Annotated in this window: 84 protein-coding genes, 5 tRNA genes and 1 other RNA gene (1 of these 90 running past the window's edge); 21 read left to right on the plus strand and 69 right to left on the minus strand. The window is 38.1% G+C overall.

Features of this window, described 5'->3' with window-relative positions:
- Window positions 1–2,174: choice-of-anchor L domain-containing protein (locus QPK98_RS00005; protein ID WP_310990938.1), on the minus strand; the 2,174-nt coding region annotated here is incomplete at its 3' end.
- A 589-nt stretch (window positions 2,175–2,763) separates the two neighbouring features.
- Between QPK98_RS00005 and QPK98_RS00010 the strand changes: the two genes are divergently transcribed.
- Entirely contained in the window at window positions 2,764–4,362 is a 1,599-nt protein-coding gene (locus QPK98_RS00010; protein WP_310990939.1) for a peptide chain release factor 3, read from the plus strand.
- A gap of 91 nt (window positions 4,363–4,453) precedes the next feature.
- Here the strand turns inward: QPK98_RS00010 and QPK98_RS00015 are convergent, their stop codons facing one another.
- The 32 genes from QPK98_RS00015 to QPK98_RS00170 form a co-directional block, all read right to left on the minus strand.
- Window positions 4,454–4,777, minus strand: a complete 324-nt coding sequence (locus QPK98_RS00015; protein ID WP_310990940.1) for a DUF3467 domain-containing protein — start codon at window positions 4,775–4,777, stop codon at window positions 4,454–4,456.
- 64 nt (window positions 4,778–4,841) lie between these two features.
- Window positions 4,842–9,140, minus strand: coding sequence for a DNA-directed RNA polymerase subunit beta' (gene rpoC / locus QPK98_RS00020; protein WP_310991720.1), 4,299 nt, complete (start codon window positions 9,138–9,140; stop codon window positions 4,842–4,844).
- 86 nt (window positions 9,141–9,226) lie between these two features.
- A complete protein-coding gene (gene rpoB, locus QPK98_RS00025; RefSeq protein WP_310990941.1) occupies window positions 9,227–13,039 on the minus strand; it encodes a DNA-directed RNA polymerase subunit beta in 3,813 nt (1,270 codons plus the stop codon).
- Between the two features lie 148 nt (window positions 13,040–13,187).
- Window positions 13,188–13,562, minus strand: a complete 375-nt coding sequence (gene rplL / locus QPK98_RS00030; RefSeq protein WP_310990942.1) for a 50S ribosomal protein L7/L12 — start codon at window positions 13,560–13,562, stop codon at window positions 13,188–13,190.
- Between the two features lie 95 nt (window positions 13,563–13,657).
- Window positions 13,658–14,179 (minus strand): 50S ribosomal protein L10, encoded by a 522-nt coding sequence (rplJ, locus tag QPK98_RS00035; protein WP_310990943.1) that lies wholly within the window; start codon window positions 14,177–14,179, stop codon window positions 13,658–13,660.
- A gap of 12 nt (window positions 14,180–14,191) precedes the next feature.
- Window positions 14,192–14,887, minus strand: coding sequence for a 50S ribosomal protein L1 (gene rplA, locus QPK98_RS00040; RefSeq protein WP_310990944.1), 696 nt, complete (start codon window positions 14,885–14,887; stop codon window positions 14,192–14,194).
- 21 nt (window positions 14,888–14,908) lie between these two features.
- A complete protein-coding gene (gene rplK / locus QPK98_RS00045; RefSeq protein ID WP_310990945.1) occupies window positions 14,909–15,346 on the minus strand; it encodes a 50S ribosomal protein L11 in 438 nt (145 codons plus the stop codon).
- Window positions 15,347–15,411: 65 nt separating this feature from the next.
- A complete protein-coding gene (nusG, locus tag QPK98_RS00050; protein ID WP_310990946.1) occupies window positions 15,412–15,966 on the minus strand; it encodes a transcription termination/antitermination protein NusG in 555 nt (184 codons plus the stop codon).
- Between the two features lie 3 nt (window positions 15,967–15,969).
- Window positions 15,970–16,158, minus strand: a complete 189-nt coding sequence (secE, locus tag QPK98_RS00055) for a preprotein translocase subunit SecE (protein ID WP_310990948.1) — start codon at window positions 16,156–16,158, stop codon at window positions 15,970–15,972.
- 61 nt (window positions 16,159–16,219) lie between these two features.
- Window positions 16,220–16,292 (minus strand) — tRNA-Trp (locus QPK98_RS00060).
- A gap of 285 nt (window positions 16,293–16,577) precedes the next feature.
- Entirely contained in the window at window positions 16,578–17,765 is a 1,188-nt protein-coding gene (gene tuf, locus QPK98_RS00065) for an elongation factor Tu (protein ID WP_310990949.1), read from the minus strand.
- 106 nt (window positions 17,766–17,871) lie between these two features.
- Window positions 17,872–17,943 (minus strand) — tRNA-Thr (locus QPK98_RS00070).
- A gap of 101 nt (window positions 17,944–18,044) precedes the next feature.
- Window positions 18,045–18,117 (minus strand) — tRNA-Gly (locus QPK98_RS00075).
- A gap of 323 nt (window positions 18,118–18,440) precedes the next feature.
- A tRNA-Tyr gene (locus QPK98_RS00080) sits at window positions 18,441–18,522 on the minus strand.
- A gap of 115 nt (window positions 18,523–18,637) precedes the next feature.
- A tRNA-Thr gene (locus QPK98_RS00085) sits at window positions 18,638–18,711 on the minus strand.
- A gap of 111 nt (window positions 18,712–18,822) precedes the next feature.
- The gene (hpf, locus tag QPK98_RS00090; protein WP_310990950.1) at window positions 18,823–19,125 is read right to left on the minus strand and encodes a ribosome hibernation-promoting factor, HPF/YfiA family; all 303 of its coding nucleotides are present in this window, start codon (window positions 19,123–19,125) and stop codon (window positions 18,823–18,825) included.
- A 60-nt stretch (window positions 19,126–19,185) separates the two neighbouring features.
- Entirely contained in the window at window positions 19,186–20,073 is an 888-nt protein-coding gene (locus tag QPK98_RS00095; RefSeq protein ID WP_310990951.1) for a tyrosine-type recombinase/integrase, read from the minus strand.
- Between the two features lie 137 nt (window positions 20,074–20,210).
- Window positions 20,211–20,405, minus strand: coding sequence for a 30S ribosomal protein S21 (rpsU, locus tag QPK98_RS00100; RefSeq protein WP_310990952.1), 195 nt, complete (start codon window positions 20,403–20,405; stop codon window positions 20,211–20,213).
- Window positions 20,406–20,724: 319 nt separating this feature from the next.
- Window positions 20,725–22,143 (minus strand): carboxypeptidase-like regulatory domain-containing protein, encoded by a 1,419-nt coding sequence (locus tag QPK98_RS00105; protein WP_310990953.1) that lies wholly within the window; start codon window positions 22,141–22,143, stop codon window positions 20,725–20,727.
- Window positions 22,144–22,742: 599 nt separating this feature from the next.
- Window positions 22,743–25,379: a TonB-dependent receptor gene (locus tag QPK98_RS00110; RefSeq protein WP_310990954.1), complete on the minus strand. Its 2,637-nt coding sequence runs from the start codon at window positions 25,377–25,379 to the stop codon at window positions 22,743–22,745.
- 48 nt (window positions 25,380–25,427) lie between these two features.
- Complete coding sequence (locus tag QPK98_RS00115) at window positions 25,428–26,237, minus strand: GLPGLI family protein (RefSeq protein ID WP_310990955.1); 810 nt, start codon at window positions 26,235–26,237, stop codon at window positions 25,428–25,430.
- 855 nt (window positions 26,238–27,092) lie between these two features.
- Entirely contained in the window at window positions 27,093–29,738 is a 2,646-nt protein-coding gene (locus QPK98_RS00120; RefSeq protein WP_310990956.1) for a GEVED domain-containing protein, read from the minus strand.
- Between the two features lie 708 nt (window positions 29,739–30,446).
- The gene (locus QPK98_RS00125) at window positions 30,447–34,466 is read right to left on the minus strand and encodes a GEVED domain-containing protein (protein ID WP_310990957.1); all 4,020 of its coding nucleotides are present in this window, start codon (window positions 34,464–34,466) and stop codon (window positions 30,447–30,449) included.
- Window positions 34,467–35,140: 674 nt separating this feature from the next.
- Window positions 35,141–36,307 carry an acyl-CoA dehydrogenase family protein gene (locus QPK98_RS00130; protein WP_310990958.1) on the minus strand — a complete coding sequence of 389 codons (1,167 nt, stop codon included), beginning with the start codon at window positions 36,305–36,307 and terminating at the stop codon, window positions 35,141–35,143.
- A gap of 51 nt (window positions 36,308–36,358) precedes the next feature.
- Entirely contained in the window at window positions 36,359–37,261 is a 903-nt protein-coding gene (locus QPK98_RS00135) for a ComEA family DNA-binding protein (protein WP_310990959.1), read from the minus strand.
- A gap of 12 nt (window positions 37,262–37,273) precedes the next feature.
- Window positions 37,274–38,899 carry an alanine/glycine:cation symporter family protein gene (locus tag QPK98_RS00140; RefSeq protein WP_310990960.1) on the minus strand — a complete coding sequence of 542 codons (1,626 nt, stop codon included), beginning with the start codon at window positions 38,897–38,899 and terminating at the stop codon, window positions 37,274–37,276.
- Between the two features lie 194 nt (window positions 38,900–39,093).
- Window positions 39,094–39,324, minus strand: a complete 231-nt coding sequence (locus tag QPK98_RS00145) for a PspC domain-containing protein (RefSeq protein ID WP_310990961.1) — start codon at window positions 39,322–39,324, stop codon at window positions 39,094–39,096.
- Window positions 39,325–39,393: 69 nt separating this feature from the next.
- The gene (locus QPK98_RS00150) at window positions 39,394–40,680 is read right to left on the minus strand and encodes a DUF2851 family protein (protein WP_310990962.1); all 1,287 of its coding nucleotides are present in this window, start codon (window positions 40,678–40,680) and stop codon (window positions 39,394–39,396) included.
- Between the two features lie 42 nt (window positions 40,681–40,722).
- Window positions 40,723–41,106 (minus strand): DUF202 domain-containing protein, encoded by a 384-nt coding sequence (locus tag QPK98_RS00155; RefSeq protein ID WP_310990963.1) that lies wholly within the window; start codon window positions 41,104–41,106, stop codon window positions 40,723–40,725.
- A 483-nt stretch (window positions 41,107–41,589) separates the two neighbouring features.
- On the minus strand, window positions 41,590–42,579 hold the full coding sequence (locus QPK98_RS00160; RefSeq protein ID WP_310990964.1) for a PLP-dependent cysteine synthase family protein: 990 nt from the start codon (window positions 42,577–42,579) through the stop codon (window positions 41,590–41,592).
- A 148-nt stretch (window positions 42,580–42,727) separates the two neighbouring features.
- The gene (locus QPK98_RS00165; protein WP_310990965.1) at window positions 42,728–43,186 is read right to left on the minus strand and encodes a hypothetical protein; all 459 of its coding nucleotides are present in this window, start codon (window positions 43,184–43,186) and stop codon (window positions 42,728–42,730) included.
- Window positions 43,187–43,333: 147 nt separating this feature from the next.
- Entirely contained in the window at window positions 43,334–44,569 is a 1,236-nt protein-coding gene (locus tag QPK98_RS00170) for an ABC transporter permease (RefSeq protein WP_310990966.1), read from the minus strand.
- A gap of 9 nt (window positions 44,570–44,578) precedes the next feature.
- Here QPK98_RS00170 and QPK98_RS00175 point away from each other — a divergent pair, with 9 nt between their 5' ends.
- Window positions 44,579–45,877, plus strand: a complete 1,299-nt coding sequence (locus tag QPK98_RS00175) for an exo-beta-N-acetylmuramidase NamZ family protein (protein WP_310990967.1) — start codon at window positions 44,579–44,581, stop codon at window positions 45,875–45,877.
- A gap of 197 nt (window positions 45,878–46,074) precedes the next feature.
- Here the strand turns inward: QPK98_RS00175 and QPK98_RS00180 are convergent, their stop codons facing one another.
- A complete protein-coding gene (locus QPK98_RS00180) occupies window positions 46,075–46,569 on the minus strand; it encodes a YkgJ family cysteine cluster protein (RefSeq protein WP_310990968.1) in 495 nt (164 codons plus the stop codon).
- Window positions 46,570–47,049: 480 nt separating this feature from the next.
- On the opposite strand from QPK98_RS00180, the gene QPK98_RS00185 reads away from it, so the two are divergent.
- Complete coding sequence (locus tag QPK98_RS00185) at window positions 47,050–47,757, plus strand: class I SAM-dependent methyltransferase (protein ID WP_310990969.1); 708 nt, start codon at window positions 47,050–47,052, stop codon at window positions 47,755–47,757.
- A gap of 89 nt (window positions 47,758–47,846) precedes the next feature.
- Here QPK98_RS00185 and QPK98_RS00190 read toward each other — a convergent pair whose 3' ends face one another.
- The 5 genes from QPK98_RS00190 to QPK98_RS00210 all read right to left on the minus strand — a co-directional run bounded on the left by QPK98_RS00190 (window position 47,847) and on the right by QPK98_RS00210 (window position 55,048).
- A complete protein-coding gene (locus tag QPK98_RS00190; RefSeq protein ID WP_310991721.1) occupies window positions 47,847–49,484 on the minus strand; it encodes an amidohydrolase in 1,638 nt (545 codons plus the stop codon).
- A gap of 30 nt (window positions 49,485–49,514) precedes the next feature.
- Window positions 49,515–49,952 (minus strand): putative toxin-antitoxin system toxin component, PIN family, encoded by a 438-nt coding sequence (locus QPK98_RS00195; RefSeq protein ID WP_310990971.1) that lies wholly within the window; start codon window positions 49,950–49,952, stop codon window positions 49,515–49,517.
- Window positions 49,933–50,163: a type II toxin-antitoxin system VapB15 family antitoxin gene (gene vap15, locus QPK98_RS00200; protein WP_310990972.1), complete on the minus strand. Its 231-nt coding sequence runs from the start codon at window positions 50,161–50,163 to the stop codon at window positions 49,933–49,935. The genes QPK98_RS00195 and vap15 overlap by 20 nt, the downstream gene beginning before the upstream one ends.
- A 40-nt stretch (window positions 50,164–50,203) precedes the next feature.
- Window positions 50,204–51,943 (minus strand): TonB-dependent receptor, encoded by a 1,740-nt coding sequence (locus QPK98_RS00205; RefSeq protein WP_310990973.1) that lies wholly within the window; start codon window positions 51,941–51,943, stop codon window positions 50,204–50,206.
- A 93-nt stretch (window positions 51,944–52,036) separates the two neighbouring features.
- A complete protein-coding gene (locus tag QPK98_RS00210; protein ID WP_310990974.1) occupies window positions 52,037–55,048 on the minus strand; it encodes a tetratricopeptide repeat protein in 3,012 nt (1,003 codons plus the stop codon).
- A 377-nt stretch (window positions 55,049–55,425) separates the two neighbouring features.
- Here QPK98_RS00210 and QPK98_RS00215 point away from each other — a divergent pair, with 377 nt between their 5' ends.
- Both QPK98_RS00215 and QPK98_RS00220 read left to right on the plus strand, forming a co-directional pair.
- Window positions 55,426–55,884, plus strand: a complete 459-nt coding sequence (locus tag QPK98_RS00215) for a tail fiber protein (RefSeq protein ID WP_310990975.1) — start codon at window positions 55,426–55,428, stop codon at window positions 55,882–55,884.
- Between the two features lie 127 nt (window positions 55,885–56,011).
- Window positions 56,012–56,695: a cell division ATP-binding protein FtsE gene (locus QPK98_RS00220; protein ID WP_310990976.1), complete on the plus strand. Its 684-nt coding sequence runs from the start codon at window positions 56,012–56,014 to the stop codon at window positions 56,693–56,695.
- A 1,201-nt stretch (window positions 56,696–57,896) separates the two neighbouring features.
- Here QPK98_RS00220 and QPK98_RS00225 read toward each other — a convergent pair.
- Entirely contained in the window at window positions 57,897–59,531 is a 1,635-nt protein-coding gene (locus QPK98_RS00225; RefSeq protein ID WP_310990977.1) for a S8 family peptidase, read from the minus strand.
- 52 nt (window positions 59,532–59,583) lie between these two features.
- Window positions 59,584–60,678, minus strand: a complete 1,095-nt coding sequence (locus tag QPK98_RS00230) for a hypothetical protein (protein WP_310990978.1) — start codon at window positions 60,676–60,678, stop codon at window positions 59,584–59,586.
- Between the two features lie 184 nt (window positions 60,679–60,862).
- On the opposite strand from QPK98_RS00230, the gene QPK98_RS00235 reads away from it, so the two are divergent.
- A complete protein-coding gene (locus QPK98_RS00235; RefSeq protein ID WP_310990979.1) occupies window positions 60,863–61,795 on the plus strand; it encodes a glycosyltransferase family 2 protein in 933 nt (310 codons plus the stop codon).
- Here the strand turns inward: QPK98_RS00235 and QPK98_RS00240 are convergent.
- Together QPK98_RS00240 and QPK98_RS00245 are read right to left on the minus strand one after the other, a co-directional pair.
- Complete coding sequence (locus QPK98_RS00240; RefSeq protein ID WP_310990980.1) at window positions 61,778–62,197, minus strand: sugar 3,4-ketoisomerase; 420 nt, start codon at window positions 62,195–62,197, stop codon at window positions 61,778–61,780. The genes QPK98_RS00235 and QPK98_RS00240 overlap by 18 nt on opposite strands.
- Complete coding sequence (locus QPK98_RS00245) at window positions 62,184–63,293, minus strand: glycosyltransferase (protein ID WP_310990981.1); 1,110 nt, start codon at window positions 63,291–63,293, stop codon at window positions 62,184–62,186. Before QPK98_RS00245 ends, QPK98_RS00240 begins: the two co-directional genes overlap by 14 nt.
- A gap of 154 nt (window positions 63,294–63,447) precedes the next feature.
- Between QPK98_RS00245 and QPK98_RS00250 the strand changes: the two genes are divergently transcribed.
- A complete protein-coding gene (locus tag QPK98_RS00250; protein WP_310990983.1) occupies window positions 63,448–64,608 on the plus strand; it encodes a glycosyltransferase family protein in 1,161 nt (386 codons plus the stop codon).
- Here QPK98_RS00250 and QPK98_RS00255 read toward each other — a convergent pair whose 3' ends face one another.
- The 8 genes from QPK98_RS00255 to typA all read right to left on the minus strand — a co-directional run bounded on the left by QPK98_RS00255 (window position 64,609) and on the right by typA (window position 74,448).
- Window positions 64,609–65,592, minus strand: a complete 984-nt coding sequence (locus QPK98_RS00255; protein ID WP_310990984.1) for a hypothetical protein — start codon at window positions 65,590–65,592, stop codon at window positions 64,609–64,611.
- Between the two features lie 140 nt (window positions 65,593–65,732).
- Window positions 65,733–67,022, minus strand: coding sequence for an O-antigen translocase (locus QPK98_RS00260; RefSeq protein WP_310990985.1), 1,290 nt, complete (start codon window positions 67,020–67,022; stop codon window positions 65,733–65,735).
- Between the two features lie 64 nt (window positions 67,023–67,086).
- The gene (locus tag QPK98_RS00265; protein WP_310990986.1) at window positions 67,087–68,208 is read right to left on the minus strand and encodes a DegT/DnrJ/EryC1/StrS family aminotransferase; all 1,122 of its coding nucleotides are present in this window, start codon (window positions 68,206–68,208) and stop codon (window positions 67,087–67,089) included.
- Complete coding sequence (locus QPK98_RS00270) at window positions 68,205–69,182, minus strand: GNAT family N-acetyltransferase (protein ID WP_310990987.1); 978 nt, start codon at window positions 69,180–69,182, stop codon at window positions 68,205–68,207. Before QPK98_RS00270 ends, QPK98_RS00265 begins: the two co-directional genes overlap by 4 nt.
- 5 nt (window positions 69,183–69,187) lie before the next feature.
- Complete coding sequence (locus QPK98_RS00275; RefSeq protein ID WP_310990988.1) at window positions 69,188–70,651, minus strand: alkaline phosphatase family protein; 1,464 nt, start codon at window positions 70,649–70,651, stop codon at window positions 69,188–69,190.
- A 237-nt stretch (window positions 70,652–70,888) separates the two neighbouring features.
- The gene (locus tag QPK98_RS00280) at window positions 70,889–72,277 is read right to left on the minus strand and encodes a class I SAM-dependent methyltransferase (RefSeq protein WP_310990989.1); all 1,389 of its coding nucleotides are present in this window, start codon (window positions 72,275–72,277) and stop codon (window positions 70,889–70,891) included.
- Window positions 72,261–72,464, minus strand: a complete 204-nt coding sequence (locus QPK98_RS00285) for a hypothetical protein (protein WP_310990990.1) — start codon at window positions 72,462–72,464, stop codon at window positions 72,261–72,263. Before QPK98_RS00285 ends, QPK98_RS00280 begins: the two co-directional genes overlap by 17 nt.
- Window positions 72,465–72,654: 190 nt before the next feature.
- Window positions 72,655–74,448 (minus strand): translational GTPase TypA, encoded by a 1,794-nt coding sequence (gene typA, locus QPK98_RS00290; protein ID WP_310990991.1) that lies wholly within the window; start codon window positions 74,446–74,448, stop codon window positions 72,655–72,657.
- A gap of 164 nt (window positions 74,449–74,612) precedes the next feature.
- On the opposite strand from typA, the gene kdsA reads away from it, so the two are divergent.
- The 3 genes from kdsA (at window position 74,613) to QPK98_RS00305 (ending at window position 80,266) form a co-directional block, all read left to right on the plus strand.
- The gene (kdsA, locus tag QPK98_RS00295; RefSeq protein WP_310990993.1) at window positions 74,613–75,431 is read left to right on the plus strand and encodes a 3-deoxy-8-phosphooctulonate synthase; all 819 of its coding nucleotides are present in this window, start codon (window positions 74,613–74,615) and stop codon (window positions 75,429–75,431) included.
- Between the two features lie 898 nt (window positions 75,432–76,329).
- Window positions 76,330–78,300: a DUF3858 domain-containing protein gene (locus QPK98_RS00300; RefSeq protein WP_310990994.1), complete on the plus strand. Its 1,971-nt coding sequence runs from the start codon at window positions 76,330–76,332 to the stop codon at window positions 78,298–78,300.
- Between the two features lies 1 nt (window position 78,301).
- The gene (locus QPK98_RS00305; protein ID WP_310990995.1) at window positions 78,302–80,266 is read left to right on the plus strand and encodes a DUF3858 domain-containing protein; all 1,965 of its coding nucleotides are present in this window, start codon (window positions 78,302–78,304) and stop codon (window positions 80,264–80,266) included.
- 9 nt (window positions 80,267–80,275) lie between these two features.
- On the opposite strand, the gene QPK98_RS00310 is transcribed toward QPK98_RS00305, so the two are convergent.
- The gene (locus tag QPK98_RS00310) at window positions 80,276–81,049 is read right to left on the minus strand and encodes an SDR family NAD(P)-dependent oxidoreductase (protein ID WP_310990996.1); all 774 of its coding nucleotides are present in this window, start codon (window positions 81,047–81,049) and stop codon (window positions 80,276–80,278) included.
- A 42-nt stretch (window positions 81,050–81,091) separates the two neighbouring features.
- Entirely contained in the window at window positions 81,092–82,303 is a 1,212-nt protein-coding gene (locus QPK98_RS00315) for an NAD(P)-dependent oxidoreductase (RefSeq protein WP_310991722.1), read from the minus strand.
- 178 nt (window positions 82,304–82,481) lie between these two features.
- On the opposite strand from QPK98_RS00315, the gene ssrA reads away from it, so the two are divergent.
- Window positions 82,482–82,895: a transfer-messenger RNA gene (ssrA, locus tag QPK98_RS00320) on the plus strand.
- A 753-nt stretch (window positions 82,896–83,648) separates the two neighbouring features.
- Window positions 83,649–84,011 (plus strand): 3D domain-containing protein, encoded by a 363-nt coding sequence (locus QPK98_RS00325; RefSeq protein ID WP_310990997.1) that lies wholly within the window; start codon window positions 83,649–83,651, stop codon window positions 84,009–84,011.
- 544 nt (window positions 84,012–84,555) lie between these two features.
- Here QPK98_RS00325 and QPK98_RS00330 read toward each other — a convergent pair.
- The 3 genes from QPK98_RS00330 to QPK98_RS00340 all read right to left on the minus strand — a co-directional run bounded on the left by QPK98_RS00330 (window position 84,556) and on the right by QPK98_RS00340 (window position 88,871).
- Entirely contained in the window at window positions 84,556–85,020 is a 465-nt protein-coding gene (locus QPK98_RS00330) for a hypothetical protein (protein WP_310990998.1), read from the minus strand.
- Between the two features lie 410 nt (window positions 85,021–85,430).
- The gene (locus tag QPK98_RS00335; RefSeq protein WP_310991000.1) at window positions 85,431–87,740 is read right to left on the minus strand and encodes a TonB-dependent receptor family protein; all 2,310 of its coding nucleotides are present in this window, start codon (window positions 87,738–87,740) and stop codon (window positions 85,431–85,433) included.
- A gap of 225 nt (window positions 87,741–87,965) precedes the next feature.
- Window positions 87,966–88,871, minus strand: a complete 906-nt coding sequence (locus QPK98_RS00340) for a hypothetical protein (RefSeq protein ID WP_310991002.1) — start codon at window positions 88,869–88,871, stop codon at window positions 87,966–87,968.
- Window positions 88,872–89,948: 1,077 nt separating this feature from the next.
- Between QPK98_RS00340 and QPK98_RS00345 the strand changes: the two genes are divergently transcribed.
- Entirely contained in the window at window positions 89,949–90,908 is a 960-nt protein-coding gene (locus QPK98_RS00345; RefSeq protein WP_310991004.1) for a c-type cytochrome, read from the plus strand.
- Window positions 90,909–90,920: 12 nt separating this feature from the next.
- Window positions 90,921–92,840 carry a cbb3-type cytochrome c oxidase subunit I gene (locus QPK98_RS00350; RefSeq protein WP_310991006.1) on the plus strand — a complete coding sequence of 640 codons (1,920 nt, stop codon included), beginning with the start codon at window positions 90,921–90,923 and terminating at the stop codon, window positions 92,838–92,840.
- Between the two features lie 124 nt (window positions 92,841–92,964).
- Here QPK98_RS00350 and QPK98_RS00355 read toward each other — a convergent pair whose 3' ends face one another.
- Window positions 92,965–93,420, minus strand: coding sequence for a flavodoxin (locus QPK98_RS00355; protein ID WP_310991008.1), 456 nt, complete (start codon window positions 93,418–93,420; stop codon window positions 92,965–92,967).
- Window positions 93,421–93,731: 311 nt separating this feature from the next.
- On the opposite strand from QPK98_RS00355, the gene QPK98_RS00360 reads away from it, so the two are divergent.
- Window positions 93,732–95,444 carry a tetratricopeptide repeat protein gene (locus QPK98_RS00360; protein WP_310991009.1) on the plus strand — a complete coding sequence of 571 codons (1,713 nt, stop codon included), beginning with the start codon at window positions 93,732–93,734 and terminating at the stop codon, window positions 95,442–95,444.
- A 230-nt stretch (window positions 95,445–95,674) separates the two neighbouring features.
- Here the strand turns inward: QPK98_RS00360 and QPK98_RS00365 are convergent, their stop codons facing one another.
- From QPK98_RS00365 to QPK98_RS00390, 6 genes are all read right to left on the minus strand, one after another.
- On the minus strand, window positions 95,675–98,164 hold the full coding sequence (locus QPK98_RS00365; RefSeq protein WP_310991011.1) for a DUF7948 domain-containing protein: 2,490 nt from the start codon (window positions 98,162–98,164) through the stop codon (window positions 95,675–95,677).
- Window positions 98,165–98,439: 275 nt separating this feature from the next.
- Window positions 98,440–99,036 (minus strand): CHAP domain-containing protein, encoded by a 597-nt coding sequence (locus QPK98_RS00370; protein WP_310991013.1) that lies wholly within the window; start codon window positions 99,034–99,036, stop codon window positions 98,440–98,442.
- A 54-nt stretch (window positions 99,037–99,090) separates the two neighbouring features.
- Complete coding sequence (locus tag QPK98_RS00375) at window positions 99,091–99,318, minus strand: hypothetical protein (RefSeq protein ID WP_310991014.1); 228 nt, start codon at window positions 99,316–99,318, stop codon at window positions 99,091–99,093.
- Window positions 99,305–99,712, minus strand: a complete 408-nt coding sequence (locus QPK98_RS00380; protein WP_310991016.1) for a hypothetical protein — start codon at window positions 99,710–99,712, stop codon at window positions 99,305–99,307. The genes QPK98_RS00375 and QPK98_RS00380 overlap by 14 nt, the downstream gene beginning before the upstream one ends.
- A 78-nt stretch (window positions 99,713–99,790) precedes the next feature.
- The gene (locus QPK98_RS00385) at window positions 99,791–100,327 is read right to left on the minus strand and encodes an XAC2610-related protein (RefSeq protein ID WP_310991017.1); all 537 of its coding nucleotides are present in this window, start codon (window positions 100,325–100,327) and stop codon (window positions 99,791–99,793) included.
- Window positions 100,317–101,273, minus strand: coding sequence for an endonuclease/exonuclease/phosphatase family protein (locus QPK98_RS00390; protein WP_310991018.1), 957 nt, complete (start codon window positions 101,271–101,273; stop codon window positions 100,317–100,319). Before QPK98_RS00390 ends, QPK98_RS00385 begins: the two co-directional genes overlap by 11 nt.
- Window positions 101,274–101,721: 448 nt before the next feature.
- Here QPK98_RS00390 and QPK98_RS00395 point away from each other — a divergent pair, with 448 nt between their 5' ends.
- From QPK98_RS00395 to QPK98_RS00420, 6 genes are all read left to right on the plus strand, one after another.
- Window positions 101,722–102,630, plus strand: coding sequence for a DUF6607 family protein (locus tag QPK98_RS00395; protein WP_310991020.1), 909 nt, complete (start codon window positions 101,722–101,724; stop codon window positions 102,628–102,630).
- Between the two features lie 77 nt (window positions 102,631–102,707).
- Window positions 102,708–104,204 carry an ankyrin repeat domain-containing protein gene (locus QPK98_RS00400; RefSeq protein ID WP_310991022.1) on the plus strand — a complete coding sequence of 499 codons (1,497 nt, stop codon included), beginning with the start codon at window positions 102,708–102,710 and terminating at the stop codon, window positions 104,202–104,204.
- Between the two features lies 1 nt (window position 104,205).
- A complete protein-coding gene (locus tag QPK98_RS00405; RefSeq protein WP_310991024.1) occupies window positions 104,206–104,691 on the plus strand; it encodes a DUF2271 domain-containing protein in 486 nt (161 codons plus the stop codon).
- A 110-nt stretch (window positions 104,692–104,801) separates the two neighbouring features.
- On the plus strand, window positions 104,802–107,018 hold the full coding sequence (locus QPK98_RS00410) for a PepSY domain-containing protein (RefSeq protein WP_310991025.1): 2,217 nt from the start codon (window positions 104,802–104,804) through the stop codon (window positions 107,016–107,018).
- A gap of 211 nt (window positions 107,019–107,229) precedes the next feature.
- Entirely contained in the window at window positions 107,230–107,733 is a 504-nt protein-coding gene (locus tag QPK98_RS00415) for a GreA/GreB family elongation factor (RefSeq protein ID WP_310991027.1), read from the plus strand.
- A gap of 181 nt (window positions 107,734–107,914) precedes the next feature.
- On the plus strand, window positions 107,915–110,065 hold the full coding sequence (locus QPK98_RS00420; RefSeq protein WP_310991028.1) for a S46 family peptidase: 2,151 nt from the start codon (window positions 107,915–107,917) through the stop codon (window positions 110,063–110,065).
- Window positions 110,066–110,269: 204 nt separating this feature from the next.
- On the opposite strand, the gene QPK98_RS00425 is transcribed toward QPK98_RS00420, so the two are convergent.
- The 6 genes from QPK98_RS00425 to QPK98_RS00450 all read right to left on the minus strand — a co-directional run.
- Entirely contained in the window at window positions 110,270–112,393 is a 2,124-nt protein-coding gene (locus QPK98_RS00425) for a M3 family metallopeptidase (protein WP_310991029.1), read from the minus strand.
- A gap of 255 nt (window positions 112,394–112,648) precedes the next feature.
- Window positions 112,649–113,077, minus strand: coding sequence for a DUF1801 domain-containing protein (locus QPK98_RS00430; protein ID WP_310991031.1), 429 nt, complete (start codon window positions 113,075–113,077; stop codon window positions 112,649–112,651).
- A gap of 254 nt (window positions 113,078–113,331) precedes the next feature.
- The gene (locus QPK98_RS00435) at window positions 113,332–113,799 is read right to left on the minus strand and encodes a hypothetical protein (protein ID WP_310991034.1); all 468 of its coding nucleotides are present in this window, start codon (window positions 113,797–113,799) and stop codon (window positions 113,332–113,334) included.
- Between the two features lie 160 nt (window positions 113,800–113,959).
- Window positions 113,960–114,295: a helix-turn-helix domain-containing protein gene (locus QPK98_RS00440; protein WP_310991035.1), complete on the minus strand. Its 336-nt coding sequence runs from the start codon at window positions 114,293–114,295 to the stop codon at window positions 113,960–113,962.
- Between the two features lies 1 nt (window position 114,296).
- Window positions 114,297–114,638: a type II toxin-antitoxin system RelE/ParE family toxin gene (locus QPK98_RS00445; RefSeq protein WP_310991038.1), complete on the minus strand. Its 342-nt coding sequence runs from the start codon at window positions 114,636–114,638 to the stop codon at window positions 114,297–114,299.
- A gap of 573 nt (window positions 114,639–115,211) precedes the next feature.
- Window positions 115,212–115,343, minus strand: partial view of a type II toxin-antitoxin system RelE/ParE family toxin gene (locus QPK98_RS00450; RefSeq protein WP_310991039.1) — the 3' end only. Its footprint extends 186 nt past the window's final position; 132 of the gene's 318 nt are visible here — the last part of the coding sequence; its start codon lies beyond the right edge, outside the window; it ends in the stop codon at window positions 115,212–115,214.

Consider the following 115,343-nt stretch of genomic DNA (forward strand, 5'->3'; position numbering starts at 1 on the left):
TAGGTTGTGCTGCCTACGCTATTAAGGGTTGGGCTGCTTACGGTGTTTCCGCCAGTTAATGCATCGTACCATACAACAGGATCTGTTGAGGTAATCGCTGCATTGGCATCCAACGTTTGCAATGGATCTTCTTGACATTCTGTGATATCTCCGCCACTAATAGGGGCATCGGGTGCATCCGTAATCGTTAGCGTTACCGCTGTTCTTGTTAAACTGTTACAGCCACCACTGATTGCAGTTTCGGCATAATAGGTTGTGCTGCCTACGCTATTAAGGGTTGGGCTGCTTACGGTGTTTCCGCCAGTTAATGCATCGTACCATACAACAGGATCTGTTGAGGTAATCGCTGCATTGGCATCCAACGTTTGCAATGGGTCTTCTTGACATTCTGTGATATCCCCACCACTTATAGGTGCTTCGGGTGCATCCGTAATCGTTAGCGTGACTGGGGTTCTTGTTAAACTAATACAACCATTACCATTTACGGAAGTCTCCGCATAGTATGTTACACTACCAACACTGTCCAAGGTAGGGTTTGACACAACTGTACCTCCTGTAGCTAAATTGTACCAAACAACTGTTTGACCTGAAGCTACCGTTGCGTTGGCAGTCAATGTTTGAATAGGACTCGCTTCACACTCAGTCTGATCGCCTCCGCTTACTGGTGGGTCTACAGCTACAGCTTGTGTTATAACAACTGTTTCCGAAGTAGTACAAACACCATCATCTACAGTAACTTCATAAGTACCGGCCGTAAGCCCAGATTGATCTTGAACTCCTTGCGTTAAACCACTTCCATCACTCGTTGTCCAATTATATGTATAGGAACCTGTTCCACCAGTGACAGATAAGTCTATAGAACCATTCGAATCTCCAAAACAAGTAACATCTTGTTTTGTAAAATTAGAATCTAAATCAGAATCGGTTACTGTTACCGGTTTAATAATTTCACAACCACTATCATTATCAATTGCTTTAATATAATAGGTTCCAGCCGTTGCAGCAGTTGGAGTCGTAAAAGGTATTGAGGCAGCCGCATCTTCCCAGTATGTATACGGTCCTGGCAGCGTACTTCCTGCTGTTACTGCAGGAGCAGTAATATCCGCAGTTTCCCCTAAACAAAGAGGAGCAGGATCTGTAATAGACAAGGCATTTGAGGTAAAACTTCTCGCTTTTAAAAAAACCCCCGCATCATAATTTTGATCAGAAGCATCAGCAATGGCCATTTTCATTTTGTATGTTGAGCCAGAGGTAAGACCAGTATACTCAGCTGTCAATATTACGGTTGCACCATCAAATTCAGTTGAAACATTTATGTTATTATTAGCATAATAAGCTGGATTGCTCGCTGGTACTGAGTTTCCACTAATATTTGAAGCAACGTATGGATGTATTGTATTGATAGTAATAGGATCACCATTAGGTAATTCTGCTAAATTAATCGCATTATTTTGATATCCTTGCCCACCAGCAATACCTGGACCACTTAAAAAGAAACCAAAAGCATCCTCATATTGCGTTCCACAATATTCTAAATATTCATCTGAGGCAAAAACAAATTGAAACTCAATTTTTGTTCCTATAGGTGTAAAATCAATTTCAAGCACTGCTGCATCCATCATAGTTCGCCCTGTAATAAGAGCTAAATCAGGATCACCCGCTGAGCCAAACATTTCATCGGAAATACCGTCCGAAATACTTGGCCCCCTAGCATTTCCAATTTTCCCGGTAGAAAGCAACAAGCCTTCTTCCATTGCAAAATTTTGAGCATTTCCTTCATTAAAGTAGCCTAATTGTCGTAATAAGGTTGTGCTACCAAAGTTATTTTGCCAACTCCCGCTACCATTATTATCATAATATCCAAATCTAACATTATCTATTGTAAGGCAAGTAGAGGCTAAAATATTTTCAACCAATTCTTTTGGTGTAGCCCCATATGTTGCATCATCATCTGGCACTAAAATACTATTACCGGTTCCTGGGCCTTCTGGATTATCTAAGCCCTTTACTTGATCTTTACCAAGAGTATAGCCAACCCTTTCCTTATGAATATCTTGCCCATAAGCAGAAATAGCAAGCAGCGTCATTAAAAAACAGATGAAAAACAGACGCCCTTGTTTAGCGTGAAACGTACGATTGTGCGAATTAGAAATCCGTAAAGTATTTACTTTCATATCTATAGGTATATAAAAATTTGCTTGGCCTTTTCGGGGAGAAAAGAACTAGACCAAGAGTTCAAAAAAAAATATAAATCAATTCAATACTAAAGACCTTCGGGGAGATAAGCCTTATAAAAAAATTCGTGTAGGTTAAATAAAAGTATAGACCTGGGGAGGGAGCGGTCAAAAACCGTTAGTTATTGTTATGATTAACGAATAACCAACTCGTTATTAATTGCTGTCAAAATTAACATTATTTTTTATAAATCATATACGTGTTTACACGTATATTTTAACACCTTAGTAAGGTGTTGATTTTTGTTTTAAGCGTAACAGTTAAAAATTTAGCAATAGCTGTAACATCAGCTAATATAAGGCTTTTTGGAGGATTACACCTCATATCTCATTAAATATAAACAAAAAACAGCAGGCCATACCCCACACAAATACAAGCTATTTCTCTTCAAGCAATCAATAAATAGTCTTAATTTTTTAACAAAAATAATTAGAAATAAATATCCAATTTTTAACTATTTACCAGCCCTGTAGTTTATTACTCCAATAACAAACTTTATCTTTGCAGACCTTATATAACAAAAAGTCTATGTCCTTACAAAAAGAAATAAACCGAAGAAGAACTTTCGGAATTATTGCCCACCCAGATGCCGGAAAAACAACCCTGACCGAAAAACTACTGCTTTTTGGGGGCGCGATTAATGAAGCTGGCGCCGTTAAAAACAATAAGGTAAAAAAAGGAGCTACCAGCGACTTTATGGAAATAGAGCGTCAGCGTGGTATCTCGGTTGCTACATCGGTTTTGGCTTTTGAATATGAAGGGGTGAAAATAAACATATTAGATACCCCAGGACACAAGGATTTTGCAGAAGACACCTTCCGTACCCTAACTGCTGTTGACAGTGTTATTGTAGTAATTGATGTTGCAAAAGGTGTTGAGGAACAGACCGTAAAACTAGTTGAAGTTTGTAGAATGCGAAACATCCCCATGATTGTTTTTATCAATAAACTAGACCGTGAAGGACGAGATGCATTTGAACTACTCGACGAAATTGAACAAAAATTACATTTAAGGGTTACGCCTTTAAGTTTCCCCATAGGAATGGGCTACGACTTCAAAGGAATTTACAACGTTTGGGAAAAAAATGTGAATCTTTTTAGTGGCGATAGCAGAAAGAACATAGAAGAGACCATAGAGATTGAAGATTTAAGCAACCCTGAACTTGACGACTTAATTGGCGAAAAAGCGGCCGATACGCTTAGAGAAGAATTGGAGCTTGTACTTGAGGTATACCCCGATTTTGACGGGAAAGAATATTTAGATGGTAAGCTACAGCCGGTATTTTTTGGCTCTGCCTTAAATAATTTTGGGGTTCGCGAGCTGTTGGATTGTTTTGTTGAAATAGCCCCTACGCCACGCCCTAAAGAAAGCAGTACGCGTTTGGTGAAACCAGATGAAAAGGATTTTACAGGTTTTGTTTTTAAAATTCACGCCAACATGGACCCCAAGCATCGCGACCGATTGGCTTTTGTAAAGATTGTTTCGGGCACTTTTGAACGAAACTCCCCATACCTTCACGTTCGCAATGGCAAGAAGATGAAGTTTAGCAGCCCCAATGCTTTCTTTGCTGAAAAGAAACAAATAGTAGATACCTCCTACCCTGGTGATATCGTTGGTTTACACGATACCGGAAACTTCAAAATTGGTGATACCCTTACCGAAGGGGAACAAATGCAATACCGAGGAATTCCGAGTTTCTCACCAGAACACTTTAAGTTTATTAACAATGCAGACCCAATGAAGAGCAAGCAGCTTGAAAAGGGAATTGACCAGTTAATGGATGAAGGGGTAGCACAGCTTTTTACCTTAGAACTAAACGGCCGGAAAGTAATTGGAACCGTTGGTGCGTTACAATTTGAAGTTATTCAATACCGCCTAGAACATGAGTATGGCGCTAGTTGTTCATACGAAAACTTAAATGTACACAAAGCTTGTTGGGTAGAAGCAAAAGACCCGAAAAGTGAAGAGTTTGCCGAATTCAAAAGAGTTAAGGCGAAGTTTCTAGCTAAGGACAAACGCGGTCAATTGGTATTCTTTGCCGATTCATCGTTTACCCTCCAAATGACACAGTCTAAATACCCAAATGTGAAATTGCACTTTGTAAGTGAATTTGAAAAAGCAAAGTAAGGATAACTGATGACAGTTAAAAAAACAATCTTTTTACTGTCAAGCTATAACCATAAACAAAAAAATCCAGCTTTATCAGCTGGATTTTTTTCTATGCTTCACCCGTAGGGCCAAAGTTTAAAGGAAGTGGCGGTTGCTCATAATCCTTTATTTCGCCATGGGCCTTTTCAAATCGTTTTACATTGTCATTCAATGCCTTCAGAAAACGCTTTGCGTGCTGTGGCGTCAAGATAATTCTAGACTTCACTTTACTTTTGGGAATTCCGGGCATAATAGTTACAAAATCCACTACAAATTCAGAAACAGAATGGTTGATAATAGCCAGGTTACTGTACGTGCCCTGCCCTACGCTCTCATCCAATTCAATGTTAATCTGTCCTTTTTTATTGGGGTCTTGTTTTTTTTGATCTGACATGTTTAAAAGATATGGTTGTGCTGATAGAGACGCACCGAAGCACGTCGCTACCACCACAATAAAATTAATTATAATTTACTTCTTGCTTTACGCGATTCATTTCCTCAAGCTCCTGTTTAGATCCCACAATTATAGAGTCATATACACGCATACCGGTTCCGGCAGGTATTTTATGGCCTACAATTACGTTTTCTTTCAAGCCTTCTAAGGTATCAACTTTACCGGCAACTGCCGCTTCGTTCAATACTTTGGTAGTTTCCTGGAAGGAAGCTGCCGAGATAAACGATTTAGTCTGTAACGAGGCTCTCGTAATACCCTGAAGTACCGGAGTTGCCGTTGCAGGAACCGCATCGCGCGCTTCTACAAGATCTTTATCACTTCTTCTCAATAGTGAGTTTTCGTCGCGAAGTTCGCGTGAAGAAAGAATTTGTCCTTCTTTCAGGTTTTCAGACTCTCCAGCGTTAGTGATAACTTTCATTCCGAAAATCTTATCGTTTTCTTCAATGAAGTCATCCTTATGTCCTAACTGATTTTCAAGGAAAGTAGTATCTCCTGGGTCTTGGATTCTAACTTTACGCATCATTTGGCGAACAACCACCTCAAAGTGCTTATCGTTAATCTTAACCCCTTGCAGACGGTAAACCTCTTGAACTTCATTTACAAGATATTGCTGTACTGCAGATGGGCCTTTAATACGAAGGATATCCTCCGGCGTAATGGAACCATCTGACAATGGCATACCTGCACGTACATAATCGTTTTCTTGAACTAAAATCTGACTTGATAATTTAACCAAATATTTTTTCAGTTCGCCCAATTTGGACTCTACGATAATCTCGCGGTTACCACGCTTAATTTTCCCGAAAGAAACCACACCATCAATCTCACTAACAACAGCAGGGTTTGATGGATTACGCGCTTCAAATAGCTCGGTAACACGTGGAAGACCTCCAGTAATATCACCTGCTTTTGCAGATTTACGAGGAATTTTCACAAGTACCTTTCCTATTTTAACCTTCTCCTTATCGTCCACCATAATGTGGGCCCCAACTGGTAAGTTGTAAGAACGTATTACTTCGTCTTTCTTACCTAGAATAAGCAAAGTAGGAATTCGTTTTTTATCTCTAGATTCAGAAATAACCTTTTCTTGGAAACCTGTTTGTTCATCAATTTCCACTTGGTAAGTCACCCCTTTAACGATGTTTTCGTATTTAATTTTTCCGGCAAATTCCGAAATAATAACCCCGTTATATGGATCCCAAGTACAGGCAACATCACCAGCTTTTAGAGTATCGCCATCATTTATATATAATGACGATCCATAAGGAATGTTGTTCGTGCTTAAGGTAATACCTGTTTTCTTGTCAACCAGTTTCAACTCAGAAGTACGAGAAATAACGATATCAACAGGTTTTCCTTCGTTGTCTTCTCCCTTAACGGTTTTAAGGTCTTCAATTTCTGCCTTACCATCAAATTTAACAACCAGTTTATTATCTTCAGAAATGTTTCCTGCAATACCACCCACGTGGAAGGTACGCAATGTAAGCTGTGTACCAGGCTCTCCAATAGATTGTGCTGCTACAACACCAACAGCTTCTCCACGCTGAACCATTTTATTGGTTGCAAGGTTTCTTCCGTAACACTGTGAACAGATTCCTTTTTTCGCTTCGCAAGTAAGTGCAGAACGAACTTCAATAGTATCTAACGGAGATTCCTCTATAGCGTCGGCAATTTCTTCTGAAATGTGAGCTCCAGCTTCTACTAATACCTCCTTGGTAAGCGGATCTACAACATCATTTAGTGCTATACGTCCAACAATTCTAGCTCCGAGTGTTTCAACAACCTCTTCGTTTTTCTTTAATGATGAAACCTCAATACCACGCAAGGTACCACAGTCAACTTCGTTGATAATAACATCTTGCGAAACATCAACCAATCTACGTGTTAGGTAACCCGCATCAGCCGTTTTAAGTGCCGTATCTGCAAGTCCTTTACGCGCACCGTGGGTAGAGATAAAGTATTCAAGAATTGAAAGCCCTTCCTTAAAGTTAGATAGAATTGGGTTTTCAATAATTTCGCCACCTCCAGTATTCGATTTTTTCGGTTTTGCCATCAATCCACGCATACCAGTAAGCTGGCGAATTTGTTCCTTAGAACCCCTCGCACCAGAATCAAGCATCATATACACTGAGTTAAACCCTTGCTTATCTTCGCGAATACGCTTCATAGAAAGCTCAGTAAGCTCTGCGTTGGTTGCAGTCCAAATATCAATTACTTGGTTGTAACGTTCATTATTGGTAATAAGCCCCATGTTGTAGCTATTGATTATGCCATCAACCTGTGTATTGGCATCATCAATCATTGTTTGCTTTTCCGGTGGAATAATAATATCACCTAAGCTAAATGATAGTCCGCCTTCATATGCAAACTTATAACCAAGTGTTTTAATTTCATCAAGGAAATCTGCTGTAGTCGGTACATTGGTAACCTTAAGAATTTTACCAATAATATCACGAAGTGTCTTTTTTGTCAATACTTCGTTTACGAAACCAGCTTCTTCTGGAACTTCCTCATTAAAGATTACTCTTCCTAAGGTTGTAGTGATAATTTGCATTACCAACTCGCCGTTCTCATTAAAATCTTTCGTTCGTATTTTAATTTCGGCATTAAGATCAACTTGCCCTTCGTTGTAGGCAATAATTGCTTCTTCAGCCGAATAGAACGTTAGTCCTTCTCCTTTAACTACATCATCACCAATACTTTTTTTCAGCTTGGTCATGTAGTAAAGACCTAGAACCATATCCTGTGAAGGTACTGCAACTGGCGAACCATTGGCAGGGTTAAGAATACTATGCGAAGCCAGCATTAACAACTGGCACTCTAGAATAGCCTCAGGCCCTAATGGTAAGTGCACCGCCATTTGATCGCCATCAAAATCGGCGTTAAATGCTGTACATACTAATGGGTGCAACTGAATTGCTTTCCCTTCAATTAATTTAGGTTGAAAAGCTTGGATCCCCAGTCTGTGCAGGGTAGGAGCCCGGTTAAGCATAACTGGGTGTCCTTTCAATACGTTTTCAAGAATATCCCAAACTACGGGTTCTTTTTTATCTATAATTTTCTTGGCAGATTTTACTGTTTTTACAATTCCTCTTTCAATCAATTTACGGATTACAAAAGGTTTGTAAAGTTCGGCAGCCATATCTTTTGGAAGACCACATTCAAACAGTTTCAATTCTGGTCCAACAACAATTACCGAACGTGCCGAATAATCTACTCGTTTACCAAGCAAGTTCTGACGGAAACGACCTTGTTTTCCTTTCAATGAATCTGAAAGTGATTTCAACGGGCGGTTGCTATCAGTTTTTACTGCTGAAGATTTACGTGTGTTATCAAGTAATGAATCTACCGATTCCTGAAGCATACGTTTCTCGTTACGTAGAATAACTTCAGGTGCCTTAATCTCCATCAATCGCTTTAAACGATTGTTACGGATAATTACACGGCGGTAAAGATCGTTCAAATCTGAAGTCGCAAATCGGCCACCATCTAACGGTACCAATGGACGAAGCTCTGGTGGAATCACCGGAACTACTTTCATAATCATCCATTCCGATTTGTTTTCGCGGTTTTTATTTGCATCGCGAAGTGCTTCAACTACCTGAAGACGTTTTAGTGCCTCAGTTTTTCGTTGTTTAGATGTTTCGTTATTTGCTTTGTGGCGAAGGTCATAAGAGAGTTGATCAAGATCAATTCTTTGAAGCAGCTCAATCAAGCACTCGGCTCCCATTTTGGCAATAAACTTATTTGGATCAGTATCTTCCAAATATTGGTTTTCCTGCGGAAGTGTATCCAAAACTGCAAGATATTCTTCTTCGGTAAGGAAATCTAGTTTATTAACCGTTTCTCCACCTTCATATTTTGCAATACCTGGCTGAATTACTACATAACGTTCGTAGTAAATTATCATGTCTAATTTCTTAGACGGCAAGCCTAGAAGGTATCCAATTTTGTTGGGAAGGCTTCGGAAGTACCAAATATGTGCAACTGGCACTACCAAGTTAATATGCCCAACGCGGTCGCGACGTACTTTCTTTTCAGTCACTTCCACACCACAACGGTCACATACTATACCTTTGTAGCGAATTCTTTTATATTTACCACAGGCACACTCATAGTCTTTTACAGGACCAAATATGCGCTCACAGAAAAGTCCGTCACGCTCTGGTTTGTGCGTACGGTAGTTTATTGTTTCAGGTTTTAATACTTCTCCGCGCGATTCGGCTAAAATAGCTTCAGGAGAAGATAAACCGATAGAAATTTTATTGAATTTCTGTACTGTTTTTTCTTTATTTCTGTTCATCATGTTTTAAATAAACTTTGTTGTTAAATGAGGGCTTTAGCACCTCGGAGGAAATGTTTAAGACCCCTGCCTTCGCAGGGGTTTTATTATTCCTCTAATCTAATATCAAGACCCAATCCTTTCAATTCGTGCATAAGTACGTTGAAAGATTCTGGTAATCCTGGTTCAGGCATGGTTTCACCTTTTACGATTGCCTCGTAGGTTTTAGCCCTTCCTATAACATCATCAGATTTAACAGTCAATATTTCTCTAAGCGTGCTAGATGCACCGTAAGCTTCCAAGGCCCAAACTTCCATCTCTCCAAAACGCTGCCCACCAAATTGTGCTTTACCACCAAGCGGTTGTTGCGTAATAAGGGAGTATGGCCCAATAGAACGCGCGTGCATTTTATCATCTACCATGTGGCCCAGTTTTAGCATATAGATTATACCTACGGTTGCAGGTTGATCAAAACGCTTTCCGGTTCCTCCATCATACAAGTGCGTATGCCCGTATCTTGGAATTCCAGCTTCATCGGTATATTCATTAATCTGGTCTATTACAGCGCCATCAAAAATAGGTGTCGCAAACTTGCGGTTCAGTTTTTGTCCGGCCCATCCTAGTACAGTTTCATAAATTTGACCAATATTCATTCGCGATGGTACCCCAAGTGGGTTCAACACGATGTCTACTGGCGTTCCATCTTCTAGGAACGGCATGTCTTCCTCACGCACAATACGTGCAACAATACCTTTGTTTCCGTGACGTCCAGCCATCTTGTCCCCTACTTTTAGCTTACGCTTTTTAGCAATATAAACTTTAGCGAGTTTCAAAATTCCGGATGGAAGCTCATCTCCAACAGAGATGGTAAACTTCTCACGGCGTAAACTTCCTTGTAGATCGTTCTCCTTAATTCTATAGTTGTGCATTAAATCTGCCACCAAACTATTGATTTTATCGTCAGTAGTCCAAGTACCGCCAACCAAGTGGGTGTAATCGTCAACAGAGTTAAGCATTTTTAACGTGAACTTTTTACCTTTAGGGAAAACCACTTCACCAAGGTCATTACTAATGCCCTGCGCAGTTTTACCACCTACAATTGTAAAAAGTTTTTCAACTAGAACATCTTGAAGTGAAACAAATTTTGCTTCAAATTTTGCCTCTAGTTCTGCAATGCTCTCCTTATCTCTGGCGCGCTTGCGTTTGTCTTTAATTGCTCGTGCAAATAACTTCTTATCAATTACAACCCCATTTAAGGATGGTGAAGCTTTTAACGAAGCGTCTTTTACATCGCCCGCCTTATCACCGAAGATAGCACGAAGCAGTTTTTCTTCTGGTGTAGGGTCACTTTCTCCTTTAGGTGTAATTTTCCCGATAAGGATATCGCCTGGTTTTACTTCGGCACCAATACGAATCATTCCGAATTCATCCAGATCTTTTGTTGCTTCTTCCGATACGTTTGGAATATCGTTTGTAAGTTCTTCGTTACCTAATTTGGTATCGCGAACTTCCAATGCGTATTCATCAACGTGGATAGAAGTAAAGATATCTTCACGAACTACTTTTTCAGAAATAACGATCGCATCCTCAAAGTTATACCCTTTCCAAGGCATAAAGGCAACTTTCATGTTCCGTCCAAGTGCCAGCTCTCCTTTTTCGGTAGCGTAACCTTGACAAAGAACCTGTCCTTTTTTAACCCTATCGCCCTTGCGTACAATTGGCTTCAAGTTAATGGAAGTTCCTTGATTCGTTTTTCTGAATTTTACTAATTGATATGTTTTTGAATCGCTATCAAAGCTTACCTTACGTTCATCATCAGTACGGTCGTACTTTATAGTAACTTCGTTTGCATCTACATATTCAACCACACCATCTCCTTCGGCATTAATAAGCACACGACTATCAGAAGCAACTTGTCTTTCCAATCCGGTTCCTACAATTGGCGAATCTGCAATCAATAAAGGTACAGCCTGACGCATCATGTTTGACCCCATCAATGCACGGTTGGCATCATCATGCTCCAAGAAAGGAATCAAGGAAGCTGATATGGATGCAATTTGGTTTGGTGCAACATCAGCATAGTTTAACACGGTTGGTTCAACTAGCGGGAAGTCACCTTCCATACGTGCAATAACCTTTTCTGCATCTATAGCGCCCTCATCAGTCAACGGAATGTTGGCCTGTGCAATATGCATGTCTTCTTCCTCTTCTGCAGAAAGGTAGATCGGTTCATTTTTAAAATCGATTTTCCCTTCGGAAACATTTCGGTATGGCGTTTCAATAAACCCAAGGTTATTCACCTTTGCATAAACCGAAAGTGAAGAAATCAAACCAATGTTTGGTCCTTCTGGCGTTTCAATAGGGCATAACCTTCCGTAGTGTGTATAATGCACATCACGAACCTCAAACCCGGCTCTTTCACGCGAAAGACCTCCTGGCCCAAGTGCTGAAAGACGACGCTTATGCGTAATCTCAGCCAATGGGTTTGTTTGATCCATAAACTGCGAAAGCTGGTTGGTACCAAAAAACGAGTTGATTACGGAAGACAAGGTCTTTGCGTTAATCAAATCTATAGGTGTAAACACCTCGTTGTCACGAACGTTCATACGCTCGCGAATGGTACGCGCCATACGGGCTAGACCAACGCCAAACTGTTGTGACAATTGCTCTCCTACAGTACGTACACGACGGTTACTAAGGTGATCAATATCATCAATTTCAGCTTTAGAATTGATAAGCTCTATTAAATATTTTACAATGGTAATGATATCTTCTTTGGTAAGCACCTGCTTATCCATTTCAATTTCAAGACCAAGTTTTTTGTTCATTCTATAACGCCCTACTTCCCCAAGATTATATCTTTGGTCACTAAAGAAGAGCTTATTAATAATACCACGTGCCGTTTCCTCATCTGGCGGCTCGGCATTACGCAATTGTCTGTAAATATGCTCTACCGCTTCTTTTTCAGAGTTGGTAGGGTCTTTTTGTAATGTATTGTGAATTATAGAGTAATCTGCCGTTACGTTTTCCTCTTTGTGAAGGAGTACAGTTTTAGAGCCAGAGTCAATGATTTCGTCTATATGTTCCTTTTCAAGAACGGTATCACGGTCTAAGATAATTTCGTTTCGTTCTATTGAAACAACCTCGCCGGTGTCTTCATCCACAAAATCTTCGTGCCATGTTTTCAGTACACGAGCAGCCAATTTACGGCCTATGTGTTTTTTAAGTCCTGTTTTGGTAGCTTTAACCTCTTCGGCAAGATCAAATATCTCAAGAATATCCTTATCTCTTTCAAACCCGATAGCTCGGAAAAGTGTAGTTACAGGTAATTTTTTCTTACGGTCTATATAAGCGTACATTACGCTATTGATGTCTGTGGCAAACTCAATCCAGGAACCTTTAAAAGGTATAACACGGGCAGAGTAAAGTTTTGTTCCATTTGCGTGGAAAGACTGGCCAAAGAAAACACCAGGAGAACGGTGAAGTTGCGAAACAACAACACGTTCTGCTCCATTGATGCAGAAGGTACCACTTGGCGTCATGTAAGGTATAGTGCCTAAATACACATCTTGCACGATAGTTTCAAAATCTTCGTGCTCTGCATCTGTACAGTACAGTTTCAACCTTGCTTTTAGAGGTACGCTATAAGTTAGGCCACGCTCAATACATTCCTGAATGGAATACCTAGGCGGATCTACGAAATAGTCTAAAAACTCTAAAACAAATTGGTTGCGAGTATCGGTAATGGGAAAATTTTCTAGAAAGGTTTTGTACAACCCTTCTTGGCCTCTTTCTTCTGACTTGGTTTCCAATTGGAAAAAATCCTGGAAGGATTTAATCTGAATGTCCAAAAAGTCCGGATAATCCGGCTTATTTTTTACAGAGGAAAAATTCAATCTTTCAGTTTGCGTTGCTGACATCTATGGACGGAATTTTAATTAAAAATGAAATTGTAAATCGTATAAAAAGGTATTAACCATTATATACGCAAAATGGTTTAGGCCTTATCCGACCCCGATAGCGATCGGGACGGAAGACCTAAACCTTAGTGTTTGGAACTCTGGTATCTTACTTAAGCTCAACCTCTGCTCCCGCTTCTTCTAGTTGTGCTTTTAAAGCTTCAGCTTCATCTTTAGCAATACCTTCCTTAATTGGAGAAGGTGCGTTATCAACTAATTCTTTTGCATCTTTAAGACCAGCACCAGTTAATTCCTTAACTAGTTTTACAACTGCTAGTTTAGAAGAACCTGCGCCAGTAAGAATTACGTCGAATTCTGATTGCTCTTCGGCTTCTTCACCACCACCAGCAGCACCACCAGCAACTGCTACAGCAGCAGCAGCAGGCTCAATGCCGTACTCGTCTTTTAATATTGTAGCTAACTCATTAACTTCTTTTACAGTTAAGTTAACCAATTGTTCTGCGAAATCTTTCAAATCTGCCATTTCTATCGTTTTTAAAAATAATTGTGTTTATATATATTAATTAGTGCATTGTTTGTACCACTCTGTCCCCCGAAAGGGTTTAGGTGGCAAATATTTTATCCTTCTTTTTCGGATAAGGTTTTAACAAGACCAGCAATTGTGCTACCACCACTCTTAAGTGCAGAGATAACATTTTTAGCAGGCGATTGCAACAACCCGACAATTTCTCCAACAAGCTCGTCTTTAGATTTAAGTTCAGCCAGGCTTTCCAATTGATTATCGCCAACGTAAATTGACTCTTGGATGTAGGCTCCCTTTAATAACGGCTTATCAGATTTTTTTCTGAATTCCTTAATAACTTTGGCAGGTGCGTTACCTGTTTCAGAAAACATCAAGGAAGTATTTCCCTTAAGGATTTCAGTCAATTCACCAAAGTCTTTATCAGAACTCTCCATTGCTTTTTTAAGCAAGGTGTTCTTAACTACTGCCAACTGTACACCCGCTTTAAAGCAAGCACGGCGTAGGTTAGTAGTTTTTCCTGCGTTAAGGCCTGAAATATCTGCCAAATAAATATTGGCATTATCAGACAACTGCGCAGTCAACGTTTCAATTACTTGTGATTTCTCTTCTCTAGTCATAATTTCCAGTTTTTACTGCTCAGTAAACCTTTTGGTATCTACTTCAACACTAGGGCTCATTGTACTAGACATAAAGATACTCTTTATGTAAATACCTTTTGCAGCCTGAGGCTTAAGTTTAACGAGGGTTGTTAATAATTCTCTTGCGTTCCCAGCAATTTTTTCAGCATCAAAAGAAGCTTTTCCTATTGCTGCATGAACAATACCAGTTTTATCAACCTTAAAGTCGATTTTACCAGCTTTTACATCTGAAACTGCTTTAGCAACGTCCATTGTTACTGTGCCCGTTTTTGGGTTTGGCATAAGCCCACGAGGACCTAATATACGCCCTAAAGGACCCAATTTACCCATAACGCTTGGCATAGTTACAATTACGTCAACATCTGTCCATCCTCCCTTTATTTTATCGAGGTACTCGTCAAGACCAACATAGTCTGCTCCAGCTTCTTGTGCCTCAGCCTCCTTATCTGGAGTTACCAAAGCCAAAACTTTTACGTCTTTACCTGTTCCGTGCGGAAGGGTAACAACGCCTCTAACCATTTGGTTCGCTTTACGTGGATCCACGTTTAGGCGTACCGCAAGGTCAATAGAAGCATCAAACTTTACGTTGGTGATTTCTTTTATTAAAGCAGAAGCTTCAGCTACGGTATAGGTTTTATCCTCTACCTTAAGTTTAGCTTCCTTTTGCTTTTTAGTTAATCGTGCCATTTTCTAGATTCTTTTTTCAGATTAAAAAGGTGCAGGACCTTTTACTTTAACTCCCATAGAACGTGCAGTACCTGCTACCATTTTCATGGCAGACTCTACGGTAAATGCATTAAGATCGGGCATTTTGTCTTCCGCGATTGCTTTAACTTGATCCCATGAGATACTGGCTACTTTTTTTGCGTGTGGTTCGCCTGAGCCTTTCTTTGCTTTAGCGGCTTCAAGGATCTGAACTGCAGCTGGTGGCGTTTTAATAACAAAATCAAATGATTTGTCCTTATATACCGTAATCGCAACTGGCAATACTTTTCCTTGTTTATCTTGGGTTCTAGCATTAAACTGCTTACAGAACTCCATGATATTGACACCGGCAGCACCAAGAGCAGGTCCAACTGGCGGTGATGGGTTAGCAGCACCTCCGCGAACTTGTAACTTAACTAATTTACTGACTTCTTTTGCCATTTTTCAATTTTTAATGCGGTCTTTCGAAAGTGGAAGCCTTAGAAAAACCTATTTAGGCGTAACAATTAAACTTTTTCAACTTGCATATAACTTAATTCCAATGGTGTTTTTCTTCCGAAAATTTTCACCATAACTTCAAGCTTGCGTTTTTCTTCATTTATTTTTTCAACGGTTCCGTTAAATCCATTAAACGGACCATCAATAACTTTTATAGTTTCACCAATTACGAATGGAATGTTCACACTGTCATCTTTTACTGACAGTTCATCAACCTTACCTAACATTCGGTTTACTTCAGATTGTCTAAGCGGCACAGGATCTCCTCCTTTTACCTCTCCTAAAAAGCCGATAACTCCATTAATAGATTTAATGATGTGAGGAACTTCTCCTCCTAAATTAGCTTTAATCATGATGTAACCAGGAAAGTAAACACGTTCCTTATTAACTTTTTTTCCGTTTCGTATTTGGATTACTTTTTCGGTAGGAACCAACACCTCTTCAATATAGTCTTCAAGCTCTAATCGCTTTATATCGCTTTCAATATAAGACTTTATCTTGTTCTCCTGCCCGCTTACTGAACGGACTACATACCACTTTTTTGTTTTTGAAGTTTCGGCCATTTCTTAAGACTTAATCCAATCAAAATATAAGGCTACAACTTTACTGAAGACCGTATCAACGCCCCAAACAGTCAAAGCCAACAAAATAGAGAAAACCGCAACCACTACAGTAAGTCGCTGCGCTTCTGACCAAGTAGTCCATGTAACGTGATTCCTAAGCTCTTTATAAGATTCTGTAATATAATTTACCATTCTGCAGTAGTATTAATGTTTTTCCTTTCAAGGAAGGAGTTTCCAACTTTCAGGAACATAGCACGGGTTGAGAGACTCGAACTCACGACACCTGGTTTTGGAGACCAGTGCTCTACCAACTGAGCTAAACCCGTAAATAAATATTTTCACTTTACTCCTCGTGCTCCACCATCCCGATAACTATCGGGAGAGCTAAACCCGTAAATAAATATTTTCACTTTACTCCTCGTGCTCTACCATCCCGATAACTAAACCCGTAAATAAATATTTATTTTCGGCAACTCATTCATATTCAAAAAAATACAAACGTGTTTTGAAATAAAACCTTACAAATTTAAACCCTTAGTAGTGCAAAACATGATTAAAAAGCCAAGGTATCCACCGCAGTGGACACCTTTTGACTCTTTATTATAAGATTATTAATCTAACAATTCAGTAACTTGACCTGCACCTACGGTACGTCCACCTTCACGGATAGCGAAACGAAGACCTACATTCATTGCAATTGGTTGTAGCAATTCTACAGTAATTGTCAAGTTATCACCAGGCATTACCATTTCAACACCATCTGGAAGGTTAATTGTTCCAGTTACATCAGTAGTACGAACGTAGAACTGAGGACGGTAGTTGTTGTGGAATGGCGTGTGACGCCCACCTTCTTCTTTTTTAAGAATATAAACCTCAGCTTTAAACTTAGCGTGTGGCGTTACAGATCCAGGCTTAGTAATTACCATACCTCTAGAGATCTGTGTTTTTTCAATACCTCTCAACAAAATACCAGCGTTATCTCCAGCTTCACCTCTATCTAGGATCTGACGGAACATTTCAATACCAGTAATAGTTGAGTTTAATTTTTCAGCACCCATCCCGATAATTTCAACTGGATCTCCAGTTTTAGCAACACCGGTTTCTATACGACCCGTAGCAACAGTACCACGACCAGTAATAGAGAATACATCTTCAATAGGCATCAAGAAAGGCTTATCAGTATCACGTACTGGCTCTTCAATCCATGCATCAACCTCATCCATTAGTTTAAGTAGTGCATCAACCCACTTTTGCTCACCATTAAGTGCTCCTAAAGCAGAACCTTGAACAACAGGACCATTGTCACCATCATACTCGTAAAAGCTAAGAAGGTCACGAATTTCCATTTCAACCAACTCTAAAAGCTCCTCATCATCAACCAAGTCAACTTTGTTCATAAACACAACGATCCTAGGAATACCAACCTGGCGACCTAGCAAGATGTGCTCACGTGTTTGTGGCATAGGACCATCTGTAGCAGCAACCACAAGAATAGCACCGTCCATTTGCGCAGCACCAGTTACCATGTTCTTTACGTAATCCGCGTGACCAGGACAGTCAACGTGTGCGTAGTGACGATTAGCAGTTTGGTATTCTACGTGAGAAGAGTTAATTGTAATCCCTCTTTCTTTTTCTTCTGGCGCATTATCAATTTGATCAAATGATGTCGCGGCAGAGTGCCCTGCATCAGCCAATACTTTAGTAATAGCTGCAGTCGTGGTTGTTTTTCCGTGATCTACGTGTCCAATTGTACCAATATTCAAGTGTGGTTTTGACCGATCGAATTTTTCTTTTGCCATTTTGTATTAATTTTAATCTTAGTTATATATTAGTGATCTATTGTATTAACAACTTGAGCCAATGACGAATCCCGAAAAAATATCGGGACAAATGCACTGACTTTTGAGCCAATGATGGGAATTGAACCCATGACCTCTTCCTTACCAAGGAAACGCTCTACCCCTGAGCTACATCGGCCTATTTTAGTTAGCCCCTCGACTGCGCTCAGGGGTGACAGTTCCAGGCCTCAAGCTGCTCGTTATTCCAAAAATAACGTAACTATTGACCAATAACTTTAGAGCGGGAGACCGGGTTCGAACCGGCGACATTCAGCTTGGAAGGCTGACGCTCTACCAACTGAGCTACTCCCGCATTATACTCTTTTTATACCTATCACGACGCTCTACCATCCCGATAACTATCGGGAGAGCTACTCCCGCATTATACTCTTTTTATACCTATCGCGACGCTCTACCATCTCGATAACTATCGGGAGAGCACCCCCCGTAATTTTTCAAATAAATTCCAATCTCGATAGCTATCGAGTCAAACCCCAAACTCTAGAGAATTTAAAAGTTATTTTAGAACTTAATCAAAGTGTTTTCAATATTGTAAAGAACAGTTTTCAAATTCAGAGCCAATTCTTTAATAACTTGGTTTTCAAATTTGAGATTCTTGCTTTCGCAAAAATGTTGTGGGGAGAGCAGGATTCGAACCTGCGAAGACGTAGTCAGCAGATTTACAGTCTGCCCTCGTTGGCCGCTTGAGTATCTCCCCAAATCTTCTGAAACTTCAACTCCGAAAATCATTCGGTAGAAATTTCAAAATTCAATGTTTTTAAGAACTATCCCCAAAACCACTGCTTGGGATTCCTGCATTCGCAGAAATTAAGAGCCGATAGAGGGACTCGAACCCACGACCTGCTGATTACAAATCAGCTGCTCTAGCCAGCTGAGCTACATCGGCTTTTTTCTTTTATTAGATCATTTCCAACCCATAAAAAAAGCCCGCTATTTCTAACGGACTGCAAATGTAGAGAATTTATTTTCTCCACAAAACTTTTTTTAAAAAAAAATATCACAAATATGCTTTTTGTTTCTGTTTATGCTTTTTAAGTTGTCGTTCTAGAGTCTTTACAACTGCGTCTATCGCCTCTTCAAAAGTCTTTGCTTCTTTCTTCACCATTACCTCATCGCCAGGAATGCTAAGCAGGATTTCAACTATTTTATTTTCCTTCTCGCTCGTTTTCTGGACTTTTAAAAAAACATCTGCAAAAATTATCTTATCATAAAACTGTTCCAACTTAGACAATCTATTTTGAAGAAATTCCATCAACTCATCCTTAGCCGTAAAATTAGGAGCTTGTACATTTACTTTCATATGTATAGTTTTTAAAATTATGTAATGTGTAATACGTAATTTTACGCCATAAGCTATTCTCTATTGATTACGGGGATGTGAGCCTTTATGCACTTGCTTCAACTTAGCTATACTGTTTTGCGTATAAACCTGCGTAGAAGCAAGACTGGAATGCCCCAGAAGCTCTTTTACCGAGTTAATGTCTGCACCTTCGTTTAAAAGGTGTGTTGCAAAAGAATGCCGCAACATATGCGGGCTCTTCTTCACCTTTTCGGATGCGTTACTAAAGTAAGTATTTATAATGCGATAGACAAGATTTTCATATATTTTAACCCCTTTTGCCGTTAAAAACAAATAAGCCGCATCACTTATATGCTCCAATTGATCGCGCATAGGCATATACGCCTCAAGAGTTTCAAGCACGCTTGGCAGCAACGGAATAATACGCTCCTTCTTCCTTTTACCCAATACTTTGATTGTTTTTTGCGCAAATGAAACATCGTTTAACCGCACATTTATTAACTCTGCCCGCCTAATACCGGTAGTGTAAAACAACTCCACCATTAAAAGATTCCGCAAGCCTTCAAAACTATTTTCTGTTTCTAGAAGTTCCGTAACGCTACTAATTTCATGTTCAGAAAAAGGGACTTGAATTTTTTTAGAAGTCTTTAAGGCTTTGTGTTTCGCCAAGGGATTAACCGAAATCTGCTTTGTCTTTAAAAGAAACTTATAATAGGTGTTTAAGGAAGAAACTTTTCGGTTTACACTCCTGTTCGAAATTCCCGAATCTACCAAAGATACAATCCAACTTCTTACAATAGCATAATTGATGTTTACAATATTAGCATCCTGAAACTCATCAGCAGCAAAAGCAGCAAACACCTCCAAGTCTCTTACATACGCAGTGACCGTGTGCGGCGAGTACTTTTTTTCGAGTTGAAGATAATCTGTGAATGCTTGGAAGACCATGAGGTTCTTGTTTCTGGTTTCTAATACAAAATAACCTAATAACTCAACAACCCAATAGATTTTAACCAAAAAAAATCCGCTGGAAAAAAATTCCAACGGATTTGTATGTATAAAATTTCTGCCTAAGCAGTTATTTACTAGATATCTTCTTGATCTCTAAGATTCTGAATGTATTGCGCTTTTTGCATTTGCGCTCTTTTCTTAACAGATGGCTTCTTAAAAGCTTGTCTTGCACGCAACTGACGCATCGTTCCGGTACGATCAAATTTACGCTTAAAACGTTTTAGCGCTCTATCGATATTTTCTCCGTCTTTAACTGGTATAATTAACATAGTGTCATCACCTCCTCTCTTTAGGGCGGCAAAGATATGAAAAGTTATCAGTTATGAGTTATGAGTTATGAGTTTTTTTTAAAAATTACATCAGTGTCCGATTAAAAGAGTGAGAAAATTTGTTGAGTCACAGATAATAGGCCATTAGAATATTTTTTATTTAATGACAGCATGCTATTATACTTAGCATCAAAATTTATCAATTAAAAAGTATGTTTAATCAATTTTATCTAGTTTTCAATCTATTAAAAAGCAAGTCTTACGTCTTATGTATTTCAGCGCAGCGGTCTTATATCTTAGTCGGACACGACTAATTGAATTACTCTTTAAACAATGTAGCTCGTTTAGAAAGGTCTAGTATAAGCTTTTCCTCTTCTTTGCTCTCTAACAAAACATTATAATTTTTCCAAAAAGCCGCGTTGTAGGGCTTGCTCAAAAAGATATCTGCAGACCAATTATTGTCCTGAAGCTCTTGACTGATTTGTTCTGGATCTAGTATTAAATCATTAAAAAGAATTTCCTGAACGGTATAATAATACTGTTCTCCCTTATCAAAACCAGGCTCCGATTCAGTTTTTGTCCTATCTGAAGACCTATCGCCAATGTTTACCAGCTTAGGGGTTTCGTAATAAATATAACTAGGATACATTTTACCATCGTACTCCCTGTAGGTTAGTATTAAATTATGGAGGTTTTGGGTATCATATAGACTTTTGCTTCTTTTTTTCTGAACATCAGAACCCGCGATTAAATTGTACTCCACTTTTTTAATAGCGTAATTATCATAATAAATATAAATCCACCCTTTTGGCTCAAAGCCTTCGTTATAAATACCAGGCGTATTTAAACCTACAAAGCTATCGCCTTTTTGTATCTTGATTTTATAGAGTTTTCTTCCATTGTCAACCAAAATGGTATCTAAATGAAACTGATGTTTCTCCAAGACATTTTTTCCGAACAAGGATCCAGTACTATTACTGTTTCGCACTAGATTCAACTTACCTTGAAAAAGATTGTCCAAACCGTTCACCCTTCTGTCATTCCATTTTATAGCGTCTATCAAGGCCTCAGTTTTTACGGAATTCCTATTGCTATTTTCACTATTTAAACCTTTACTCTTTAGGTAGGCCGAATAGGTAAACAGACTGTCAATATCTCTTAAGTCATAACTTTTCCGCGTTTCATCTACATTTATTTTTAGATTATCCTTAGCACCGGCGGCATAACTGGAATCGTATAATGTAATGGCGCTTTCTACAAGCCACTTGTACTCTTTCTTATTGCGTTCTTTATGGCGTAAAAACCCTTTTTGAAGGTATGGTTCCTCGGGCAAATTACTCGGCAGTTTCTCAATAGCGCGTTGAACAATTCCATTTCCCGTTGTGGGGCGTTGATCTGCAACTATTACCACCTCATCTAAGGAAGCGATGTCTTCTTCCAAAAAAATATCAGGTCCATTTTCAAAATCAGCAATTACCACATTATAGCTTTTGTAGCCTATAGACGAAATTACCAAGGTATCGTCCAAATGTCTTTGGGGCACATTTAATACAAAATTTCCATCGGCATTACTAATGGAGCCTATGGTAGTGTTCTTAATATACACACTAGCGCTTTCAATAGGCTGGAAGGTTGCGAAGTCTGCTACCTTACCCTTTAGTTCGGTTTGGGCGATGCTCGTGCCGCCTATAAAAATAAGTATTAGTATGAAAAGATTTTTTAAGCGAAGTTGACTCATTTCCTTAATTTATTGATTTGTAAAACATATTAAGTCGGAAATACAATTTAACACGGAAACTGAATCAATAAAAAGTATATACGCCTTATTTCTTTGAGAGCTCCTCGGTTAAGACTTTTTTATAATCTATTTCTGGGTCAGTTTTAATTACCTCTCTAAGAATTTGAATTCTAAATAAAAGATGGTTTGGTCGAATTTTCTTCCTATTTCCAGTATGCAGTTTGAAGTATTTCTCTACCATTTCCGCGAGGCGCTGCCCCTATTTTCTTTAGCGTACTCCTTTGCACTTTGTATTACCCCCTTTTCAATGGTGAATGTTAGTATTGGTACTCCTCTTTTTATTTCAAAAATACGTGTTTGCTTTTATATATACAAAACGTGTAAAGCGATGACCTGAACTAAGCTAAAACTGACCGGTTACTTTAAGATCTTAAAACCAAATCCTAACTTTAGACCCAATTAAAATAGTTTTGCTGTAAATTCATGCAACGTGAATATGCAACAATTAATCTAACACCAAAGATGGTAAAATCAGATGATCGCAATGTTATTTTCAAAATCTATTATAAAGATAATTATTTGGCTATTATAGAACTAGCTTAAAGTGAAAATCGCATCTTAAACATTACTTGAGATGGACGAAGCTGATAATCGGTTTCCACGTAACTGAAAGCGTCAGCACTTACGACGCGATACTTTCTTGAGTTTAAAATATTATTCCACTGTATCTCAAAATCGATATTTTTCTGTTTCCAGATATATCGCCACACTAGATCGATAAAAACATTCTTGGTATTTTCACTAAATAATATGCTGTGCATGTATTCCGACTTTAAACTAAAATAAAGCATTTCTTTCGGATGTAAATTAATCTGAGCGGCATGGATCTGATATTGAAGGGTTCGGTTTGGATTTTCTTGAATTTTATTTTTGGAAAACAAAAAATCCACTTTATAATTAACGTTGAACCAGTTTGTGAAATTCATATCCAGCTTTCCGCCAATACCCCAATTCTGAATTTTAATATCGGTCAGCTCTGTATTGAGAATCTGTTCAAAATCTTGCGAACTATAGTTGGCGTTAAGGGTAACACTTGTTTTTATCACATTGAAATATTTACTGAAACGGCTCGAGAAATTATTGCTTATCCTCGTATTATCAAGACGAATTGCTTGAATTTCACTCGATCCACTCTCCAAAATTTTTGTATTGTAAATTAAATTATTGTCAGTAGTCGTATATGTGTAAAACAAATTCCAGAATAAAGATTCTATCGAATTTCGATAGAAAACGCCTCCAGTGAAGTCCTGATTTAAAGTTTCGGACAACGGGGCATCAACACGGATTAAACTCTTATAATCCTTTAAAATAAATCCGTAGTGCAATTGGTCGATCGTGCCAAATTTTTTTCCAGAACCAATGGATGCATTCAATTTCCAAAAGGTATTCACATCATAGATTATCGAAAACCGAGGGTCAAAGGTAAGTTTTTGTGACTTTTGTGATTTTTGCAATGATTCATCTTCAATAGTATGGGAATGTAGATTTAAGGGAGTCTCCAACCGCAAGCGCCATCTTTCTTTTTTATATTGAGTTTGCAAGTATAAGTATGTTTTGGAACGTTTCCAATACAAACTATTGGAATAATACTGATCTAAGCTTAGGTTTTCAGAAGTAGCAAGTTTGCTTTCTAAATATTGATTTTCAAACTGAAATCCAATTTTAGGCGAAAAACTGAAATCCCCCCATCCTTTAGTAAATCCGATGGAATTTTTGGTGTAAAAGCCACCCAAGTCTATTTTCTGCAAGGCTTCGTCATAGAAATTACCTTGATTCAACAAATCGTTGAATTGTCCTGGGTTTACGGTTAATGTTTGAGGCGTTTGGTCTATCTCAAAATAGGAGCTAAATTTCAACAGTTGTTTTTTCCATGGAAAAAAAGCTTTAAACCTATTGGATATTTTAAAGTACGGATTATCAAGGTTTTGGGCTATCATTTCATCATTGCGGTAGACAACTCCTGTTTGACTGTCCCAAAAGCCATGAAATTGCAAGCTATTTTTTAGGTAACCGCTTTTTGTGTTTTTTTGAAGGCTTAAATTAGCCTCCAAGGAATTGATATAAAGCTGATTGTCCTGAACCTCTAGAAGGGCAATCGTATCTGTAGGCAAAAAATGTCGTGTTTTGGAAAGTCCATTTTGTTTTTGATAATCGTTAAGATACGAAAAGTTAAAGCGTAATTCATAATCGCTTTTTAGCTTTTGTAAAAAATTTGCGGTGAACAAATGGCTGTTGTTATCCAACCATCGTTTTTTAGCAAAATTGGGAGGATTAAGTTGCTGTATGCCCAGCCAATCTTTTTTTTCTGAATTATCCTCCATTTGATCCATCAAATCTTCAACGGTCAACGTTTTTAGCTGAGTGCCAATATCGTTCCCCGTATTGTTGGTTTGATAGGAGGTGAGTACTTGTCTCTTTTTACTGAACAACATTGGACTAAGATTGACATCCCAGAGAAAAGGTGCCATACCAGATGCAACTTCGGCTTGCCCCGTAATAGTATAACTGTTCTTAAGTTTTATGTTAATCGCTGCTCTTTCGGAAAACTCCAAGCTATCCAATATTTTTATAGGCTGGTGGTTTTCCAAAATTTGGACTCGGGAAACTTCTTTTGCAGGAAGATTCTTATTGGCAAGGTTATATTTTCCTGCCAATAAGTCTAGTCCCTCAATATAATATTTATTTATAGGTTTTCCTTCATACAAAACTCTTCCATCGTTTAGGACCTCGATACCTGGCATACGTTTTAAAACATCCGAGATTGATCGGTCTTGTTCTTTAACAAAAGTATTCACTGAGTAATTTAAAGTATCTCCTTTACGAGTAATAGGATATGCCTTAAGAATAGCTTCCTTTAATTCGATTTGTGATTCTTGTAACACAAAATTCTGGAGATGGGTTTGGTTAGAAAGTATTTTGGATATCTTTTTATATCCCAAACTCTGCACGTTGATGACCAATTCTTTTTCTGTGGATGAAACGATTATTCTGTACTTTCCCTTGTCATCCGAAATATCATAAGCTATCGCTCTGTCACTACCTATTTCGAAAATAGTAATACTTGCGCCAAAAATGGGTTTTTCTTTATTACTGATTAATGCTCCACTTATCACGGTTTGTGAAAAGGAGACATTCAGAAACAAAATCGCAATTGAGAAAACTACTATTTGTTTCATTTTTCTTTATGAGTTAAAGATGATTGTGTTTTTTATGATTTATTCAACTCAATACACAATTTCCATTTCGTTGTTTCTAGTTCTCCTTACACTTTCTTTAACCTTTGTTGCATTGTCCTCATCAAATGTAAAGCCTCTTTGATCCATTTGATTTATAATATCCCTTTTAAAATTATTCAAGCCTTTGTAAAATTCTTCTTTAGTGGTTTCTGGAATATTATTTCTGTCAAAAGTAAATTTATCGTCACTCTTTTCAAGTGTTAAGAACTCAAATACATATTGCTTCCTTGAATCTTGAATTTCAAGTATCAATCCAGGAAGACCTTTAAATTTATAAGGTCCATCCGAAATTGGAACCTCACTCGTATACCACGCCGTATAATCTCTACCTCCATAGGTAGTGGTTGCCCTTTGGCATAAATAATTACCTATATGCTTGGTTTCATTAGAAAGTTTCCATTTCATCTTTTCATTATCCTCGTAGGTAAATTTATCAGTAAAGATTTTATCCAGCACAAGAGTTTCTTCTGGAGTTTTATAAATTATATAGGAAATTTTCGTTTTTTTTCTCAATGATAAGGTTAAGTTAACTGCTCTTTGCGGATCATCGTCATATTTATTTGAAACAGCTTTAACAAGTGAATCATTGTAACTCACATATTGACTTTGGAATAGCGATGAACCGTTACCAATAAACAACTCCATGGGCTCTTCTCTCAGGCTTGCAATATCTGTGGAGTCTTGCTGATATGTCAATAAGTACAATATCTTATATTTTGCATTAATGCTCTTAGCATCCTGTGCACTGATCACACCAAACGTCAAGATTGCCAAAACTATTAGTATTTTATCTCTCATTTGATACTCTATTTATAATGTAAAAGCAGAGGTTTTTAGGCTCTGCTTTTATTAACTAATTTCAGCTCTTAAATTCAGCAAAGCCAATCTTCTAAATCCATAGCCGCAAATATCAAACCTTCAGTAGTTGAAGCACAAACTGTACCGTAAATACCACAAGAAGTTTCTACAGAAATGCAAGTCCACGTTCCTAACGCAACAATCGGAGACATTGATGTAGACAATTCAACTTTCACTAAACCACTGACATCTCCATAGTTTTCAACTTTAGGATTTAATTTTTCATTTAATTCTGGTAATGAATTTGTGCTGGAAAAACCATAGGAGGTAACTAAAAAGCAAGCTAGGAAAAATAATGACTTTCTTATAATTTATTAGATTAAAGGTTAAATTTATTATTTACAACATCAAAAATACCCCCCCCCGATACATAGGAAACAAACTTATAATGTTAAAGTTTTAAATTTAATGACAAATAAATAAGCAGCTTTAAAAAAACTGGTATTTAAGGGCTAAATGGAATTAAATATGTTGCATACCAATCTTGCTAATCGCTTGTTTTTAAGGCATAGGTAAGAACACAAAAAGATGCTACAAAACAAAGGTATTACTAAATCTATGAACTAAAAACTCCTCTTTAAGATACTTGGACGGATCCCGAATTATTTATCAAAAACCTGACACCCCTAAACCTCCACAAGAGTTCAAAAAACACGTATTTCAGAATACCCGAAATAGGTTCTTTATGAAGCGACAATTCACATTTTAAAACATACCTCTAACCACAAAAAAATATCCCCATCTGCATAAAATCATACAGATGGGGATACATATTTAATTAGAGATTTTTAAAATCTAATTTTTCACCACTCTAAAGGTTTTCTGATTGCCGTCAATAGTGACTTTCATCAAATAAACTCCAGTTTGTAATTGGTCAGTAGCCAAGTTTGATTCTAGAGCATTTGGTTGCTCTTGAATAACTATTTGACCAACTAGGTTATACACTTCAACTTGTTCAATTGGTGTATTCGCCTTCAAACTCAACTGATCTTCAACTGGGTTTGGATAGAAAGTGAAACTGCTAAACACCTGAGAACCTATTCCTAAAAGTCGCTCGGCATCTGCCTCAGTAATCACATCAACAGTGAAGTCTATTGCTTCTCCATCGCCGTTACCTTCAGCTAGCGGATGATCTATCATACTGTTTCGGATTCTAGCTTGGTATGTACCAGGGGCTATACCTTCCCATGCCATTGGCACTTCTGTAACACCAGGTTCTCCGTTTGGAACTCCACCGCCCCAGATAACATCATTGCTCCAGATAATTTGTTCACCTGAATCAAAACATCCATCTTGGTTAAAGTCTATCCATACTGAATAGTAGTACTGATCGCTGTTTCCAGCAGGACCACTACTCACGGTATAAGCACCTTGTAATCCAGGATAAACAGTAACCGTAGGATTGGTAACAACCTTATATCCATCAGGTGACATGCTATTAGAGGTGTAGGTGAAATCGAAATCTGGGTTACCAGCATCAATTCCAATTCCTGCAATATCAATGTTTGAAATATAAACATCAGAATTGGCCGCATCGTCATTGAAAGGATCATCGCAAGGTAACGGCTGTTCACAAGTAACAGAAATGGTGAAGCTTCCAGCAGAAACACTCCAGTCGTATGTTCTAACTAAGATTGTTTCATCTGCAGTGGCCGTGAAAGTAATAGTTTCTTCATCTCCTGCTGAGAAACCATTATCGGCACAGTCAATTTCAACTAAGGTGGCACATTCACCACTGTAAATTGCAAGTACGGCATCATAGTCAGCACCTTGCACAGTAATGGTATATTCCGTTCCTGCTGTTACGTCAAGGCTGTAAAACACATCTTCTAGCGAACCAGTAGCACAAGTAGGACTTTCAAGACCACTCTCAGTAGCGCCAACAGTAGTTCCAGCAACTGAATCGTCGCATGAAAGTGCTATTGCACCAGAGCAGTCATCATTATCAGGTCCAGTTGGCTCACATATTTCAGGAGAATCAACGGATGCTGAAACACTACAACCATCATCTTGAACACCTACAGCAGTTAAACTAACATCAGTACCAACTGTAAATGGTCCAAGAACTTCAGAGGAATCAGCATCTACAACAACTGGATCATTATTATTTGCAGTTACGTTGTATGTGTCATTCCCAGATCCACCAGAAAGAGTTACATATACATAGTATTCGCCACCTGCTTCGATACATCCTTGAATTGGTTCACCCACATCATCTGAAGCATAAGCACTCATTTCTGGAGCAGTACATCCTGAAGCAGAAACATTCACCGTGTAGTCTTCCGCTTGTCCCCAGCTAGTACCTGTACAGGAATCAACTGGATAAGTAGAACCGAATTTTTTTACTACGCGCATTCTGGTTGGCCCTTCTAGTGCTCCGGAAGGAACCGTAATATCTGCAGTGGCTTGTTGCCCATCTGTACCAGTAGAACCTTGGATAGTACCAATGTCATAACGCTCATCCGCGCCATCTAAGCTACCGTCCTGGTTCCAATCAATAAATACGGTAAAACTATTAGTAAAACCTCCACCCGTATTACCTTCTAAGGCAACTGAATAGGTTTCCCCTGCTTCCATATTACCTACAATAGCGGTAAAATCTTCATGAGCAGGAGATCCATCTATAACCTCACTACTTCTATTATCAATATCGGCAACATTTACCAATGTAATTGGCTCTACCGTAGAAAAGTCAATAGCGCAGTATGGGTCTGGAAAGCCACCACCGCCAGCAACTTCTCCAACAACATTCATTACTAAATGCATATCGGGAAATCCTATATCTACTGCATCTGTTGGGGTAAATATATCACATTCCTCGGCTTGTATCCAAGAAACTCCCGTTTGTCCATCTGCATTAGAACCTTGAAACCATGAAACAGTAGCACCCGCATCAATCTTAAGCTCATAAATCATTATTTCCCCAGCTGGAATGGTAGCTGTAATTGGAACAGAAACAACTGTTCCCGCATCTGCAACTCCAGAAACATAAGAAGCTGTTCCTTGCAAAGTCGCACTCCCAGGATAGCCACTTGGAAACGCAGTTGAAGTAGAATAGATATTAATTGTAAGGTTTGTTGGTCCTCCACTATTCTCTACTCCAAATTCGGCGCTAGTAACATTAAATTCGTCTGTTATACCGAAATCGGCTGCCAGGTTAAAATCTCTGAAAAGGCTATTTTCCACCGGAATAGTACCCGAATTACAAGTTACAGAGTTGTTTGCGACAATGTTTTGGGTAGCACTATGAGTTATTACCACAGGTGCCAAATTATTAGTTGTTTGATCTTGATTGTTTTGATACTCTCTGGATGCTGTACCTGGTGGTGGATTCTGCACCGTAATTCCAGATTGACCAGAGGATGAAAGTGACGACTGTCCTAGAACAATGGGTATCGTCCAGAACATACTTAAAATCGATAGTAAAATAATTTTTTTCATAATAGTTATTGTTTTAATGGTTAGAAAATAATTTTCCGTCTTAACGATTCAATTTTTCATATAAACGGAACTAAATATATTCATAAAATACTGTTTTACAAAATATTAACACAAAATAATCAACCAAATAGAGTTTTTCTTACGTAAAATAAAGTGTTATGGGGTGAAAAATTAAATAATCAGCAATCTTTTAAATACGCTAATCTCTCTTTCTACAAAAGCTTTTATAATTTATGCTGAAACATTGCTATAGCCTCGGGTTTTCGCTTCTGACTGCCAGGCACATACCACGCTAAAGAACAGCATCAGTTTCGGCATAGTGCTCTTAGCCGGGAATTATCGAAAGGCTAAAAATTTAAACTTAGTTTTAGTTTTTATAAGTAAATTGATTAGTTAGTTAGGTTGAAGATTTTATTCACATCCGTACGAGAACCTCAACTTCTCCCCTTCTTTTTTTCTGAACAATTAAATCGTATTCAATCCTTTTAATGGCGTAATTGTTATAATCAATCATTAACGCCCAACAAAGACGAACGACCGTTAAATGACTTAACACCCACGATTTTATAGCGCTTTCTTCCGTTGTCAATTAAAATGGTTTGTAAATGAAGTAACAACACACGATTTACTTATATCCACAAAAAAATATCCCCATCTGCATAAAATCATGCAGATGGGGATACATATTTAATTAGAGATTTTTAAAATCTAATTTTTCACCACTCTAAAGGTTTTCTGATTGCCGTCAATAGTGACTTTCATCAAATAAACTCCAGCTTGTAATTGGTCAGTAGCCAAGTTTGTTTCTAGAGCATTTGGTTGCCCTTGAATAACTATTTGACCGATTAGGTTATACACTTCAACTTGTTCAATTGGTGTATTCGCCTTCAAACTCAACTGATCTTCAACTGGGTTTGGATAGAAAGTGAAACTGTTAAACACCTGAGAACCTATTCCTAAAAGTCGCTCGGCATCTGCCTCAGTAATCACTTCAATAGTGAAGTCTATTGCTTCTCCATCGCCGTTACCTTCAGCTAGCGGATGGTCTATCATACTGTTTCGGATTCTAGCTTGGTATGTACCAGGAGCATAAGTATCCCATGCCATTGGAACTTCTGTAACACCAGGTGCTCCATTTGGAATTCCACCGCCCCAGATAACATCATTGCTCGTGATAATTAACTCATCGTCAGCTTCCACAAAACATCCATCTTGGTTAAGGTCTACCCATACTGAATAGTAGTACTGATCGCTGTTTCCAGCAGGACCACTACTCACGGTATAAGAACCTTGTAATCCAGGATAAACAGTAACCGTAGGATCGGTAACAACCTTATATCCATCAGGTGACATACTATTAGAGGTGTAGGTAAAATCGAAATCTGGGTTACCTATATCAATTCCAATTCCTGCAATATCAATGTTTGAAATATATACGTCAGAATTGGCCGCATCGTCATTGAAAGGATCATCGCAAGGATCTGGGTCGGCTTCATCCGTAGTAAACGGAGTACCTCCAAACCAATCGCTTAAAGCATCACTAGAACAAACAGTTCGAACATACACCCAATAGTCTGTGGCTGCATCTAAACCAGTTGCGGTATAAGAAGGATCGGTAAAAACTTCGTCTATCATTCCGTCATCTGGACTTTGGCCTGCAGTAGTGATTGAAACCTCCCAATGGTCATCTGCTGCATTAGCTGGTGTCCAAGAGATATCTGCACTGTTTTCAGTAACGGCATCAATTGTTGTACTCGATGGCGCTAAACAATCTGCTTCCTCCGAAGTAAAAGATATACTTGCCCAATCACTGTTTATGTCATCGCAAATAGCTCTTACATATACATCATACTCAGTGCCAGGATCAGTACCCACACCGTATGAGGTAGAACCTCCAGTAGTAAATAGACTACCACCTGGATCACCAGGACTGTATGGAGAAACTCCCCAAGCAATCTCATAGTCAGCAGCATTTCCTGACCAAGAAACCGTAGAAAATGTAGGACTTGCCACATCAACTGCAAGGTTGGTGGGTGCGTCGCACGCGTTACAAGTTTCATTATTACTCGTCACGGACAAGTTAAACGTGCCAACACTGCCACTAAATCCATCAACTTGCACATAATAAGTTTCTCCTGGTGTATACTCACCACAAGCGAGTTCAATTTTAGAAAATAGAGATACTCCCCCATCCTCATCACAAGCTAGAACGTTGCCACCACAATCATCTAAAACCTGTATTTGCGTATCAGCGAGAGAGGACCCTGGGATTGATGATGTTTCAATCGTCAAATCACCATCGGCAGGGGCGACAAAACTAAACCATACATCGTTTTGAACTTCATCTCCTACGAATGCACAGTCCATTGCTGGCCCGTCGGGCGTAGCAGCTGTATTGTCACCCATTACGCCGTCAGTTCCTAATGGAACAGGCATAGCATTGGCACAATCGTCGTTATCTGGCGGTGTTGCCAGTGTTGTAAAGGCAACGGGGCCAGCCCAGTCACTTACGCCATCGTCTCCACCAAATGCACCACAATCCGCACGAACATACACCTCGTAAGCTGTATTTTCAGTTAGATTATCCAGAATTAGTCCAGGGAGCACTTCTGGATGCGTTGGAGTACTACTTTCATCTGGAGCAGGTTCCCCTGCTTCCACAAGATAAACATCACTTTGGTCAGCGTTGGCAGTCCAGGTAAACACTGCACTATTTTCTGTGATATCATTAACAGCTAAGTCAAATGGCTCTGGGCACGTAACAGGGTCAGCACAGTCAATATCAATGGTGATGTCACCTGTTGTAGTACTACTTGAACTCCAATGAGCCACATACACATAATACATTTCACCTTCAGTACTTGCTTCTATGGTATATGTTTCAGTACCGTTAGAAAGAGCATCGTCTATACATTCAATGTTTGTCAAGTCACCACAAGCGCCAGAGTTGATGGACATTTTGTGGTCAAAATCGGCTGATGAATTAACCGTAATATCACCTCCTGTTCCTTCAAAAGAGAACCATAAGCCTGCATCACCCATTGAACAAGTTGTTGTATTAGTGGCTGTGCTACCAATAGAAGTGTAAGTCACTGGATCTGCATTGCACTCTACAGCAATAGCATCATCACAAGAGGCGCCTGGACCGGGAACGATACAAGTTAAACTAACAGTTATGTCACCTTCATCGTCTGAAGAAAAATAAGGTCGAACCCGGTAATAATAGGTTCCTGCTTCGCTTACTTCAAAATTTTCTGGACTATCTTGACAAGCACCTACTTCTGTAAGGTTGTTGCAATCATCGGCTTCAAAAAGTTGCACGACGGCATCAAAAGACGAAGTTTCCGCAATAGTATATTGCTGTGAACCATCTGAAGTGAAAGTAAACCAGACATCTGCAGATCCACTCCCGAAGCAGTCATCACCCATAGAAGATGTTGCACCAACTAAGGATTGTGTAATCTCATCACCACAGGCTATTTCAGTGGCCGTACAGGCTTCGTCGTTGGTAGCTACAGGAACGCCTTCACACTCACAGTTTTCTGTTACTACATCGTTCACAGTATTTGGATCGCCGTCGTCACAAGGGTCACCGATGTTTAACTCAAGGTTTGGGCAGTCAAATTCTGTTGCTGTAACACTTAAAGTATAAGGGGTAGTTTGTGGTGATGCATACGTAGAAATTACGATATAATAAGTTTCATTGGCTTCAACCAGAAGTCCATCAACCTCCAAATCTAACGTGGATGATGAGTTTGTATGCCCACCAACGGTACTTTCAAAAGGACCACATCCAGTAAATACAAAAACACCGGCCCAAGAACCGTGATCTGTTACGGATATATCAACAATCCCATTAGCGGTTGGCGTATAAGAATACACCACGTCATCTCCGCCTAGATAGTTACTACTGGGATTCCCAACGGCGTCAGGAGCAAGGGGTGGCATATCAGTCGATGAATAATCATCTTCATAATTAGATGTATCGTCTGTAGTAGCATAAGGTAAAGAACCTATTTCAATAGGAGCTTCGCATACCATTCCGTCTGGAGGAATGACTCCTTCACACTCACAGTCTTGCGTTACTACATCGTTTATTGTGTTTGGATCGCCGTCATCACAAGGGTCACCGATGTTTAACTCAAGGTTTGGGCAGTCCCATGCCACGCCGCTGAGAACTTCAAATGTATAGTCCTCAAATTCACCATAGGTAAAACCTGTTTCACATGGATCTACATCACCAGATGTACTGAGCCAATGGCTAACGATTCTCATACGAGTTGATCCTTCCAGTGCAGATGCGGGCACTGAAAAAGAACCTGTTTGAGTGCTTAAGTAACCGCTCGAAGTAAATGCCACCTCGTCAGTTGTATTAAAAATTTCGTCTTGGTTCCAGTCAACCCAGATTCTGAATCCAGCAGTTCCACCTTCGATATTGGCTTCGAAATTAATCACTCCACCTGGTCCTTGTGATACAGTCATAGCAGTAAAATCACCGTAGCCACTCGGGGAGAAACCAGAGGATTCATTAGTTACATTTTGATCACCCCCTGTAGTGGTGAAGCTATTGATATATCGATCTGAGTTCGTGGCTTCTGGAGTACAATACTGCTGCGCTTCTGCCTGCCAAGCAAAAGCCACGCCAAAGAACAGCAGCAGCGTAAGCACCGTGCTCTTCGGCAGGAATTGCCGAAAGATTGAAAATTTAGTTTTAGTTTTGGTTTTCATAAAAAATGGTTATTTAGTTATGTTGAAGATTTCATCCACACAGGAACGGGAACTTCAACTTCCTCCCTTATTTAGTTTTTAAAAAATTATGTTGTAAATCACTTTCACGTACCAAGAACTCGGTAGCTGAGAAGTTAATTGGGAAACCTAAGAATATCATAAATCACCTAATAATTGGGGCAAAAGTTAAGACTTTCGTAAATATAGCATAAATATTCATAAAAATAGTATAAATTTTATGAATTACCCATAAACTCCAGAATGAAGGAAAACTGGATTAAAAATGTTTTAAGCGCGAAACCTAAAGAAGCTAGGTATGATTAGTTGGATGTGGTAGTAAGTATAAAAAATAAAAGGAACCCAAATTAATGAGTTCCTTTTTAATGTTTTACTTATGTAAGTTCCAAAGAAGGTAGAAACGCTATAAAGCCTGTTTGAAAAAATTGTTTAAAATATTTTGAATATTAAGTACTGTATAAAACACGAATTGTGGAGCAAATATTTGTTACAAGAAAGCCGCAAAATAGCGGTAAATAACCAGCTTAAAGTAAGTTCAAAGCTTGGGATAGAGAAAAAAATAAGGCAGCTACATTGTAACTGCCTTATTCTCTTTTTCTTCAATGTGCATTTGGGTGCAAATCGAAATGAATTTCTCCAAAATGCTCAAAAATTATTTAGGTCGCCGGTTTATACGAAACCCCTTCTATGACCATTTTAGAAATGATCTCTCTAAGAATCTCCGAAGTTCCGCCGCCTATTGGGCCTAATCTGCTATCACGCATTAAACGTGCTAATGGGTAATCTTCCATATAGCCATAACCGCCCAAAAACTGTAGGCATTCTGTCATGACCTCATCGGCTACCTTGGTAGATATAAGTTTGCTCATTGTGGCTTCTTTCACTACGTATTCGCCATCGTTTAATCGTTTGGCGGTAACATAATTAAAAGTTTTACTAACCTCCACCTCACTTGCTAACTGCGCTACTCGATGTCGCAACGCCTGAAATTTTGAGATACTCTTGCCAAAGGCAAAGCGATCTTTCATATACTGTATGGTATATTCTAAGGCAAACTCACTGCGGGCATGGGCATTGACGCCCATAATAAGACGCTCCAATGCAAAGTGCTGCATGATATACGGAAAGCCCTTATTCTCCTCTCCCATTAAATTAGTTACAGGAATCTCAACATTGTCAAAAGCAATTTCGCCGGTATCGCTCGCGCGCCAGCCCAATTTATCTAGTTTGGTTGCAGACACGCCTTTTGTATCTCTATCAACTACAAAAATACTGATGCCCTTATTGCCCAATTCGGGAGCTGTTTTTGCGGCAACAATTAGATAGTCGCTATACAGCCCATTTGTAATAAAGGTTTTTGATCCGTTTAAAACATAGGTATCGCCTTTTTTTACAGCAGTTGTACGCATACCAGAAACATCACTTCCGCCAAAGGGTTCGGTTATACACAAGCAACCAATCTTTTCGCCCGTGATACTCGGTGCCAAGTATTTTTCCTTTTGCTCGTGGTTTGCTTCCTTTTTAAGATGCGTCATCGCCAAATACGCGTGTGCCCACATAGCAGCTGCAAAACCACCACTGTTTATCTTTTGAAGCTCTTCCAAAAAGATTACCGTATAGAAAAGATCGAGATCCAAACCTCCATATTCTTCCGATTGATAAATTCCGAAGTACCCCATCTCACCGAATTTTTCCCAAATAAAACGTTCAATATCTCCAGTTTTTTCCCACTTTTCAATATGCGGAACTACTTCCTTTTGAAGAAAATCTTGGAAACTCTTTCTGAAAAATTCGTGTTCCTCTGTAAAATACATTTTATCCATACTTCTTATCTAATCTATTATTTTTAACTGTTTTCTCGCTATTATTTATAGCTAATCTATTCGCAAATATAGCTGAATTAGCTGTAACTTTCTTTCTGTCATTCCCTCAATTTTTTCAAGTGCTTGCAAGTCGGATATTTTTTCACGAAGAATTCGGAACTCCCAAATTTTCTTTGCCATATTAAAAGAAACCCCCGGAATTGTTGAAATATCGGAAGCTGAAGCAGTGTTTATATTCATTTTGATAATTTCTTTGGGTGTTTTAACCGTGAAGATATTTAAGGTGCGCGCCACAACTTCCGGCTTTAACCCATACACTTGATACAACTGCGTATCACTGGAAAATCCACCTAGTTTTTCACGATACGAAACAACGCGTTTACTAAGCGCTTCGCCTATACCACTTATTTGTTGTAGTTGTGCTTCGGATGCTTTATTAAGGTCTATTTTTTGGCTAAATGACTTTTCCACAAAACCTTTTTCCGTCTTGTAAGCGTTATAATCCGTTTTCGGTTTCGGATTGCTCACCCATTCGGGGAATTTAAAGTACGGACTTATTTCAGCTAATAACGAATCTGAAACCCTGGTCACTTTTTGAAAATCTGCAGCTGAATTAACCCAGTTTCCTTTCTTTCTATATTCATGCAAACGGTTAATTTCTTCATTAGTCATTCCGAGAGTATAACCTTTGTAATCTGTAATAAAATTAGGATTAAACGGGTATTTCTTGGGTTTTCTGTTTTCAACTTCCGCTAGCCGAAGAGAATCCAGTTCCTTCTGAACCGCAATAATTTCAGGAGAAGCAGCATCAAAAGTATTTTCTTTAGATCGTGCTGTCAGGGAAGAAAAATCAAAAAACCAATACACGTTAAGCAAACCAATGATGAGTAGCAACAAAAGCAAAATCCCACTTCGTTGCTGTTTGTTGAACGTGAAGTGGGATTTTAATTCCATAAGGTTTTCGCTTTATAAATGTTTAGACATATCTTCCATACCTTCATCAATGGCTTCGTGTTTTGTTTTGATAGCCTCCATATATCGTTTCAATTCTTTTCTAACCACCGGTGTTAACAGAACAACCCCGATAATATTAGGTACCACCATCGCGAAGATCATGGCATCAGAGAAGTTAATAACAGACCCGAGGCTAATTACAGATCCAATCCAGATAAAGATACAAAATAAGAGCTTATAAACCAGCTCGGTAACTTTTCCTCTTCCAAAGAGATAGACCCAACCCTGCATTCCGTAGTACGACCAAGAAATCATGGTTGAAAAAGCAAACATAATAACAGCAATAGTAAGCACTATTGAAAAGTGGGGTATCACACTGTCAAAAGCCGAAGCAGTAAGCTCCACTCCTTCCGTAACCTCTACCCCATATTGGATAATATTATTGTCAAAATTAGTAATCACAATTACCAAAGCGGTCATGGTACAGATAACTACGGTATCAATAAACGGCTCCAAAAGTGCTACAATACCTTCAGAAGCAGGATATTTTGTACGAACTGCCGAGTGGGCAATTGCAGCCGAACCAACACCAGCTTCGTTTGAGAATGCACCACGGCGAATTCCTTGAATCAGCACACCTACCAATCCTCCAGCAATACCAAGACCTGTAAAGGCACCTTCAAAAATTAAGGAGAAAGCATCGCCAATGTGATTGTAGTTGGCTATTAAAATAATAAGGGCACCTAAGACGTAGATACCCGCCATAAAGGGAACAATTTTCTCGGTAACTTTCGCAATACGCTTAATGCCGCCAATAATCACTACAGCAACAACAATGGCCATTACAATACCAAACCAAATTGCCGCACTGGTTTCTTGAAGTTCAAACAACTGGACAAACTGGGCTGCCGCTTGATTGGCTTGAAACATGTTTCCGCCACCAAAAGAGCCACCAATAACAAAAATAGCAAAAACAACGGCCAGTATTTTACCTAAACCGCCCATTCCTTTTTCGGCCAAACCTTTTTTAAGATAATACATGGGGCCGCCATAAACAGTACCGTCGGGTCCTACATCACGAAATTTTACACCCAAGGTACATTCTGCAAACTTAGAGGCCATCCCCAGTAAACCGGCCACAATCATCCAAAAAGTTGCTCCTGGCCCCCCGATGGAAAGCGCTACGGCAACACCTGCAATATTACCCAAACCAACCGTAGCAGAAAGCGCAGCGGTTAAAGCTTGAAAGTGCGAAACCTCACCATCAGCACTGTCATCGCGAATGGTTTCGGCAATATTCTCTTGTTCGTTTGGGGTTACATCTCCATAAAGTGTATCTGCTCCGTGTTTTTCAATATCCTCATATTTTCCACTAACCACTTTTAACGCAGTTACAAACCCTGTGAAGTTTATCAGCTTAAAATATATGGTGAAATAGGTTGCTCCACCAACTAAAACAATAAGCACCCAAGGAATTTGGAAGGTTTCAGAAAATGGTATTTCATAAAAAATACCATCGACAAACCAGCCGGTGTATTTTTTAAATACGGCGTCTATCTCTTGAGAGGCGGTATTTTCTTGTGCAAAAGTGAAAAAGGGAATTAAAATTGAAAGTAGCGAAGGAAGATATTTCTTCATAGTGGATTTTTAAGATGAAACTATTTTATCATATAAAACAAAGCAAGATGCTTAAAAAAAATCAAAATTTCAAAGATTTCAAAGGGAACTTGTTAACGATTCCTTAATTTTAATTCAAGTTTGTATGATTTCAAGTTTAATGAATACCCTAAAACCAACTGACTATTTCGGATAAAATTCCTTTTTTTGAACTCTTATAGGTCGAAGACGGAAGTGCGTTTGGTGTTTACCAAATCTTTTAATTTAAGGAGAAATGCCATCGTAAGATAAACGGCAAAGCCAACACCCAAGGTTGCAAAAGACACATAAATAAAGAACAAGCGAACACTTTTGGCTCGCATTCCCAATCTATCGGCTAAGCGCGAAGACACGTAAAAACCTCGTTTCTCTAGATAATAACGCAAGGAATATATGGCTTGTAACATAGCTGCAAAATACAATATTTAATACGTATTATCAAGTTTCTGAAAAACTTCAGTTCGGTGAATTTCACTTTAGTTGTTTTTCAATCCAGAACCTACAATTGCGTTCCCTATGGCACATTGCAAACATTTATTCTTATCGCAATACTCATTTTTTAATTGAAGTAGTGCTTGACTTTGGGCTGCGTTGAAAGCAACTTTTTTTAACGAGTTAAACTTTTTTACAATAGTATTTTTTTCTGAAGAAATACTGGAGGCTAGTCTTAAAATCTCTTCTGAAACATCTTTGCCTTGTTGCACCGCATGGGTGAATTTTACCGGAAGTATTGTATTGATTATAAGCAAGTCTATAAATTGTTTGGTAAGCCGTTTCTTTCGCTTCGTTGAAGAAACACCGAAGTTATAATGCGTATCCCAATATGCGCTTGCCGAAATATTAAAAATCGCATAAAAATCTTGAACGTCGTTGATAGCGATTACTCTGGAAAATAAGTTTTTTGTTTTATAATAAAGCATGGCCAATTGCGCCAAACGGATAGATGGAAAATTTGGCGGACGCAGCCTAAAAAACTTTGGAGCAATTACTCCTTCCTTGCGTAGGTTAAATTTATGCTTTAAAAACTCGTAATTTGCTTGTAACTGCTTAAAGTAAGCATCTTCTGTTTCTCCTTCTAGCAAGCCAGACTGCCCCAAAAACAAGGCTTCCAAGTCTTTTTGCCCGTGGCTGCACTTTACAACTACCGAAAAATCAACCGATTTAGCAATACTGAAAAAAGACTCGGCATTCACTTTTAATCCGAAGTTTTTACACAACATTCTAAACAGCAGGGCTTCCCAATGATTGTTTGAACTTTTTAATTCCTTTAGAAGAAAAACTTCCTTTTGTTGAAGCCGTTCAAAGTACAGTCGCTCCAACCAATTTTGAATCGTAAAGTCAGGAACAGCGGCAAAATCCCGCTCGCAGTTAATCCACTTCCTTTCTTTGGAGAATAAGTTTTGATATTGGTATAAGGTGTTTTTTGGAACATGTTTTTTTATGACAAAGGTGGGAATTACGGTTCCATCTTTTCTAAAAATCTCGGCATCGTGCTGCCAAACTACATGGAGAATTACATTATCATAGGCAGCATCTGTTTCGTGACCATGAGCATACCAATCTGAAGACTTTAAATGAATTTCAACGTTTCCGGCCCATAACTGTCCACCAACAGCAATTTGGGAATTAAAAAAATCTGGTCCCGAATTGAGGTTGTGATGCCCTGGGTTTTGAATGTGCAGACTTTCATTATTCGACGTAAAAAATTCACCCACATCAAATTTCTGAAATTTCCACACATAGTGTAGAAAATCCTCTCTCATTTGAAAAATTTTAAGGGGAGTATGCTATAAAGATACGGAAAATTACACTTCCTGCGGCTCTTTCTTTTCTCTTTTGTCTTGACTGTCAGTGCGTTTACCTTTCTCTTCCGGAATGGTATCGACAAACAAAATACGGTTCCATTTGTAAAGTCTGCGGGTAAGCAGTACATAACGGAAAATACCAACAGCCAAAAAAATAACGCAAACTACCAACGCGATATAACCAAGCCAATGAATATTATCAAAATCCTTAAGCTGCAGAATACCAATTCCGCCAATAAGCAGATAAAGTGACGATCTAATATAAGAAAGCAAGGTACGCTCATTGGCCAACTTAGTGCGTTCTAGCGCCAATATCTCGTTGGTGTTTGCCGGCACTGGCTTGGTACGTAAAAACCTAAATAACTTTTGAGCTTCGTTTTTCATAATATATGGTACACATGACCTCTCACTAGAATTAAAAACAGAACCACCTGACCAACAGTAAGTATAAGGCTTGTTTTTAAACCTCTTGATAAAAAAAGGCAGGTTCCATTGGGAACCTTAGATTGATAGGTTTAATATACAAATATAAAGTGAAAAAGCCGAACCTGAGGAATTTAGAGCTTCATTTAAAATTAGTCGTGTCCGATTAAAGTGTAAGATACTTCAGCATGCTCAGTAATCACCGCTAAAAGAAGTAAACCCCTCACTCGCTTCCTCTAGGGATTGCAAACTTTAACTAACATGAGTCAAAGTAACACCACGAATAACACTTATATACACTAATTCAATCTTTACTTGAAAATGATGATGCAAGCGGGAGGCTCTAAATTTCACGAACCTGCCTGCTGGCAGGCAGGTGGAACAGACTTCCAGCCTGTTTTGAAATCCATATAAAATCAATACAGGTTTGTTGGCCTAGACTTTTTAAACGTCGTCTTCCACAAAACCGTGTTCCTGCATCCAGTCGTCATTATACATTTTACCCACATAACGGCTACCATGATCGTGAAAAAGCACCACAACCACATCATCTTTTGTGAATTTATCTTTTAGTTGAAGTAATCCTTTTATCGCCGCGCCTGCAGAGTTCCCCAAAAAGAAACCTTCCATTTTGGCAAGTTTTTGGGTGTAGATTGCGGCATCTTTATCGGTTACTTTTGTAAACCCATCGATTACGCTGAAGTCAACATTTTTCGGAAGAATATCTTCCCCAATGCCTTCTGTGATATACGGATAGATTTCGTTTTCATCAAAAACACCGGTTTCGTGATATTTTTTAAAAACACTGCCGTAGGTATCAATTCCCCATACTTTTACGTCAGGGTTTTGTTCTTTTAAGTATTTACCAACACCACTAATGGTGCCTCCAGTACCAACGCCTACCACAAAATGGGTTACCTTTCCATCAGTCTGTTTCCAGATTTCGGGACCGGTGCTTTCGTAATGCGCTTTTGTATTGCTCGGGTTGTCGTATTGGTTTACGTACCAACTATTTGGCGTTTCTTCTGAAAGTCTTTTGGAAACGGAGTAATAACTTCGCGGGTCTTCAGGAGCTACATCTGTTGGGCAAACTACTACCTCACTTCCCACGGCTCTTAAAATATCTATTTTTTCCTTGCTCTGCTTATCGCTGATAACGCAAACCATTTTATAGCCTTTTACAATTGCGGCAAGGGCAAGACCCATTCCGGTATTTCCAGAAGTTCCTTCAATGATCGTTCCTCCGGGTTTTAGTCGGCCATCTGCTTCTGCATCCTCGATCATTGTTAAGGCCATCCGGTCTTTTACCGAGTTGCCGGGGTTAAAGGTTTCGTATTTGGCAAGTACCAAAGCGGGAATATCCCCAATTATTTTATTGATTTTTACCATAGGCGTATTGCCGATGGTTTCCAAGATATTTTCTGCGTATTCCATAGATTTTTTTAGAAAAAACTCCTGCAAATAAAGCATGGAAGTTTGATGGCAAAGGTACAATTTATTGCTGAAAAGAAAAGACCTCACAGATTTTTGAAACCTGTGAGGTCTGGTTAAGAATCAATACTTTTCAAATAAAAATGAGTATTTATTTTACAATGGTAAAATAAGGGGCGCTACCATCCGCAACATCCCACATTAATTCATCGTTGTACCAAATTTTAATGGCTCTTGTTTGGTTATCCGTTCTATAGATTTCAGATTTAATAGTGTCCCTGTCCGTTTCACTCCAATCTATATAGGTAATTGGGTATTCTGCATCGCCTTCATAATTAACAAATGTTGTATAAACATAAGTTCCATCCTCCCCCTGAAACAGAACATCATCCACACCTGAGCGTTGTTCTTCGTCATTTATTAGATGGTAAACTTTAATGGCACTTTCTTTATACGAGTTTGGATTATCGGGGTCTAGCAGATCATCACCTGCGGCATTGGTTAATGCTATATTGACATCTAAGGAAATAATGGTGCAACCACAATCATCATCTGTGCTGCAACCAACTACAGTAAGGAGCAAAATAAGTGCTGATAAGATTGGTTTCATATTTTATGGAGGTTTCAATTAAATTCTGACACAAATGAAAAAAAAAAACGATTATAAGAATATTTATCTGTTAAAGTTTTAAGATGACAGCATCTTTTTTTAGAGTTGGAACTTTACAGCGTGAAAATTGCTTCGCTCCACTCATAATTAGTCAAACCGAATGGCCTTCACGGGAGAAATTTTCGCAATTATAAAAGAAGGGATCAAAAGCATTAAAAGGCAAAGCAGAAAAGTACCTGCGTTCAAAATTAAAATATAGTCCCAATGCAAATAAACGGGTGCTTCGTTTACATAATAGGTGTCCGGATCTAACTTAAAAACCTTCCCGTATTTCTGGATCAGCATTAAACCAATCCCGATCACATTTCCCCAGAAAAGTCCCACACCAATTAAGTACATGGCGTTGTAGAGAAAGACTTTCCGAATGCTCCAATCGCTACTACCAAGGGCTTTTAATATTCCTATCATCTGTGTGCGCTCCAAGATCAAGACCAAAAGTGCGGTAATCATATTTATTCCGGCAACGAGAATCATAATACCAATAATCATCGCTACGTTGAAGTCAAAAAGGTCTATCCATTCAAAAATAGAAGCGTATTTATTGCGAATTGTTTGAGTGTCCAACGTACTTTCGGTTTCGTTGTAAACCGCATTGCCAATGGGAACAATATCGTCAAAATCATCAACAAAAACTTCAAAAGAACCTATCTGGTCATCGTCCCATTTATTTAAGCGCTGAATGTGGCGGATATCGGTAAGAATAAACTGTTCATCAAACTGCTGAAACCCGCTGTTATAAATTCCAACAATATCGAAACCACGACTACGCGGGGTTTTAGAAACTTCATCGTTCAAAAAGAAGGTAGTTACTCTATCTCCCAGCTTCAAATGAAGCCGTTTTGCCAGATATTCTGAAATTAGTATTTCGCTATTCAAGTCTTCCTTAAAATTGGGCAATTTTCCTTCCACCAGGAAATCCTGAAAATACGTCCAATCATAATCGTCACCCACGCCTTTTACGACCACGCCTTCAAAATCGGTTTCGGTACGAATAACGCCTCCTTTAGAAGCGGTAATTTGCACGTGTTTTATACCATCCACGTTTTTAAACTCCGGGTAAAAATCTTGGTTTTTTGAAATAGGGTTCTGCGAATCGTTGGAAAAATTGGTATCGAAGTTGGAAATTATAATATCGCCATTAAAGGCAGAAACTTTTTCGCGAATCTTTTTTTGAAGCCCAACGCTTGTGGCTATGGAAACTAGCATCATAATTATACCAAGTGCGATTGCAGTAATTGCAATTTTTATAATCGGTGCCGAAATACTACTTTTATAGTCCTTGGAAGCGATGATGCGCCGGGCGATGAAAAATTCGAAATTCACTGAGAATATATGGGCTTAACTTTTTTCAAAAATACATTAATCTTAACGCTTTTAGTATGTTTTTCTTGTACAAGTCAAAATAAAAAACAAGTAGAAAAGACAGGATCCGTAGAAATAAGCATGGAGAATGTAAAATATGAAAATGATAAAATTACCATTGGAGCTAACAGGTTTTCAGAATATCATAGTCTATTAAAGGGAAAACAGATCGGGATTGTTGCCAACCAGACGTCAATGGTTGCTGACATCGCTGATGAAGAATATCAAACCTCACCTCAGCACACCCTTTATATGGAATTTCACATAGTAGATCATCTTATAAAGAACGGTATTTCAGTTAAAAAAGTATTTGCACCGGAACACGGTTTTCGAGGAACCGCTGATGCAGGGGAACATGTAAAAGACGGCATTGATGCAAAAACTGGTGTTCCATTGATTTCACTTTATGGCAGCAATAAAAAACCATCCAAAGAACAATTAGAAGGAATTGACGTAATGGTTTTTGATATTCAAGATGTGGGTGCGCGTTTTTACACCTACATTTCTACCTTACATTACGTTATGGAAGCTTGTGCCGAAGCGGGAATCCCAGTAATCGTTCTGGATCGCCCAAACCCCAACGGACATTATATTGACGGCCCTATTTTGGAAAAAGAAAATCAGAGTTTTGTAGGCATGCACCCCGTTCCAATTGTACACGGAATGACGATAGGCGAATATGCCAAAATGATTAATGGCGAAGGCTGGCTAAAAAATAATATACAATGTGAATTGAAGGTGATTGAAATGCAAGACTATACCCACCAAACGCCATATTCGCTCCCCATAAAACCATCACCCAATTTACCAAACAACAAATCCATCAACCTCTACCCTAGCCTTTGCTTTTTTGAAGGTTCTTTTGTTAATGCTGGCCGCGGAACCGATATGCAGTTTCAGGTGTTTGGGGCACCGAGTCTGCCAGCTTCGGAATATACTTTTGAATATACGCCGCAATCAAACGATGGGGCAAAACACCCGAAATTCAAGAACGAACTTTGTCATGGAAAAGATCTTCGGAAGGAACCGCGTTTAAGTGAGATTAATCTGGAATGGTTAATTGATGCCTATAACGCCAACGAAAACTTGCCTGTCGGTAAGGCAGGAAAGAAGGATTTTTTCAATTCATTTTTTGTGAAACTTGCTGGAACTAAGAACTTACAACAGCAAATTGAAGACGGAATGTCTGCGGAAGAAATTCGCGATTCTTGGAAAGAGGGACTCAGGAGTTTTGAGAAGATTAGAGCGCATTACTTGCTTTATCCTTAATGAAAGTAGCAGTAGACAGACTCCTATAGATTGACAATTTCCATTTCTACACCTTAGTTTTCTAAAAAAGAATTAGAACAACTTTAGATCTCACCTATTTCTCTCTGTGGTCTCTGTGACTTTGTGGTAAAAATAACCACGGAGGCACAGAGAATACAGAGAGCTCTATCACTTCTGCCTACTGCAACTGAAAACTGCTACTTATTCAACCTTCGTTTCATCTCTTCTACAATATTGAAAGCCGCTGGACAAATAGCGACATTTTTCATCGTCAGGCTTGATATTTGCTGAAACTTTTTTCGGTCTGTATGCGGGAATTCGCTACAAGCTTTTGGACGAACATCATAAATGCTGCAATAATTATCAGCTCCCAAAAACGTACAGGGAACACTTTGCAACACATAATCATTATCTTCATCTACTCTTAAATAAGCCTCAATAAATTGTTGCGGCTTCATCCGTAAATGCTTTGAAATACGTTCAATATCTTTATTGGTAAAAAGCGGACCCGTAGTTTTACAACAATTGGCACAAGTTAAGCAGTCTGTTCTTTCAAATTCATCCTCGTGCAATTCCTGCATCAAAGTGTCTAAATGCTTTGGCGGTTTCTTCTTCAGCTTTGCGAAAAACTTTTTGTTTTCCTTTTTGGCTTCCTTTGCTTTTTGCGGGAGTTGTTTTAAGGTGTTTTCCATTTTTAGTTCTCTCTGTGCTGCCTGTGTTTTAGTGGTAAAATAAAACCACGGAGAGACAGAGGCCACAGAGGTTCTATTTTTTAGCTTTTAAAATCATTAGTGTCCGATTAAAAGAGTGAGAAAATTTGTTGAGTCAAAGATAATAGGCAATTAGAATATTTTTATTTAATGACAGCATGCTATTATACTTAGCATCAAAATTTATCAATTAAAAAGTATGTTTTTTTTAATCATAGAATACGCAGCGGTCTTATATCTTAGTCGGACACGGCTAACTTAAAATATTAATTTTCTCAAGAAGATACAAAACTACTATGATAGACGCGCTTTTACTTCTTTTCGTTGTAATAATATTCTAAAAACTTCAGTAAATAATCACAAGCGTATTAAAGTTCAGTGTTGAAAGCTACTAAAAAAAACGTCTCCGTAAAGAAGAAAACAATACTTTCGCATTGAAGTATTTTGCTTATTCACAAAACTATGACAGACATCATTGGCACCGCATTATTGGACTTTCACCAGGGGAAGTATTCCGAAGATATAATTACCGAAACCAATATTTCGGAAGAAGACGAATTATCACTACCCTATCTTTTTAGAAGCTTTAAAACAATGCCAAAAATTGAACAAACGGCATTACAAACCGCAAAAGGAAAAACCCTGGACGTAGGTTGTGGGGCTGGCAGTCATTCGCTTTATCTTCAGAAAAAAGGTCTTGAAGTAATGGCAATTGACACCTCACAAGGCGCCATAGAAGTATGTAAACTTCGCGGAGTAAAAAACGCAAAAAATATCGATTTACTTCAATTGAAAGATGAAAAATTTGATTCTATTCTGTTATTGATGAACGGAACCGGGATTTTTCAAAACCTAGAAAACACTTCAAAATACCTGAAACACTTGAAGTCTCTACTTAAGCCAAATGGTCAAATTTTAATTGATTCAAGCGATTTACAATATATGTACGACGCTACCGAAGAAGGCGGAATACTGGTTCCCGCAGATCGGTATTATGGCGAATTGGAATTTACCATGCGTTATAAAAACCTGGAAAGTGAGTCTTTTGAGTGGTTGTATCTAGATGAAAGAACTTTTGAAAATATTTGTAACCTGAACAACCTCAGTTTTGAGGTAATTTCCCGTGGTGATAACTTTGATTATTTGGCGCAGATTACGTTGATCAAATAAGAGTTTACAAATTCTTCAAAATCCCCTCTGCGATCGCTGTGCCTTCGCGGTTAAATTTCGCACTCCAAAGTCACAGAGCGCGCAACGTTTTACTCTAATTCATAAACTACCTCACCATTAACAATGGTTGCCACTACTTTTGTATTTGGTAATTCGGCCTCATCAACTTCCATAATATCTTTGTCAAGAACTGTGAAGTCAGCAAATTTCCCGACTTCAATACTTCCTTTTTCATTTTCTTCAAAATTCGAAAAAGCGGCCCAAATCGTCATTCCTCGCAAGGCTTCTTCCCGAGTAAGTGCATCTTTCATTTGAAAACCACCTTCTGGATAGTTTTTTAAATCTTTCCGCGCCACGGCAGCATAAAAAGTGTACATAGGGTTTACTTGTTCTACCGGAAAATCGGTTCCAAGCGCTACCAATCCAGACTTATCTAAGAGTCCTTTGTAGGCGTAAGCGCCCTTCATTCTTTCGGCTCCTATTCTATCTTCGGCCCAATACATATCGCTTGTAGCGTGCGTTGGCTGTACCGAAGGAAGTATGTTGTGATTATCTGAAAAATAAGCAAACCCTTCTGGTGGAATTATCTGTGCGTGCTCCACTCTCCAGCGTTGATCTGTTTTTCCTTCTAAAGCTTCGTCATAAACTCTTAAAACGGCAATATTTGCAGAGTCTCCAATTGCGTGACTGTTCATCTGAAATTCTGAAGCAGCTAACTTTTTAGCTAAAATATTCAAATCTTCTTCAGTTGTTATCATCGCCCCATAATGGTTGTGTTTATCGCTATAGGGCTTGCGCATTGCAGCACCACGCGAACCTAAAGCACCATCTGTATACACCTTAAAAGAACGCACATTCAGTCTGTCTGTTTTATAGGTGCCATTTTGCAGGTAATGATCCACATTTTCAGGGCTATTGCTAACCATGGCATACATTCTTAACTTAAACTTGTCCTGTTTTTGAAGCGTATCGATAAGTTCGATGATATTTCTATCCAGACCTGCATCATCAACCGTGGTCAACCCGTACTTAAACGCGATTTCTTGGGCGTCTAATAAAGCTTGGGTAGATACTTCGGCCGTAGTTGGCGGCAGTGTTTTGTTAACCAGTTCCATTGGGCTGTCTATCAATACTCCCGTTGGTTCGCCGTTTTCAAGAAGCACTTCGCCTCCATCCATTTTTGTATCTGCGGTAATTCCGGCTAATTCTAAAGCCTTTGAATTTACCAATAAGGCATGGCCATCAATTCTTCGCAAGGCAACCGGGGTATCTGGAAACAAGGAATCTAATCTTGATTTGGTAGGAAATTTTTTGTCGTCCCATTTATTTTGGTCCCATCCGCGCCCAACAATATAGGGCTGGTGTTTTTCTTCTTGAAAGGCCACAACTTTACCTAAAACCTCATCAAAACTAGTTGTACCTACCAGATCTACGTTTTGAAGTCCAAGCCCCAGGCCATATAAATGTGCGTGGGCATCAATTAAACCGGGAACTACCGTATTCTCTTTGGCATCATAGGTTTTCTTTATTTCATATTTGAGTTCCAGTTCTGGCTTAAGCCCAATTTCTAGAATCTTTCCATCTTTTACGATTAGTGCATTGGCAGTGCCGAAATCTTTATCGACTAAATAAATCTTAGCATTTTTAATTAATAAGTCTGCTGGGATTTTATCTGGCGCACAGGAAGCTATTGAAGCAACAAGAAGTAGCAGGAGTAGTTTTTTCATCATTGGTCAGTTAAAAGTTTTAGCTCGGGTTCAATTTTTAGAATAATCAATATTAGCGATTTCCTTTTGAAAATCCGAAGGAGTTAAAATTTTTGCAGATTTGAAAGGGTTATGAAGCAATAAATCCTTATCCCCAGTCACTAGGTAATCAGCATTAGAAAAAGCGATCAAGTCTAGTAAAAAATTATCCTTAGGATCTCGATTTATAAAGTGGATCGGTTCAATTTGAGTGTTATGACCAATGGTTTCCATAAATTCTAATAGTTCAATCACATTCTTCTCAGGAAAATATTTGCGCAAGCTAGCGCGTTGCGTTACACGTTTTATTTCAGCAAGCAATTGTTCGGTATAAATTAGCTTAATATCACCACGTGTAATTAATTTTTTTATACCTGCTAGTCGTTTCCCTATTAGAAAACTAATCCAAACATTTGTGTCAAAAATAACCTTAACGCTTTTTTTCGTCATAAATATCCTGTCTCACTTTTTCAACCTCAGCCGTTATGGTCTCCAACGGAAGTTCGTCGGTTTTAAAAACCTCAAGCAACTTTGACAATTTTGAATCAATTACTTCCTTTTCCAATTCCTTCGACAGTTTTATCATTTCCTTTTTTGGCAAACTTTTTACCAAAGTGAGAATCTGGTCGAATGTAACTTCTATTTGTAGCGCAGTTTTCATTGTGTCTATTTTTTCAAAGTTACTTAAAATTTTGACAGCATTACCAATCAAACTTATAAGTAGCCCCAGCCAAACCTTGAATTCCCTGTACGGGATAATCCATCCATTTCTGGTAATTATCGCCAAAAAGATTGCTTCCTTTTACGAAAACTGAAAGCCGATCTGTAAATCTATATCCAAAGCTTAAATTGGCATCCACATAGCCATCTAAGGTTACCGTTTGTAGGTCTGTATTACCAAACGGAAAGTCGGAGGTTAACAAGTCTTTACGTTCACCCACATAGAATATAGAAGCCCCGCCGTATAACTTTTCGGTGATGTTGAAATTTGAAAACAATGAAGCTTTTAACGCTGGAAGGTTCCAGGCTTCATCTTGAAAATCTGTACTATAATTATAGTAGTTGGCATTAATCCCTAATGTAAATATATCGGAAACTTCCACTTTCAATTCCCCAAAAAATGCCAATGTATTTACATCGTCATAAACCACATTAAAAGAGTTTCCAAAGTCGTACCCCTTAAAACTTGTATTGTATGTTTTTAGCACATTTCTCTGAAACAAGGCTTTATTTTCATCCTTTCCATAAGAAATTCGAGCATTATAAGCCACGGCATTAGAAAGCATTCCCTTAATTCCTCCGAAAGCTTCGTATAGTTTTTTTGTAGGTGAAATATTTAAGGTAGGTGAAATAAATGGGTTTTCTTCCTTAAAGTTATAAAAGCTATTCTGCTTTAGGCCACCATCTGCACCACCATAAACAATTGCACTTTCATCTAGTAAACGATACGAAACATTAAGTTTTGGATATAATGAGAAGTCAGTTTCACTGTTTTCAGCATCAACACTAACATAGCCCGAAACCCCCAAAGAAACAGTAAGATCATCATTTACAAAAGTGATAGAGGGTGACAAGCCAGCATTCAAATAACTGTATTTTATATCAGATAAATTTTGATAGTCTCTCTTAAAGCTTCCGAGTAAATAATCAATATCAGCATCTATTTTTAAGGATAGACTTTCTAATGGAAATGAAAACTCCGGTTTAAACTTTACATTAAATTCCGAAGAAGAAAATGCATCGCCCAAGTATCTAACATTAGCAGTTGCTCTGTTAAAAAATGAATCATCTAAAGCAATGCTTCCGCCAAGATACCCGCTAAAATACGTTTGTAAAGGGTCAATGTTATTAATGTCCGCTTCAGGTATAAAAAGCACGTCATCATTAGGCAACCCATACCAATTATAGGTTTGGTGTTCCACCCCAGCTTCAAAACGATAAGTTACGTCTCTTTGCCTACTGGTATAATTTGCATCAAGGCTGGTATCGTAATATTTATTGTCCAGTTTCACGTCTTTGATATCACCTTGTGAGGAGTTGTGCCTAAGAAAAAAACCAACATTATCGGTACGGCTGATTTCAAAATTGCTATACAACTCACCTAAAATCGAGGTATAATTGCCAAATCCTAAAGTAGCGTAATTATCGTAGCGTTTAATAGGCTTCGTTTTTTCAACAGTTGTAGCCTTTCCTTTGGCAGGCGTAAATGTTGACGCCACCGGAACAGAAAATATACTGTATTTCACTTCCTTTTTTGGAGTAGTGAGCGAGTCGTTTAACGTGGCCGTCTCCTTTACCTTAAAGGCATCAGAAATTGTTGGAGTATATGGTTTAACAATATTGACCACTTCAGGATCGAGTTCCTTTTCTTGTGAAAAAGCTGAAAAATGAAATAGCAACAAGGCCGGAATTGAAAATAAAACTATTTGTTTTATGGACATATTTTCAAAGTTTAATTTTAGAGTTTTTGAATTATTTCTCTGTGCCCTCCGTGTCTTTGTGGTAAAATAACACCACAGAGGGCACAGAGTTTTTTAGTTTTCGGTTTCTACAGAGGAGTTTGTTTTTGCCTCAGCATTTTTAATGATTGCCAATTCGGCTTTTGCCTCTTCTACAACTTCAGGGAAATCTGGAAAGTTTTTGGTTACACTTTCCAAAATATAGGTTGCTTGATAGGCATCGTTTAGCGCATAAAAGTTTTTTGCCATTAGCACCAAACCTTTGGCACCATATAATTTATAACCCGAATAATCTTTTGCCAATTTTTGCACAGAAACATTTGAGCCCTTATAATCCTTTTCCTTATTCTTAAAGTAAGCGTTGTAGTAAAGTGCTTCTGCCGCGAGTTCTCCGGCGGCAATTTTTTGCACTTCGGCGTATGCAGATTTTGCTTTTGACTCGTTATTAGTCTTCATTGCTGAACGCGCAATAATTATCTGTGCATCACTTTTTATTGCATTGTCAATTTTTGAATTCTGAAGTACTTTTTCGGCATAACCAACTGCTTCTCCGTATCGTTTTAACTCATAAGAAGCCTTCATGCTATTGGTCTGGGCAAAGATGATGTTTTGCGGAAAATCTGCTTCTGCTTCCAATCGCTGTAAATAGGACAGTGCGCTTTTGTACTCTTTTTTTCCAAGATACAGCTCAGATATTCGTGCTAAAGCCTGCTCGGTAAATTCGCTGCGTTCTCGATTTACAACATATTTATAATGCGGAATGGCACGTTCGTCTTTTTCATCGCCAAAATAAATCTGCCCCAAGTAAAAATGTGCCTGCATGGCGTGAAGCCCATTTGGAAATTGGTTTAAATACTCCTCAAAACGACCTTTAGCCTGAGCTTTTTTGTTTTCCAAATAAGGTTGTTCGGCCGCGAGGTATGCCGCGTCGTCAAGTTCGGTATCGCCCACTTTTACATAATCTAAAGACTGTACCCAGCGTGCATATTCATCAACATTTCCTTGGTCTATAAAAATAATTTTTGCCGACGAAACCGCTTGCAAAGCTTCCGGTGTTGACGGGAAATCTTTTGCCACCTGCTTAAAAATTGACAAAGCTTCATTGCTTTTACCCGTATTATCAAGAATCAGTGCTTTTTTTAATAAGGCTTTTGAGACAAAACTACTATTCGGTATATCCCGAATTAATTCGTTGTAAGCAGAAACGCCTTGGTCTGGTTTGCCCTGCGCCACATAGGTGTTCCCCAGTTCATACAAAGCGTCATCACGATAAGGCGATTTTGAATATTTTTTCACAAATGCTATTAACTCTTCAGTTTTCTTTTCGCTTCTGTCCACAAAACCATAGCTAATTGCCTTTTGAAACTCAGCATAATCAGTATTGCCCAAGGCAATAGCTTCGTTATAATTTTCCATGGCAGGCCAATATTGGCTGGTTACAAAATAGCTATCGCCCAAACGCAAATAAGCATCATTTTTACGGGCTTTATTTGCAGCTGCCATACCTACATAGGTTTTAAAGTTTGAAATAGCTTCGCTATAGTTTTTAAGTTTGAAATGGTTGTAACCTAAATTATAGGTCAATTTTTTGTATTCCGAAGTATTTTTTGCTTCTGGAGACTGCTGAAATTTAGAATAGCCCGCCAAGGATTTTTCGTAATTGGAAAGTTGAAAATCACTTTCGGCCTGCCAATATAAAGCACGTGCCTTTAAGTTTTCACGCTGCGGTTCTTTTAAGCTTTTACCAAAAAGTGAAATCGCTTTCTTGTAATCGCCTTCGTTATAAAGTTCGATTCCTCTGTAAAACGCAACCTTTTGATACGCCGCCTTGTCTGCAAAATTTTTGTTGTTTTCCAACAGATCCAATGCTTCCTTATAATTTTTTGAAGTGATATAACTATCAATCAACAGCTTTTTAAGGTCGTCATTACTAGAGTTATTCGGGTATTTTTCAAGAAAGGAAAGTATAACTTGTGGCGTACTTTTGTAACTGTTCCCAATTTCATAACTCAATTTGGCATAGTTAAGGTAGGCGTCTTCCTGAATTTCGGCACTAAAATCCATTTCGGAAGCATTTTTAAAAGCATTTAAAGCTTCCTGTTTTTTGTTCTGTTTTAAATAGCTTTCGGCAAGGTGGTAATACGCATTTTGGGCTACGGCATTTTTTCCGTCCACAATTTTATTAAACTCGCCAATCGCATTTTCAAAATCATTTTGTTGATAATAGGCATATCCCAACTGGTAGTAATCTGTATTGTTCCATTTACCGCGCGAACCTTTATAGTCTTTTAAATACGGTACAGCTTCGCCATATTGACCAAGGTTAAAATAGCTTTCCCCAATAATTTTTGAAAGCTGGCTTTTTTCCTGCGGGCTGGATTTAGCGAACTGCTCTCTCCCCATGTCTATGGCTTTCTGGAAATTGCCAAGCTTAAAATTCATATCTGCTTGGTAATAGCTAAGATCTTCAGAGTAGCGCTCCTCCCCCTTTACCTGTTCAAATTGCTCGTTGGCTTCATCATAATCATCCCCTTCATAGGCAATAAAACCCAAATAATATTTTGCCTGCGAGCCGTATTTCTGCGAAGTTGAAACCCTATTAAAATATTGCTTAGCCTCGTTATATCGCTTCGCCTTAAAATACACATAGCCGTTGTTAAAGTTGAACTTTTCCTGCTCGTTTCGGCTTAAACTGGACTGATCTACCTTGTCATACCAATTTTTGGAATGTGCATATTTACCATTTTCAAAATAGTAATTTGCCACATCTAGATAAGCGGAATTCCGTTTGGTGCTTGTAGGGTAATTCGTTACAAAATCTTCCATTAATTGATCGGCATTCTGCTGATTGAGTCGCACGGCAGCATTGGCGATATAATAGGCACAATCGCTTTGTACAGTTTCATCGTTGCTATTGTTTTTAACTTTATCAAAAAGACTTTGGGCAGCTAAATATTGTTGGTTATTGTAAAGCTCCAAGGCCTGATTATACTCAGCTAAAGGGTTGGTAAAAGCTGCTGTTTGTTGCGAAAACGACGAAAATGAAAGCGATGCGAAAATCGAAAAGACAAGAAAATTCTTAATCATTAGTTACAGTTTTTAAGCTGATTCAAACTATTTTTTAAACTTGGGCAAAAACTAAAAATTTTGTATTCACAGAAAGTCTCGTTCTGAAATAACCAGCACCGTTATGGGGCGGCAAAAAGACAAAAGTGGATACAATTAATAATTTTTCGGCAAATGTAAGAAGGTTAAACCAGTTCTATGCGTAGCTTTTTGCGATACTGTAATATTTAAGGTTTAATTAACGATTGCTTTCTATGGAAGAATTTCCTGTGGTTATAACGGTGAATCTTTGCATTAAGTATATAATCTATTCAGAGTATTCTACAATTTTTATTAAGCTTAAAAAAATTACTGTATTTTTATAAACTCAAAATATTTGAATCCATTAACCCATATCCATGAAGCAGTTCTTATTATTTACACTCGTACTTTTTTCAGTTTCAGCCACCGCTCAACGGAATCCGTTTAAAAATCTCACGGAAAAAAATGGCAAGATAGGGATTGGCACCTCCAACCCAGACGAATTACTTACCGTAAAAGGGAAAATACATACCCAAGAAGTATTGGTGGACCTCAATGGAGCAGTGGCCCCAGATTATGTTTTTGAAAAGCATTTTACCGGTACTTCGGAAGCAATGCCAGATTATGATTTAATTTCTTTAGAAGAATTAGAGGCTTTTTTAAAAGAAAACAATCACTTGCCTAAACTGCCCTCGGCACAACAAATGCAGGAAGAAGGTTTGTCGTTAAAACAGATGAACTTAATCTTATTGGAGAAAATCGAAGAGCTTACCCTGTACACCATCCAACAACAAAAAGAAATAGAAATACTGAAGGAAAAAATCTCCAGCAAATAAACAAGTAACAATATTCAGTTGGAGTTGGTTATATTTCACGTTATTTTTGCCCCTCGGCTCCGCTCGGGAGCTTTAAATTCATAACCCGTAACTCTGAACTCATAACTCATAACTCATAACTTAAAAAATGTCCAATCACGTATTACAATTAAAAGACGCCGCCATTTATCAAGGCGAAAATTTAATACTTTCTGATGTTTCCGTTTCTGTGGACAAAGGGGAGTTTGTGTATCTAATAGGAAAAACCGGAACAGGGAAAAGTAGCTTTATGAAAACCCTTTACGGCGATCTTCCATTACAGGAAGGCTCGGGAAACATTGTAGGTTATGATTTGGCGACCCTAAAAGAAAAAGAAATCCCTTTTTTAAGGCGAAAGCTAGGCGTTGTTTTTCAAGATTTTAAACTTTTAAACGATCGTACCGTCCATAATAATCTGCGCTTTGTACTTACGGCTACGGGCTGGAAAGACAAATCGGCCATGGAAAATAAAATAAATGAGGTGTTGGACAAAGTTGCAATGAAAACCAAGGCTTTTAAATATCCATACCAACTTTCGGGCGGAGAACAACAGCGCGTTGCTATTGCCCGGGCCCTTTTAAATGATCCGGAACTTATCCTTGCAGATGAACCCACTGGAAACTTAGACCCACAAACCAGTGTAGAAGTAATGGAAGTGCTTAGGGAAATAAACAAAAACGGAAATACAATCTTGATGGCAACTCATGATTATGCCTTATTGTTAAAATATCCTTCCAAAACCTTAAAGTGCGACGAGAACCAGATTTTTGAAGTGGTTCAGAAAACGGTTTAGTAGAATTGGGAGTGAGTAGTTTTTAGAGGATAGAAATTCAGTGTTCAGTGTTCAGTGTTCAGTGTCTAAATCTAAAAAAAACACTGATTCAAATCGGTCTAATTTCTTTGGTCATTCGAAGCCTTTGGATCTTTCGAAATATTCCAGATGAAAAATATAGAAAAGCTACACATTGCCGTTGGCTTCAACAACAATATCTAATTCCAAATATTTTAGATAAAAGTTCGAAAAACCTCCTTATTGCCGTTGGCTTCAGCCAATGGAAAATAAAGCAGCAAGAAAAAGGCTTTAGCCGCATTAAAGCAAACTGAAGAATGTGGCTAAAGCCTAAAAAGCAGCTCTATCAGAAGACCGTCAGCTGAAGCAGACGGCAATAAGCTAAAGAAGAAAGCAATAGACTGAAGCAGAACACATAAGCTATTGACTTCAGTCAACCTAAATCTAACAGTAATATCAAACTCCAATTATTTCAGATAAAAAGTTGAAAAAACTTCTTCATTGCCGTTGGCTTCAGCCAATGGAAAGTAAAGCAGCAAGAAAAAGGCTTTAGCCGCATTAAAGCAAACTGAAGAATGTGGCTAAAGCCTAAAAAGCAGCTCTATCTAAAGACCGTCAGCTAAAGCAGACGGCAATAAGCTAAAGCAGACGGCAATAGGCTGAAGCAGAACACATAGCTATTGACTTCAGTCAACCTAAATCTAACAGTAATATCAAACTCCAAATATTTTAGAAAAAAATTCGAAAAAACTTCTTCATTGCCGTTGGCTTCAGCCAATGGAAAATAAAGCAGCAAGAAAAAGGCTTTAGCCGCATTAAAGCAAACTGAAGAATGTGGCTAAAGCCTAAAAAGCAGCTCTATCTAGAGCCGTCAGCTGAAGCAGACGGCAATAGGCTGAAGCAGAAGGCAACAAGCTAAAGAAGACGGCAATAAGCTAAAGCAGACGGCAATTGGCTAAATGAAAATATAAGCTGCTTAAACAGGATGCAATTGGCTATAAGGAAAAACAGGATGTGCAAGTAAAATAGCATGTGATAAAACAGAACACATTGCGTTTGGCGATGGGGCGAGTTGGCGAAGGCAGTGGCAGTAGAAAAATAAAAAACGTAACTTGGAAAACCGGTAGTTCTGACTTTAAAAGTTCAGGGGCCTTCGATAGAAACATCTTAGATAAAGTGTCCGAACTCAAAACATCTCTTTCTTTTAATCCTTCAATATACTTGGATCGCGGAGTTGTAATTCGCATTCTTTTTTGAGGGATGGATCAATTTTTAAGTGAATTTTTCCTGTAGCATTGGGTTTTAAAACCGTATTTTCTGCAATTCTGATTTGCTTTTTTGATGTTAGCTTTAGATCAACGGCATCTGTAAACTCTTGGTTTCGCATTAAAATTTCAGAAATTGCCGTCAGCTTTAAATCCCACCGACTGAAACGCTGGTTTTCAATTTTAACTGGAGATCTTTCCGCAAACATATCAAAAACCATTTCTACAGCTCGGCCTGTGTTGAGCATTCCAGCGCCGTACATTCCCGCGTAAGGTTTATTGGGTTCTATATGATCAATGTTGGTGGAGGTAAGCTTAATAATGGTTTCTACTTCTTCCGCCGGCAAACATGGATAGAGTGAAAACATTAGGGCCACAGTACCTGAAATCAACGGAGCAACCCCAGAGGTCTGGTTGTATTTGCTAACATCTACTTTATCGTTCAGTGCTAGTTCGCCATACCTAAAAATACCGGTAGCTGGCCCCAGAATATCTATCTCTTTATTTAAATTTGAAATACTTATGGGATAGTGGCGTGTAACCTTGGTAGTATCATTATCTTTAAAACCAGCATTTATAGCCAAATAATATCGTATTTGATTGGCATAATATAACCCCTTGTCTTCTTCAATTTTAATATTCTCCCAAACGTTTTCATACCGATGTTGTACCGAGGAAACCGAAATAACCTTATCATACGAAGCAGGATAATACGGCACCTTTCCTTTTGTTTCTGAAAAAGCAGGGTTATGGCCTATCGCAACAACCACAGTGCCATTGTCCATCATTTCATAAATGGCCTGTTGCGCTGTTTCGTAATATTTTCGGGTTCCCCAACTGCAATTAATCACCTTTACACCCATTTCAGAAAGTTCAACAAGCTGTTCCAAGGTATTGAAGTGCCTATAATTGGTAGCGTAAATACTACAATCATAACATATACCGGGAATTCCATAGGCATTATCCCCCTGCCCCGCAGCCGATTCGCCTACGGAATACCCATGGCCTTTTGCTAAATGCGAGGTTTGTATAATCTTACTTTTACCTTTAAACTCAATGTCGTTTGTATCGATGGTTCCATCTGAAAGGCCAATAATAACATCGCGTGAGCCGGTGGTATAATACCAGGCTTTTGGCACGTTCATAACATCTAAATAATCTAGGTTTACTTGGGCGCCAAGGTTTTCACCAATGGTACTGGTAAGCCCATAATCATTGGGTTCAAATATCTTTTTATCTTCCTCAGCAATCAATTCGCCGAACTCAAATATATTGGAGACATTTTGTAATAAATCCGTCATTAACGCCTTCTTATCTGCGACAACAAAAAAAGTTTTTTTAAGGTTTTCCTTTCTGGCGTTTTTCCATGTTTTCTTAAAAATTTTGACCTTGTAGTTTCTTAAGGCTGCTTTCAGTCTAGCATCGTTTCCCGAATACACTAAATAATCACCATTCTTTTTAAAGGAAGGCACAAAGGCAGTATCGCGCGCTCGTAGATAAAACCAGGCTTCTTCTTGGGCCATACCCGAAAAGGAAAAAAGAAAGCAAAAACAGAGTGAGAATAAGAGTCGCATATTGATAGTTTTTATATATTCGATTTAAACCAAAAGGTTCAAAATATTCGTTTTATGGTAATGAATTCAACAATTTCTCGGCATTGGCTTTATTGTCAAACAAGGCTTTTAATTTTGGCCTCGGCTTTACATTATCCTGTTCCATACACCTATTTAAAGCCGTTACCATAGCGCTCCAATCATTAGCTACTTCAACCTCAGCTTTATAATTAGCATCAAAGAGCATCGCATCATTAAGTACAATGTGCCCAGAGGTTTGAATGGCATGAACTAATTTCAGTTTTACGCCCGTATCTTGATTGGTATAAAGTATATGGCATCGTGCACGGCAAATTAGACCTGTCATTTCTTCTTGTGAAGGATTTGGAATTAGATGCACCATCTTACTTGCGGCTACGGCATTACTAACTTTCTGGGATGGCGATCTACCCGCTACAATAACCTTATGCTTTACCCCTGGGAAAACGTTTTTAAGCAAGGCAGTTAGTGCATTACTATTTTCCGCTACCGCTAAATTTCCATGAAACAATATATAGTTTTCTTTTTCGGAAATCATCGGGTAAGCTTGATGAAAAGCAGGAACATAGGTAGTTTTTTGATACCGTTTAAAATAAGTGGAATCTTGTGTTGAAAGCGCAGCAATTATATTTGCCTTTTCTAAAATAGGCTCAAACGATTTAAGTTTTTTTGCTTCAGACCAATAATAGAATCGCTTTAGTAAGTTTGAAGTATTTTTATACAAACCTCTGTAATAATCGTGTTCCACATTATGGGTTCGCGCTATTTTAAAGTGATTTTTAAGCAATGGGTGATCTAAAAAAGCACAAGTGTGTAATCCCTCAAATAGAATTGGTGCCGGATTTTTAGCCAAGGTTTCCAGCAGAAGTTTGTTTTCCCTAGACTTTACGATAAAGGGTTTTGCTGAAAGAAAGGCCAAAAGCCCCATATTTCTCTTATACTGAAAAACTGCATTACATATTTTGGTCAGCGGTTCAATATTTTTTCGTTTACCATAGTTAAAAAAATGTAAATCGACTTTAATTCCTAGCGCGTGCAATGCTTCTATTTTGTAATAAACATCTATTGCCCCACCATAATCGGGTGGATTTGGATTATCAAACGCAACAATTTGAATGGATTTGCTCAAGATTTTTATAAAAAGAAATTATAGATTCTAAAAAAGACACTAGTAAACATCAAATATACGCATTAGCCTATTTGCATAAAATTTGTAGGCCTTCGTTTTTCGTTTGATAGTGATTAGGATTGAAAATTTAAAAAGATTTTTGCTAAATTTTCAATACCTTGCGGATTGAACCATTCAAGGCAAAATGACTTATTTTTCAGTAGTTATAGCTGTTTTCAACAAAGAAAAATACATAGCTGATACTTTAAAAAGTGTCCTGGCGCAGACTTATCAAAATTTTGAAATCGTTATTTTAAACGATGGCTCAACCGATACTAGTGAGGCCGAAATACTAAAGTTTAAAGATCCAAGAATTCGTTATTTTTCAAAGGAAAACCAAGGTGCCGGCGCAGCGCGAAATTTTGTGATAAAGCAGGCAAAACATGATTATATCGCTCTCTTGGACGCCGATGACTCCTGGTTGCCATTATACTTGGAGGAGCAGGCTAAATTAATTTCAGATTTTCCTAAAGAAAACGTATTCGCCACCGCCATAGATATTCAAAAGGGAAAAAAAATATACCCTTCAGCGTATTCCGTGCCAAACTTAAAGCCAAATGAGGCGCGAACTGTTAATTTTTACGAGGCAAGCTGCTTAAATTCCATTCTTACCAGCAGTAGTACGGTAGTGCATAAAGATGTATTTGCAAAAGTTGGGTATTACAACCCATCGATCAAAAGTGGGCAAGACACCGATTTATGGATACGCATAGGTTTGGAATACCCAGTTGTTTTTTTAAATAAAACATGCGCAATCTATAAATATGCCGTGGCTAGCCTTTCCAATTCACGGTTAAAAACTTCAGATAAAGCTTCGTATGAAAAGTATGAGGTTTACGAAAAAAACAACCTGGCGCTTAAAAAATTCTTAGATTTAAATAGGTACTCGCTGTGTATTGTAGCTAAAATGGAAGGAAACAAGGCGGTTTTTCAGCAGAACTATCAAAAAATAAATCTGGAAAATCTTACTAAAAAGCAGCAATTCTTGCTTAAGCAAAACAAAATAACTTTAAAATATCTATTAAAAACCAAGGAAGGTCTGGAGAAGGTCGGTATAAAGCTAGGCACCTTTAAATAGCTTAAAATCTTCATATTCGCGGATGTAATCGTCTTCGTTGTATTCCTCACTTACCAAAGAAAGACACACCGCGCCTGAGGAAAAACTTTCGAGTTCTCGCCATATACCATTTGGAATTAACAGACCTCGGTCTGGTCTGTTTAAGGTAATTGTTCTTCGTTTTATTCCGTTGTCCAAAACCACATCAAAGCTTCCGCTGAGGGCAATTAAAAACTGTTGTAACTCTTTATGTGCGTGGCCGCCACGTGTTGAGGAACTGGGCACATCGTATAAATAATAAACCCGTTTTATGGTAAAAGGTAAAAAATCTTTTTCCACAACAGAAAGATTTCCGCGACCATCGGGATCGCTTATTTTATGAATTTCCTTCAGTTCTATTTTATCGAGATCAACGTATTGCATCTTGTAAAGTTTGATTCCATTTTTTAGATATAGCCTGCATTGAAAACTTTTCAACGGAGGACTTTGTATGCTGCTTTAGGGTTTGATAAAGCACTTCATTAAAACATATTTCTCGCAGTGCCTTGGCAAATAAAGATAAACTTCCTTCGGCTATCAACAACCCATTTACGTTATGTTGTATAATTTCTGAAGGACCAGATATTATATCTAATGAAACAACTGGCGTTCCCAAAGATAGCGATTCAACCAAAACCATTGGAAAACCTTCGTATTTACTCGTAAGTGTAACACAATGTGCGTTTTTAATTATCTCAAAAGGACTTTTTGTAAAGGGTAAGAACAGTATGTTTCCTGAACATTCTTTAGAGGCTGCCAGAGCCTGAAGCATTTCTTTATCTTGACCAGCCCCTAATATGGCAAGGTAGATATCGTTTTTCCAAACCTTTGACTCGGAAAAAGCTTCAATTAAGAAAGACACATTTTTAACAGCATCATCTAATCTACCGTAGGAAAGAATATACTTTTTGTTTTTGAGTATTTGGGGTAGTTCTGAAGCATCTTCGCCCCATGATGGATCAAAAGCATTATGGATTGTTACCGAGTTTTCAATTCCTTCTTTTCTTAAAACCTCATCTTCAATATACTGCGAAACAGCAACATTTAGTAGGTTACGGCTACAGATTTTTGAGAAAGCCTCTGGATTTTCAGTTAGGTATCTAGATTTTTTCGAATTGTGAGCTACGTAAACTACGTTAAACCCATTATAGAGCCACTTCGCATAAAAAAGTTCTCTCTTGTAATTATTTTTAGGCCTATGATCAATAATTACATCAAAAGCTTCCGCCTTTAAATACTTCTTGAATTTTCGAAAACGAAGTAAGCGCTTTATCAAGGTATCATTTTCCGACTTGAATTTTCCCAAGTTAAACATCTTTCCGCTAAAGGGATAATCAATTTCATCATTTAAAACAACCAAATGAACTTCGTGCCCCTTCCCCTCCAACATCTGTGAAAGCATGGCACAAGAACGTTCCAAACCACCGGTGGCAAGCGAAATGGAAACCAAGCATACTTTCAATTTCTTTTCGGTTGGCATCGTTATTTATTATGTATTTTTGATTGCATAAGACAAAGATAGGTTTATAAGCAAACTTTCATTCCAAGGAGCGCGAAAATTAACCATAAAGTTACCTAGGCTAAACCGCAAAACAGGAAAAAGTATTTGTCTTCATAATAGCAAAAAACAAGTAATGAGAATACTTTTGGTGGGTGAATACAGCAGGCTGCATAATTCGTTAAAAGAAGGACTCCAGACATTGGGTCACGACGTAGTGTTGGTTTCTTCGGGTGATTCCTTTAAGGGGTTTCCATCAGATATTCTATTAAAACGCAAATATGAAACTGGAGTCGCAAAAAAAATAAAGGTTGGTATCTTCAAGGTTTTTGGGGTTGATATCACTTCGCTTTCTTTAAAAAATCAATTTTTTCAGCATAAAGATGCTTTTAAAAATATTGATGTTGTACAATTGATCAATGAAAGTCCCCTCGGAATTATACCAAAATACGAAAAAGAAATAATTTCATATTTAAAGAAGAACAACCAAAAGGTGTTTTTGCTATCCTGTGGCACAGACTACACCAGCGTCAAATACGCCATTGACAAAAAATTGCGTTACTCCATTTTCAGCCCCCTGTTTGAAAACAAAGTTTCTAAAAAAGACCTCGCGCCACCACTAAAATACCTAAAACCTGAATATAAAAACCTACACGATTTTGTATTTGAAATAATGGAAGGTGTAATCGCTTCAGATCTAGATTACGATATTCCGCTAACCGGAAACAAGAAGTATTTGGGATTAATTCCGAATCCTATAAATACGGAAAAACTGGAATTTAAATCTTTTTCTTCTAAAGGTGCTCCCGAAAAAATCATCATTTTTCACGGAATAAATAGAGCAAATTATTTTAAAAAAGGCAACGATTATTTTGAAGCTGCTCTAAAAATAATAGCGGAAAAATATGCTTCAAAAGTTGACGTAATTACCGTAGAAAACATTCCCTATTCGGAGTATATCGAAAAATATAATTCCGCACATATTCTACTAGACCAAGTGCTTTCGTACGATCAAGGCTATAACGCTTTAGAAGCTATGGCAAAAGGGAAAGTGGTTTTTACCGGTGCTGAAAAGGAATTTTTAGAACGTTATGATCTCACAGAAGACGAAGTGTGTATTAACGCCCTACCCAATGTTGATTATTTGTATAAAAAGCTGGAGCACTTAATTTTAAATCCCACAGAAATCACCACTATCTCAAAGAATGCGCGAGATTTTATTGAACGGGAACACGACTATAGAAGCGTTGCCAAAAAATACGTAACGGCTTGGGAAGCTTCTGGAAAAAAAGATTGACTAGAAAGGTAGGTCAATTAATTCTGGATCAATAAAATCTTTGGAATAGGGCGTTTCCAAATAACTGAGCGGTGGTTTCTGAAATTTCAGGATATCTTCCCGTTCAATGCCATAAACGCTCCAATAGTTTGAAAGCAGTTGCGCAAAAATATTTTCATCCCAAAATCCAAAAATAGGTTTGCCATCGATTTCTTCAATAGGTATTGCCTCAACGGTAACCCCATCGTCGTTGTTTTCTATTTTATGTTCTGCCTTGTATTGCAGTATGTAATCTGAATAGTGAAAGCGCGCATATAGCTCTTCAAACTGTACCGGATGTAGCACATGACCTTTCATTTTTTCGAGAACCTCATTTTGACTTTCACCTATTATTCCGTTATCTTGTAAACAGGCGATAAACCCAAATCCGTTAACTCCAAAAGAAAACATCAAGTTTATTGCATCATCGCGATAGCTAAAGATATCTGCTGAGTATTTTAGTGGAAATACGACAATGCTCCAAGGTTTTTTCCCAACGAAAGACACTGGTTCTACTATAGATTGTAGCATGAGGTGAAATTTACCAAAACGATTTCTAAGCGCTGGGGAAAGTGAGAACTCCTCTCCTTTTCTTAAAAGCCGGTCTCTTTCATAGCGCATTTCGTAATAAAGAAGGCCATAAACCATTCTTCCCGTCCACTGAAAAAGCAATTCTTCATCAAGGGCTGCCATCCCTTCGTATCCCTTGTTGTAAGCGGCTTGCATTTTCACATCTAGATCTTCGAAAGCTTTTTTAACTTCTGGAGAGCAAGGTAATTCAAGATCTGTATAAACGTATTTTTTGGTTTTATCCATCATTTCAATACGCTCGTCACCAAATTTAAAATGATCCATTAACCACTCTGGAAAAACGGACATCTTTTCAGTAGTCAACACACCGGTTAGAAAGCAAAAATGATCATCGAAGATTAAATCCTGGTACGGATTAAAAAGCATTTGCGCCATAACTATTTACAAATTTTAGCTCGGGATATTTTTTTGCAAATATAGCTATAAACTCTTGTTTAGCTCAATCAATCTGCACATAGATTAGGCTAGAAATAAGAGAATTAATTTTTGTTCAAAAAACTATAATTTTAGTGCAATCATTCCGTAGAAACACGTTGTTTTTTAAAGTAACGCATCACAAGAAACAGCACCACAACAAAGTAAATAATGTATCTAAAGAAGTGTGCCATTACTACGCCCTCCATTCCATAGATACCTGCTAAATAATACGAAAAAGCGTAGAAAAGACCCAACGAAAGTATTTCAGAAAATATAAAATTGCGAACCATTTTTTTAGCTAAAAATTGGTATCCCAATACAATGGCCGCCAGGCGTACAAAATCTCCCATTAGCTGCCATTTAAAAAGTGGTGCCATTGCATCAAATTCAGGATATATAATTTGGATTACATAGTCCCGTAAAAAATAAATGAGCAGCATCCCTACGCCAAACAAAGGCAACAAGGTTTTATAAATGTTTAGCAACTCCGCTTTAAAATCGGTTTTTGTGTGTATGGCGGCAAACTTTGGAAGTACGTAAAGGGTGAAAATAGCACTTGAAAAGACCATATAGTTTTTAGAAATATTGGTCATGGCTGTCCAGATTCCAGCATCTACAATATTGATTCTATTCTGGATCATTACTCGAATATCTATTTCTACATAATTCAACAAAACAGTTGAGAAGAAGGACATCAATGAAAAGGCCAATAAACTTTTAGCCATTGGCACTTTAAACCGAAGTTTTGAAAACTGAACGTACTCCCGCAATACCTTTATAAACATAAAGAGTAAAACCGCAAGTTGGATTACTGGGGTTATGGCAATGGCGATAAGGGCACCATCAATATTATTGGTAAGTAGCAGCACCACCGTTAATATTGAACTAAAAATATAACTGAATAGGTCTATTCCAGCCAGTTTTTTATAGCGTGAAAGTCCATTTATAATACCGTTAAAAACCCTTGAAATTGATATAAATGGCACTATAACGGCTAATAGTTTAATTAAATAAACATATTCCGTTGTTTCAAAAATAGTCTCGCCAAAGTAGTCTGCTCCAAAAAACAATACGGAAGAAACTAAGACAGTTCCTGAAACCGTAAAGACAAAGGCGGAGGAAAACAACTTTTGTAGCTGCTCCTCGTCTTCCTTATACTCTGCAACATACTTTACAATACCACTAAAAATACCAACCGAGGTAAATGAATTGAGCATCGCCAACAGGTTTCGCAAGGAGCCTATTTTAGCAATTCCTGCTTCCCCGACAAGCTCAGCCAACAAACGCTGGATGAAAAGTGAAATAAACAATCTAACCGCAATAACGCCAGCATTTAAAGAAGTCATCTTTAAAAGTAAATTGCCTTTTATAAACTGTGGAATTTTCAAGTTAGCAGATGGGGTTTAAATTTCAGGTATATTATAAAATTCTGATGTTTTTCCTAGGTTTTGCTCAATAGCCATTTAAAACCTCAATTACCATTTTCACATCGGCGTCGGCCATTACCGGACTCATCGGAATGCTTATAATTTCCTCGTGAATTTGTTCCGTAATTGGAAAGCTTAAATGCGAAAACTCCGAAAGTGCCTGTTGTTGGTGCGGCGGGATTGGGTAATGAATTAAATGCCCCACTCCATTTCGGTCTAGATAATCTATAAAGTCAAGCCTATTTTTCACACGAACTACAAACAAGTGGAATACATGGTTCTCGCTTCCGTCGTACTTTGGAGGCGCTATTTTTTTATTGTTAATTTTAGAAAGATACTGTTTTGCAATTGCTCTTCTACGTTCATTATCACGGTCTAGCTGTATAATTTTTATATTTAAAATCGAAGCTTGTAACTCATCGAGCCTCGAGTTGAATCCCAACACCTCATTTACATATTTTGAAGAGGTGCCGTAATTCCGAAGCTTTTTAATTACATCGGCCAGTTGATCGTCATTTGTGGTAACCGCTCCCCCATCGCCTAAAGCACCTAGGTTTTTGGTGGGATAAAAACTGAAGCCAGCAGCATCACCAAGATTACCAGCTCGCTTGCCCGCTTTGTTTTTTGCGCCGTGGGCCTGGGCAGCGTCTTCAATGATGAGTAAATTATTTTCTTTGGCAACAGCTAAAATATCTTCCATCGGCGAAAGTTCTCCATACAAATGTACCGGCATGATCGCCTTAATTTTTCCTCTCCGTTCAGTCGGCAGGTTTGAGATTAAGGTTTGAAGTGCTTTGATATCGAAATTATAGGTGTCTAAATCTGCTTCAACCAAAATTGGTTTTAAGCCTGCTTGTTTTATGGCTAAAATTGTAGCGATATAGGTATTTGAAGCTACCAAAACGGCATCACCATTTTTCAGTTTTCCCAACACTTTGTAACCTTCTAAAATGAGTCGTAACGCATCCAGACCATTTCCCACGCCAATACAATGCTTTACATCGCAAAATCGTGAAAAATTGGCTTCAAACAATTTTACTTGGTTTCCCAAAATGTAATACCCCGAGTCCAAAAACTGCTGAAATCCATTTTGAAATTCACTTTCAAAACGTTTATTGATTGCCTTTAAGTCTAAAAACGGAATCATATAAAAAGCTTGTTTAATAGGTTATGGTTTTCTGTTTTTACTTCATAAAAATCATGAACGATGCTCCTACCACCAAAGCCTTCTTTCCAATACAGAAGCCCCTTGTTTATCTTCATGCCCTGTGCCTCATTGCTAATGCCGAAATCAAAATATTTTTTATGCGTAAAAGTTTCCAACAAATGTTTAAACAGGAAGTCTAAACCGCCTGTTTTCCGCCCTTCGTCATTGGCAGAAATGTATTGTGCATGTGCTACTGTTGAAGTTTCAAAGACCGTAGCGCCAGCAACAATGGTGTCATTTTTATACACGTTGAATTGCTTAATATTATCAGGAAATCGCGATTGCAACAACCTAATTTCTTCTGAGGAATGAACAGGTTTTTCATCGTGGGTCTGTTTTAAATTTGGCACTAAAACTGCTTCCCAAAATGGCTCAAAATTGGATTCTTCACGAACCTGCAATTCATTTTTTACTCCTTTTTTTATTCCGCGCAACCTATTAGAAGAGCTTATCTTTAACGGATTTTCATTATAAACACAGCTTGTAATATCTCTTCTATAAAGATTAGCCTTTACAGTAAACAAGAGGTAATCAATTTCATCACTTGGCAATTGATTATAAATTTTAGGGAGCAGTTTCAGTTTTAAGGCTTTTACACCCTCATTTTCCAAATAGACCAACAAGCTTTTAAAAATATGGTAGGTTTCTTCAAAAGTTGTTTTTTTACCTAAAACCAACCCTCCGTAGCTTAAGCCTTGATGCGAATGCAATTCCGTTTCCAAAATATTTGCGGGAAGCACTGCAACCAATTTCGTCTTTTTATAAACAAGCAAGGAATAGTCCGTAAACCTATGGGAATGGTAGTCCATAAAATCACGTTGGAACAAAAATGTACTGTTCTTAGCTTCCTTTACAAACGTGTTCCAAGTAGTTTTTAGTGCTTTTTGATATTTTTCTACTGTGTAGTTATCCAAATTGGTCAGGTTTCTGTTTCGTTTAAATTCACTTTTCCGGAGTCGTCTATCACAGGACGAACCGATTTCCAAAATACTCCATTCTCAAGGTTATAACTGGAATCGTCTTCCAAATATTTCAAATATTCAGGGTTTTCGCTTAAAACGGAAAATAAAACACGAAAAATATTCACGTTGCTTTTTAGTTTGGCGTCCATGCCATTCTCTAGGTTTCCATTCCATTTTATAGCCGTCAAGGTAGAATATATAGAATGTATTTTATCTGGGTCTGTTGTGCCAAACATTTCGGGATAGCTACCTAGGCCAACCCAACCGCCATGATCTGCCGAAATAATAACGATTGCATCTGGATCGCGTTCAGAAATGTAATTTACCGTATTTTCTAACCATACGTTTACCCGCTTTATTTTATCAATATACGTATCTCGCTCTTCCTCTTTAGAGGCTGAAAAGTGAACGTGGTGTGGCAATAGTTTTTCAACAAAATAAAACCGCGGCCCCACGCTGTTCACGGTATCCATAGCAGCTTTTAAATCGTTAAAAACAACCTTTTTTACATTGTTATCATTACTAAAATACGGAATTTCCTGTGGACTTATATTATAGTAATCAAAGGTTTGCTCTGGACGATTTTGCTGAAAATATTCATCCTGAACGATAAAGAAGTTTTTGTACCCATTATTCCTTAAAGTCCTAATGGCGCTATTATTTCCGGCAATTATATCGCGTGCATTGGGCATATCAATAGATGGAAAAAGCACTTGGCCAAAACGGTGTTGCTTCATGGCAAACATAGAAGAATTTGACGTAAGACTCGCAGGATAATTACTTCTGAAGTTATCATAAACCTTAAACCCATTATTTTCCAACCACCCGTAAAAAGGATTATTGAAGTTATATAGATCACTAGTCATGAGTTTCTCTGCCACGTATCCATCGGGTTGGATTACATAAATATTAGGAGTTTTTTTAAATTTTGCGGTTTCTATGGCATCGGGCAATTGGGTCCATCCCATATTTTGCTCATGCTCCACTATTTTTATGATGCAGTTTAAAGTTGGAAGAATACTCATCAAAAGAATTATCACCAACAGTTTTTTAAGGTGTGCGTGTAATTTCCAAGCTGCTAAAACCGAAATAATTAGCAAGCCTAAAAGCAATTTCTTTTTAATGGTTAAATACATTGCCTGCGACATAAGCGTGGCAACTGTCATAATAATCAACACAAAAAGAATCTGCATTTTGTATTTTGACAAGGCTTCGGAATATTTTAAAACCAAAGAGGCCAGTGAAAACACGACTATTGGAATTCCTATAAAAAACAGAAAGAAAAACCCGAGATGCTCCCACGAATTGATTGCAGAAAAATTATTCGAGAAGTAAAAAACAAAGGGGTAAAAACCACATATCAGTCCAGTTATCCCCGGATTCACCGGTTGTTTAAAATATTTTTGAAAGAAGTTATCCATTCAGACCCAAGTAAAATTTTAAAGATGATTTTTCTTTAAATCGCATCAATTTTCCAAAAGTAGTATAAAAAACCTCGAGTTATGTAGTTTTTATATAAACTTGGGGCTATCTATTGTGAATGTAGAATCTTTAAAGCTTATTCCTATTTAGGGCTGGAAATAGGTGTTCTTAATTTTATTGATAAGATAAATCCAAGACTAAGATTTCAGCCTATGAAAGCGTATCTCTTTTTAATCTCAAAGAGCTTTGCGCTTTAACAAGTACAACAATCGTTTTGTTCCTTTTATAGTCTCTTTTTTCTCAATGCTGAAATATTGAAGGTAGCCCTTTTCAAACTCAGTCTCATTGTAAAAATCGAAATGCTCAATAAACTCCCGCTTGCGAACCAGTAAGGATTCTGCCCAAGAATCTTCACGTTTTGGAAATTCAATAATTAAGTTTTTGGAAAAGGCAGCAAAAAAGGAAGCTGATTTTTCAAAGGGAACATTCCCAGAAAGCGTGATATGGTGAATGAGGGCCAAAGCCATGGTAACATCTGGTGCATACCCGGTTAAACGGTCTAGCAATGAATTCCGTTCGGTATTGTTAAAACCAATGCCGGGAGCGGGCTGCAGTACATCGCACACAAAAGGCAGCATGTTGGTTTCCTTATTCTGTTGCAGTTGTTTGTAATTAAAATCTACGGCATTACTGTCAATATCGGTTACAATAACATGTGGTACACTGTCTAAAACCGTACGGGCAAATGTACCGTCGTTCCCGCCAACATCAATAAGTTTTTGAGGAGCTAATGGTTTTACCCATTGTTTTACCAGTTCTTTTTTAGCTTCAAAAGCAGCTTCGTTATAATTTGTTTTGCTGTAATAATCACCCCATTCGCTAGATTCTTTTAGCGACAAGCCCTTAATGAAACCATAAAGACTATCGAGGATGTTTTCCTGCGCTTTTCTTGAAAGATTCGCAATCTTAGCTTCGGCTTTATAGTCGTCACTGTGCTTGCGTTCCATCTTTGCCAACAAATGAATATTGGTATAGATTACCGAACTCAGTTTTGTGAGCGATGGCAATAGGGAGGAAATAAGCTTCACAGGAATCCCGTCAATATGCGTCTGCATCATTTTAAAGACTTCCGTTCCGTGGTATTTTGCAAGAACAAGAGGGCCTAAAAAATGGGTAATAAATTGTTTGTAAGCGCGCCAGGGAGTATTTTCCACATAAAAATCGAACGAAAGACTATCGATAAACACAGGTTTCCCTTTGTGAAAAGTAATATTATAAGCAGAGGCATCTTTCAGAATAAAACCTTTTGAAAGTGCGTATTTTTGAATTTTTAAGGTGTGTAATGCAGCGTGTTTATACTGCTCAAAACTCCATTCATACGGGTTTGTAATAAAAGGAATTTCTTCGGGCGTAATAGTTATCTGTTCAGCAGTGTTAGAGGTTTCCTTATGCGGAATTAGTAGCCCGTTGGCAATAAGGTTTTTGAAAAAACCACTTTCTTTTAGTCTGTTATACTGCGGAAAATAAATGGGGTTGATGGCCCTACGAAGGGTTTTACCATCATAAAACATGTAACCAGAAGGATCTCGGAAGGAGGCCTGATGTACCTCAGTTTTGTTTGTCATCTTTATCGGTGTCTTGCTCTTCAACGTCAATTGAATCGTAAGTATCTTCATTCTCTTTTACCAGTCCGAAAAAAGATTTCACCTTATACAGCACTCCTTTTGAAAACAGCAATACGGCTGCAGCACCAGCAACAACTGCTTGCACTATCATTGCTCCTATTCCTGGATCGAAATAAAGAAAATTCATACCTGTTAGTTTATTATTAAGCTTGTCAAATAGACGACCACAAATTAACTAAAAACCGCGGAGTTTATTGAGTTAAAGCCCAATTATCTTTTATTTGATAATTTAGACGTATTGACATAAGACGAAGTTTAATTTTAAAAACACTTATTTCGTGCTTAGCCTTCGTCTTATGCCTTTTGTCTAAAAAACCTTAAATCTTATTTCGTTTCCTATCGGTTTCCTTCAAATATATTTTACGAAGTCGTAAGTGCTTTGGCGTTACTTCCACGTATTCATCTTTTTGAAGATACTCCAATGATTCTTCCAATGAAAACTTAACTGCAGGAATAATTTTCGCTTTGTCATCTGCACCCGAAGAACGAACGTTAGACATCTTTTTGGTCTTGGTAATATTCACCGTCATATCATCTTGACGCGAGTTTTCACCAATTACCTGTCCTTCGTAAATATCTTCTCCCGGATCAACAAAAAACTTGCCGCGATCCTGTAGTTTATCAATGGAATATGGAATTGCAGTACCTGTTTCCATAGATACCAAACTTCCGTTTTGTCTTTCAGGAATACCTCCTTTCATGGGTTGGTATTCTAGGAAACGGTGCGTCATGATCGCCTCACCTGCTGTAGCGGTAAGCAATTGGTTTCGCAAACCGATAATTCCGCGCGATGGAATAGCAAATTTACAAACCATACGTTCGCCTTTGCCTTCCATACTCAACATTTCTCCTTTACGAATGGTCACCATATTAATTGCGGTACCACTAACGGTTTCAGGTAAATCTATGGTCATTTCTTCCACAGGCTCACACTTAACGCCATCAATCTCTTTAATGATTACTTGTGGCTGCCCAATTTGAAGTTCATAACCTTCGCGACGCATGGTTTCAATTAGAACCGAAAGGTGCAACACCCCACGGCCAAAGACCATAAATTTATCGGCACTGTCCGTTGGCTGCATGCGCAAAGCCAAGTTTTTTTCCAATTCTTTTTCCAGGCGCTCCTTAATATGACGAGAAGTAACAAACTTTCCATCTTTTCCGAAGAACGGAGAATCGTTTATGGTGAAGAGCATACTCATGGTAGGCTCATCAATAGATATTGTTTTTAAGGCTTCTGGGTTTTCAACATCGGCAACGGTATCGCCAATTTCAAAACCTTCCAGACCTACTAAGGCACATATATCGCCAGCATGAACTTCAGAAACCTTTTTACGGCCCATCCCCTCAAACGTATGTAATTCCTTAATTCTAGATTTTATAATCGCTCCGTCTCTTTTTACCAAAGCAATCTGCATTCCCTCTTTTAAAACTCCTCTTTGCAAACGGCCAATGGCGATTCTTCCTGTAAAAGATGAAAAGTCTAGAGAAGTTATAAGCATTTGAAGGCTTCCTTCCTCCACTTTAGGCGAAGGTATATGCTCAAGAACCATATCTAGCAATGGCTCAAGGCTATCTGTTGGATTTTTCCAATCGTCGCTCATCCATCCTTGTTTTGCAGAACCGTAAACAGCTGGAAAATCAAGTTGCCATTCCTCAGCACCCAATTCAAACATTAAATCAAAAACAGCCTCATGCACCTCATCTGGGGTACAGTTTTCCTTATCTACTTTATTTACAACAACACAAGGTTTTAGACCTAAATCGATTGCTTTTTGAAGTACAAATCGCGTTTGTGGCATAGGGCCTTCAAAAGCATCTACCAATAGCAAAACACCATCGGCCATATTCAATACACGTTCTACTTCGCCACCAAAATCGGCGTGACCAGGTGTATCGATAATATTTATTTTTGTGTCTTTATACATAACCGAAACGTTCTTTGAGGTAATGGTAATCCCTCTTTCACGTTCCAGATCATTGTTGTCAAGTATAAGGTCTCCAGACTGTTCGTTATCACGAAAAAGACTGCAGTGGTGCATAATTTTATCAACCAAGGTGGTTTTACCGTGGTCAACGTGGGCAATAATAGCTATGTTTTTGATATTCATAAGGAAACTCCTTTTTTTGGAGGGTGCAAAAGTAGTGTTTCTAAGTGGATTACATATTAAAGTTATCATTTTATTTTGATCTAAAAAATTGAAACTGTTCACAAAACACGAAATAGAATACTTGAACCGTAAAATAACTATCTTTACACTGCTAAAAATAAAGTATGACACTAGACCTAATCCCAAAAATCAAACACACAGACTCCAATAACTTTTTCCTTTTGGCTGGCCCTTGCGCCATTGAAAGCGAAGAAATGGCGATGCAAATTGCCGAAAAGATTGTCGAAATTACCAACAAGCTCGAAATCCCTTTCATTTTTAAAGGAAGTTTTAAAAAGGCTAACCGTAGCCGAATTGATAGTTTCACAGGGATTGGTGACGAAAAAGCTTTGAAAATCCTTCGGAAAGTTTCGGAAACCTTTGATGTTCCCACGGTAACCGATATTCACGAAGTAAGCGATGCTGCTATGGCGGCGGAATACGTGGATGTTTTACAAATTCCAGCATTCTTAGTACGGCAAACAGATTTAGTAGTTGCCGCCGCCAAAACGGGGAAAGTGGTAAACCTAAAAAAAGGTCAATTTATGAGTCCCGAAAGCATGAAACACGCCGTTACTAAGGTTACCGACTGTAACAACCAACAGGTAGTAATTACAGATAGAGGTACCATGTTTGGGTATCAAGATATGCTGGTAGATTTTAGAGGAATCCCAACCATGAGGCAGTATGCACCTGTGGTGCTGGACGTTACTCACAGCTTACAACAACCCAACCAAAGCGCTGGCGTTACGGGGGGAAGACCCGAAATGATTTCAACCATTGCTCGCGCGGGAATTGCAACGGGAGCCGACGGTATTTTTATTGAAACCCATTTTGATCCCGCCAATGCAAAGAGTGATGGCGCCAACATGCTCAACTTAAATCTACTTGAAAAATTATTAACCGATCTCGTGGCCATTCGGAAAACAATCAATGGGTTATAGGTCTTTCGGCACCGTTAAAAATTATACGCACTACAAAACCCTGTAAGATTCTATAATTAATAGAAGAAGATAGCTTGAAGTGGTTTGAGTTTTTTTATCTAATAGGTAATGAGATGATTTTATATAACATATACTCAAAGTAACCTGTAAATAAAGTGGCCTAGTATCAAAAGATGCTAGGCCACTTTGGCTAAAAACAAATTTTTATAAAAAGAAATTTTAGATAATTGGATAAAAATCACTGCTTCTATCTAAGATACAAGCATTTACTTTTTTTCAGTCATTAAATTCTCTAATAATAAGTACAGTAAATATCGAATAAAACATCAAGCAAATCAAGAGGAAAAAACCCGAATTTACCTTAGGCTTTTTCCTACTTCTTTTCCCATAAATAAGAGAAAGCCGCTCCAAACGGAACAGCTTTCATTCTTGATTGCATCATTAACTCCCCAATTAACTTGCAACTTCAAAAATGTAAAGAACCCTTAAAATAAACAAGAGGAAAAACCCTGTTTTAAAAAAGGGGTTTTTCCCCTTTTAACCGATTATCATAAAATTTAAAGTAATTGAAACCAATAAAAAAGGGCTGCCATTTTAACGACAACCCTCTTAAACAAATTACTAGTTATTAACTCCCCAATTAATTAGTAGTACAACAAAGATGACAATTATACAGAGGTCATACAAGAGGAAAAATCCGTATATTCAATGGGGATTTTACCTATTTTGGCGGTGGTTTTGCGTTATTAACTTGAATTTACGTTAAACAACGCCCTGATTCCACCTTAAACAAAGCTACAATTCATAATTTCCTTATTTATATGATACTTAATTAATTATTTTCTAATTAAAGTTATTTATTCTATTTTGCAACTAACACCCCATATCTGCCAACAATATGCCTCTTAGAAACCTTGTACTGCTTCTTTTTATTTTAGCCATTACTATATCCTATTCGCAGTCTACGCGTTTTGACACATTTGGGAAGCCTACCCAAGCCGAGTACAAACTAAATAATTACAAACCGAAACCTGATGCTGCTGGCGTAATACTTTATGAATCGGGGAATTATTACGTTGCGTCAATTGTTAAAAAAGCAACAATAAGATTAGTACGAGAAGTGCATAGAAAAATAAAAGTACTGAACGCTAAAAAATTTGATTTTGCTACCGTTGAGATTCCCTATAAAGGAGGAAGGTTTTCTCCAGAGGAAATATTAGATTATAAAGCTGTAACCCATAACGGAGCTTTACAAAATTTTGTTCCCGAAGAAGCATTCTTTGAAATAGAACAACCTGGCAACGGAAAGGCTCTAAAGTTTACTTTTCCAAATATACAAGACGGAAGTATTTTGGAGTATAGATATACCATTGTCAGTTCTTATTTCTATGATATTGAAGGATGGGAGTTTCAACATAAATTGCCAACTGTTTACAGCTTATTTCAAACCGTTTTACCTGCAAATTTTAAATACAACCACATTCTCTATGGCAATAAAAAATTAAGCATAAGAAATTCCTCCATTAAACCGAAGGCATTTGTTTTACCATCAAATACCGGTCATGTAGATTCCGAAACCAACATATTTGCAATGCAGAATATTCCCTCTTTTACTGAAGAAGAATACATGCTTTCACGCCAAAACTATATTTCGCGCATTGTTTACGAACCACTCGAAATTGAAACTTTCCATGGCTATGAACAGGTTTACACTAGAAGTTGGGACGATGTAGATGATCGTTTTAAGAACAGAAGAGATTTTGGAGAGCAGCTTAAAAAGAAAAGTTATTTTAGAAGAAAACTACCTAATTCTATCTTGGATATAGAAGATGAATTAGAACGAGCAAAGGCTGTTTATCGCTTTATTCAAAATAATTATATCTGGAATGGCAGGTACTTCAATTACGGCATTAAAGTAAAAGACGTCTTTGACGAAAAACTGGGAAGCGTAACAGCTATTAACCTTTCCTTGGTCAATGCACTCAAAGCCGCAAAACTAGATGCAAAATCGGTAATTTTATCTACCCGAAATAACGGATTACCAACCGAACATTATCCGGTACTCTCTAACTTTAATTACGTACTCGCAGTGTTGCTTATAGACAATGAGGAAATTTTACTAGATGCCACTGACAAGCAAGCGCCATTTGCAATTATTCCCTTTCGCGCCTTAAACGTCCAAGCTCGCGTATTAGATTTCAAAAAAGGCAGTTATTGGATGGATATTAAACCTTTTGAACAAAACATTCAATATATGAATGCAAAAATTGCAGCTGAAGCCCAAGGGCAATTTAGCGGAAAGGTTAACCAGATGAACTCAGGTTATATAGCACTTAATAAACGAAATATCATTGAGGAAAAAACCCTTCAACAGTATAAGAAAGCCCATGAAAAAACCAAAGCTGGTATAGAAATTAATGACTACCAACTTGAAGACCTCAACACCATAGAAAAGCCGCTCAAGGAAAGCTACAATATTACAATAACACCAGAAGTGGTAGGCGATAAAGTAATTTTATACCCCTTCTTTAATAAAACATATATTGCTGAGAATCCTTTTAAACTGAAAGAACGAAGCTATCCAATGGATTTTGGCTTTCCGTTTACAAACACCTATTTAGTTTCCATAGACCTCGGCAATGCTTATAAAGTTGAACAACTCCCTAAAAGCAGAAGTATTAAACTCCCTAATAACGACGGTGAATGTACCGTAGCATATACCGCCAAAGACAATCAAATAAACATTCGTTTTAATATGAAATTGGCTTCGTATCACTTTCAACCAGACGCTTATCAATCTTTAAAGAAATTTTTTGGCAGCATGGTAAGTATGTTGAAAGAAGAACCTATCACCCTAAAAAAACTTTAATATGCGTTTAAAAATCCTATTCTCTCTAAGCTTTTTCTTCCTTGTATTCTGTAGCCATTCACAAGTAAAACCTCATGCTTTTGGCGAACCATTTCCCGAAGAATTTGCCATGAGGCAATACGCTAAAGATTCAACGGCAACAGGCGTAATTTTATATGAAAGAGGAAATTATAGTTTTGATGCCGCCGACGGATATATTAGGCTTATTAAAGACGTACACCGCAAAATAAAAGTGTTCGATTCCAAGAATTTTGATTACGCAAGTTTTGAAATTCCGTATTATCGCGAAAAAGAAGTACAAGAAAACATAAGAAACCTTACCGCAATCACCCACAATGGCAAATCGCAGACTTATGTTGCCGATAATGCCTTTTTTGATATAAAAGAAGGTCCAAACTACTCCATTAAAAAGTTTACATTTCCCAATATACAGGATGGTAGCATTCTGGAGTACACCTACCGGCTTGAAACGCCATATTTTTTTAATTTGCGCGGATGGGCGTTTATGAACGACCTACCAACACTATACTCTGAGCTCCATACAGAAATACCCGGAAATTACACCTACAACCGAACCCTTTTTGGCGACCGGAAACTAGATATAAACGAGGCCGAAATAAAACTTTCGTGCTTCCATCTTCCAGGCTATAAAGTACCGGGAGACTGCGAATCGGCTACCTACGCAATGAAGGATGTACCAGCTTTTGAAGAAGAAAAGTATATGCTTTCCAAATACAATTATATTCCCGCTATGAAGTTTGAGATAAGAGACATCCTCAAGATAGACGAAACCAGAGAAGCCTATTCACGAACATGGAAAGACGTTGATAAAACATTTCGGTATGACAAGGACTTTGGAGGTCAACTTAAACACACAAAATTCTTTCAGCAAGAGCTTCCAACTTCAATCAGTTCCATTACAGATGATCTAGAACGAGCCAAGGCAGTTTATTATTTTATCCAAGAAAGGATGTCGTGGAATAAACAATCTAATCTTCTTAATGATAATCGTGTTAAGAGCGCTTTCGAAAATAAACGTGGAAACAGTGTTGAAATTAATCTAGGCCTGATCAACGCTTTGGAGGCTAGCGGACTTGAAGCTAAAATAATGCTCGTTGCAACTCGAGACAAAGCCATGCCAACTAAACAGTACCCAGTAAGAACAGATTTTAATTATGCCCTAGTGCGTTTAAAAGTAAACAATAAAATCTATTTATTGGATGCCACTAATAAATATACGCCTTTCGGAGTGCTTCCCTTACGCACCTTAAATAAGGAGGGACGGGTTTTGGATTTCAAAAAAGGTAGTTATTGGGAACCCATAACCCCAATTTCAAAAAACATGCATTATGTAAACATGCAACTATCTGCCAATGCTTCAGGATTATTTTCAGGGAAAGTAAACGAAGCTTCCACAGGCTACATTTCAGTAGTTCAACGGCAAATGAATAATGATTTTATAAAAGAAGAAATAATTAAAAGAAAGCAAAGCAGAAATGAGGGCTTGGAAGTTTCAAACCTCACGGTAGAAAATGAAAAAAACTTAGACAAAGCCTATAAAGAAACGTATCAGGTTTCACTTCATGAACAGCCCGTTGTGGATAAGTTATTTCTCTATCCATTTTTAATGGAAACATTTTTTTCTGAAAATCCGTTTCTTAAGAACAAAAGGCATTATCCAATAGATTTTGGGTTTCCTGTACTAAACAATTACCTAGTTTCAATAGATTTAAAAGATCAATACGTAGTTGAAGAAGTACCAAACAATAAAATCCTGAAACTTCCGGAAAATGACGGTGAGCTTTCTGTGGTCTATGATGTTTCTGGAACCAAGGTAAACATTAGATTAAGTGTAAAGCTAAACAACTACCACTTTCCGCCTGAAGCCTATAAATCATTACAAGAGTTTTTCGGTGCGTTAATAAAGATTCAGTCTGAAGAGCCTATCAGGCTAAAGAAAGTTTAACATAAAAAATCAAGTATCTCGATTTTTTTCTTGAATCCTTCTAATTATAGCGGTAGCTGTCCGCCTAGGCACAAAGCGAGGCAACTTAGAGAGAAACTTGTTGATTTTACCTGGTATGGCAACCACTTTTCCCTTTTGCATTGCTTCATATCCATATTTTGCAACTTTTTGAGGACAGGCAACATTAAAGTTAATTTTGTTATTGGAAGAAGCTGTTCCATTTGAAACTACTTCCTGAAAACACGTGTTGGTTTGCCCCGGACATAAGCAGGTAACGGTTACCCCAGAACCTTTAAGCTCGTTGGCAATGGCTTCAGAAAAAGAGAGAATATATGCTTTTGAAGCGTAGTATAATGACATCAGTGGCCCCGGTTGAAACGCCGCTAGCGACGACATATTCAATATTTTTCCGTTTCCGCGAGCAACCATTCCTTTTAAAACCAATTTGGTTAAATGGGTAGTGGTGATTACATGCAAGTTTAGCATATCCATTTCGCGTTGCCAATCGGTGTCGTTAAAGCTTCCAAAAACTCCAAACCCCGCGTTGTTTATTAGCACATCAATGGGTTTGTCTTCAATAGCCTCAAATATTTGATCGGCCACATTGCTCCTACTTAAGTCTTTAACGATTAACTGTATATTTGAATGATATTGGGCAGCAATTTCATCGCTGGCCTGCTGTAGTTTTTCGGCATCTACATCTGCTAAAATTAGGTCGTAGCCATCTTCCGCCAAAAGCTTGGTTAATTCAAGACCAAGACCTGATGCCGCTCCCGTTACCAACCCGATTTTTTGCTTAGCTTCAATAACTTTAGCTGTTTAATATTAGACTGTAATTTCTACAAAATCCTTTAAATACGCAAACCTCGGCGTTAATTTGCCTTCTGCTGTAGTAATTTGAGCACGTTTTAATACGCTGTTTTTATCGTCATTAAAAAATGCCGGAATCACGTTTTCCAGAAACATTTCGCCAAAGCCTTTACTGGCATCTTTAGGCAGTTCGCATGGCAGATTGTCCACAGCCATTACTGTTATTGCCCCTGGTGCATCAAAGTTGGTTTCCGTTTCGGTTTTTGGATCGTATCCGTAAAAAGGATCGGCAATGGTAGATGCTCGAAGTGTACTTGCCACAGGGCCATCAACATCGCAAGAGATATCTACTACCAAGTTTATTTTAAAATCTGAACTTTTTGCGTCTTCTCTGGTAAAAAGGTATGGCGCGCCATTGCCGTAAAAGTGACCTGTAAAAAAGGCGTCACTCACTTTGGCATATTTCATAAAGTCACTTTCATAGCCAGAAGGATCCTTATAAAACTCCTGCTTACTAAAAGCACGGCCATCCTTACGTTTGTTGTATTCTGAAACATCTATCAGACAATACACCGGTTCGTTAAATGATTTTTCTGAAAGATATTCTTCGTCGGTTACTTCGCGTATTTTTAAATGGTCTATTATCTCTTTTGCCCCGCGCGTAACTTTCCCGGTACCGGACAGAACTATTTTTATATTCGGAATTTCAATCTTATCCAATTCAGCTTTTACCGCTGCTAAATCGGGTAGGTTTTCAACTTTTGGCAGCTCAAACAAATTGTCGCGTAAGCCCAAGGCTCTAAAACCATTATAAGCTCCAACCAAGCCTGCATAATAACCAAAGCCAATTAAGCGCTTATTATTCCTGTTGACGATGGTTTCATGGTCAAACATTTCAATGTTTTTATCCAACATAGCCACCAACAAATTTCTATTGTAAGGCTGCTTTTTAATAGTGTGACTAAAGTAGAAATATTTTTTATTCGGAATTAGCGCGGCAATCGGCACTTCTTTCACCCCAAGCATAACATCAGCCTCAGAGACATCTTCCATCACTTCAAAACCCGCATTGCGATACGCCTCATCCGGAAATATTCGAATATCTGAAGCTTCCACGATAATTCTAGCGTCTGGAAATTTCTTTACGACTTCCTGGCATTTTTCGGGTGAAAAAACGACGCGACGATCTGGCGGAGTTTTACGTTCTTTTATGATGGCAAATGTTATAGGCATATGGTATGATTTTTGTTCCAATGTAGAATGGAATAATTAAGGAGGTCAAATATAAGGTTTTTCTTGTATCTTTGCAGTCCGAAAATTAGTTTCTGGTTGGGTTTAAGTGATTTGATTATAAAAAAAATGACGATTTACTAGCGACTACCAACTAACGACTAAAGACCATAACGGGGCCGACTGGTTTTGACAGCGGGTCTAATTGTATTGTAAGCATGCCGAGCGCTGGGATACAGCTCGTAAATATCATATTTCACACTTTTTAAACGGCGAGAATAACTACGCCCTAGCTGCATAATCTGAATCATAGTAGGATGTGCCTCGGCCCACAAGGTGGGCAAGCAGGAAGTCACTCAACGGCCTTGGTTTACGGCGGTTGACTCAGTGGCTTCGTAAAAGTAAACCTAGCAAGTGTAGGGCTTTGATGCACTTGTAAATGCCGATAGCTATCGGCACAAATGAAGATAAGGAGTGCGTTGGTAGTTTTCGACCGGCAATCTCACTAAAATCCAATTGAAAACTAAGCATGTAGAAAGCGGTATAGTTGCGCGTTTGGACGGGAGTTCGAATCTCCCCGGCTCCACTGATCACATAAAAAGCCACGCCATTAGGCGTGGTTTTGTTGTTTTATGGAATTGCTGAGCTTGCTCAAAGCAATGGAATAAAAGAATAAAACGAGGACGCAGTCCGTGGCTTTCTATTTGCAGGACTGGTGCCACTGGAGATCACATTTTCTGTAATCTCCCCGGCTCCACTGATCACTTAGAAAGCCACGCCATTAGGCGTGGTTTTGTTGTTTTATGGAATTGCTGAGCTTGCTCAAAGCAATGGAATAAAAGAATAAAACGAGGACGCAGTCCGTGGCTTTTCATTTGCAGGACTGGTGCCAATGGAGATCACATTTCTGTAATCTCCCCGGCTCCACTGATCACTTAGAAAGCCACGCCATTAGGCGTGGTTTTGTTGTTTTATGGAATTGCTGAGCTTGCTCAAAGCAATGAAATAAAAGAATAAAACGAGGACGCAGTCCGTGGCTTTTCATTTGCAGGACTGGTGCCAATGGGAACCACTTTTTCTGGCGATTACACGGCTTTATCTTAGCTCGCCACAACACTTAATCAGCTGCGATAGCGAACCTTTTCATCTACAGCTTATTTATCAATTCCAGGAAACATTAACCCAATTTCGACCCTAAACATCAGGCAGTTAATCTAATTATTTGTATTTTTTAATTATGCGACATTTAAACGTATATCTTATACAATTCACTTTTATCTCCTTACTATTCGTTTTGTTTGGCTGCTCAAACAAAAAAGAGAAGAAAAAACAGGAGTCAAAAATGACCACCATTACCGTTACGGCAACTGCCTATAATTCTGTTGAGCGCCAAACCAAAAAGGGTAATCCTTCCTTGGCGGCTTGGGGCGATATTCTGGAACCCGGCGAACGCGCCATAGCTGTTTCTCGCGACCTGATTAAGCTAGGGTTAGACCACAACGAAGAAGTTGAAATAAATAACCTACCAGGCACTTACATTGTAAAAGACAAAATGAACAAACGTTGGACGAAAAAAATAGATATTTATATGGGGCTCGATGAAGATGCCGCACGCCAATGGGGCAAACAAACTGTAGAGATTCAATTCAACAAAAAGAACCGCCCCTTCGACAAGTTTTCGAAGCAAGCCGATGAAAATAATTAACAATATAATAGCATCCAATAGATAAACACTTTCACTTAATCCCCTCTAAATTAGCTGTTCAAACGCATGCTATACTTTCGGATAGAACTTTGTAGCTGCTTCAAGTAGGCTTCAGCTACACTAAACTGAGCACACAGCTAATTTTTAAATTGAAAAACTTGAAAACCAATTACTATTTTTAGTAAATTTGCGGTATGGGAGTAGGTGCATTAGCAATTGGAACAGGTCTTTTATTCTTGGCTATTTTTATTATTTCTGAGCTTCAAGAAAGACTTTAAAATCCATTTATCATTCAATAAAAAACTTTTGGAACACTTTGTCCAACAGGTCTTTTACGTCTTATTTTTTAAGGATTCACGCTACGCAAACTACCTTTAAACTGCTTAGTGTCAACAAAACAGAGTCTGAATTCTATTCCAATCCTTTCCTAGTTTCTTACCAGATGTCGAGGTAGCTGCATTTACACAATTCACATATTGCCCACTGCTTGGACAAAAAAAGGCCCATCAAAATGATGAGCCACATTATAAAGTGTACTATCAATTTAATCAGTCATCGGATTTTCACGTGCCCATTCTCGGTAGGCTTCAAATTGCGCTTCATCTAAAATATTGCTTAAAATTCGGTCTTGATATTCCACTTTTTCAAAGTTGTTCATAGATTGGTTCCGATTGCTTCTTTTCCAAGCGCCCGTTGATCGTTTCCACTCATTTTCAAAACGTTTTATTTGAGCCTCATCCATATTCAAGGTTGAATACATTTCCTGCATTCGCGCCTTATTACGTTCCTCATTGTTTCGAACAGCTTCAGAGTCAGTTACATTGTCCGAAGAAAAATCTGGAGCATTCGTGGTTTTTGTCCTTCCTTTGGAAATACCTTGGTTAGACCTGCCTCGGTTATTTTCAACTTTAGCGGTTTTTGCGTCTGTAGAGGTTGGTTCTTTTGTAGGGCCACATGCCGTTAATACCGCCAAAAAGCTAATTACTAAAAGTGTTTGTAGGGTTTTCATAATTTATAGAATTTAGAATTGTTCCCACTAATTTACAACACTCCTCGCACCCCTTTATCCTATTTAAGAAAACATTGTAGTTCTTAAACTAATTTTGAAGCAAGTTCAAATCGTATTGCAAATCATATAAAACCACCTCAATGCGTCTGAACAAAAACTGAAATATCGTTACTTCAATTTTCACCCTTCTGTTCCGCACATATCTTTAAAAAGGCTTTTACCGAAGCTGGATTTTTATACCCTTGTTCTTCCGAGAGCGACTCAAAATTCCTTTTTTCAAATTTTCAGTGTTATCTCTTACTTTTTTGAACACCCTTTTCAGTAAACCCAACACACATAGAGGTTCTGAAGTATCCACACCTATTTAACTGGGAGTTTCTATTGATACATTCTCAAACGCCCAAAAGCCATTAAAATGTATATTTTACTTTTACTCCACCAAACCAACTTCTTGGTCTTCCGGGATAATAAAATCGAGGTTCTGCGTTCCCGAATCCAATGGCATTTATCAATACAGACGCCGCATATTTTTTGTCAGTAAGGTTATTGATTCCAGTATTTATTTCCAAAGAAAGTATTTTAAGGATTTCTGTTTTATATGAAACTTTCGCATTAAAAACCGTATATTTTTCCGAATACAGCGCATTGGCATCGTTTAGCGGAATATCACCTATATGAAGAAAATTGGCGTTCATTACAAGGTTTTTATAACCAAGATTAATTCCACCACTGGCTTTCTTATTAGGCACCCCAGTGAGCTGGTTGCCTGAATAATCCTGCTCTCCTTCCACAAAATCAATGAATTCATGATCGGTTATCTCGGTATTCAAATAGGCTCCAAAATGCAGGTGTTTATTTAACGACTGTTTAAATGAAAGCCGCATTTCCAAGCCTTTGTGTTCGGTTTTTCCAGCATTTCTACCAATGTATTGATCATCGCCCACACGTTTTGCAACTAACAAATCCGTTATGTCTAAAAGGTATGCATTCAACTGTAAATGGAGTTTTCTGTTAAATAGAAAAAGTTCACTCCCCAATTCATAATTAAACCCTTTTTCAGGACCTAACTCTGGGTTTATTACTCCTCCTGGAGTCAGTGTTTCCTCCATGGAGGGATAGTTAAAGCCGCGACTAAAATTAAAATACGCGCTAATGTTTCCTTTGAATTGGTACAGCAGATTTAGATTTGGAGCCAGAATGGGGTCAAAACTTCGCTTGGCACTCTTATCGTTTTCACCTTGATTAAACTCATCAAAAAACCGGTAATTAGTTTTATTGAAGTTTAAGCCAAACTGTCCCGTAAACTTGGAAGTGAAAGGAATTTCAATTGTGGCAAACACATTTAAATTATCTCTTCGTTCTATATTATCGCTAAGCAAACTCCCTTCTAGACTGCCATTGCTATTGTTTTCTTTATAGAGATTTTCGATAGTTTTCCAGTTGTACTTATCCTTATACACCTCTCCACCGAAGCTGAAATTGGCAGTGTTTTTCAGAAATAGAAAATCTTTAATAAAAACCGTTCGGGCGCCATACCCATTGGTGAATTCATCGAGAATATTAAACGGTCGTGGCTCGTAATGATCCAAATAGGTGTAAAAAATACTGCTCGTATTTCTAAACTTTGAGGAAAAAAGATGCGTAAAGCTTAGCCCGGTCAAAATCTGTTTATTGTTTTCAAAGCCTTGGGCTTCTCTCCAAGTAAAGGCCGCTTGGGTAGGATCTTCGTCAAAGGCTGTTTTGCTAATGGAACTGGGAATCTGAGCAAAATAATCCAGATAATTCACCAAAAGTGAGACCTCATTTTTAGAATTAAATTGATAATTAGCGGTGAGCAGTAAGGATTTTCTGTTGTATTTATTGTTCTCGCGAAAGCCGTCGGTTTTTAGGTAATCGTAGTTGAGATTAAGCGAGAATTTTTCTGTGGCAGTAGCAGTTGAAATTGAATTCTTTATCATTCCGAAGGAGCCAAGAGTTAAGTTACTTTTTAAAAAGGATTCTCCAACAACCGCCTTTTTTGAGTTTAGCAAAAGCGTGCCGCCCAAATTACTGCCATATTGCGTTGCTTTGGGACCTTTTATAACTTCAAGTGTTTCCAGATTCTCAGGGTCGAACATATCTATTTGCGTCTCGCCGATGCCGTCAGTGATAGGAATGCCGTTAAAATAAGCGCGAACCTTATTGGTACCGTAAAGCGTCCGGGAGCCAACCCCACGAATTGTAATTCTATTGGTGTTAATAGCACCATTATGAATAAAAACTCCCGGCGTTTCGTTGATTGCCGAAACGAGATCGATTGGATTAAATTCATCAAATTTCTCTGCAGTTATTTTTTCAAGAGGAATTAGAAACTCAGGAGCAGATCTAACCAGCGTATCGATTATTTTTTTTGATACGAGTTCCACTTCTTCCAGATTTTCTAGTTTTGACAAGAGCGTTAATTTAAACCTGGCATGATTCTTATCCATTTCAACGTTTTCTACATAAAATTTGGGGTGCTCCAGCCTTAAATTAATTGGAAATTCAAAAGCCGGCGGAAGTAGAAAAACCCCTTCATTATCAGTTTCAGTGATTTTTTCCGAATTGAAATAAACAGAAACCCCACTGATTGCAATGTTATCACTTCCGAAAACAAAGCCTCTAATTTTCTGAGCGCTTAAATTATTGATAAAAACGAAGAAGAGCAGTGAGAGTGTTATCTTAGGAAGTATATTCCTCATTATTTTACCTTATTTGATAGAAGAAATTTTTCTGTGTTAAACTTCCACTCGCAAATTAGCGAATGCAAAAGAAACGAATTCAGTTGGATTGTAAAACTGAAGAACCATACGCCACCCTTTCCGTCCGCTCAAAAATGATTTCGACCTTTAAAATAAAATACGTACAGCGGACACCTTCCCCTGAAATAAGGAAGGAGCACTTCCACATGTGGTAAAAATAGAAGGCTAATTCGCAATAAAATAGTTTAGAGCTTTGGGATGATGCTGATAAATAATCTCGAGCTTCGCTCGGTTATCCATCCGCACCGATTTTTGATAATCTCCGTGATCGGCTATCAACTTTTCAACGCGATAGGTAAAGGTTTCCAAAGTATTTAGAGCTCTAAATAAATAGTTAAGGCTTTCTATAGAATACACTGAAGATTCCTCATCTAACTCAACTGGATTTTTACCGTGCATCGCCATATTTCGCAAGCTATTAACCAAAGTTGATTCATAGATTTTTTTACCATTTAGCTCAATCTGTTCATATTCGAATAAATGATTCGATTGAGAGTCATTTCCAAATTCTAAAAGATCCTTTAGATCAAACATCTGAAATTCACCCAATTGGTTTAATTCATCTTTTCGTTTTTCCAATCGGTGTAGGCGACCTTCATAATATCTTCTCGAGTATTCATTTTTTCCTGCTCGGTATTTAAAGTAATCGAGCATATCCCCATTTCTAAAGTTTTTTAGGAAAAGATATTGCCGCATGTTCCTTTCAAAAGTAAGCACATCATCCTGAATAGCATGTAATACCTGTGTTTGATTATAATCTGAAAAATGAACCGTACCTGTTAAAACTTCACCCTTAAAAACAAACAAAACATTATTGGTGTCTGCATCAAATTTTTTAATTAGAGAGTCTTCAAAAATTCTATCTCCAGCTTTTAACCGATTTTCAGGCTTAATTACTTTCCTTTTAAAATGGCCGTTTTCCAGTTCATAATAATGCTCAGAATCATAATCTGGCATATTATCAAAATTCAGTGACTCGCATATATTAAGACAGGCTTTTTCAACTTCTTTATCGTAATAAAGAATACCAGGCTGCGCAATGTCTCCGAAGTTTAGCTTAAGGTGTTTCATGATTTTTTATAATTCTTAAATAGTCGTGTCCGACTAAGATATAAGACCGCTGCGCTGAAAGACATAAGACGTAAGACTTGCTTTTTAATAGATTGAAAACTAGATAAAATTGATTAAACATACTTTTTAATTGATAAATTTTGATGCTAAGTTTGATAGCATGCTGTCATTAAATAAAAAATATTCTAATTGCCTATTATCTGTGACTCAACAAATTTTCTCACTCTTTTAATCGGACACTAATGATTCATAAACTCAAAACTAGTTATTTAAATCTTGGTAGATTATTTTGAATTACTAAAAGCTTCATAAAGGTTTATAGTATTAAACTGACTTAAATCCTCAGTCGTTCGTTTTTGATAACGTAATACAAGTTCTCTACAATAAACCTTTCTTAGTATACTTCGATTAAACTCAAGCGCTTGTCGTCCGGGTTTCTTAGGTTTAAAAATCTACCAAACCTCTCCCATTTTCCCCCTAATTCCAACAATAATTCTGCTCTTTTTTTAAAAGAAGAAACGAATACGAAACAAGAAAAACTTCACCTACTAACAAATGAAACTAAAGCCTAATCCTTTCACTGTCAATTGTAATAATCTCAATATTTAATAATTACTTTCAGAAATTAATACAATACTTCTTTGTATTTTATTAAAAGATTCGTACATTTCGGTTAAAATTGTCTTAAATACAATTAATGAATAGAGGAATTATTTTATAAAACAGCTTTCCAATAGATTTATTCAGGAAAAGATTGACGCCCTAATAGTGAAAGAATAAGTGTGTAACGAAAGCAGAAAATGTTTCGAAACTTATAATTAAAACTAAATAATATGTGTGGCAATAGTATTTTAAAGAACAAAAAACAGCTCTATCTTATCAGTGTTCTGTTTACATTATTTTTTATTGGAATCTCTACGCCTTGGGACTTTGGATTCACCTTTTTTGCGGATTCCTTAGCTGCCTGGTATGTCCATTATATTCTAGGTGCTATTCTGGGGGGTTATGTAATGTGGGCATTTGTACGTGCTTTAGTCATGTTGCTCAGCCACGAGAGACATCATATAGAAGGCTGCCATGGTTGATCCAAGAGAACAAAAAGCGCGGAAGATAGCAATCTGGATTATTGGGGTGATGATCATTGTCTGGACAGTATTAGGAGTTCTCTCTTTTGTAGATTCCGAAGATCGAGTACGCCCCCAAACTACAGCAGTCACTTTTTCTGACCAAAATGCGCTACAGGGTAAGCAGGTATGGCAAACTTACAACTGTATGGACTGTCATACAATTGTTGGGAATGGCGCTTACTTCGCCCCTGATCTCACAAATATATATGACGACGCTGGCCCTGCATATCTATTGGCGTATCTCGGTTCTCCAGCCAGTTATCCCTCTGAAGGATTAGTAAACATCCAACTGCAACAACTTATTAAAAGTGGAGAAAGCGAGGTTACCGATTTGTCTGACTACTATTCAAAATATCTGAAAGCCGAAAGTAGAGTAAAAGAAAGAGGGGGAACCGATGCCTTGATGCCCAATTTACCCTTTACAAAAGATGAGATCAATGCCTTGATTGCCTTTTTTAAATATACGTCTGACCTAAACACAGCCGGTTGGCCTCCTGAAGTTAGAGCGAGAGAATCTGTAATAGAGGAGACGAAAAGGAAGTTGGAAAAAAAGAGCGGGATTATTTTAGCTGGAAACACTGAAGAGCCGACAAATTTAGAAAATGCACTTCCTGGTTCTCCAAGGGGAAATGGAATAAGAGTAGCCAAGGATATGGGATGTATAGCATGTCACTCAACAGACGGAACAGTCGTGATTGGACCGAGCTGGAAGGGGCTATATGGATCGACAGTCTTATTAGAGGAAGGTAAAAAGGCCGTCGCTGATGAAGACTACTTAAGACGTTCAATTCTACAACCCGATGAAGAGCTTGTCGATGGGTTCCAAAAAGGATTAATGCCTTCGTATGAAGGAGCTATTTCCAATGAGGATCTTTCAGATTTAATTGAATATCTAAAATCATTAAACTAAAAAGATTTTACAATGAAAATCCGTTATCAAACACAACGCTTAGCCTATCCCTTTTTTATAAGCATGATGCTATTTTTTGGGCTTCAAGTAATATTGGGTCTCTTATTGTCACTTGTACAGTTGGAGCCAACGCTACTTCAGGATATTTTAAATTTTAATATTATCCGGGCACTCCACTTAAACTTAGCCGTTGTTTGGATTGTAACAGGTTTTATTGGCACCTTACTGTTTATAGGCCCCTTATTAGGTAAAAAAGAAATAAAAGCAACTTGGCTTGTTAAATTTTTACTCATCGCCTTATGGATTATTGTTATATGGTCATGTATTACCTTACCCCTCGCACAAACCGGAACTGGGTGGTGGATTGGAAACACCCCCATGCTGCAACAAGGAAAAGAATATCTTGAAGGAGGAAGGATTACTGGCATTCTCCTGCTAGTTGGCTTCAGTATTTTCACCTATCTCACGCTCGCTGTATTTCCAAAAAAGGTAAAAACCTGGAATGAAATGCATTGGGGCCTTGCAGTAGGTGTTGTAGGCTTGTCCACCGTTTGGATATTTGCTTTAATCTCTTCAGAAAATCTTGATTTAGAAGAGTATTTCCGTTGGTATGTAGTTCACTATTGGGTGGAAGCTGTTTGGGAAATTATTCATATCACAGTCATTGGGTTTCTTCTCTATAAACTTTTTGGCGCCGACGAAGAAGAGGTTGGTTTTGCCGTTTTCTGGGGCGTGAGTTTGGTTATTCTAAGCGGACTTATAGGAAATTCGCATCACTACTTTTGGATAGGCACCCCTGCTTTCTGGCAATTCTGGGGTTCACTCTTTAGCGCCCTCGAACCTTTACCGCTTATTTTCTGTATTTGGCACGTATTCTTAGATGAAAAACATGGCGTGAAACCAATTAAGAATAAACCTGCCTTCTATTTCATCTTTGGCTCTGCTCTTTTTGAAATGGTCGGTGCTGGAATCTTAGGCTTTACAATGACCCTTGCCTACGTTAATATTTGGGAACACGGAACTTGGATTACGGGATCTCACGGGCACATGGCACTTTTTGGAGCTTTTGGATTTTTGGTTATAGGTGCAGCTTACGAGGCAGTTAGAATTATTAAAGGTATTGATCGATTTAATGAAAAGTTATCAAAATTAGGCTTTTGGCTGTTATTTCTCGGAATTCTTGGAATCGTTGCCAGCTTTGCTTTTGGAGGTACCAAGCAAATTTACATTTATAGAACTTTAGGCCTTGATTGGTGGGGACATCACATAAGACCCGCAATGGCCGAAGCTCGCGTTTTCTTGGTTCTATTTGCTTTTGTTTTCACAATTGGTACTATTCTAGTGATATACGACCTGTTCACCTTAAAACAGCGATCGATGCCCGAAAGAGAAGTGAAAGCATCAAATACAAAGTTAGTAGCTCCTAAAGAAATTAGTGGTTGGCGCAAAGCGATGACCCGATTCGAATTTTTAAAATGGCTGCTTTTAATTTGGGGAATGGGCTTTATAATTACTGGTGGGCTGTTCACTTTTGGGTTAACCACCGTGAGGTTGGGCGATCCTACAATCCCCTACATATTATCCGCAATTGGTTATTCAGGTTTACTGATATTAACGCTCATTTTTGCCGTTCGGTTTTTAAATGCTTTTGAAGAACGTCAAAAATTACTACAACTTATCAGTCAATTTCCAGAGACTAATTTGCAAATAATCGATTTAAGAGAATTAACCAAAAGTGATGATGAAATTGATAACCTGCTTATAAACACATTTAATTCCATCAACTATGGGGAAGCATTTACACTGATGTCAAAAGAGGATTTAAGTACACAACACCTCTTATTATACGATGCATTAGGCCCAGGATTTATTTGGGAAACTATAGAAGATGGCCCAGATCTTTGGAAGGCTAAGATTGGAAAAGTAAATTAATTGTTGTTTGTCTGTTATGGTCTAAACTTTACCTTATAAATGCTTACCTAAAAGGTTTGTTATATGTACAGTAACACCACTAATTCAGCCGTAGTAATCACTACTGAATACTGCTATTGAACACTTATTTCAATTTAGCCCAAGCAGCTACCAGACCCTCAGCAAATTGTCTAATACCTTCCTTATCCTTTTCGTCGGGTGTGAGATTGATTTTTAGTATCTCTGCTCCACGGATGGCACCGGTTTTTTCAAATTGTTTATCAAAATCATCAACAGCCGGGCAGAATTTTTCATAGATTAAATCTCCAGATCCCAAAACACCAAAAATTTTTTCCCTCAAGTTTACCTCTTCCAGATCATAGTAGAAATCTTCAGCTTCTTCTGGCAAAGCACCATCAGAGCCATACGTATAGGTAGCCATTACGCAGATGTCATAATTGATAAACTCTTTGGGGTACAACTCTGTACATTCTTCTACGAGTACATTCACACTAAGCGCGCGAAGATTTTCCGCTAAAAGTTCAGCTATCCCCGCGGTAGTACCCGTTAAACTCGCGTAAACAATCAATGCTGTGGCCATCTTTTTTGTTTTTGATATCTTCTAATCTTCACGGCAATAAACAAAATTAATAAAACTGAAAAGCATTCGCGAAATTATAGGTCACTAAAATACCTGAAAACCGACTCGGAGTTCCAAATACGAAACACCAAAATCCAAACAACAAATTCTAAATATAGAAAAGCCTCTATGTTCCTCTCCCTACTTCCAGGAAGAGGTACCCGAAGGATGGGGTAGGTGCTTTTTCAGGAACGGGTAGTTACCATAACAAAACATGAATTTAAAAAAATATCCTGTTGCATTGCCAGCCAATTTTTAGTTAATTTTGATGTATGAAGTGGCATCTTAAATTTAAAATTTCGCGGATGGCAGTGGGTGCTTTTGTGAGTATCCTGCTTATTGTTATCGTTTTTATATTAATACGCTTCATAGGAGCCCCCAATAAGCTTTTTACCAAAGGCAATAAAACTAACGAGACCTCGACCAAGATAGGTTTGTTGTTAGATTCTGCCCATGTTGTTTTAAACCACAACCCTACGAAAGCCAAGGAGTTGATTAAGGAAGGCAACGCATTGGTTATTAAAAATGGAGTGGACTCCCTACTGCCCAAAATCCATTATGCTCAAGGGGAGCTTGCCATTCAACAATCTAATTATCCCAAGGCCCTACAACATTTTTTGGATGCGAAAAGAACCCTTGAAGAAAATCCGTCTAAAAACGAAAACACACAAATTGCGTATGCCCAAACTTTAAATCAGCTAAGCCGGGTTTATTTTAGCTTAGAACGAACCGATAAGGCTCTAGAATATCTACAACATAGTCTATCGATATACAAATCTATGAATCGGAAAGAGGATGTGGCAAACACCCTTAGAAACATGGGTGGCATCTATTTTAAGGAGCAAAAATTTGAAAAAGCTCTGGATGCGTATGAGCGGGTATTGGAATATTATGAAAAAACAGGTAAACAGGAAGGTATCCAAGTGCTGTACTCTAATCTTGGTGCGGTAAATCTTATATTAGAAAGACCAGATAAAAGCATCGTATATCTCAATAAGGCGGAAGAGAAAATTCGCGACTCCTTTGCCATTAATACCAAAAGCCAGAAGCTTTCAAAAGAGCTTTCAAAAGTACTTTACAACAAGGCGTGCTATTTTTATGAGGTGAACGAAACCGATTTATATTCAGAATATTTAATAAAGTCCATAAAGGCATTAGACACTTTTTACGCTCCAGCTGAAGCACATGATCCGCTGTTAAATTTACATGAAGTTTATTATAAAGATGCAGCCTACGAAAAAGCTTATAAAACGCTTTTAAAGTTTCAGGAAGTACGTGACACTCTTTACAACATTGAAAGTAATAAGCAAATTGCAGAATTAGAGGTTCAACATGAACTTTTTCGTGAACAACAGGCTTATGAACGGGAAAAAAGAAAAACAGAACGTCAGTACTGGATGGCACTGGCAGGACTTATGTTGATACTATTACTTGTCTTGACATTCTTAAACCGACAAAAAGTTAAGATTATAAATGCAGAAGAAGAAAGGAAGCGATTGGCCGAAAACAAAAAACAACTAGAGTCGCACATAGACACCCAAAAGGAGGTCCTTTCGCAAAAGGAAGGGGAAGTGCGCCGTTTGGCGTCTCAAATTGTGGAAAAGAACGAAAATATTTTAAGCCTTGAAGAACAGATGGAACAAATAAATACTTCGGCCCGAAAACACCTTAACCAACAAAAAATCAACGATCTAATTAAAAACACCCGCGAAAGCCAAGATCTAGAAACCGATAGAAAACAACTTTTATTAAGCCTGGAGCAGAGTTCGGCATTAATGTTTGAAAAATTGGACAGCGATTACAAGGGGCTAACAGACCGGCAGAAGCATTTGGCGGCCTTGGTAAAGTATGGGTTTACAGCCAAGGAAATTTCGGTGCTTTTTAATATTTCACACAAATCGGTGCAGACAGCAAAGTACAGGTTAAAAAAGGTTTTAAAGCTACCGAGCAGTCAGGATCTAGAAGTTTTTTTAAAGGCCTACTAAGCCGATTCTTTATAAAACACAGCACACCTCTCTTCTATTACCGCAATAGGAAAAGCCGCTTGATACAAAGTCAAAGCGGCTTTTTGCATTAGGAAGGTTTGTAAATAGAATTGTGGATTCCTAATACTACTTTTTGAATATTTAAAAATATTAAACCAAGTTAACGATATGGCTGAATGCATTTAAATCTGCGCTTGCAAATTCAAAATTGTATCGAAGCCATGGTTCTGCTATTGGTTAATAATAATCTTTTTTACGGCCACGCCATTGGCAGTAGAAATTCGTATAATGTACAAGCCTGATTGGTATTGGCTCAAATCCAGTTCGGCATTTTGCGAGGCAACATCAAAACTTCCAAGCATTTGTCCATTTATATTGCTAAGGCTTATGTGTTCTATTGCTTCGGGAGAATTAATAAACACCTTTCCTTTTGCGGGGTTAGGATAAACGGAAATTAATGACTCCATAGCATTGGAACCGATTCCTGCGGTAAAATCGTCGGTAAGAAACTCAACGATTACAATATCATTGCTGGTAATATTTCCTTGGGTGTACGCCAACGGATCATCGGAAATTACTCCAGAAGACATCCCTTCATTTGTGCTTGCTTGGGTAAATAACATCATCCGGCTGTCTGATCTTTTTACGAAACCAGAATTCCATCCAAAGTCATCACCACCGTATAAAGTGGACCATTCCAATTCTTTTTCGGTGTTAAAAACTGCCCAAAACATCACCCGAACATCAGGAAGTGAGGTGGTCTGGTTAAAAGCACCGTCCAATACCTTAATCGGAAAATCTTGGGAAGCCGTAGCACCACCCAACCACATATTTCCTTGTTCGTCAAAATCAATAGCAGTTGCTAAATCTGCCTTTTCACCACCATAATAAGTAGCCCAATCTATGTTGCTATTAGCGTCAAACCGAACTATAAAAGCATCAGTAAGATAAAAAACTACAGGATTATTTAATTCATCTGAAAAGTAAGCACCTGGCAGTTCCGTGGTTGGCATATCTGGCGATTCAGTTTCTCCCACCACATAAAAATTGCCATCGGCATCCCATTGCATCGTTCTGGCTTGTTCATATTTAGTACCGCCAAAAAAGGTGGACCAAATCAAGGCACCAGCTTCATCAAACTCCATGATTACAGCTTGGGTTTCGTCAGCGTTATCAAAAACAGCGCTGTTATATGCACCTGCCTTTTCAACAATAGGAAAATCATGAGAATCGGTATTCCCCACAATCATCAGGTTTCCGTTTGGCGACATGTCCATTGCCGACATCTGATCGGCACCAGCACCGCCGTAATAAGTGGACCACACCAACTGATCGCTTTCATCCAACTGAAACAAAACACCTTCGTTCAAACCACCATTGTTGGTAGCTTCATTATATGCGCCACTTTTTTCCACTATTGGGAAATCTGTAGAACTAGAAAAACCCATAAAGTAAACCTGATCGTTATCGTCCATAGCAATATCACGAATATAATCAAAGCTATTCCCGCCAATAAAAGTGGACCACAACAGGGTGCCCTCGTTATCTATCTTGGAAATAAACCCGCTGTTAACACCTTCAAAAGTGGACTGGTTGAAGGCGCCGGGTTGTTCCAAAATTGGAAAGTCGGCAGAAGGTACCGCGCCCGTAAAATACACCTCATCACCCGCAGGGGTAACGGCTATTCCACCATCGGCATCGTCATTACCTGTACCGCCAAACATGGCAGACCATTGCAAAGCACCGTGGGTATCAAATTTTACAACAAAAAGATCGTACCGCCCCATATTAGTCCCCGTACCAATAATACCGGGCAGTGTCGCGGAGCGCGTTTTTCCATAAATATATAGATTGTCATCGCCATCAACAGCCATGTCGGTTGCGTAATCTGTACTTGTTCCCCCATAATTAGTTGACCAAATTATTACCGGAGGATCAATGGTAAGCTCCTTTTCAGTGTCGTAACCAGCTAGGTTAAAGCTAATTTCATTGTCGTTCAGATTATATGAAGATTCCACCACGTTGTTCTTAGCTATTTGATAAGAGAATAAACTGCCTTCTCGTATGTTGCCAAGTTCCGTAATAATATCAATTTGCGTATTGTCTGCATTTAAAGCCACATTCGCGCCTTTGTAGTTCATTTTTATAACTGCCGGGTTAGCCCCAGGTTTTAAAACGAAGTCATACTTTAAGGTATATTGCCCCGCATCGTCTGTATATAAAACCCAATCAACACCAGGATAAACCTCCTTTATGATAATTTTTCTAAAGGTTTTCACATCCTTAATTCCTTCGGGGTTTGCAGCGTTATAATACTTTCTTTTTGGTGTAATTACTTCTTCAGAAGCAACAATGTTAGTTTTGGATATTGTAGCTCCCGTAAGCAACATATCTGTCCTGTTGTAGGCGAGCCCTTCAAGATTGGAATTGGTTTTATTTGCTGTGTTTCTTTCTAATGAAGACTTTGGTCTTAAAGAATCCCAAAAAACATAGCTTATTCCCGTAGTAGTTATTAAAACATCCTTATGGGCCGTAGAAAACACATATAACACATTAGATACTTGGTTGCCATATTCATCGGTAACCTGACCCTTATTTTCGGTAAATCCCGGTTGATTTTCATTTAAATAAGATGCTGGATCTGGTTGCGGGTTTGTGGCATTTACCACACCTACAAAACATAGCAAGAAAATACTATAAAGTACGTAACGTGTTTTCATAAATTTAAAATTAAGAAGTTATAATCTGGGTACAATTTACAAATGAATTGCGGCTTTATCTGAATTTCACCTACCACTTACGTACTACACAACATCATAATTAGCTGATTATGAATAACATTACGAGTTTTTATAAAACACTTAAACATTTAGAAGCGACAGAGACCTATAACATATTGAAGTAGTTTTTTAGGAAGATTTAACTAGTAAAAACTGGCAATTAGCTTCAGTTTCACACTCTGGAAAAACAAAAACCCCCTAAAAAAGAATAGATTTTATTCCTTCCGAAGCCAACCCAAAACCTTAGCATGTTCAATTTTCCATTTGCCGTCTTTTTTAATCAAATTGTAGCGTTCACGTGACGGATCAGAAGCTCCTGGATTTTGCTGGATTATTTCAATCTGATTTGTATTGACCTTAGAGATTATGGCCACATGACCATATTTATTGAAAATTGTTTTATCATATACCAACAAATCATTCACTTTAGGTTTTAAACTACTTGGATTAGTATATTGAATAAGGTTCCGGTGTTTTACCATTTTTCCATCGGCAAGACCCTTTACAAAAAAATCTTTTGCATGGCCATAACTATCTGGCATTTTATGGTCTAAATGCTCGTAATAATAACGCTTCACAAATTCTACGCATTGGTATTTAAGTCCGAGGTTATATCCATCTGCAGTAGTATTTCTTCCTGAAACATTACCAACCGAATTATTGTAATACACATAAACTCCATTAAGGCTATCCACCTTATCTCCTACTTCCATAGATTTCATCTTCCATTTGCGAAGTATCCGATCGCAAGAAGTTAGGCTCGAGACTCCAAACAGTATAAGAAAGGAAAACAGAAGGCGTTTTTTAATCATAATAGGGCATTAAAAGTAGTGGAAAATAACCAAAAGGCGAACCGAGGTCCTAAGCTACGATAATTTTCGCTTTAACTTCCAAAGCCTATATTTCAAAACCAGCGCAATAAAGGGTAATCCAATCATCAGCATTGGGAAAAGCACGCAAAAGAAAAAGAAGTTTACTTCGTAATAAGATGTTCCAGTTAGGTTTGCCAAGTTTATAGTGAAATCAGTGCAATAGGCATAAATACTACTCCCTATATTAATGAGCAACTTCAAAAGCGAATTAAGACCTTCCATACGTCTGTTTTTTAAGGTTTCTGATTTCAATACTATAGTCAATAACCTTTACCAAGGAATACCAAATAAAAAGTGGAAAAAGGATGACTAAAAATATAATATTTGCAGCGCCGTAGTTACCCGTGACACGCAAAGCGGTAATCACTCCAAAATACATTAGGTCTGTAATAAAAAAGTAGTTTTTAAGGAACTTTACATGATGTTCTTTACAATAGCTAGTGTCGTTATGCGCTGCCCAACTACACTTATCAGGCATTCGAATATCTGAGTTTATTGCCGTGACACCGTTAGCGGAATAAGGCTTTTCTTTTATCGTGGGTCGGTATGCTTCGTTAATCACGATCATCAAGAGGTATGGGAGTAATAAAAGCAATAAGTTTCTAGAAAAACGCATAAATAAAGGGCTTGATGAAAATTCAATATGTTTTTAGAGGTTCACAAATCAAAATAAACAAAACTAGTTTTAAAATTCTTATTTTTTTATTTCAATTAGTTTCAGGCCATCAACTTGATAATTTTTTCGATTATTTTTCATACCATCAGGTTGGGATATAATCTGTTTCTTATCCTTATTCATTCTCTGGATTCGTAGGTAATCCCACTCTTTTCTATGCTCAAACTTTTTTGTTTCGGAGTTGTACAAATAATAGGAATAATTACAGGAGCGCCCGCAGTCTATTGGAACAGTAAAATCTAAATAACCATCCATATTGTAATCAAATACTTCAAAATTTATTTTTCCAAGTGCAATACCGTCCTCAATGTTTTTTATCGTTTGAAGATGTTGATTGTCTTTAAAAACCCTCATTTCGGCAATTCCTCCATAATATCCAATATTATCTGAATAGCTTAGTTTATCATCCCAAATAGCTTGAAAGGCTAAATTTTCTACCGTTAAAGTTTCAGACTTAGTAAAAGATAAGCTAGTACGAAGTTCAAAATCCTTCTGCTGGGCGTTTACCAGCGCTGTGGTGGTGAGCAATAGTAGTAAGAATATTTTAGTTTTCATTATCTCCGATTTTAAATTCAATATAAACTGGTAAGTGGTCAGAAATTTCGCGAGCACGTTTTAGATTTTTACAAGTTCTCATAAAATCTACACTTTGAGCTTGAACCATTTTTATACCAGAAGAAAAATAAACATTATCGATAGGGTGACTGAGGTATTCCCCATTTTTGCATTTTCTTTTTAAAGTGGTTCGCTGGTTTTGCAAGGCACTTTTAAAACCTCTACGATAAAAGGGTTCCCAAACAGCATGCTTTTCACTGAGGTTGAAATCGCCTGCAATCAGTATTCTATTTGACTCTAAACGTTCACGATAATTGAGAAAATGAATAATCTCCTCCTCTGGCCTATCGTTGTATTTTCGTGAGTGATAGTTTACCACATAAAACGGCTCCGACTTTCCTTTCTTCTTAAAAGCTGCAATAAAAGGTTCGCGATAGCATAATTTTTCCAAGTCCGAATCTAAATACGCCCGATTCACGATACTAACTTTAGCGGTTTTCCACAGAAATGCATAGCGCTCGCTGATATACACCGAAGGGCTTTTGGTCGGGTCGCTAATCTGGTAGTCCCATTTAAAACCCATTCTGTTCAGTTCATCGGCAATCTTGGCCACGGCCTGTGCCCCAGCTGGATCTTTAGCCACTACTTCTTGAACGGCAACAATATCAAAATGGCGAAGAGTGTTGGCGATTTCGTAAATATCTTCTGGGGTTTTGGTGCGACCTAGGTGTTGGATGTTCCAGGATGCCAGCCTTAAGGACGTGTTTTTTGAAATTTTTAAAGTGTCTGAAAAAGAAGTTCCTGAAACCTCAAATTCTGGGAATGATTTTTTCGATACTCTTTCTGAAACTTCTCCCGTTTTATCTTGCCAAAAGTTTGTGTTGCAGCTGAGAGAGTTTAATGCGAAAAGCAATGAAAAACCAATGATCTTAAAGCTATTTATCAAAAAAAGGAAGGATTTAATTCGCATTTAACTGAAAGGAATATTATGAAGCAGATAAGTTTATAGACTTCAAATATATTAAGAAACTAGAGACCTGATAACGAAATAGCTCTTTCCCATTAAATTCTCGCTAAATAAAGATTGAAGCTTGCTATTAAAACTATATCAATCTGTTTTGTGCTAGATCCAACTCGAATCACCTTCAAACTAAGGAAAGTGAATACGTTAGCTAAACACAATATTAAGATTACTCTAAATCTTATGAAATAACACCAAAAAGTCCATTATTAATTTTAAAATTAAGTCTATTTTTATTTGTTCTAAATAACAATAAGATTTAGTTTTGCATCGTTCGGGAAAACTATTCAATTGTTGCATAAACCGTATTACGCGCTACCATGGAATCATAGATTGACCGGCATTAGACATTTTTTTATAGTAAACCTACAAGATGAATAAAAACATAATAATAGTGGCCTGCCTTCTTTTTTCAGGAATGCTACTTCAGGCACAGAACAAAAAAGAACGCGATAAAAAATCAATAAAAGAAATGTGTGGTTGCTATGAGGTAAGCTTCAACTTTGCCGAAACCTTCAATTACAGTAAAGATTCATTATATAAACCTTCCCCAAAAAAAATTACAGGTGGCCTGGAATGGGCTGAATTAATTACCGATGAAGACGATAAAATCGTAATCCAGCATATACTTCAAGTTGGCGATCCGGCCGACCCCATGATTATAAAACACTGGCGCCAAGATTGGCTGTATGAAAACACAGACCTATACACGTATGACGTTGACAACACCTGGAAGTATATTCAAAAATCAGCTTCTGAGGTAAAAGGGCAATGGACCCAAAAAGTATTTCAGGTAGATGACAGTCCGCGTTATGAAGGTTCCGGCTCTTGGGTACACGTTGACGGTAAGGATTATTGGGAAAACACAACCGATGCACCTTTGCCAAGACGTGAATATACAACCCGTAGCGATTATAATGTTACCGTGCGTGGCAATAGAGTGGAGCTGACCGATTTTGGCTGGATTCACGATCAAGACAATGAGAAGGTAGTTCGTAAAGAAGGTGAGGAAGATATAATTTTGGCCAAAGAAAAAGGATATAACACCTATGTAAAAGTAGCGGATAGCCGTTGCAAAGCTGCAGCTCAGTGGTGGAAAGAACACAATAAAAAATGGGCAAAGGTTCGCACAAAATGGGACCAAATATTTGATCGGGACCAAGATCTTTCGTTAGAAGAAAAAGTAAGCAACAAGCCGCTGTACAAATTTTTGTTTGACGACGAGAACTATAGCGATAAAGCGTCTATTGACGAGGCTATCGATTCCTTTGTAAAAAAGTAAGACCTCAACACCTTCGTGTTATATAAAAAGCAAGAAGGAATATTATTAAAAAACAACATATAAATGTACCTATATCAATGAAACACATAATCAAAATTTCAGTTTTCCTTATTTGCTTCACTTCCTTAGCACAGGAAAAAAACGTATTCCACGATCGTAGTTTCTGGAACGAGAACCCGAGTTTAAATACCGTGAAGGAAAAAATCACAGAAGGCATGGATCCCGTTGCCTTTAACAACAACGGTTTTGATGCTACCACAAATGCCATTCTTGCAAAAGCCAATGCCGACGTTATAAAATATCTTCTAAGCTTAGAAGGCAATAGCGTTGATAAGCGCACCCACGATAGTCGTATTTATTTGCATTGGGCTACTTACGCAGGACATACGGAAATAATCAAAACCTTATTAAAGAAAGGATCTTCTACCACAGCGCAGGATAGTCGCGGCAATACGCCATTGACTTTTGCAGCAAACTCAGGACAGGCCGATACCGCAGTTTATGATATTTTTATCGAAAACGGTGTAAACCTCGCTTCCGAAAAAAACCAAGATGGTGCTAATGTACTTTTGCTTGTTGCTCCATTTTTGGAAAACGAAAAAGACCTCGATTACTTTATCAGTAAAGGAATAGCCCTAAATAGCACGGACAAAAACGGAAACGGTATTTTTAATTATGCCGCCCGTAAAGGCAATGTTCGCTTATTAAAGCAATTGGTCAAGAAAGGTGTCGATTACAAAAGCCTAAACAAAAATGGTGGAAACGCTTTTATGTTTGCAGCACAGGGAACCCGCGGTTTTAGCAATTCGCTTCCGGTATATGAGTATTTAAAAAACCTTGGATTGGAGCCTAATATCGTAACCAATTCCGGCAGCACGCCATTACACCGAATAGCCTATACCAATACCGACCCAGCAATTTTTACACTTTTTCTTAAGGCAGGTGTTAAGGTTGAGCAAAAAGATAGTGATGGTAATACTCCGTTTTTAAACGCTGCCTCTAAAAATGATTTGGAGATTGTAAAACTGCTTTCTAAACAGGTTAAAAATATTGATCATAAAAACAACAAGGGGCAAACTGCACTTATGCTTGCGTACGCCAACAACAGCGTTGATGTTGTAGAGCTTTTATTGCAAAAAGGTGCCGATATTTCCTTAAAAGATGCAAATGGAAACAATATGGCTTATTATTTGCTGGAATCTTTCAACACAAAAAAACCAACGGAGTTTAACACAAAACTAGAGCTTCTTCAGAAAAAAGAAGTCGCTTTAAATACAGTTCAAGGAGAAGGCAATACCCTTTATCACCTTGCAGCCAAAACCAACAACCTAAACCTTTTAAAGCAACTTGCTTCTTATAAGCTTAACATTGATGTAAATGTAGTAAACGCTGAAGGAATGACCGCCTTGCACCAAGCAGCAATGAAAGCAGAAGATGATGAAATGATGAAGTATTTAATCACTCTTGGCGCCAAGAAAGACGCAAAAACAGATTTTGAGGAAACTGCGTATGATCTGGCTAGCGAAAATGAATTGTTGCAAAAAAATAATGTAGAATTGAAATTTTTAAAATAAAATGAAACATCTATTTAAAATACTTCCAGCGCTTTTAATCACTGGGTTTTTACTTACCGGATTTACACAAACAGAAACCAAACCGGTTAAGTGCTTAATCCAGATGACCAACTATACGGGCGAAGGTGCTTATGTTATTGTTTCTTTAATGGATCCAGATGGGGAATACGAAGAAACATTATACGTACAAGGAAAAGACCCCGAATGGTATAGCGAGATTAGCGCCTGGTGGAAATTCTACGGGGTACACCGCCCAAACATCGACGCAATTTCTGGAGAAACCATCAGTGGTGGAGAGCGAACAGTTGCCGTTTTACAAGTTCCGGCCGATAAAATTGACAAAGGCTACAGCTTGCGTTTTGAAACATCGGTAGAGGACAAAGATTATTTTGAGAAAGACCTCCAATTTCCACTTACCGCCGAAAACCTTAGAAGCAAAAAAGAAGGCAAAGGCTTTATTCGGTATGTGCGTATGCTTGCGAAGTAAATAGATGGTAGTTGGTAGATGGTAGTAGAAAATCTCACCACTCACCACTCAAATCTAACATCTCATGTCTCAAATCTAATTTCTCACGTCTAATTTCTAACGTCTAAAAAATGACCATTTCCATTTGGCGGTTCAGTCATTTACTCCTGGCTGCTGTCTCTTCCCTGTTTTTGTTAATGGCCGCTGTTACGGGGGTTATTTTGGCGGTGGAACCTATCTCGCATCAAGCCAAAGGATATGCCGTTGAAGATTTAGATGAAGTTTCATTGGCAACAGCAATTCTTAGCTTAAAAGAAAGTTATGACGAAGTCTTTTCTTTGGAAGTAGAGTCTTCGGAATTTGTAAAAGCTTCAGTACTTACCGATGATTTTGAAACCTTAGATGTTTATATCAATCCCAAAACTGGGGAACAATTAGGCACGGTAGAAAAACGACCCGAGGTTTATAGTTTCGCCACAAACCTGCACCGTTCGCTCTTTCTAAAAAGTATAGGTAGGTTTTTTGTGGGCCTAGTGTCGTTCCTACTCTTATTAATTGCTGTTACCGGAATGTTTTTATTAGCCAAAAGACAAGGCGGTATAAAAAAGCTGTTTTCCAAAGTACAAAAGGAGTATTTCGAAATGCGCTACCACGTAATTTTAAGCAGGTGGTTGTTTATTCCTATTGTAATCTTATCAATTACAGGAGTGTATCTTTCTCTGGAAAAATTTGAACTACTACCTACTTCCAAAATTGAATATAGCGACAATCAGGCTTCAGAAGACACCAAAACCTATGATAGCTTTAACGAAATTCCGTTTTTCCAAGAAACGAAGCTTTCCGAAATACGAAAAGTAGATTTCCCATTTTCCAACGCTCCAGAAGAACAATTTCATATTGCCCTAACCGACAAGGAAATTAAAGTAAACCAAGTTTCAGGTCGCATAGAAAGTAGCGCCCCCTACCCTTTTGTAAAGCTCGCTTCAAACCTGAGTTTAGTTTTGCACACGGGCGAAGGCAGCGTGTTATGGTCCATTATACTATTATTTGCGAGTGCTTCCTTGATTTTCTTTATGTATTCTGGTTTTGTGATGTTTTTAAAAAGGCGGAAAAAAACTGTAACCACCACAAAAGTTTCAGACAAGGATGAAAGCGAATTCATCATTCTCGTTGGTTCCGAGATGGGCTCTACCCACGATTTTGCAACCCGCCTTCATAACGCACTAACAAATGCGGGGAAAAAGGTGTATTTAACCGAGCTTAATAAATATACCACCTTCGCAAAAGCAACTAATATTGTTGTGTTAACCTCAACGTATGGCGAAGGGGAAGCACCTTCAAACGCTTGGAATTTCATTGACGATTTCCCTGACGTACAACAGCCAAACCCCATACAATACGCGGTGGTAGGCTTTGGCTCCTTGGAATATCCAGACTATTGCCAATTTGCTATTGATGTAGATTCGGTTATACAGAATGGAGCTGGATTTAATCCTATTTTACCACTTTACCGGATTAACAACGAAAACTTTACCGATTTTGAAAAGTGGACTAAAAAGTATGCCGAAGCATTAGACCTGTCTTTGATTGTTGACCGTCCGAAGAAAAAGCGCAAAAAGCTAAAGCAGCTCGATTTTGAAGTTTTAGAACGTACGCCAATAAACCAGGACGACACGTTTTTACTTCGTCTTAAACCCAAACGACGCAGCAAATTCACTTCTGGCGATTTGTTGTCTATTTTCCCAAATGAAACTGGGAATGCGCGTCAGTATTCCATTGCCAAAATGGGGAAAGAGATCTTATTGAGTGTCAAAAAACATGAATTTGGGAAGGTTTCATCCCAACTCGCAAGCTTAGAAAAAGGCAATATCCTCAAAGCGGCAATCGAGCCGAACACACATTTTCATTTTCCGAAGAACACTTCTGCAGCTGTATTAATAGCCAACGGAACGGGAATTGCTCCTTTTCTAGGCATGATGGAGAAAAACAAAAAAGTGCCCATCGATCTAATCTGGGGAAGTCGCAACCAACAATCTTCCCATATCTATGACGGATATTTTGAGCAAAACATTTTGAAGTCAAAAAAGAACGGAAACGCAGCGCCCACATTAACCATACACAGGTGTTTTTCTAGAGAAGCAAACAAACAGTATGTGCAAGATTTGGTTAGACAACATCAAGACGCAATAGTACAACGCCTTGAAAACGAAGGCACTTTAATGATCTGCGGTTCGCTATCTATGCAGCACGATGTGCTTAACATTTTAGAAGAAGTATTGAAGGAGAAATCTGATACCAGCCTAGATATGCTGTTACATAAGCAGCAATTGAAACTTGATTGTTACTAAATTAAATCTAAGATTCTAAGACATAATACGTAGGACAAATTGTATGTTTGGTAAAGCTGGAATCCAGACATAAGCCAACTTCTACCGAATACAGCCACTTTTTCTCACCGCTCACCGTTCACCCCATTCATCATTTAAATCTAGATTTGAGTTAAGCTTTATAGACTCATTTCCCGAATAATTCTTAACTTACCCGTTAATTTAATTCAATATGAGTAGAGGATTTGTTAAAGAAGAAGATCAAGAGGAAACTCCTATTATTCCACCTCGGGCCGCATTGCCGGAGGGCACAACCAATTACGTAACGCCCAATGGAATGCAGGAATTGCTAAAAGAACGGGAGCAACTAGAGGCCGAACGCACCAACTTAGACACCACCCACGAACAACAGCGCCGTATTGAATTGGGAGTGATAAATGGCAAGTTAGATTTGCTGAATGAACGCATAGCCTCCGCCAGAGTTTTAGATCCTAAAAACCAGCCTAAGGACGAAGTGCGTTTTGGCGCGACGGTTACCTACAAAATAACCACTATGAAGACGCCACTCACCTTTCAAATTGTAGGCGTTGACGAAGCAGATATTAATAAAAAGAAAATCGCCTTTGTTGCTCCGATAGCGGTTGCAATTACCGGCCATAAAGAAGGCGATGAGGTTTCATTTAATCTAGGTGGTGAAAAAAGAATGATCAAAGTAGTGGCGGTTCAATATCAGTAATACTTGTATTTCTAAAAAAGAAAAATTCCCTAATCAACCACGTATTGTTATATTTGCTTTATACTCCGTAGCCTTTGACGCAGGAGCACTTTGTAATCTGAAACCCTAGTAGCAACGGAACAAAAACAGGAAGACCAAAACAACAACTTCTAAATATTCCCTAAACCTAAATCACAGACAAATGAAATTATTACGCTTACTCTTTATCTTTCTATCAGTTCCGTTATTTGCCCAGCAAGGCGGTATGTGGGTTCCCTCTCTATTGGAAGGAATGAACGAAACCGAAATGAAAAACCTCGGCATGAAAATGTCCGCAAAGGATATTTACGACGTCAACAATTCCAGCCTCAAGGATGCTATTGTGCATTTTAATGGAGGGTGTACCAGCGAAATGATTAGCGATCAAGGACTGTTGCTTACCAACCACCATTGCGGATATTCACAAATTCAAAGTCACTCTTCCTTAGAGAACGATTATCTGGAAGATGGTTTTTGGGCCATGGACAAAAAAGACGAACTGCCTAACCCCGGTGTTACTGCTACCTTTATTATTAAAATTGAGGACGTAACCACCCAAGTAATGAACGGGATTACCGAGACCATGAGCGAAGCCGAGAAACAGAAAAAAATAAAAGCTAATATAGCGGCTGTATCGCAGTCGTTCCCCAAAGAAGCTTGGCAGGAAAACCGAGTTCGCACCTTTTATGAAGGGAATCAATACATGCTTTTTGTTGTAGAAACCTTTAAGGACATTCGCCTTGTAGGAACGCCTCCTTCTTCTATCGGGAAATTTGGTAGCGACTCAGACAACTGGATTTGGCCAAGACATACTGGCGATTTTGCTCTTTTTAGAATCTACGCCGATAAAAATAACCGTCCGGCGGAATATTCTGAAAACAACGTGCCTTATACTCCAAAACACTTCTTACCGATTTCATTGGATGGCGTAGCAGAAAATGATTTTACTTTAGTATTTGGCTTTCCTGGCACCACAGATGAGTATTTGCCAGCCATTGCCATTGATCAAGTAATTAACACCTTAAACCCTGCTCGAATTGCAATTCGCGATAAAGCCCTTGCGGTTCAGGATAAATATATGCGTGCCGATCCACAGATTAAAATTCAGTACGCCTCAAAATTTGCACGTATCGCTAACTATTGGAAGAAATGGCGCGGTGAAACCCTTGGCCTTAAAAAATCAAATGCAGTTGGGATTAAAAAACAGCAAGAAAACGCCCTTACTGCTCAAATTAACAAAAAAGGAAAACAAGAAGAATATGGCCAACTTTTGCCACAGTTTGAGACCTACTACACCCAGTTAGAGCCTTATGCCTTGGCAAGGGAATACTTCATAGAAACTGCTATAAGAAATGTGGAATTGCTTCGCTCTGCCTATCAAGCCTATCAGCTGGTTAACGTTTACGAAAAACGTGGCGAACAATCCTTTAATGACAGAAGGGATAATATGGTAGATAGAATGTCTGGGCAGTATAAAAACTACAGCAAGAAAGTAGATGAAGAAGTTTTTGAGGCCTTAATTGCATTTTATGCCGAAGAAGTTCCCACTAAATTTCTTCCAGCATCTTTTAACAATTTAAATACTGAATCACTTACAAAAAACGTGTATCAAAACTCTGCATTTGTAGATTATGAATCGTTTAAAGCCCTGATGGAAGGTGATGCTGAAACTGTAATTGCCAAGTTAAAGAACGACCCTGGCTTTAAAGTAGTTCAAGATATGGCGAATGCCTATTTTAATAATGTAGCTCCAAAATATGAAGAATTAAAACTGAATATTTCTGGTCTAGAGCGCGATTATATGAAAGCTTTGTTGGAGCTAAGCCCAAAAGATGCGCGCATTTTCCCGAATGCGAACAGCACCATGCGTGTAACTTATGGACAAGTAAAGGGATACTCTCCTGCTGATGCCGTTTATTATAAGCCAGTAACACACTTAGAAGGTGTAATGGAAAAGTACGTTCCTGGCGATTATGAATTTGACGTGCCGCAGAAGCTTATTGATCTTTATAACGAAAAGGATTTCGGTCCTTATGCCGAAGATGGTAAGATTGCCGTAAACTTTATAGGAACCAACCACACCACCGGCGGAAACAGCGGAAGTCCAGCGATCGATGCGCACGGAAACTTGATAGGCCTAAATTTTGACCGCGTTTGGGAAGGAACCATGAGCGACTACTATTACGACCCGGTTCTATCGCGTAACATTATGGTTGATGCTCGTTATATCTTGTTTATCATTGATAAATACGCTGGTGCAAAAAACCTAATTGACGAAATGAAGCTGGTTCACCCGAAGAAGGGGAGGAAGTAATGAGGTTTGAGTCGTGAGTCGTGAGACGTGAGACGTGAGACGTGAGACGTGAGACGTGAGACGTGAGACGTGAGACGTGAGAAAATTAAAAAAAGCTAACAATAAATATTCAAAAAACCCCGCAAATCTCTGATTTGCGGGGTTTTTTTATTCAATTTCATTCGTGCATCCGTTCACCGGACGGGCAGGTTGATGGCAACTCTTCTACTTCAATCCTCTTGCTTTTAGCATTGGCTCAATTTTAGGATCGCTACCGCGCCAGTCTTTATACATTTTTTCGAGCTCCATGGTATTTCCTCTAGACAACACCATCTCTCGGAAACGTTGTCCGTTTTCACGAGTCAATCCGCCGTGGTTCACAAACCAATTGTAAGCATCATGGTGCAACATTTCGGTCCAGGAATACGAATAATATCCTGCAGCATATCCGCCTGCAAAAATATGCGCAAAATAGGTAGATCTATATCTTGGCGGTACGGCATGCACCACATCCAGTTTTGTGTTTTTCAAGGCCTCTTTTTCAAAAGCATCAACATCGTCAATTTTCTTATCTACCCCAATAGTATGCCATTGCATGTCTAAATTAGACGCAGACAAGTTTTCCGTAAGACTATAACCTTGATTAAAAGTTCCAGACTTTTTGATCTTATCTATTAGTTCCTGTGGAATTTTTTCACCTGTTTTATAATGTACTGCATAGTTTTTCAACACTTCGGGATAAAGCGCCCAGTTTTCATTGAATTGCGAAGGGAATTCTACAAAGTCGCGGGCAACAGAAGTTCCTGATAAGGAAGGATACTGTTGATCTGCAAAAAACCCGTGAAGGGCATGACCGAACTCGTGAAACATAGTTTCCACTTCATCATACGTCAATAAAGCCGGTTCGTCTCCAGAAGGTTTTGGAAAGTTACAAACGTTATAAATAACCGGTTTTTTATCGTAAAGTTTAGATTGGGTTACAAAGTTAGACATCCACGCTCCGCCTCTTTTACTTGGGCGTGCAAAGAAATCTGCGTAGAAAAGACCGAGCTGATCTCCATTTTCCTCAAATAATTCATAAACCATTACATCTTCTTGATACGTAGGAATATCGGTTCTTTCCTTGTAAGTAATTCCGTATAATTTTTCGGCAGCATAGAAAACGCCATTTTCCAATACGTTCTTTAATTCAAAGTATGGCTTTATTTGGTCTTCATCTAGATCGTATTTCGCCTTTCTAACCATTTCGGCATAATAATTCCAATCCCACGGTTCCAAAGTAAAGTCTCCACCTTTAGAGTTTATCATTTTTTGGATTTCATCAGACTCCACCTGAGCTTTGGCGGTAGCTGCGGGAATAAGACCTGCAAAAAATTTGTTTACCGTTGCAGGGTTTTTTGCCATTGTTTTCTGAAGACTCCATTCGGCATAATTATCAAAGCCCAATAATTTGGCTTTTTCGGCGCGTAGTTTCACTATTTCCGCTACAATTCCGCGGGTATCATTTGCACCGCCATCAGCGCGTAACCAGGAAGCCATAAAGAGTTTTTCCCTGCTCTCTCTATTATCCATAGATTTTAACAAGGGTTGTTGCGTAGTGTTTAATAACGGCACCGTCCAGCCTTTGCCGTCTTCGTTTTCTATTGATTTTAGGTAATCGGCATCAACTCCAGCCAACTCGTTTTTATCAGTAAAGGTTACGGCTCCAGCATTGTTTGCTCCCAACAAGGTTTTCCCAAATTTGGTGGTAAGCGTTGCCAGTTTTGAATTGTATTCTTTTAATTTCGATTTATCTTCGGCTGAAAGATTGGCTCCTGCTATTTCAAAATCTTCGTAATACTCCTCAAGCAATTTTAAGGATTCTGGATCTAGATCTAGCGATTCTCTTTTATCGTAAAGCGTTTTAAAACGTTGAAACAGCTTTTCATTTAAATAAATTTCATCTCTCTGAGCTGCAAATTTTGGTGCCATTTCCTCTTCAATTCCTTGTAGGGTTTCGTTGGTATGGGCACCGGTAAGTGCGTAAAACACTTGGGAAGATCGGTTTAACAACTGACCACTTTTTTCAAGCGCAAGCACCGTATTTTCAAAAGTAGGTGCTTCTTCGTTATTAGCGATTGTTTCAATAGATTTCTTCTGTTCTGCTATTCCTTCAAGCATTGCTGGCTTAAAGTTGTCATCTGTGATTTTCGAAAAATCAGGGGTACCATAGGGCAACGTACTTTCAGAAAGCAACGGATTTTCTGTATTCATCTGGGTTGCTGATTGATTGGAATCTTCTTTGTCCTTTGCATTGTTGCAAGCCACAATAACCATGGCGAGTGCAAACAGGGGAATTGCTTTTTTCATTATTTGTTGATTTTTTTAAAATGTAATTGTAAAGATACGGAAATAGAAAGTCATTGGCTTTTAATACCGAATATGATCTTTTTTCGGTAGTTTGGTTTGCAAAGAAATTGAATGATACCGATACATATAAGTGAGCCGCTATTAGAATGGGCTTAGTTAAATTCTGTTTTTATGAGGAATTATAAGGTTGTGCGCCTGAATGCCACAGTTGAAATAGTTAATGCCTGGAACCAATTTATTCACTGGGTTCTACTCCTAAATCCCCAATGTGATTAGCTTCTTTACATTGTGATAGGTTAAAGTTGCTTTTATACATTCCTTTAGTTCCAACTCTGGGATTTTTTGGTCTAATTGAAAAACGATTGCTCGGTTACCTTCGTACTGAAATTTGTGGTCAAAAACCAATCTAAATGTATTGACCAATCTGCTTGAACATTGAAAGTACATAGCGTATTGGTCTGGCGATTTTTCTTTCCAATCCATTCGCAAGGTACTTCCATTTTTCGTTACAAAGCTTGGCTCTCCCCATTTTAAAGTTTCTTCCAATTTAGTGACTCCTTCGGTTTCTTCTGCCGTTTCAATTACCAGCCCTCGCAGATGTTGCATTTTAGCTCGAACAAACTCAGGGTAATTCGCAAATACTGTTGATACCTTGGGGTCTGTGATTCGGTTTAATTTACCCATTTTATCTGTTATTTATTCCTAATAAGGTTCTATTTCTGTTGCTGAAAGGTTTTGAGTACTTACTCCAAAACCCTCGAAGTAAGTATGCTATGTCCTAATCAATTTGACTTCAAATATTTTTGACCATTGTAAACACAGCCAAGTTTTCACCTCTTTGACTCATAGTTTTACAGAGCGTTAATTTATCAGATGTATGCTGGAATTTTAAGCAAACCGCTCTTAAAACGGCTTATATAAGATTGGTTTTATGAAGCTTATAGGTTTGTGCAATGGTTACCAGTGTTGTGCTTTAGTTTTTCGTTAACTATCTCAAATTGACTTTTTAGCTCAAATCTATCTTCATATTTCGTATAATCTTCAATGTTGATTTCGTAATTCTTTTCTTTCGTTTTTATACAGATCATGTCAAGTTTTATGTCAATAGATTCTATATCATCTATTTCGATTGTCGTTTCATCATATTTTCTTGATTTAAAAATAATTTGATTATCCGTCCACTCTATAAATTGGCCTCCCCATTTCTTTGCAGTTTGGCGGTATTGGAGAAATAATCCTACAGGGATCAATGTCAATATAAAATCTCCAAATGTCGCAGATCCTTTAAAAATATCCGAATCGAACCCGATTCTCATAATCGCAAGAAACATAGTAATTATAGCACCCCATTTAAAAAATTTAATATTTTTTTCAAAACGGTTATTTTCTAATCGATAGTTTTGCATTCTTTTTTTAATGTTCGTTAAGGCATATAGTTTGGCATAAGCGAAGTAGCGGGATTAACGCACGTATTTTTCGGATAATAACTGATCTTAGATATATAAAATTACTTTTGGTTAATAACTAACTCCGCTATTGCGTTTTGCAATGTTGGCAGAAGTAGCCCTATCCTACGCTTTGGATTTTGTTGTTCATAAGCTCAACGTTAAAGTTCACTTTCGCTTTCAATGCGCCGAATACCTTCAAAATTGTTTCCATTGTCACGTTTGTGGTATTGTTTTCAAGTTTTGAAATCTGCGCTCTCTGCACACCAATTAATTTCCCTAATTCTTCTTGGGTCAAGTTTCTTTCAAGTCGAACTTTACGTATCATTTCGCCTACGATTTCAAGTTGTAATTCCTGTTCGTATTGCGTTCTTTTGTCGGTTCCAATTTCGCCAATGAATTCATCTTTAATTTGGTCGAAAGTGAACATTTCCAATTCATTATCTTTTGTCGCCATTTTAGTTTTTATTTTTAAGTTCAAAGTATCTCAACCTTAGTCGTTCTGCTTTATCAATCTCTTTTTGTGGCGTTTTGCCCGTTTTTTTAATAATCCCGTGCGTTGTCAAAACCAAAGTTTGCGCTTTGCCCTCTTTGTCCCAAAAAGCAAAAATCCGGTAATGGGTTTTGTTATACAACGTTCTAAATTCCCAGATTTCTCCCTTCAGTTTTTTAAACAGTTCCTTGTCGCTCTTGATTTTAGCCTTGTCAATATTGAAGATTACTTTGTCTCGACTTTTTTCATCCAACTTTAGTAGAAATGCCTTGGCTTCGGTCAAAAATATTACCTCAAATCTTTTCATTCGTACATAATCTTCAAATGTTTCCACACAAAGATACAAATCTATATATTAGAATTGGTGAATTTGGAAAGGTTACTTTGATGCTGATGATTTTTTTCCTGTCTCTGCCAACATATTGGTATATATCATCGCTCAAAATCATACAACATCTGCATTTCACTCACACGACAAATCACCACTACATCATCAAATATATAATAAAATCTAATTATTTCCGCATTACAACTTGCTATGTTTCAACTTATATAACAAAAATATGGCTTTGATGTAAAACCAAAGGACTGAACGCAATCTTTCTAGAAATTATAATAGGAGCATTGATTTTCCGCTAATTGGGTGACCGATTCCCAAGGAAAATTTGTAGCCTTTTAAAAAAGTACAGTATAGGCTTCAGTTGGCGTAAAGAGCGATTATAAATGTGGATTGTGAACCGTCCAGTACAGCATGTCCCCAAACTTGCATCGGGAAGACCCGTACGCGGGGTGGTGTGAGAGGTGGTTGCTGAGTTTATCGAAGTACGCATCCGTGTTCCTATTTAGTGAGCGGAGCCGTCTACTCGATTGGCAGCAGGCTTTATCTCGTGCGTTTTATTTTATCAGGATATTGTTGCGTATCAAAAACGTCCATTATCTCAATTCGTCTTTTCTCGTGATTTATCCAATAAATAATCTTGTAAGTTTGATGTATTAAATAACGGAATTCTTT

It is taken from the genome of Aequorivita marina (genome assembly GCF_031631895.2).
GTDB classification, from domain to species: Bacteria; Bacteroidota; Bacteroidia; order Flavobacteriales; family Flavobacteriaceae; genus Aequorivita; species Aequorivita marina.

Bases quoted from the DNA above. Each gene is read 5' to 3' on its own strand.
- QPK98_RS00130 (WP_310990958.1), bottom strand. From the start codon at position 36,307: ATGGATAAAATGTATTTTACAGAGGAACACGAATTTTTCAGAAAGAGT.
- QPK98_RS00195 (WP_310990971.1), bottom strand. From the start codon at position 49,952: ATGACGAAAAAAAGCGTTAAGGTTATTTTTGACACAAATGTTTGGATT.
- QPK98_RS00405 (WP_310991024.1), top strand. From the start codon at position 104,206: ATGAAACATCTATTTAAAATACTTCCAGCGCTTTTAATCACTGGGTTT.
- vap15 (WP_310990972.1), bottom strand. From the start codon at position 50,163: ATGAAAACTGCGCTACAAATAGAAGTTACATTCGACCAGATTCTCACT.
- secE (WP_310990948.1), bottom strand. From the start codon at position 16,158: ATGGTAAATTATATTACAGAATCTTATAAAGAGCTTAGGAATCACGTT.
- QPK98_RS00370 (WP_310991013.1), bottom strand. From the start codon at position 99,036: ATGATTAAAAAACGCCTTCTGTTTTCCTTTCTTATACTGTTTGGAGTC.
- QPK98_RS00120 (WP_310990956.1), bottom strand. From the start codon at position 29,738: ATGAAAAAAATTATTTTACTATCGATTTTAAGTATGTTCTGGACGATA.
- QPK98_RS00245 (WP_310990981.1), bottom strand. From the start codon at position 63,293: ATGCCAACCGAAAAGAAATTGAAAGTATGCTTGGTTTCCATTTCGCTT.
- QPK98_RS00175 (WP_310990967.1), top strand. From the start codon at position 44,579: ATGGGCTTAACTTTTTTCAAAAATACATTAATCTTAACGCTTTTAGTA.
- QPK98_RS00165 (WP_310990965.1), bottom strand. From the start codon at position 43,186: ATGAAACCAATCTTATCAGCACTTATTTTGCTCCTTACTGTAGTTGGT.
- QPK98_RS00325 (WP_310990997.1), top strand. From the start codon at position 83,649: ATGACCACCATTACCGTTACGGCAACTGCCTATAATTCTGTTGAGCGC.
- QPK98_RS00095 (WP_310990951.1), bottom strand. From the start codon at position 20,073: ATGGTCTTCCAAGCATTCACAGATTATCTTCAACTCGAAAAAAAGTAC.
- rplL (WP_310990942.1), bottom strand. From the start codon at position 13,562: ATGGCAGATTTGAAAGATTTCGCAGAACAATTGGTTAACTTAACTGTA.
- QPK98_RS00395 (WP_310991020.1), top strand. From the start codon at position 101,722: ATGAATAAAAACATAATAATAGTGGCCTGCCTTCTTTTTTCAGGAATG.
- QPK98_RS00410 (WP_310991025.1), top strand. From the start codon at position 104,802: ATGACCATTTCCATTTGGCGGTTCAGTCATTTACTCCTGGCTGCTGTC.
- QPK98_RS00125 (WP_310990957.1), bottom strand. From the start codon at position 34,466: ATGAAAACCAAAACTAAAACTAAATTTTCAATCTTTCGGCAATTCCTG.
- QPK98_RS00415 (WP_310991027.1), top strand. From the start codon at position 107,230: ATGAGTAGAGGATTTGTTAAAGAAGAAGATCAAGAGGAAACTCCTATT.
- QPK98_RS00115 (WP_310990955.1), bottom strand. From the start codon at position 26,237: ATGAGAGATAAAATACTAATAGTTTTGGCAATCTTGACGTTTGGTGTG.
- QPK98_RS00345 (WP_310991004.1), top strand. From the start codon at position 89,949: ATGGTTGATCCAAGAGAACAAAAAGCGCGGAAGATAGCAATCTGGATT.
- QPK98_RS00240 (WP_310990980.1), bottom strand. From the start codon at position 62,197: ATGCAATACGTTGATCTCGATAAAATAGAACTGAAGGAAATTCATAAA.
- QPK98_RS00150 (WP_310990962.1), bottom strand. From the start codon at position 40,680: ATGAGAGAGGATTTTCTACACTATGTGTGGAAATTTCAGAAATTTGAT.
- QPK98_RS00280 (WP_310990989.1), bottom strand. From the start codon at position 72,277: ATGACAAACAAAACTGAGGTACATCAGGCCTCCTTCCGAGATCCTTCT.
- QPK98_RS00350 (WP_310991006.1), top strand. From the start codon at position 90,921: ATGAAAATCCGTTATCAAACACAACGCTTAGCCTATCCCTTTTTTATA.
- QPK98_RS00375 (WP_310991014.1), bottom strand. From the start codon at position 99,318: ATGGAAGGTCTTAATTCGCTTTTGAAGTTGCTCATTAATATAGGGAGT.
- hpf (WP_310990950.1), bottom strand. From the start codon at position 19,125: ATGAAAGTAAATGTACAAGCTCCTAATTTTACGGCTAAGGATGAGTTG.
- QPK98_RS00400 (WP_310991022.1), top strand. From the start codon at position 102,708: ATGAAACACATAATCAAAATTTCAGTTTTCCTTATTTGCTTCACTTCC.
- QPK98_RS00145 (WP_310990961.1), bottom strand. From the start codon at position 39,324: ATGTTACAAGCCATATATTCCTTGCGTTATTATCTAGAGAAACGAGGT.
- QPK98_RS00255 (WP_310990984.1), bottom strand. From the start codon at position 65,592: ATGGCGCAAATGCTTTTTAATCCGTACCAGGATTTAATCTTCGATGAT.
- QPK98_RS00425 (WP_310991029.1), bottom strand. From the start codon at position 112,393: ATGAAAAAAGCAATTCCCCTGTTTGCACTCGCCATGGTTATTGTGGCT.
- rpoB (WP_310990941.1), bottom strand. From the start codon at position 13,039: ATGTCAGCAACGCAAACTGAAAGATTGAATTTTTCCTCTGTAAAAAAT.
- QPK98_RS00155 (WP_310990963.1), bottom strand. From the start codon at position 41,106: ATGAAAAACGAAGCTCAAAAGTTATTTAGGTTTTTACGTACCAAGCCA.
- QPK98_RS00210 (WP_310990974.1), bottom strand. From the start codon at position 55,048: ATGATTAAGAATTTTCTTGTCTTTTCGATTTTCGCATCGCTTTCATTT.
- QPK98_RS00220 (WP_310990976.1), top strand. From the start codon at position 56,012: ATGTCCAATCACGTATTACAATTAAAAGACGCCGCCATTTATCAAGGC.
- QPK98_RS00420 (WP_310991028.1), top strand. From the start codon at position 107,915: ATGAAATTATTACGCTTACTCTTTATCTTTCTATCAGTTCCGTTATTT.
- QPK98_RS00275 (WP_310990988.1), bottom strand. From the start codon at position 70,651: ATGGATAACTTCTTTCAAAAATATTTTAAACAACCGGTGAATCCGGGG.
- QPK98_RS00285 (WP_310990990.1), bottom strand. From the start codon at position 72,464: ATGAATTTTCTTTATTTCGATCCAGGAATAGGAGCAATGATAGTGCAA.
- typA (WP_310990991.1), bottom strand. From the start codon at position 74,448: ATGAATATCAAAAACATAGCTATTATTGCCCACGTTGACCACGGTAAA.
- rplK (WP_310990945.1), bottom strand. From the start codon at position 15,346: ATGGCAAAAGAAGTCAGTAAATTAGTTAAGTTACAAGTTCGCGGAGGT.
- QPK98_RS00110 (WP_310990954.1), bottom strand. From the start codon at position 25,379: ATGAAACAAATAGTAGTTTTCTCAATTGCGATTTTGTTTCTGAATGTC.
- QPK98_RS00010 (WP_310990939.1), top strand. From the start codon at position 2,764: ATGTCCTTACAAAAAGAAATAAACCGAAGAAGAACTTTCGGAATTATT.
- QPK98_RS00430 (WP_310991031.1), bottom strand. From the start codon at position 113,077: ATGGGTAAATTAAACCGAATCACAGACCCCAAGGTATCAACAGTATTT.
- QPK98_RS00235 (WP_310990979.1), top strand. From the start codon at position 60,863: ATGACTTATTTTTCAGTAGTTATAGCTGTTTTCAACAAAGAAAAATAC.
- nusG (WP_310990946.1), bottom strand. From the start codon at position 15,966: ATGGCCGAAACTTCAAAAACAAAAAAGTGGTATGTAGTCCGTTCAGTA.
- QPK98_RS00385 (WP_310991017.1), bottom strand. From the start codon at position 100,327: ATGAAAACTAAAATATTCTTACTACTATTGCTCACCACCACAGCGCTG.
- QPK98_RS00365 (WP_310991011.1), bottom strand. From the start codon at position 98,164: ATGAAAACACGTTACGTACTTTATAGTATTTTCTTGCTATGTTTTGTA.
- QPK98_RS00335 (WP_310991000.1), bottom strand. From the start codon at position 87,740: ATGAGGAATATACTTCCTAAGATAACACTCTCACTGCTCTTCTTCGTT.
- QPK98_RS00215 (WP_310990975.1), top strand. From the start codon at position 55,426: ATGAAGCAGTTCTTATTATTTACACTCGTACTTTTTTCAGTTTCAGCC.
- QPK98_RS00440 (WP_310991035.1), bottom strand. From the start codon at position 114,295: ATGGCGACAAAAGATAATGAATTGGAAATGTTCACTTTCGACCAAATT.
- QPK98_RS00265 (WP_310990986.1), bottom strand. From the start codon at position 68,208: ATGATTCCGTTTTTAGACTTAAAGGCAATCAATAAACGTTTTGAAAGT.
- QPK98_RS00305 (WP_310990995.1), top strand. From the start codon at position 78,302: ATGCGTTTAAAAATCCTATTCTCTCTAAGCTTTTTCTTCCTTGTATTC.
- QPK98_RS00330 (WP_310990998.1), bottom strand. From the start codon at position 85,020: ATGAAAACCCTACAAACACTTTTAGTAATTAGCTTTTTGGCGGTATTA.
- rpoC (WP_310991720.1), bottom strand. From the start codon at position 9,140: ATGAACAGAAATAAAGAAAAAACAGTACAGAAATTCAATAAAATTTCT.
- QPK98_RS00140 (WP_310990960.1), bottom strand. From the start codon at position 38,899: ATGAAGAAATATCTTCCTTCGCTACTTTCAATTTTAATTCCCTTTTTC.
- QPK98_RS00135 (WP_310990959.1), bottom strand. From the start codon at position 37,261: ATGGAATTAAAATCCCACTTCACGTTCAACAAACAGCAACGAAGTGGG.
- QPK98_RS00015 (WP_310990940.1), bottom strand. From the start codon at position 4,777: ATGTCAGATCAAAAAAAACAAGACCCCAATAAAAAAGGACAGATTAAC.
- rplJ (WP_310990943.1), bottom strand. From the start codon at position 14,179: ATGACTAGAGAAGAGAAATCACAAGTAATTGAAACGTTGACTGCGCAG.
- rpsU (WP_310990952.1), bottom strand. From the start codon at position 20,405: ATGTTAATTATACCAGTTAAAGACGGAGAAAATATCGATAGAGCGCTA.
- tuf (WP_310990949.1), bottom strand. From the start codon at position 17,765: ATGGCAAAAGAAAAATTCGATCGGTCAAAACCACACTTGAATATTGGT.
- QPK98_RS00205 (WP_310990973.1), bottom strand. From the start codon at position 51,943: ATGTCCATAAAACAAATAGTTTTATTTTCAATTCCGGCCTTGTTGCTA.
- QPK98_RS00445 (WP_310991038.1), bottom strand. From the start codon at position 114,638: ATGAAAAGATTTGAGGTAATATTTTTGACCGAAGCCAAGGCATTTCTA.
- QPK98_RS00190 (WP_310991721.1), bottom strand. From the start codon at position 49,484: ATGAAAAAACTACTCCTGCTACTTCTTGTTGCTTCAATAGCTTCCTGT.
- QPK98_RS00160 (WP_310990964.1), bottom strand. From the start codon at position 42,579: ATGGAATACGCAGAAAATATCTTGGAAACCATCGGCAATACGCCTATG.
- rplA (WP_310990944.1), bottom strand. From the start codon at position 14,887: ATGGCACGATTAACTAAAAAGCAAAAGGAAGCTAAACTTAAGGTAGAG.
- QPK98_RS00180 (WP_310990968.1), bottom strand. From the start codon at position 46,569: ATGGAAAACACCTTAAAACAACTCCCGCAAAAAGCAAAGGAAGCCAAA.
- QPK98_RS00185 (WP_310990969.1), top strand. From the start codon at position 47,050: ATGACAGACATCATTGGCACCGCATTATTGGACTTTCACCAGGGGAAG.
- QPK98_RS00360 (WP_310991009.1), top strand. From the start codon at position 93,732: ATGAAGTGGCATCTTAAATTTAAAATTTCGCGGATGGCAGTGGGTGCT.
- QPK98_RS00355 (WP_310991008.1), bottom strand. From the start codon at position 93,420: ATGGCCACAGCATTGATTGTTTACGCGAGTTTAACGGGTACTACCGCG.
- QPK98_RS00225 (WP_310990977.1), bottom strand. From the start codon at position 59,531: ATGCGACTCTTATTCTCACTCTGTTTTTGCTTTCTTTTTTCCTTTTCG.
- QPK98_RS00300 (WP_310990994.1), top strand. From the start codon at position 76,330: ATGCCTCTTAGAAACCTTGTACTGCTTCTTTTTATTTTAGCCATTACT.
- QPK98_RS00435 (WP_310991034.1), bottom strand. From the start codon at position 113,799: ATGCAAAACTATCGATTAGAAAATAACCGTTTTGAAAAAAATATTAAA.
- QPK98_RS00380 (WP_310991016.1), bottom strand. From the start codon at position 99,712: ATGCGTTTTTCTAGAAACTTATTGCTTTTATTACTCCCATACCTCTTG.
- QPK98_RS00340 (WP_310991002.1), bottom strand. From the start codon at position 88,871: ATGAAACACCTTAAGCTAAACTTCGGAGACATTGCGCAGCCTGGTATT.
- kdsA (WP_310990993.1), top strand. From the start codon at position 74,613: ATGACACTAGACCTAATCCCAAAAATCAAACACACAGACTCCAATAAC.
- QPK98_RS00250 (WP_310990983.1), top strand. From the start codon at position 63,448: ATGAGAATACTTTTGGTGGGTGAATACAGCAGGCTGCATAATTCGTTA.
- QPK98_RS00105 (WP_310990953.1), bottom strand. From the start codon at position 22,143: ATGAGTCAACTTCGCTTAAAAAATCTTTTCATACTAATACTTATTTTT.